General features: G+C 65.1%; 101 protein-coding genes and 3 pseudogenes (2 of these 104 only partly in view). 43 read left to right on the top strand and 61 right to left on the bottom strand.

What is annotated here, in order from left to right; genetic code table 11:
* The 3 genes in view from H290_RS0107715 to H290_RS0107725 are tightly spaced (at most 18 nt apart) and all read left to right on the top strand, a layout consistent with a single transcriptional unit that may run on beyond the window.
* Positions 1 to 1,098: the 3' portion of an MFS transporter gene (locus tag H290_RS0107715; protein WP_020106212.1), read on the top strand. It extends 153 nt beyond the left edge of the window; 1,098 of the gene's 1,251 nt are visible here — the last part of the coding sequence; its start codon lies off the left edge, out of view; the stop codon is at positions 1,096 to 1,098.
* Complete coding sequence (locus tag H290_RS0107720) at positions 1,091 to 1,900, top strand: acyl-CoA thioesterase domain-containing protein (RefSeq protein ID WP_020106213.1); 810 nt, start codon at positions 1,091 to 1,093, stop codon at positions 1,898 to 1,900. Before H290_RS0107715 ends, H290_RS0107720 begins: the two co-directional genes overlap by 8 nt.
* A gap of 18 nt (positions 1,901 to 1,918) precedes the next feature.
* Positions 1,919 to 2,752: an alpha/beta fold hydrolase gene (locus H290_RS0107725; RefSeq protein ID WP_020106214.1), complete on the top strand. Its 834-nt coding sequence runs from the start codon at positions 1,919 to 1,921 to the stop codon at positions 2,750 to 2,752.
* Here H290_RS0107725 and H290_RS0107730 read toward each other — a convergent pair whose 3' ends face one another.
* Positions 2,753 to 3,919 carry a carboxylate--amine ligase gene (locus tag H290_RS0107730; RefSeq protein WP_028462924.1) on the bottom strand — a complete coding sequence of 389 codons (1,167 nt, stop codon included), beginning with the start codon at positions 3,917 to 3,919 and terminating at the stop codon, positions 2,753 to 2,755.
* A 133-nt stretch (positions 3,920 to 4,052) separates the two neighbouring features.
* On the opposite strand from H290_RS0107730, the gene H290_RS28055 reads away from it, so the two are divergent.
* Positions 4,053 to 5,063: a hypothetical protein gene (locus H290_RS28055; protein ID WP_020106216.1), complete on the top strand. Its 1,011-nt coding sequence runs from the start codon at positions 4,053 to 4,055 to the stop codon at positions 5,061 to 5,063.
* Here the strand turns inward: H290_RS28055 and H290_RS0107740 are convergent.
* The gene (locus tag H290_RS0107740; RefSeq protein WP_020106217.1) at positions 5,054 to 6,127 is read right to left on the bottom strand and encodes a phosphatase PAP2 family protein; all 1,074 of its coding nucleotides are present in this window, start codon (positions 6,125 to 6,127) and stop codon (positions 5,054 to 5,056) included. The genes H290_RS28055 and H290_RS0107740 overlap by 10 nt on opposite strands.
* Before the next feature lie 157 nt (positions 6,128 to 6,284).
* On the opposite strand from H290_RS0107740, the gene H290_RS0107745 reads away from it, so the two are divergent.
* Both H290_RS0107745 and H290_RS0107750 read left to right on the top strand, forming a co-directional pair.
* The gene (locus tag H290_RS0107745; RefSeq protein ID WP_028462925.1) at positions 6,285 to 6,500 is read left to right on the top strand and encodes a hypothetical protein; all 216 of its coding nucleotides are present in this window, start codon (positions 6,285 to 6,287) and stop codon (positions 6,498 to 6,500) included.
* A 35-nt stretch (positions 6,501 to 6,535) separates the two neighbouring features.
* A complete protein-coding gene (locus tag H290_RS0107750) occupies positions 6,536 to 7,651 on the top strand; it encodes a DNA adenine methylase (protein ID WP_020106219.1) in 1,116 nt (371 codons plus the stop codon).
* A gap of 19 nt (positions 7,652 to 7,670) precedes the next feature.
* Here the strand turns inward: H290_RS0107750 and H290_RS0107755 are convergent, their stop codons facing one another.
* Positions 7,671 to 7,955, bottom strand: coding sequence for a hypothetical protein (locus tag H290_RS0107755; RefSeq protein WP_028462926.1), 285 nt, complete (start codon positions 7,953 to 7,955; stop codon positions 7,671 to 7,673).
* A gap of 97 nt (positions 7,956 to 8,052) precedes the next feature.
* Here H290_RS0107755 and H290_RS0107760 point away from each other — a divergent pair, with 97 nt between their 5' ends.
* Positions 8,053 to 8,955, top strand: a complete 903-nt coding sequence (locus H290_RS0107760; protein ID WP_020106221.1) for an alpha/beta fold hydrolase — start codon at positions 8,053 to 8,055, stop codon at positions 8,953 to 8,955.
* Here the strand turns inward: H290_RS0107760 and H290_RS0107765 are convergent.
* Positions 8,952 to 10,349: a wax ester/triacylglycerol synthase family O-acyltransferase gene (locus H290_RS0107765; RefSeq protein ID WP_020106222.1), complete on the bottom strand. Its 1,398-nt coding sequence runs from the start codon at positions 10,347 to 10,349 to the stop codon at positions 8,952 to 8,954. The two genes, H290_RS0107760 and H290_RS0107765, sit on opposite strands and share 4 nt — an antisense overlap.
* Positions 10,350 to 10,500: 151 nt before the next feature.
* Between H290_RS0107765 and H290_RS0107770 the strand changes: the two genes are divergently transcribed.
* From H290_RS0107770 to H290_RS0107780, 3 genes are all read left to right on the top strand, one after another.
* On the top strand, positions 10,501 to 11,274 hold the full coding sequence (locus H290_RS0107770; protein WP_020106223.1) for a deoxyribonuclease IV: 774 nt from the start codon (positions 10,501 to 10,503) through the stop codon (positions 11,272 to 11,274).
* Between the two features lie 276 nt (positions 11,275 to 11,550).
* On the top strand, positions 11,551 to 13,383 hold the full coding sequence (locus H290_RS0107775; RefSeq protein ID WP_020106224.1) for an acyl-CoA dehydrogenase: 1,833 nt from the start codon (positions 11,551 to 11,553) through the stop codon (positions 13,381 to 13,383).
* Positions 13,384 to 13,510: 127 nt separating this feature from the next.
* A complete protein-coding gene (locus H290_RS0107780) occupies positions 13,511 to 14,356 on the top strand; it encodes a CoA ester lyase (RefSeq protein ID WP_020106225.1) in 846 nt (281 codons plus the stop codon).
* Between the two features lie 55 nt (positions 14,357 to 14,411).
* Here H290_RS0107780 and H290_RS0107785 read toward each other — a convergent pair whose 3' ends face one another.
* The 5 genes from H290_RS0107785 to H290_RS0107805 all read right to left on the bottom strand — a co-directional run bounded on the left by H290_RS0107785 (position 14,412) and on the right by H290_RS0107805 (position 18,936).
* Positions 14,412 to 15,188 carry an SDR family NAD(P)-dependent oxidoreductase gene (locus tag H290_RS0107785; RefSeq protein ID WP_020106226.1) on the bottom strand — a complete coding sequence of 259 codons (777 nt, stop codon included), beginning with the start codon at positions 15,186 to 15,188 and terminating at the stop codon, positions 14,412 to 14,414.
* A 65-nt stretch (positions 15,189 to 15,253) separates the two neighbouring features.
* Positions 15,254 to 15,778 carry a hypothetical protein gene (locus H290_RS28060; protein ID WP_020106227.1) on the bottom strand — a complete coding sequence of 175 codons (525 nt, stop codon included), beginning with the start codon at positions 15,776 to 15,778 and terminating at the stop codon, positions 15,254 to 15,256.
* A gap of 151 nt (positions 15,779 to 15,929) precedes the next feature.
* Positions 15,930 to 16,766: an ABC transporter ATP-binding protein gene (locus H290_RS0107795; protein WP_051121929.1), complete on the bottom strand. Its 837-nt coding sequence runs from the start codon at positions 16,764 to 16,766 to the stop codon at positions 15,930 to 15,932.
* 26 nt (positions 16,767 to 16,792) lie between these two features.
* Positions 16,793 to 17,824 carry an iron chelate uptake ABC transporter family permease subunit gene (locus H290_RS0107800; protein WP_036518407.1) on the bottom strand — a complete coding sequence of 344 codons (1,032 nt, stop codon included), beginning with the start codon at positions 17,822 to 17,824 and terminating at the stop codon, positions 16,793 to 16,795.
* A 56-nt stretch (positions 17,825 to 17,880) separates the two neighbouring features.
* The gene (locus H290_RS0107805; protein WP_020106230.1) at positions 17,881 to 18,936 is read right to left on the bottom strand and encodes an iron chelate uptake ABC transporter family permease subunit; all 1,056 of its coding nucleotides are present in this window, start codon (positions 18,934 to 18,936) and stop codon (positions 17,881 to 17,883) included.
* A gap of 322 nt (positions 18,937 to 19,258) precedes the next feature.
* Between H290_RS0107805 and H290_RS0107810 the strand changes: the two genes are divergently transcribed.
* The gene (locus H290_RS0107810; protein ID WP_028462929.1) at positions 19,259 to 20,434 is read left to right on the top strand and encodes an isochorismate synthase MenF; all 1,176 of its coding nucleotides are present in this window, start codon (positions 19,259 to 19,261) and stop codon (positions 20,432 to 20,434) included.
* 26 nt (positions 20,435 to 20,460) lie between these two features.
* On the top strand, positions 20,461 to 22,389 hold the full coding sequence (locus H290_RS0107815; protein WP_155976741.1) for a sigma factor-like helix-turn-helix DNA-binding protein: 1,929 nt from the start codon (positions 20,461 to 20,463) through the stop codon (positions 22,387 to 22,389).
* A gap of 10 nt (positions 22,390 to 22,399) precedes the next feature.
* Here H290_RS0107815 and H290_RS0107820 read toward each other — a convergent pair whose 3' ends face one another.
* The 7 genes from H290_RS0107820 to H290_RS0107850 all read right to left on the bottom strand — a co-directional run bounded on the left by H290_RS0107820 (position 22,400) and on the right by H290_RS0107850 (position 29,971).
* Entirely contained in the window at positions 22,400 to 23,344 is a 945-nt protein-coding gene (locus H290_RS0107820; protein ID WP_020106233.1) for a methionyl-tRNA formyltransferase, read from the bottom strand.
* A 38-nt stretch (positions 23,345 to 23,382) separates the two neighbouring features.
* A complete protein-coding gene (panD, locus tag H290_RS0107825; RefSeq protein WP_020106234.1) occupies positions 23,383 to 23,790 on the bottom strand; it encodes an aspartate 1-decarboxylase in 408 nt (135 codons plus the stop codon).
* Positions 23,790 to 24,041 carry an MbtH family protein gene (locus tag H290_RS0107830; protein WP_020106235.1) on the bottom strand — a complete coding sequence of 84 codons (252 nt, stop codon included), beginning with the start codon at positions 24,039 to 24,041 and terminating at the stop codon, positions 23,790 to 23,792. Before H290_RS0107830 ends, panD begins: the two co-directional genes overlap by 1 nt.
* Positions 24,022 to 25,350, bottom strand: a complete 1,329-nt coding sequence (locus H290_RS0107835; RefSeq protein WP_020106236.1) for a lysine N(6)-hydroxylase/L-ornithine N(5)-oxygenase family protein — start codon at positions 25,348 to 25,350, stop codon at positions 24,022 to 24,024. The genes H290_RS0107830 and H290_RS0107835 overlap by 20 nt, the downstream gene beginning before the upstream one ends.
* Before the next feature lie 109 nt (positions 25,351 to 25,459).
* Positions 25,460 to 27,244 carry an ABC transporter ATP-binding protein gene (locus tag H290_RS0107840; RefSeq protein ID WP_020106237.1) on the bottom strand — a complete coding sequence of 595 codons (1,785 nt, stop codon included), beginning with the start codon at positions 27,242 to 27,244 and terminating at the stop codon, positions 25,460 to 25,462.
* Positions 27,241 to 29,019, bottom strand: coding sequence for an ABC transporter ATP-binding protein (locus tag H290_RS0107845; protein WP_020106238.1), 1,779 nt, complete (start codon positions 29,017 to 29,019; stop codon positions 27,241 to 27,243). Before H290_RS0107845 ends, H290_RS0107840 begins: the two co-directional genes overlap by 4 nt.
* 73 nt (positions 29,020 to 29,092) lie before the next feature.
* Complete coding sequence (locus tag H290_RS0107850; RefSeq protein ID WP_020106239.1) at positions 29,093 to 29,971, bottom strand: siderophore-interacting protein; 879 nt, start codon at positions 29,969 to 29,971, stop codon at positions 29,093 to 29,095.
* 65 nt (positions 29,972 to 30,036) lie between these two features.
* On the opposite strand from H290_RS0107850, the gene H290_RS0107855 reads away from it, so the two are divergent.
* On the top strand, positions 30,037 to 30,840 hold the full coding sequence (locus tag H290_RS0107855; RefSeq protein WP_020106240.1) for an S-methyl-5'-thioadenosine phosphorylase: 804 nt from the start codon (positions 30,037 to 30,039) through the stop codon (positions 30,838 to 30,840).
* Between the two features lie 175 nt (positions 30,841 to 31,015).
* On the opposite strand, the gene H290_RS0107860 is transcribed toward H290_RS0107855, so the two are convergent.
* Positions 31,016 to 32,350, bottom strand: coding sequence for an acetyl-CoA C-acetyltransferase (locus H290_RS0107860; protein ID WP_028462930.1), 1,335 nt, complete (start codon positions 32,348 to 32,350; stop codon positions 31,016 to 31,018).
* A gap of 139 nt (positions 32,351 to 32,489) precedes the next feature.
* Between H290_RS0107860 and H290_RS0107865 the strand changes: the two genes are divergently transcribed.
* From H290_RS0107865 to H290_RS0107885, 6 genes and pseudogenes are all read left to right on the top strand, one after another.
* Positions 32,490 to 33,860 carry a 3-oxoacyl-ACP reductase gene (locus H290_RS0107865; RefSeq protein WP_028462931.1) on the top strand — a complete coding sequence of 457 codons (1,371 nt, stop codon included), beginning with the start codon at positions 32,490 to 32,492 and terminating at the stop codon, positions 33,858 to 33,860.
* 1 nt (position 33,861) lies between these two features.
* Positions 33,862 to 34,737, top strand: coding sequence for a MaoC/PaaZ C-terminal domain-containing protein (locus H290_RS0107870; RefSeq protein ID WP_020106243.1), 876 nt, complete (start codon positions 33,862 to 33,864; stop codon positions 34,735 to 34,737).
* A 233-nt stretch (positions 34,738 to 34,970) separates the two neighbouring features.
* Positions 34,971 to 35,744, top strand: a pseudogene (locus H290_RS30585) (transposase).
* A gap of 25 nt (positions 35,745 to 35,769) precedes the next feature.
* Positions 35,770 to 36,072 (top strand): hypothetical protein, encoded by a 303-nt coding sequence (locus tag H290_RS31080; protein WP_155976742.1) that lies wholly within the window; start codon positions 35,770 to 35,772, stop codon positions 36,070 to 36,072.
* 67 nt (positions 36,073 to 36,139) lie between these two features.
* Positions 36,140 to 36,280, top strand: a pseudogene (locus tag H290_RS31590) (heat-shock protein HtpX); the annotation flags it as partial.
* Positions 36,281 to 36,474: 194 nt separating this feature from the next.
* Positions 36,475 to 36,978 carry a hypothetical protein gene (locus tag H290_RS0107885; RefSeq protein ID WP_020106245.1) on the top strand — a complete coding sequence of 168 codons (504 nt, stop codon included), beginning with the start codon at positions 36,475 to 36,477 and terminating at the stop codon, positions 36,976 to 36,978.
* Positions 36,979 to 37,225: 247 nt separating this feature from the next.
* Here H290_RS0107885 and H290_RS28070 read toward each other — a convergent pair whose 3' ends face one another.
* The 3 genes from H290_RS28070 to H290_RS0107905 form a co-directional block, all read right to left on the bottom strand.
* On the bottom strand, positions 37,226 to 37,660 hold the full coding sequence (locus H290_RS28070) for a hypothetical protein (RefSeq protein ID WP_020106246.1): 435 nt from the start codon (positions 37,658 to 37,660) through the stop codon (positions 37,226 to 37,228).
* Positions 37,661 to 37,927: 267 nt separating this feature from the next.
* A complete protein-coding gene (gene istB, locus H290_RS0107900; RefSeq protein WP_020106248.1) occupies positions 37,928 to 38,698 on the bottom strand; it encodes an IS21-like element helper ATPase IstB in 771 nt (256 codons plus the stop codon).
* Positions 38,695 to 40,212, bottom strand: a complete 1,518-nt coding sequence (locus H290_RS0107905) for an IS21 family transposase (protein ID WP_020106249.1) — start codon at positions 40,210 to 40,212, stop codon at positions 38,695 to 38,697. The genes istB and H290_RS0107905 overlap by 4 nt, the downstream gene beginning before the upstream one ends.
* 111 nt (positions 40,213 to 40,323) lie before the next feature.
* On the opposite strand from H290_RS0107905, the gene H290_RS0107910 reads away from it, so the two are divergent.
* The 3 genes from H290_RS0107910 to H290_RS0107920 are packed head-to-tail and all read left to right on the top strand — an operon-like array spanning position 40,324 to position 42,205.
* Positions 40,324 to 40,758 (top strand): hypothetical protein, encoded by a 435-nt coding sequence (locus H290_RS0107910; protein WP_196809517.1) that lies wholly within the window; start codon positions 40,324 to 40,326, stop codon positions 40,756 to 40,758.
* Between the two features lie 23 nt (positions 40,759 to 40,781).
* Complete coding sequence (locus tag H290_RS0107915; protein WP_020106251.1) at positions 40,782 to 41,240, top strand: hypothetical protein; 459 nt, start codon at positions 40,782 to 40,784, stop codon at positions 41,238 to 41,240.
* Positions 41,240 to 42,205 carry a hypothetical protein gene (locus tag H290_RS0107920; RefSeq protein WP_155976744.1) on the top strand — a complete coding sequence of 322 codons (966 nt, stop codon included), beginning with the start codon at positions 41,240 to 41,242 and terminating at the stop codon, positions 42,203 to 42,205. Before H290_RS0107915 ends, H290_RS0107920 begins: the two co-directional genes overlap by 1 nt.
* A gap of 68 nt (positions 42,206 to 42,273) precedes the next feature.
* On the opposite strand, the gene H290_RS0107925 is transcribed toward H290_RS0107920, so the two are convergent.
* The 5 genes from H290_RS0107925 to H290_RS0107950 all read right to left on the bottom strand — a co-directional run bounded on the left by H290_RS0107925 (position 42,274) and on the right by H290_RS0107950 (position 46,874).
* Entirely contained in the window at positions 42,274 to 42,828 is a 555-nt protein-coding gene (locus H290_RS0107925; protein ID WP_020106253.1) for a TetR/AcrR family transcriptional regulator, read from the bottom strand.
* 9 nt (positions 42,829 to 42,837) lie between these two features.
* Positions 42,838 to 43,524, bottom strand: a complete 687-nt coding sequence (locus tag H290_RS0107930) for an ABC transporter ATP-binding protein (protein WP_020106254.1) — start codon at positions 43,522 to 43,524, stop codon at positions 42,838 to 42,840.
* On the bottom strand, positions 43,521 to 44,651 hold the full coding sequence (locus H290_RS0107935) for an ABC transporter permease (protein ID WP_020106255.1): 1,131 nt from the start codon (positions 44,649 to 44,651) through the stop codon (positions 43,521 to 43,523). Before H290_RS0107935 ends, H290_RS0107930 begins: the two co-directional genes overlap by 4 nt.
* 339 nt (positions 44,652 to 44,990) lie before the next feature.
* A complete protein-coding gene (locus tag H290_RS0107945) occupies positions 44,991 to 45,587 on the bottom strand; it encodes a TetR/AcrR family transcriptional regulator (protein WP_020106257.1) in 597 nt (198 codons plus the stop codon).
* A gap of 84 nt (positions 45,588 to 45,671) precedes the next feature.
* A complete protein-coding gene (locus H290_RS0107950; protein ID WP_081631517.1) occupies positions 45,672 to 46,874 on the bottom strand; it encodes a glycoside hydrolase family 3 N-terminal domain-containing protein in 1,203 nt (400 codons plus the stop codon).
* Positions 46,875 to 46,961: 87 nt separating this feature from the next.
* Here H290_RS0107950 and H290_RS28075 point away from each other — a divergent pair, with 87 nt between their 5' ends.
* Genes H290_RS28075 through H290_RS28080 form a run of 3 tightly spaced genes read left to right on the top strand, consistent with a single transcriptional unit; the run spans position 46,962 to position 51,948 of the window.
* Positions 46,962 to 47,537, top strand: coding sequence for a universal stress protein (locus H290_RS28075; protein ID WP_020106260.1), 576 nt, complete (start codon positions 46,962 to 46,964; stop codon positions 47,535 to 47,537).
* A complete protein-coding gene (locus tag H290_RS0107965; protein ID WP_020106261.1) occupies positions 47,534 to 47,734 on the top strand; it encodes a DUF2613 domain-containing protein in 201 nt (66 codons plus the stop codon). The genes H290_RS28075 and H290_RS0107965 overlap by 4 nt, the downstream gene beginning before the upstream one ends.
* A 29-nt stretch (positions 47,735 to 47,763) precedes the next feature.
* Positions 47,764 to 51,948 (top strand): alpha-(1->3)-arabinofuranosyltransferase, encoded by a 4,185-nt coding sequence (locus H290_RS28080; protein WP_020106262.1) that lies wholly within the window; start codon positions 47,764 to 47,766, stop codon positions 51,946 to 51,948.
* On the opposite strand, the gene H290_RS30595 is transcribed toward H290_RS28080, so the two are convergent.
* Entirely contained in the window at positions 51,841 to 53,088 is a 1,248-nt protein-coding gene (locus H290_RS30595) for an acyltransferase (protein WP_155976746.1), read from the bottom strand. The genes H290_RS28080 and H290_RS30595 overlap by 108 nt on opposite strands.
* A 126-nt stretch (positions 53,089 to 53,214) precedes the next feature.
* On the opposite strand from H290_RS30595, the gene H290_RS0107980 reads away from it, so the two are divergent.
* On the top strand, positions 53,215 to 54,564 hold the full coding sequence (locus H290_RS0107980; RefSeq protein WP_081631518.1) for a DUF3068 domain-containing protein: 1,350 nt from the start codon (positions 53,215 to 53,217) through the stop codon (positions 54,562 to 54,564).
* A 77-nt stretch (positions 54,565 to 54,641) separates the two neighbouring features.
* Here the strand turns inward: H290_RS0107980 and H290_RS0107985 are convergent, their stop codons facing one another.
* From H290_RS0107985 to H290_RS28085, 3 genes are read right to left on the bottom strand one after another with little or no spacing between them, the layout of a single operon-like run.
* Complete coding sequence (locus H290_RS0107985) at positions 54,642 to 55,622, bottom strand: LLM class F420-dependent oxidoreductase (RefSeq protein ID WP_020106265.1); 981 nt, start codon at positions 55,620 to 55,622, stop codon at positions 54,642 to 54,644.
* Positions 55,619 to 56,821, bottom strand: coding sequence for a lipopolysaccharide biosynthesis protein (locus H290_RS0107990; RefSeq protein WP_036518417.1), 1,203 nt, complete (start codon positions 56,819 to 56,821; stop codon positions 55,619 to 55,621). Before H290_RS0107990 ends, H290_RS0107985 begins: the two co-directional genes overlap by 4 nt.
* A gap of 5 nt (positions 56,822 to 56,826) precedes the next feature.
* Complete coding sequence (locus H290_RS28085) at positions 56,827 to 57,834, bottom strand: DMT family transporter (RefSeq protein ID WP_081631519.1); 1,008 nt, start codon at positions 57,832 to 57,834, stop codon at positions 56,827 to 56,829.
* Between H290_RS28085 and H290_RS0108000 the strand changes: the two genes are divergently transcribed.
* The 3 genes from H290_RS0108000 to H290_RS0108010 are packed head-to-tail and all read left to right on the top strand — an operon-like array spanning position 57,833 to position 61,422.
* The gene (locus H290_RS0108000) at positions 57,833 to 59,227 is read left to right on the top strand and encodes a PLP-dependent aminotransferase family protein (protein WP_020106268.1); all 1,395 of its coding nucleotides are present in this window, start codon (positions 57,833 to 57,835) and stop codon (positions 59,225 to 59,227) included. The two genes, H290_RS28085 and H290_RS0108000, sit on opposite strands and share 2 nt — an antisense overlap.
* A gap of 18 nt (positions 59,228 to 59,245) precedes the next feature.
* Entirely contained in the window at positions 59,246 to 60,973 is a 1,728-nt protein-coding gene (locus tag H290_RS28090) for a hypothetical protein (protein ID WP_020106269.1), read from the top strand.
* Positions 60,973 to 61,422 (top strand): nuclear transport factor 2 family protein, encoded by a 450-nt coding sequence (locus H290_RS0108010; protein WP_020106270.1) that lies wholly within the window; start codon positions 60,973 to 60,975, stop codon positions 61,420 to 61,422. Before H290_RS28090 ends, H290_RS0108010 begins: the two co-directional genes overlap by 1 nt.
* Here H290_RS0108010 and H290_RS0108015 read toward each other — a convergent pair.
* Entirely contained in the window at positions 61,412 to 62,566 is a 1,155-nt protein-coding gene (locus H290_RS0108015; RefSeq protein ID WP_028462933.1) for a glycosyltransferase family 4 protein, read from the bottom strand. The two genes, H290_RS0108010 and H290_RS0108015, sit on opposite strands and share 11 nt — an antisense overlap.
* A gap of 112 nt (positions 62,567 to 62,678) precedes the next feature.
* Between H290_RS0108015 and H290_RS0108020 the strand changes: the two genes are divergently transcribed.
* Positions 62,679 to 63,449 (top strand): class I SAM-dependent methyltransferase, encoded by a 771-nt coding sequence (locus H290_RS0108020; protein ID WP_020106272.1) that lies wholly within the window; start codon positions 62,679 to 62,681, stop codon positions 63,447 to 63,449.
* A gap of 95 nt (positions 63,450 to 63,544) precedes the next feature.
* On the opposite strand, the gene H290_RS0108025 is transcribed toward H290_RS0108020, so the two are convergent.
* The 6 genes from H290_RS0108025 to H290_RS28105 form a co-directional block, all read right to left on the bottom strand.
* Entirely contained in the window at positions 63,545 to 66,082 is a 2,538-nt protein-coding gene (locus H290_RS0108025) for an ABC transporter permease (RefSeq protein ID WP_020106273.1), read from the bottom strand.
* Complete coding sequence (locus H290_RS28095) at positions 66,082 to 66,864, bottom strand: ABC transporter ATP-binding protein (protein WP_051121921.1); 783 nt, start codon at positions 66,862 to 66,864, stop codon at positions 66,082 to 66,084. The genes H290_RS0108025 and H290_RS28095 overlap by 1 nt, the downstream gene beginning before the upstream one ends.
* Positions 66,865 to 67,179: 315 nt before the next feature.
* Entirely contained in the window at positions 67,180 to 69,009 is a 1,830-nt protein-coding gene (locus H290_RS0108035; protein ID WP_028462935.1) for a phosphoenolpyruvate carboxykinase (GTP), read from the bottom strand.
* Positions 69,010 to 69,304: 295 nt separating this feature from the next.
* The gene (locus H290_RS0108040) at positions 69,305 to 69,667 is read right to left on the bottom strand and encodes a DUF6802 family protein (RefSeq protein ID WP_020106276.1); all 363 of its coding nucleotides are present in this window, start codon (positions 69,665 to 69,667) and stop codon (positions 69,305 to 69,307) included.
* Between the two features lie 82 nt (positions 69,668 to 69,749).
* Positions 69,750 to 71,159 (bottom strand): hypothetical protein, encoded by a 1,410-nt coding sequence (locus H290_RS28100; protein WP_020106277.1) that lies wholly within the window; start codon positions 71,157 to 71,159, stop codon positions 69,750 to 69,752.
* Positions 71,150 to 72,010 carry a hypothetical protein gene (locus tag H290_RS28105; protein ID WP_155976747.1) on the bottom strand — a complete coding sequence of 287 codons (861 nt, stop codon included), beginning with the start codon at positions 72,008 to 72,010 and terminating at the stop codon, positions 71,150 to 71,152. The genes H290_RS28100 and H290_RS28105 overlap by 10 nt, the downstream gene beginning before the upstream one ends.
* Before the next feature lie 126 nt (positions 72,011 to 72,136).
* Here H290_RS28105 and trmB point away from each other — a divergent pair, with 126 nt between their 5' ends.
* From trmB to H290_RS28110, 3 genes are all read left to right on the top strand, one after another.
* Complete coding sequence (gene trmB, locus H290_RS0108055; protein ID WP_020106279.1) at positions 72,137 to 72,949, top strand: tRNA (guanosine(46)-N7)-methyltransferase TrmB; 813 nt, start codon at positions 72,137 to 72,139, stop codon at positions 72,947 to 72,949.
* A complete protein-coding gene (locus tag H290_RS0108060; RefSeq protein WP_020106280.1) occupies positions 72,946 to 73,689 on the top strand; it encodes an NYN domain-containing protein in 744 nt (247 codons plus the stop codon). The genes trmB and H290_RS0108060 overlap by 4 nt, the downstream gene beginning before the upstream one ends.
* Before the next feature lie 109 nt (positions 73,690 to 73,798).
* Positions 73,799 to 77,026, top strand: coding sequence for an MMPL family transporter (locus tag H290_RS28110; protein WP_051121922.1), 3,228 nt, complete (start codon positions 73,799 to 73,801; stop codon positions 77,024 to 77,026).
* A gap of 352 nt (positions 77,027 to 77,378) precedes the next feature.
* On the opposite strand, the gene H290_RS0108070 is transcribed toward H290_RS28110, so the two are convergent.
* From H290_RS0108070 to H290_RS0108105, 8 genes are all read right to left on the bottom strand, one after another.
* On the bottom strand, positions 77,379 to 78,353 hold the full coding sequence (locus H290_RS0108070; RefSeq protein WP_028462936.1) for a 2-hydroxyacid dehydrogenase: 975 nt from the start codon (positions 78,351 to 78,353) through the stop codon (positions 77,379 to 77,381).
* Positions 78,354 to 78,370: 17 nt separating this feature from the next.
* Positions 78,371 to 79,717: a glucarate dehydratase gene (gene gudD / locus H290_RS0108075; protein ID WP_028462937.1), complete on the bottom strand. Its 1,347-nt coding sequence runs from the start codon at positions 79,715 to 79,717 to the stop codon at positions 78,371 to 78,373.
* A 104-nt stretch (positions 79,718 to 79,821) separates the two neighbouring features.
* A complete protein-coding gene (locus H290_RS0108080; protein WP_020106284.1) occupies positions 79,822 to 80,538 on the bottom strand; it encodes a sulfite exporter TauE/SafE family protein in 717 nt (238 codons plus the stop codon).
* 32 nt (positions 80,539 to 80,570) lie between these two features.
* A complete protein-coding gene (locus tag H290_RS0108085; RefSeq protein WP_020106285.1) occupies positions 80,571 to 81,650 on the bottom strand; it encodes an ABC transporter ATP-binding protein in 1,080 nt (359 codons plus the stop codon).
* The gene (locus H290_RS0108090) at positions 81,643 to 82,665 is read right to left on the bottom strand and encodes an ABC transporter ATP-binding protein (RefSeq protein ID WP_020106286.1); all 1,023 of its coding nucleotides are present in this window, start codon (positions 82,663 to 82,665) and stop codon (positions 81,643 to 81,645) included. Before H290_RS0108090 ends, H290_RS0108085 begins: the two co-directional genes overlap by 8 nt.
* The gene (locus H290_RS0108095) at positions 82,662 to 83,681 is read right to left on the bottom strand and encodes an ABC transporter permease (RefSeq protein ID WP_020106287.1); all 1,020 of its coding nucleotides are present in this window, start codon (positions 83,679 to 83,681) and stop codon (positions 82,662 to 82,664) included. The genes H290_RS0108090 and H290_RS0108095 overlap by 4 nt, the downstream gene beginning before the upstream one ends.
* A 9-nt stretch (positions 83,682 to 83,690) precedes the next feature.
* On the bottom strand, positions 83,691 to 84,617 hold the full coding sequence (locus H290_RS0108100; protein ID WP_028462939.1) for an ABC transporter permease: 927 nt from the start codon (positions 84,615 to 84,617) through the stop codon (positions 83,691 to 83,693).
* A gap of 91 nt (positions 84,618 to 84,708) precedes the next feature.
* The gene (locus H290_RS0108105; RefSeq protein ID WP_028462940.1) at positions 84,709 to 86,289 is read right to left on the bottom strand and encodes an ABC transporter substrate-binding protein; all 1,581 of its coding nucleotides are present in this window, start codon (positions 86,287 to 86,289) and stop codon (positions 84,709 to 84,711) included.
* A 365-nt stretch (positions 86,290 to 86,654) separates the two neighbouring features.
* Between H290_RS0108105 and H290_RS0108110 the strand changes: the two genes are divergently transcribed.
* Together H290_RS0108110 and H290_RS0108115 are read left to right on the top strand one after the other, a co-directional pair.
* The gene (locus H290_RS0108110) at positions 86,655 to 87,686 is read left to right on the top strand and encodes a 2-hydroxyacid dehydrogenase (protein WP_020106290.1); all 1,032 of its coding nucleotides are present in this window, start codon (positions 86,655 to 86,657) and stop codon (positions 87,684 to 87,686) included.
* Positions 87,683 to 88,078 (top strand): universal stress protein, encoded by a 396-nt coding sequence (locus tag H290_RS0108115; protein WP_020106291.1) that lies wholly within the window; start codon positions 87,683 to 87,685, stop codon positions 88,076 to 88,078. The genes H290_RS0108110 and H290_RS0108115 overlap by 4 nt, the downstream gene beginning before the upstream one ends.
* Positions 88,079 to 88,096: 18 nt before the next feature.
* On the opposite strand, the gene H290_RS0108120 is transcribed toward H290_RS0108115, so the two are convergent.
* The 10 genes and pseudogenes from H290_RS0108120 to H290_RS28120 all read right to left on the bottom strand — a co-directional run bounded on the left by H290_RS0108120 (position 88,097) and on the right by H290_RS28120 (position 100,227).
* Positions 88,097 to 88,990, bottom strand: coding sequence for a LysR substrate-binding domain-containing protein (locus tag H290_RS0108120; RefSeq protein WP_020106292.1), 894 nt, complete (start codon positions 88,988 to 88,990; stop codon positions 88,097 to 88,099).
* 85 nt (positions 88,991 to 89,075) lie between these two features.
* Complete coding sequence (locus tag H290_RS0108125; RefSeq protein ID WP_020106293.1) at positions 89,076 to 90,347, bottom strand: glucarate dehydratase family protein; 1,272 nt, start codon at positions 90,345 to 90,347, stop codon at positions 89,076 to 89,078.
* Positions 90,347 to 91,315, bottom strand: a complete 969-nt coding sequence (locus H290_RS0108130) for a 5-dehydro-4-deoxyglucarate dehydratase (protein WP_255327731.1) — start codon at positions 91,313 to 91,315, stop codon at positions 90,347 to 90,349. The genes H290_RS0108125 and H290_RS0108130 overlap by 1 nt, the downstream gene beginning before the upstream one ends.
* Positions 91,312 to 92,910 carry an aldehyde dehydrogenase (NADP(+)) gene (locus H290_RS0108135; RefSeq protein WP_020106295.1) on the bottom strand — a complete coding sequence of 533 codons (1,599 nt, stop codon included), beginning with the start codon at positions 92,908 to 92,910 and terminating at the stop codon, positions 91,312 to 91,314. Before H290_RS0108135 ends, H290_RS0108130 begins: the two co-directional genes overlap by 4 nt.
* A gap of 269 nt (positions 92,911 to 93,179) precedes the next feature.
* A pseudogene (locus H290_RS31595) lies at positions 93,180 to 93,296 on the bottom strand (alpha/beta hydrolase); the annotation flags it as partial.
* Entirely contained in the window at positions 93,297 to 94,865 is a 1,569-nt protein-coding gene (locus H290_RS28115; protein ID WP_020106296.1) for an HNH endonuclease signature motif containing protein, read from the bottom strand.
* A gap of 122 nt (positions 94,866 to 94,987) precedes the next feature.
* On the bottom strand, positions 94,988 to 96,670 hold the full coding sequence (locus H290_RS0108145; protein ID WP_231373534.1) for a DUF2339 domain-containing protein: 1,683 nt from the start codon (positions 96,668 to 96,670) through the stop codon (positions 94,988 to 94,990).
* Between the two features lie 418 nt (positions 96,671 to 97,088).
* Complete coding sequence (locus tag H290_RS0108150; protein WP_020106298.1) at positions 97,089 to 97,763, bottom strand: response regulator transcription factor; 675 nt, start codon at positions 97,761 to 97,763, stop codon at positions 97,089 to 97,091.
* On the bottom strand, positions 97,763 to 98,956 hold the full coding sequence (gene macS / locus H290_RS0108155; RefSeq protein WP_231373535.1) for a MacS family sensor histidine kinase: 1,194 nt from the start codon (positions 98,954 to 98,956) through the stop codon (positions 97,763 to 97,765). Before macS ends, H290_RS0108150 begins: the two co-directional genes overlap by 1 nt.
* An 8-nt stretch (positions 98,957 to 98,964) precedes the next feature.
* Positions 98,965 to 100,227, bottom strand: coding sequence for an AI-2E family transporter (locus H290_RS28120; RefSeq protein WP_081631521.1), 1,263 nt, complete (start codon positions 100,225 to 100,227; stop codon positions 98,965 to 98,967).
* Positions 100,228 to 100,353: 126 nt separating this feature from the next.
* On the opposite strand from H290_RS28120, the gene H290_RS0108165 reads away from it, so the two are divergent.
* From H290_RS0108165 to H290_RS0108175, 3 genes are read left to right on the top strand one after another with little or no spacing between them, the layout of a single operon-like run.
* Positions 100,354 to 101,487, top strand: coding sequence for a YbhN family protein (locus H290_RS0108165; RefSeq protein WP_020106301.1), 1,134 nt, complete (start codon positions 100,354 to 100,356; stop codon positions 101,485 to 101,487).
* 30 nt (positions 101,488 to 101,517) lie between these two features.
* Positions 101,518 to 101,919: a DUF3054 domain-containing protein gene (locus H290_RS0108170; RefSeq protein WP_020106302.1), complete on the top strand. Its 402-nt coding sequence runs from the start codon at positions 101,518 to 101,520 to the stop codon at positions 101,917 to 101,919.
* Between the two features lie 40 nt (positions 101,920 to 101,959).
* Positions 101,960 to 102,709 carry an SDR family oxidoreductase gene (locus H290_RS0108175; protein ID WP_020106303.1) on the top strand — a complete coding sequence of 250 codons (750 nt, stop codon included), beginning with the start codon at positions 101,960 to 101,962 and terminating at the stop codon, positions 102,707 to 102,709.
* Here H290_RS0108175 and H290_RS0108180 read toward each other — a convergent pair.
* Positions 102,694 to 103,329, bottom strand: a complete 636-nt coding sequence (locus H290_RS0108180) for a TetR/AcrR family transcriptional regulator (RefSeq protein WP_020106304.1) — start codon at positions 103,327 to 103,329, stop codon at positions 102,694 to 102,696. The genes H290_RS0108175 and H290_RS0108180 overlap by 16 nt on opposite strands.
* A gap of 225 nt (positions 103,330 to 103,554) precedes the next feature.
* Here H290_RS0108180 and H290_RS0108185 point away from each other — a divergent pair, with 225 nt between their 5' ends.
* Both H290_RS0108185 and H290_RS0108190 read left to right on the top strand, forming a co-directional pair.
* Positions 103,555 to 104,826, top strand: a complete 1,272-nt coding sequence (locus H290_RS0108185; RefSeq protein WP_020106305.1) for an acyl-CoA dehydrogenase family protein — start codon at positions 103,555 to 103,557, stop codon at positions 104,824 to 104,826.
* Positions 104,826 to 106,184 carry a phosphotransferase family protein gene (locus H290_RS0108190; RefSeq protein WP_020106306.1) on the top strand — a complete coding sequence of 453 codons (1,359 nt, stop codon included), beginning with the start codon at positions 104,826 to 104,828 and terminating at the stop codon, positions 106,182 to 106,184. The genes H290_RS0108185 and H290_RS0108190 overlap by 1 nt, the downstream gene beginning before the upstream one ends.
* A gap of 17 nt (positions 106,185 to 106,201) precedes the next feature.
* Here the strand turns inward: H290_RS0108190 and H290_RS28125 are convergent, their stop codons facing one another.
* Complete coding sequence (locus tag H290_RS28125) at positions 106,202 to 107,845, bottom strand: NTF2-like N-terminal transpeptidase domain-containing protein (protein ID WP_036518324.1); 1,644 nt, start codon at positions 107,843 to 107,845, stop codon at positions 106,202 to 106,204.
* A gap of 153 nt (positions 107,846 to 107,998) precedes the next feature.
* Between H290_RS28125 and H290_RS0108200 the strand changes: the two genes are divergently transcribed.
* The 3 genes from H290_RS0108200 to H290_RS0108210 all read left to right on the top strand — a co-directional run bounded on the left by H290_RS0108200 (position 107,999) and on the right by H290_RS0108210 (position 111,659).
* Entirely contained in the window at positions 107,999 to 108,778 is a 780-nt protein-coding gene (locus H290_RS0108200) for a pirin-like bicupin family protein (protein WP_155976749.1), read from the top strand.
* A 165-nt stretch (positions 108,779 to 108,943) separates the two neighbouring features.
* Positions 108,944 to 109,621: a PAS and ANTAR domain-containing protein gene (locus H290_RS0108205; protein WP_051121931.1), complete on the top strand. Its 678-nt coding sequence runs from the start codon at positions 108,944 to 108,946 to the stop codon at positions 109,619 to 109,621.
* A gap of 31 nt (positions 109,622 to 109,652) precedes the next feature.
* Complete coding sequence (locus tag H290_RS0108210; RefSeq protein WP_020106310.1) at positions 109,653 to 111,659, top strand: M13 family metallopeptidase; 2,007 nt, start codon at positions 109,653 to 109,655, stop codon at positions 111,657 to 111,659.
* Positions 111,660 to 111,739: 80 nt separating this feature from the next.
* Here H290_RS0108210 and H290_RS0108215 read toward each other — a convergent pair whose 3' ends face one another.
* The 5 genes from H290_RS0108215 to H290_RS28130 all read right to left on the bottom strand — a co-directional run.
* The gene (locus H290_RS0108215; protein ID WP_020106311.1) at positions 111,740 to 112,579 is read right to left on the bottom strand and encodes a L,D-transpeptidase; all 840 of its coding nucleotides are present in this window, start codon (positions 112,577 to 112,579) and stop codon (positions 111,740 to 111,742) included.
* A gap of 209 nt (positions 112,580 to 112,788) precedes the next feature.
* Positions 112,789 to 113,640 carry an alpha/beta fold hydrolase gene (locus tag H290_RS0108220; RefSeq protein ID WP_020106312.1) on the bottom strand — a complete coding sequence of 284 codons (852 nt, stop codon included), beginning with the start codon at positions 113,638 to 113,640 and terminating at the stop codon, positions 112,789 to 112,791.
* A 27-nt stretch (positions 113,641 to 113,667) separates the two neighbouring features.
* Positions 113,668 to 114,363 carry a TetR/AcrR family transcriptional regulator gene (locus H290_RS0108225; protein WP_020106313.1) on the bottom strand — a complete coding sequence of 232 codons (696 nt, stop codon included), beginning with the start codon at positions 114,361 to 114,363 and terminating at the stop codon, positions 113,668 to 113,670.
* A gap of 35 nt (positions 114,364 to 114,398) precedes the next feature.
* On the bottom strand, positions 114,399 to 115,154 hold the full coding sequence (locus H290_RS0108230) for an ABC transporter ATP-binding protein (RefSeq protein ID WP_020106314.1): 756 nt from the start codon (positions 115,152 to 115,154) through the stop codon (positions 114,399 to 114,401).
* Positions 115,151 to 115,343, bottom strand: partial view of an ABC transporter ATP-binding protein gene (locus H290_RS28130; protein WP_020106315.1) — the end only. It continues 632 nt past the right edge of the window; 193 of the gene's 825 nt are visible here — the last part of the coding sequence; its start codon lies beyond the right edge, outside the window — the gene reads right to left on this strand; the stop codon is at positions 115,151 to 115,153. The genes H290_RS0108230 and H290_RS28130 overlap by 4 nt, the downstream gene beginning before the upstream one ends.

The following is a 115,343-nucleotide window of genomic DNA, read 5'->3' on the forward strand; positions in this document are numbered from 1 at the left end:
CCCGCGCTGCTGATCGGCGGCCCGCTCTCCGACCGGTTCGGCCGCCGACCACTGATGCGGCCGGCAGCGTTCATCGCCGCGGCCGGTTCGATGGTGCTGGCCTGCGCCTCCGACTCGGTCCCCCTGCTCTCGGTGGGCCGCATCCTCAGTGGCATCGCCATCGGGTTGGCGATGGCGGTCGGCACCAGCTGGATCAAGGAACTCTCCAGTCCGCCACTGCGTCCGGCCGAGTCGGGCAACGGCGCCCGCCGGGCCGCGATGAGTCTGACCGCCGGCTTCGGCATCGGCGCGGCTGTCGCCGGGACATTGTCACAGTGGGGCCCGTGGCCGCATGTGTCGTCGTACGTGGTGAACACTGCAATCTGCCTGATCGCCGCGGCGTGGATGTGGTCGGTGCCGGAAACGCGAGCGCCCTCGGCCACGAAGACCCGGCTGCGCCACGATCTGCAGATCCCGTCGCTGCGCGATCGTCGTTTCCTGCTGGTGGTGGTACCGCTGGCGCCGTGGGTGTTCGGTGCCGCCATCGGCTGCCAGGCAATCCTCCCCACCCTGATCGCCCCCGAAGTCGACGCTGCACCGATGGCGTTTGCCGCGCTCATCTCAGCGGTCACGTTGACCTGTGGCTTCACCATCCAATCGGCGGGCCGTCGGATCGACCGACCGGATTCGGCCCGGGCCAGCCAGGTGGCGCTGCTGCTGATGATCGCCGGGATGGGCGCGGCCGCCCTCGCCGCGGCACTGCTGACCATCTGGGCCGTCCTGCTCGCGGCGGTGATCCTGGGTGCCGGCTACGGCATCGCGCTGGTGGCCGGACTCTCCGAGGTGCAACGGATCGCCGGCGCACGCGACCTCGCCGGACTCACCGCGGTCTACTACGCACTCACCTACCTGGGCTTCGCGATCCCCGCGACCCTTGCCTACCTGCATGAATACATCCCGGCGGCGACGTATCCATGGATGTTCGGTTTCGGTTCCGTCGCCGCTGCGATGACCCTGGCGTTGATCACGCGCCAGTCGCGCAAGCACCTGCCGGCCACTCGCCCGGCCACCCACGACGTCGGCGTCTCCGCAGGTCTGCCACTATCGAACGGTGTCTGACCTCAGTTACTTCACCCTCGACGCTGACGGCACCACGCTGATCCCCACTTCATGGGCTCGCAGCGCGTGGGGCCCGAACGCACTGAACGGTCCCGCTGTTTGCGCCGCCGCGGCCCACGCACTCGAGCGCGAGTATTCCGATCCCGAGTTCGTCCCGTCGCGTCTGACGATCGATTTGTTCAAGATGGCCAAAAACGAGCCGACGGTGGTCAACACCCGGAAGGTCAGGTCCGGCCACCGGATCGTCGTCGCCGACGCCGAGGTGATGCAGGGTGACACGATGGTCGCCCGCGCATCCATCGTGTTCCTGCGCCGATCGGCACCGCCTCCCGGAAACGAGTGGCGCCCCGAGACGACCTTCACACCGCCGGACAACGCCTTCGACAACAAGCCCCGCTACCCGTACATGAAGACCGACGGCAACGAGTGGACCCAGAGCATCGGTGGCCACCAGAACGTCGCACGCAAGCGCGCCTGGAGCACCGGCATGGGTGTGCTTCCCGGAGAACCATGTTCGCCGTTCGTCCATGCCGTCCAGTCCGCGGAGTCGACCAGCCTCGTCACCAATCTCGGCACCGAAGGCATCGGGTACATCAACTGCGACCTCACCATGGCGTTGTCCCGGATACCCGAAGGGCACGAGCTCGGGATCGAGGCCGACACCCACATCACGGCGGACGGGATCTCCGTCGGAACCGCCACGCTGTATGACCGAAAAGGTCCGTACGGAACCGGTATGGTCACGGCTGTCAGCAATCCTGCGGCCCAGATCGACTTCTCGTCGCGCAAGGGTCTGCTGTAGGACCGAAAGGCGCGCTCGATGGATACGGTGACTCTCGAAACCGGTGTTGTCCTGGGTGCGCAACGCGTCGGTGAGGGTCCCACCGTGTTACTCAACGGCGGCCTGGGGATGCCGTCGATGGTGTGGGACATCTGCGGTCTCGTCGACTCGCTGGTGGGTGCCGGATTCAGTGTGATCACCTATCACGCACGGGGTCTGGCACCTTCGGCCGCGCCGCCGGCGCCGTATTCCATCGCCGACCTCGCCGACGACGCCGCCGGTCTCCTCGACCACTTCGACGTCCAGACGGCGACCGTTGTCGGATTTTCGATGGGCTGCTACACAACTCAGATGATGCTGCGCACCCGCCCCGAATTGGTCCGTGCAGCAGTGCTTTTCGCCGGTCTACAGCCGAGCCCGATCGGCGCACTGGTCGGCGAGATGGAGCTGGCGCTCATCGAGCAGATCGGTGAGATACCGCGTGCAGTACTGGTTTTCGAGCAACTCATGACCACCTTGCACACCACACTCCTGCAGGACCCGGACACGGTTGCCGGATGGCGAGACGCCCTCACCGGCTCCGACGGCGGGTGGGCGAGCCCGGAGGGTTTCACCGGACAACTCACGGCCTCATACGAATGGATCAAAGCCGGGGAGCCCACGGCGGAACAGCTGGCCAGAATCGACATCCCCACCCTGGTACTGGCTTTCGAGCACGATCTGTTCTTCCCGCCGACACAGAACAAGGCGACGTCGCAGCTCATCCCCGGATCACAATTTGCCCAGATCGACGGGGCCGGCCACGGCGGGCTGTTCACCGGCCCCGGCGACAGTGTCCGGCGCATCACCGAGTTCTGCGCCCGGCAGCATTGATCAGATCGACTGGCCATCCCACTCGTGGTCGTGCATGAAACCCTCCGCCAGACCCACCCGGTACCGCATCGAGTTCTGCACGATGTTTCCCAGGGCAAACGGAATCCCGAGAAGGGGCCCGATGTCGTCTCGCCTGGTGATGATCTCGTCGGTCTGCCGAAAATCCCGCACAAAACCACGCAGCGTGTTTCCTTCGAGCGAAGATTTGCGCCAGCCGTAGAGCAGCATGCCCGGTCCGATCATCTTCCGGGCGCCGGCGTCCGGAGTGATGACGTCGTCGTTCTCACCGAAAAACGCTAGGTCGACGCGATTGTGCGGCTCGAACATGAGGATCCCGCTCGTGGCCCGCGGGTTGCACTCGATGGTGAACAGACCACGCTCGGAATCTTCTATGAAGTCGAATCCGATTTGTCCGGTGAAGTTTGTTTCCTTGACCCTTTTGGTGACCCAATCGGTGATCCCGGAATGCTCGACCGGTTCAAATGTGAGACATGATTGCCCATTGATCGCATAGCGAACCGGATAAATTGCATGGGCATGTATTCGGCCTTCGTGGCACACCGAATATGTGCAGTATTTGTCACCTTTGAGCCATTCCTGAGCCAGCCACGGATTATCCGGATCGAATTGCAGCCCCTCCGGCATCTGCCCCGGATCCACCTTGTACACCTGTTGAGAACCGCGCGAATAGACCTGTTTCAGGGCAAAAGGCCTGTCGAAATCGAGGGCCGCGAACTCAGCCGCGGACCGCACCTGCGCGTATTTCAAGGTCGGAAGGCTGAGAGTGTCCAGCAGTACCTGATACTCAAACTTGTTGTGCAGGCGGTGCTCGGTCTCGAATTCGGAGAGGAGCAGGCGACACTCCGGCGGGAACAGATCGCGCGCCATCGCCAGGATGTCGGTCTCCTCGTGCACGGGTATGACGATGTCGATGGATTCGGTGCGGACCAGTCGTGCTATTTCCGTGGCATAAGCTTGTGGCTCGAACTTCGGCCGCGGGACGCGGAATACTTTCTGCACAGAATTGGAGAATCGGGTGATCGGGAACGGGACCGAATCGGCGATGTAAACATTGTGTCCGCCGGCGTTCATCAGCCTCGCCAGATCGAGCGTGAGAAACGATCGGCCAAATGTAATGAGGACATTCTTGCCGCTACGCCCGGACATCGCACCTCGCAGGAAAACCAGAAAATGGCTGCACCCGCAGCATGGTAGCTTAAAAGTCACTGTGTAACAGTGCTGGGTGTGCGCCGCCATCCTCTGGGTGTGAGCCACCATCCATTTGAGGGGAGGTGTCCGAGTGTTTCTGATCGGTGTCCTGTTCGCAAGTGCTGCCGCCATCGCGTACGGCGTATCGACCATTCTGCGGGCACTCGGTGCCCGCCGGGCCGCGGTCGAAGCCCGCGACGCGGACAAGCCGGATCAACTCACCAGCGAGGGCGGTCCGTCGGTCACCTCCACCGTCGACACCTTCAAGACACCCGAGTTCATCTTCGGAACGTCACTGGTGGTGATCGGTTTCGGCGCCGGCGCCGTGGCCGCCCGCTTCCTCCCGCTGTTCCTGTCCCAGACCATCGTGTCGGCCAACCTGATCGTCACCGCCCTGCTCGGCACCGCGGCGCTCGGCATCAAACTCCACGGCCGCGACTGGGTTGCCATGTGCGCGGTCGTCTTCTCGCTCTGCGCCCTGGGGCTGGCGTCGGCACATCAGAGCGGCGGCGGTGAAGAGTCCAGCTTCCATTGGGGGCTGTTCGGTGCCACCTGCATTCTCGCGACGCTGGCACTGCTGGCGGTTTACCGCCTCGGCAAGCGCGGGGCGATCGTCGGAGGGGCCGCAGCCGGACTCCTGTTCGGGGTGGTGGCGATCTCGGTCCGCATCCTTCGCGGCGTCGATCCGTTCGACCTCGGCACCCTACTCACCGACCCCGCGGCCTGGACCATCGCGATCGGCGGCGCGGCCGGCTTCTACGTCCACACCGTTGCCCTGCAACTCGGTCAGGTCAACGGGATCACCGCGGTCCTGGTGGTCGGCGAGACCGCCGGCCCCGGAATCATCGGCGTGACGTTCCTGAACGACAGTGCCAAACCCGGATTGGAGTGGCTCGCGCTCATCGGATTCATCGGCGCGGTGATCGGCGCCGTGCTGGTCGCGCTGTACAGCACCGTCGACGCAGATCACTTCGGCGAAGCGGAACCGGCGAAGGGCGGCTGGAGCCTACGACGGCCGAAGAGGATCGCCCTCGACGGCACCGACGTTCCGGACTCCGCACCTACCAGCGCGGAAACCACCAGAGGTCAGGATCATTCGTAGCCGGCGGTTCTGCGGGTCCGAAGATACTTGTCGCACCGGTTGACCACGACGATCGCAAACGCCGCCAACATCCAGCCGAGCAGGATGTCGAGAACAAAATGTTCCGCCGTGTAGACGAGGGTGAATGCCATCGCACCCGCGTACCCCAGGAACAGGGTCCGCCCCAGCGCACCCACCCGCGGCCACATGAACAGTGCGAGGAACATCGTCAACCCCGCGTGTAGCGACGGTATGGCCGCCACCAGGTTGGCCTTGGCCTGACCGAGCCGAACCAGTCCCGACGCCGCATGGATGTCGAGGACATCCCAGCCCCGGGCCGAGATCCGCTCCACGTGCGGTTGTGCGCCTTCGTGTTCGGGGACGACGTCGCCCAACATGCCGCCGCCCTCGTAAGGGGCCCGGTTCATACAGTCCGGATGCCTCGGGTGATCGGTCACCTCGACGGCCGAGCATTGGGACGCGGCCCACGGCGGCGCGGCGGGCACCAGGGTGTAGCCGACCAGCGCCAGGAATGTCGTCAGCAGAAAACCCGCCGCATACCGCCTCCAGGCGTTGCGGTCACGAAGCCACAGCACCGCGGCGGCCGCGTACGGGACGATGAAATACGACATGTAGACAACACTCGTGATCACCTCCCACCACGGCGGCTGTGCCTGTTTGAGGTGGCTCTGCAGAAAGACCGTCGGGTTGACCCCGAACATCCAGTGGTCGAAATCGACTGCCAGGGCCCATTGGGTGGGCATGTCGAGCCACTGGGCGATATTGCGGGTGAAGTCGTAGAGCAACAGGATCAGCGCGAACGGCAGCCAATCGATCACCACGGTGATCACCCGGCGACGCCCGATGCTGGCCGCGGCCAGCCCCGTACACAGCAGCAGCAACAGGCGGGTGCGGTCGAACGCCAGTCCGAGGTAGGCGAGGTGCCAGACAACCACCGCCAGCCAGACCGCGATCGCCACCGCACGCCACAGCTTCATGTTGCTCAGGCGCGTACGCCACGGTCGATCGACGACTGGTCCCCCGGCGATCGCCGCATCGGACCGGTCGGTCTCCTGCGTGCTCATGAAGCCACGTAATCACTGGACACCTGCCGTTGGCCCAGAATTCGCCAAAACGTTCCCGCCTGGAAACAGACGGAGCGGCTCAGATCAATCCGGCCATCACGTGAAGTGGCATCAGTCACACTTGACCACACGCAACCGACTCGACTCCGGAGGCAACGTGCCCAACAAGTATCTGCGATATGGCGACCGGCGGTACATCATCAACAACGAAGCCGAAGCGCGCCTCAACCGAACCCTGGAAGCCGTCTACGCCGATGGCAGCCGGGGGCACCAGTGGTTGAGCCTCTACCGCGATTCCGAGGCACCCTGCCGGCTGCTCATCGCGACCGGCGTTCCCATCACCATCGAAACCGAACTCTGCCTGGACGACTGATCGAGAGGGAACCGAGCTCGATACGCTCTGCAGTTGTGGAGACGGCCGGGGTGCGCGATGACGACGCCGACTACCGCACATCGCAGCTGATCACCTACATCGGCAACAAACGCCAACTACTGGGTCTCATCGACGACGCGCTGGCCCAGGTACAACAACGGGTCGGGCGGCGGCTCGTCACACTCGACGCGTTCTCCGGAAGCGGTGTCGTCTCACGGCTCGCGAAGTCGCGGTCGGAGCTGGTGATCGCCAACGACCTCGAGAGCTACGCGCGGGTGATCAGCGACTGCTACCTGACCAACGCCGACGAGATCGACCGGGCGCTGCTCGAAAAGACGGTCGACGAAGTCAATCAGATCGTCGAATCCGGTTACCGGACAGACGGTTTCATCGCCGAACATTACGCACCGGCCGACGACAACCAGATCGCCCCGGGCGAACGGGTCTTCTACACCAGCGAGAATGCGCGACGCCTCGACTCCTACATCCACCTCATCCATGGACTCGACGATCCGATGCGTACGTTGCTGCTCGGTCCGCTGCTGTCGGCGGCGTCCGTCCACGCCAACACCTCGGGAGTGTTCAAGGGCTTCTACAAGGATCGCGAAACCGGTATCGGCCGATTCGGCGGCAGTGGCGCCGATGCCCTGAGCCGCATCACCGGGACCATCACCGCGCGTCCACCGGTCCTGAGTGGTCACCACTGCGATCGCCGGGTGCTGCAGACCGACGCCGGAGCGCTGCCGGCACTCGTCGGTTCCGTTGATGTCGCCTACCTCGACCCGCCCTACAACCAGCATCCCTACGGCTCGAACTACTTCATGCTCAACCTGATCGCGGACAATCGCGTACCCACGGCAATGAGTGCGGTGTCGGGGATCCCCAACGACTGGAACCGGTCCGGCTACAACGTTCGGTCCAGTGCCGCACCGCTGTTGCAGTCGCTCATCGAAGAACTCGACGCGAAGTTTCTGTTGATCTCATTCAACGACGAGGGTTTCATCACCCCGGAACAGATGCGCGACATGCTCGAACCCACCGGCACTGTCACCGAATTCACGCAGCGCTACAACACGTTTCGCGGCAGCCGTAATCTGAAGGGCAGGAGTGTGCACGTCACCGAGCACCTCTACCTCGTGGAGCGGTCCTGATCTGCTCGACCGATCTGGTCTACAGCGGATACCGCGCCCGATAGACCGCATGATCTCGACGGTGCTGCACTGTCTTCATGTGCTCGTCAGAGATGCGGGGTATTGCCCGCAGCGACACGATCGACAGCGCAATGAGGACCACCGCACAGGTCAGAGCGACAACACCTTCCACATAGTGCTCGCTCGCCATCGCGATGAGTGTCAGCGCCGCCGACATGGCCCCGGCCAGACCTGCGAAGTAGGCAAGCCATCCGGCCGGCCACACCGCGAGCCTGCGGAGATGAATCGACGTTCCTGAATGCATGATGACTCCCAATCAAGTGTGATTTACATCACTGTTCTTTGATCTTACGCCGCGGTCACGAGGGTCGGCAGCGCGAATTCCCCGTAACGTCGAGCAGATGGAAGGCGTTCTCATCAGGACTCGAGATGCGGTTCTGCGTCGAGTCGATCGGGTCATCGAGCCCTATCCCGTCCGCGACCTCCCCGACGGCCACATGGTGTATCTGCCGGGACGGGGTTCGACGTATGTCACCGATTCCGGTCCGAAAGACAAACCGGCGATCTTCCTGCTGCATTCGGTCCTGACCAACGGACTGCTGTGCTGGTATCCGCTGATCCCAGCCCTCAACAAGGAGTTCCGGGTCATCACGTTGGACCAGCGATGGCACGGACGCGGCCTCCGCAACCGCCCGTTCGACCTCGACGACTGCGCCGATGACGTCGTCGCACTCGCCGACGCCCTGGGCATCGACACCTTCACCGCGGCCGGGTTCTCGATGGGTGGCGGTGTGGCCCAGCTGACGTGGCGCCGGCATCGCAGTCGCGTCAGCGGACTGATCCTGTGCTCCACCGGCCCGTACTTCGGCAGCAACGACCCCAAACGTCAGACCAGCATGTCCAACATCGGCAAGGTCATGAAGCTGATCCATCCGCCCGACGTCCAGCCGAATGCCGCCAAACTCGACGATCGAACCGTCCCGGACTCGCTGTGGGCGGTCCGGCAATTCCTGGCGACCCCGGTCTCCCGCCTCGGGACACTCGGCGACGGCATGGCCCGATTCGATTCCAGGCCATGGCTGTCCGAGATCGATGTACCCAGCGCCGTCCTGATCTCGACCAGAGACCGGGTGATCCCACCCGCGCGCCAGCATCTGCTCGCAGACAACATCCCCGGTATCAAGACCTTCGAGGTCGCCGGTGGCCACGCCTGCTGCGTCCTCGAGGCCGAACAGTTCATCCCGGTTTTCCTCGAGGCCGCCAATGACGTCGCCGCGCGGACCCCGGTCTCGACCGAGCTTTAGTCGCAGGCTTCGAGCAGTGTCTTCACCTCGTCTTCGAAGGCCTGCATCAACGGCCACGGATCGGGGACATGTTCCTTGCAGGCGATGACACCGATGTTCAGCTGACCGTCCTGGGAGAACACGGTGATGTTCATGCCGGCCCCATGGAACACCGGACCCAGCGGGTACATCGCCTCGATCTTGGCGCCGAGGTAGTACAGCGGGAAGTCGGGGCCGGCGACGTTCGAGATCACCAAGTTGTAGAGCACCGGATGCTTTTCGGCCAGTTCCTGTGACGCGTACAGCCGCATCGCCACCCCCATGGTCGCCGATGGCACGAATTGCGCCCAGCCCCGGAACAGGTTCGAGTCCATCGACCCGTGGTGCTCCTTGGATTTGCGCACCTGCTCACCCACGGTGGTGATTCGCTGCACCGGGTCTTCGATGTCGGTGGCCAGTTTGGTGAACATTCCGGTCACCTTGTTGGTGCCCTGCGTCACGAGGTCGTCGTCGTTGTCTCCGTGTACCGACACCGGAACCATCGCGACCAGTGGCTTATCGGGAAGTTCGCCCAGGTCATCGAGGTAACCCCGCAATGCCCCGGCGCAGACGCTGAGTACGACGTCGTTGATCTTGACGCCGAACTGATTCTTGATGCGTTTGATGTCCGCAAGCGACACCTGCGTGTACGCCATGCTCCGATGGCCGGTGATCGATCCATTGAATGGTGTCCGCGGCGCGCGGAACGGTAGCGGCATCGCCTCGTTACGAAGCGCCCGGGCGATCCAGTCGAACGGGACCTGCGCCGTCTTGGGAAGCAGCCGCGCGAAGCTCAGCGGCCGCCGTGCAACCTGGAGCGCGCCATCGACCGCAAGCCCGGCCAGCGAGGCATCCCCGGCTGAATGCGACAGCGATTCCTCATCGAGTTCGGGCGTCTCCGGACTGAAGGTGCACAGCTTGGCCAACAGATCCGAGGCCGTCACACCATCGACGCCGGCGTGATGCATGCGCAGCAACACCGCGATCTTCCCGTCGGCCAGCCCCTCGATCACCCACATCTCCCACAGCGGTTTGCTGCGATCCAGCGGCACCCCCGCGATATGAGCACAGAAATCGGCGAGTTCGGTCCGGCCGCCCGGGGAGGGCACCGCCACCCGGTGAACGTGACTTTCGATATCGAAATTCCGGTCCTCCACCCACACCGGATGATCGATGTTCAGGATCGAATCCCGGAGCTTTCGACGGAACGTCGGAAGCCCGGCGATTCTCCGCTCGAGTTCGTCGCGCATCTTCTCGAACGAATATCCGCCCTCCACGGTATTCGGGTCGAGTTCGATCAGACCGATGATGTGCATCAACTGTGATCGGGATTCGAGATACAGAAATGAGGCGTCCAGGCCGCTCAAACGTTCCACTTTTACCCCCCAAGCAATTCGTCCGACTTTGTGAAATCGGCCGTCTCCGACAGGACCGTCAGCTATCCACTTTGCTCCACATCCCTGCCGAATACCTGGAGATCACCGATCAGAAACCTTCCCTGCGGCCGGAGCCTTCTAAGCTGTGGTTATGCGCACAGGTGCCCACGTACGACAAGACAGCGATCCCATCGGCCGCGCCGAGGAGCTCGGCGCCGAATTGCTCCAGATGTTTGTGACAGATCCACAGGGTTGGGAAAAGCCGAAACCCCATCCCCTTGCCGAGCAGATCCGCAACTCCCCGATCGATGTGGTGGTGCACAGCTCGTACCGGATCAATGTGGCCAGCCTCAACAACCGGCTGCGGATGCCGTCACGACAGGCCGTGGTCAATCAGGCGGCTGCGGCAGCCGACCTCGGCGCCTTCGGGCTCGTGGTGCACGGCGGCCACCTCCGCGACGACGAGGATGCGCAGGACGGTTATGAGAACTGGCGCAAGCTCTTCGAGCGGGCGAACGACAAGGGCGGCTTCCCCGTTCCGATCCTGATCGAGAACACCGCAGGTGGCGACCACGCGATGGCCCGCAGCCTGGAGAACATCGAACGACTGTGGGACGCGGTCGGCGAGTTCGACAACGCCGGGTTCTGCCTCGACACCTGCCACGCGTGGGCGGGCGGCGAAGATCTCGTCGACATCGTCGAACGGGTGAAGGCGATCACCGGACGCATCGACCTGATCCACCTGAACAACTCACGCGACGAGTTCGACTCCGGTCGCGACCGCCACGCCAACCTCACCGACGGCCACATCGACCCCGCCGTCCTGGTCGCGGTGGTGAAGGCGGCGGGTGCGCCGGTCATCCTCGAGACCCCTGAAGAAGGCCTCGCCGACGATCTGACCTACCTGCGTGAGGCGCTCGCCTGAGCCGCACCCACGACGCGGGACGAACCCGCTGCCGTGGATCTCTCACCGGACCGCCCGCATCCTCACATCGAGGGTGCGGGCGGTCTCGTGTGAGCCACCTAGGCGGACGCCATGTGCTGTGTCACACATCACATTCGTTGATATACGGAGCATTTGTGCGGCGTGGTAAGCGGATGTATATTCGTGTTGTTACTGGCGAGTAACTTGCTGTGTAGCCCACCAATGGGGTGCTCGCCACAAGTCAGCGCAGTTCGAACGATTGCAAAGGATTCTGCAATGGGGCATTACAAGAGCAATCTCCGCGACCTCCAGTTCAACCTCTTCGAGATGTTCAAGCTCGAAGAAGTTCTCGGCAGCGGAGACTTCGGCGACCTCGACAAAGAGACCGCCATCGACATGCTGCGCGAGGTCAACATCCTCGCCCAGGGCCCGCTGGCGGAGTCCTTCGCGGACGCCGATCGCAACCCGCCGGTCTTCGATCCGGAGACCCACAGCGTCACGGTCCCCGAGTCGTTCAAGAAGTCGTACAAGGCCCTGACCGACGCCGGCTGGGACAAGCTCGGCATCGAGGAAGAACTCGGCGGACTGCCGGTTCCCCGCTCGCTGTACTGGGCGATCGGCGAACTGCTCCTCGGCGCCAACCCGGCCGCGTTCATGTACGCCGCCGGCGCCGGATTCTCCAACATCTTCTACACCAACGGCACGGACGAGCAGAAGAAGTGGGCCGTCATCAGTGCTGACCGCGGCTGGGGCGCCACCATGGTCCTGACCGAGCCCGACGCCGGTTCCGACGTCGGTGCCGCCCGCACCAAGGCCGTCAAGCAGGAAGACGGCACCTGGCACATCGACGGCGTCAAGCGCTTCATCACCTCGGCCGATCAGGACATGACCGAGAACATCATCCACCTGGTCCTGGCCCGCCCCGAGGGCGCGGGTCCCGGCACCAAGGGCCTGTCGCTGTTCTTCGTCCCGAAGTTCCACTTCGACCACGAGACCGGCGAACTCGGCGAGCGCAACGGTGTCTTCGTCACCAACGTCGAACACAAGATGGGCCTCAAGGTTTCGACCACCTGTGAGCTGACCTTCGGCCAGCACGGCGTCCCGGCCCAGGGCTGGCTCGTCGGCGAGGTCCACGACGGCATCGCGCAGATGTTCGACGTCATCGAGCATGCTCGAATGATGGTGGGCACCAAGGCCATTGCCACCCTGTCGACCGGATACCTCAACGCACTCGAATACGCCAAGCAGCGCGTGCAGGGTGCCGACATGACAGAGATGACCGACAAGGCCGCCCCGCGAGTCCCGATCACCCGCCACCCGGATGTACGTCGTTCGCTGATGACCCAGAAGGCGTACGCCGAAGGTCTGCGCGCGGTCTATCTGTTCACCGCCTCGCACCAGGACGGGGCGGCCGCCCAGGCCGTCTCCGGCGCCGACAAGGACATGGCGTTCCGCGTCAACGACCTGCTGCTGCCGATCGTGAAGGGTGTCGGCTCCGAGCGCGCCTACGCCAACCTCACCGAGTCGCTGCAGACCCTCGGTGGCTCCGGCTTCCTCCAGGACTACCCGCTCGAGCAGTACATCCGCGATGCCAAGATCGACTCGCTGTACGAGGGAACCACCGCCATCCAGGCGCAGGACTTCTTCTTCCGCAAGATCATCCGCGACAAGGGCCAGGCCCTGGCCCACGTTGCCGGCCAGATCAGCAGCTTCATCTCCTCGGAGTCGGGCGACGGTCGCCTCAAGGCCGAGAAGGCGCTCCTCGCGACCGCCCTCGAGGACGTCCAGGTCATGGCCGCCACCCTCACCGGCTTCCTGATGAGCGCCCAGGAGCAGCCGACCGACCTGTACAAGATCGGCCTCGGTAGCGTCCGCTTCCTGTTGAGCGTCGGCGACCTGCTCATCGGCTGGCTGCTGCTGCGCCAGGCGGATGTTGCGCTCAGCGCACTCGACGCCGGCACCAGCGACGCCGACACCGCGTTCTACAACGGCAAGGTGGCCGTGGCGACGTTCTTCGCGAAGAACATGCTGCCCGAGCTCACCGCCGTCCGCGGCATCGTCGAGAAGGTCGACAACGACATCATGGAGCTGGACGAAGCATCGTTCTAGCGAACTGACGCGAAGTGGGTCGGCCCGGTTCGGGACGGCCCACTTTTTCGTATCCGGGATCAGGCGCACGACTGAACGTATTGCACTCAACGGTGACTTGTCCCACCGCCGGCGAGACACTGGCGGCATGCCAAACGATCTGCAGACCTCGACCGGATCCCGCATCGACGCCGCCATCGCGCGCTCATGGCTGCTGGTCAATGCCTCGGTCCCGTCGGCCTACGCCGCTGCCGCCCGGTCGGATGCCGACCAGATCATCCTCGACATCGAAGATGCCGTCGATCCACGCAACAAGGACGCCGCGCGGGAGAGCGTTGCCAACTGGCTCCGCGGAGTGGGCGCATGGGTGCGGATCAATGACCGGACCACCCCGTTCTGGTCCGACGACGTCGACCGGTTGTGCGGTACACCAGGTCTCGCCGGAGTCGTCCTAGCCAAAACCGAGTATCCCGACCAGGTGGACGAAACGTTCGAGCGACTCGGTGGCAACACCCCCGTCATCCCACTCATCGAGTCGGCGATGGGAATCGAGAACGCGGTCGACATCGCACGCCGGCGCGGTGTTCTCCGCCTGGCCTTCGGTAGTGGTGACTATCGCCGCGACACCGCCACCACAGCCGACGATCTGGTTATGGCGTATCCACGGTCGCGCCTGGTGGTCGCGAGCCGGGTCGCCGGGCTCACCGGCCCGATCGACGGACCCGCGGTCACCGACGACGAGTCGGTACTTCGCGAAAAGACCGCCACCACTGTCGCATTCGGTCTCACCGGCAAACTGTGCCTGCACCCCGGCCACACCGGTGTCATCAACACCGTGATCAGTCCGAGCCCGGCCGACACGGCCTGGGCGACCGGGTTCCTCACCGATTTCGAGGCCCGGGGACGCGTGGTCCGAGACGGCAGTGATCTCCCCCGGCTCAAGCGGGCCGAACAAATCACCAAGTTGGCCAACCAGTTCGGGGTGTTGGGCTGACACAAACCCCCCACCCGCGGACCGAGAACGGGTGGGGGGTTTGTGCGAGAAGGGACTACTTCGGTGGGAGCCGGACGCCGCCGTCGACGCGGACAACCTCACCGTTCATGTACGAGTTGGTGATCAGTTCGATGACCATCGACGCGAGTTCGTCGGGGGTACCGAGCCGGCGCGGGTACAACACGCTCTCGCCGAGTTTGGATTTGAACGCCTCGGACTCAGGGCCCGTTCCGTAGATCGGGGTCTCGATCAATCCGGGGGCGACGGTGTTGTTGCGGATACCCGCGGCCGCGAGGTCGCGGGCGACGGTCAGGGTGAGGCTGACGATGCCGCCCTTGGATGCCGAGTAGGCGGCCTGGCCGATCTGCCCGTCGAACGCGGCAACGCTGGCGAGCGACACGATCGCGCCCTTCTCGCCGGTTTCGGTGGGCTCTGCGCGGCTCATCGCGGTGGCGGCGAGGCGGGTGGCGTCGAAGCTGCCGATCAGATTGATGTTGATGACCCTGCGGAAGACGTCGAGGTCGTGTGCGGACGAGAACTCGCCGTCGCGGCCGATCGTGCGCTGCGCCGAACCGATTCCGGCCGAGTTGACCAGTGCCCGCAGCGGTCCGAGCTCGAGTGCCTTGTTGACCGCGGCTTCGATCTGCTCGGTCTTGGTGACGTCGACGCTGACAAAGGTTCCACCGATCTCTTTGGCCAGGGCTTCACCCTTGTCGGCCTGCAGATCGGCCACCACAACCTTGGCCCCCAGTGCGGCGAGTTGCCGCGCCACTGCGGCACCGATACCTGATGCCCCACCCGTCACAATTGCGCTTGCTCCGTTGATTTCCATCCTCGCACCCTATGACCGAGCGCTTGTTCGGTACAAGTGGCATGTCGCAAGTCGCGGTAGAGCAGTTATGTCGGCGGGCCGGGCTGGCGAAGGATGAGAACGATCGAGGCGATCAGCAGTACGCCCCCGACGCCAAGAAGCGCGTATCGCACGTTGAGTATCGAGAACGTGCTGCCGATGCCGACGAGGAAGAGCACTCCGGCAAGGGCGACGGTGATCCGTACGTATTGATCGCTCACGCTGCCCGCGTCCTCGCCTGCGGCTGTGTGCTCGTCGGCGACCTTGTCCAACTCAGCCGCCTGATCTGCCTCCGCGATGTGGTACTGGGGCATCGAGGCCGGTCCCGGGGGCGCGCTGGGGTTGGTGTCGGGCTCGGTTGCTTGCCAGGCGTCGAAAGCCACTTTGAACTCGGGGCGGAAACGCTTCTCCGCGATGGCCATCTTCTCCGGATTGTCCAGCGTGAATGCGGTGAACCAGGCATTGAACGTGGATGCGTCGAAGTTGCGCAGGTTCTGCTCGACCGGGACGGCACGGTGTCCGTGTTCCTGCAGTTCCTTGTGGGCCTCGAGCGGGCTCAACCCTTCGGGCATAGGCGTAAACGTTTCTGCTTGTGGTGACGGGGTTTCCGACGGTTGCCGGTACCAGGTCACGCTACGCCCAACGTGGGACGGTGATTCGAGATTCGCGTTGGTCTGGCCATCATCGTAGAAGTCGAAAGTTACTGCGGCACGGCTGGTTCGGCTACCGTCGCCGAACCAGCGGGATCACCAGTGGGGTGAGGGATTCGGGATCGTCGATGATCCGGCACGGCATTCCGAACACGTCCTCGACGAGGTCTGCGGTGATGATGTCGGCGGGCGGGCCCTGCGCGACGATCTGGCCGTCTTTCATGGCGATGATGTGGTCGGCATAGCGGCAGGCGTGGTTGAGGTCGTGCAGGACCGCGACCAGAGTGCGGCCCTTGGTCCTGTTCAGATCGGCGCACAATTCGAGCAGGTCGATCTGATATGCGATGTCGAGAAATGTCGTCGGCTCGTCCAGCAGCATCAGCGGGGTCTCCTGCGCGAGGACCATCGCCACCCAGACACGTTGCCGCTGACCGCCGGAGAGCTCGTCCACCAATCGTCCCGACAACTCGGTGACGCCGGTGGACTCCATCGCCGCGACCACCGCGGTTTCGTCTGCTTTGGACCACTGCCGGATGAGCCTCTGATGCGGATAGCGGCCACGGGCCACCAGATCGGCCACCCTGATGCCGTCCGGCGCGATCGACGACTGCGGGAGCAGCCCGAGCCTGCGGGCCACCTCTTTGGCGGGGTACGAGGTGATCGCCTTGCCGTCGAGCAGCACCGATCCGGAGGTCGGAGTGAGCAGCCGCGACAGCGCCCGCAGCAGCGTCGACTTACCGCAGGCGTTGGGCCCGACGATGACCGTGAAGGCCCCGTCGGGGATTTCGACACTCAGCGACTCGCTGATGATGCGTTTGTCGTAACCGATGGTGATATCGCGTGCCTGTAGCCGAGTAGAGGTGGCCGGTATCTGCCGGTCGGCCTTCACGGCGACATCGACGTTGTTCATATCCACTCCCAGAGTGTTCTCGGAACTCATTGACGGCGCGCTTCCCGGGCGAGCAACCAGATCAGGTACACCCCACCAATGGATACGGTGACCACACCGACCGGCAATTGCGTCGGTGCGAATGCGCGCTGCGCGATCAGATCACTGGCGATCAGCAGCAGCGCTCCCATCGCCGCCGAGGGCAGCAGGGCCACGCCTGCGGTGCGGGTGAGTCTGCGGGCCAGCTGGGGCGCTGCCAGGGACACGAACGCGATCGGGCCCGCGGCGGCGGTGGCCACCGCGGTGAGCGCCACGCCCACGATGATCAGACCGAGTCGCGACCGTTCGACTCTGATGCCGAGCGCTCGGGCCGCATCGTCCCCCAGATCGAGCATCGGCATCTGTCGTGCGGCGACGACCAGTAACGGCACCAGGACCGCCACGACGATGAGCACCGGCGTGGCCTGCGCCCACCCCAGTCCGTTGAGCGATCCGGCGCCCCAGACCGCTGCCGACATCGCCTCTTCGAGATCCGATTCGAGGATCAACCAGGTGTTCACGGAGGCGAGGACGGCACTGATCGCGATACCGACGATGATCAGCCGGAACCCCTGCACGCCACGTTTGAACGCCAGCAGGTACACCAGCAGTGCGGTCACGATGCCACCGACGAGTGCACCGGTGGCGGTGCCGTAGTAGCCGGTGTCGCCACCGATGACCAGCAGGACGACCAATGCGCCGGTGTACGCGCCGGTGTTGAAGCCGATGATGTCGGGGCTGCCGAGCGGATTGCGGGTGATGGACTGGAAGATCGCGCCGCTGACACCCAGCGCCGCCCCGAGGACCAGCGCCAACAGCACCCGCGGCATCCGCCACTGCATCACCACCAGTTCCTCGAGTCGGGTGCCGTCACCGAAGACGGCGTTCACCACCCGGCTCGGGGCGACGGAGTAGTCGCCGGTCCCGAGTGCGATCACCGAGACTGCCAGGGCCAAGGCCACCAGCACGGTGATCACCACAACTGCGCGGACGTCGATCCGGCCCGATGGCGTGCCGCCGCGGACACGCAGAATCGTCATCCGCCGTCCGAAGTCGACTCGTGACACCGGGTTCGCCGTCTTCTCCAGCTCGAGGGTCACAGTGCACTCACCTTGCTGCGCCGCACCAGGAAGATGAGGACCGGTGCACCGACGAAGGCCGTCACGACACCGACCGGCATTTCTCCGGGCCGGACGACCACGCGGCCGATCACATCGGACACCAGCAGCAGGATGGGTGCCCCCACCAGGGTGTACGCCATGATCCAGCGCTGGTCGGGCCCCACGATCCAGCGGGCCACGTGCGGCACCATCAGGCCGACGAAGGCGATCGGTCCGGCCGCGGCGGTCGCCGCACCACACAGCAGCGTGACGGCGACGACACCGATCACCCGCGTCCGGGTGACATTGGCACCCAGTGACCGCGCCAGGTCGTCGCCCATCGCCACCGCGTTGAGCGGACGCGCGATAGCGAAAGCGAGCAGCAGGCCGACGATTACAAACGGTGCGATGGCACCTGACACGTCCAGGCCCCGGCCGGCGATCGTGCCCGCGCTCCAGTTGCGCATCTGATCGAACGCGATGGGATCGAGCAGGATCAGTCCGGAGGTGACACCGGTGAGCATCGCCCCGACCGCCACACCGGACAACGTCAGCCGGATAGGTGTGGCACCGCCGCGGCCCACCGACCCCAGCGCGTACACGACCACCGACACCACGATCGCTCCGGCGAACGCGAACCAGATGTACGCCCAGATGGTGCTGAAGCCGAGGACTCCGACGGCCAGCGCCACCGCGAAGGCGGCGCCCGCATTGACACCGAGAATGCCGGGATCGGCCAACGGGTTCCGGGTCATCGCCTGGATGAGGGCACCGCAGATGCCGAGCGCCATCCCCACGATCAGTCCGAGGACGGTGCGGGGGATCCGCAGATCGCGGATGACGATGTGATCGTTCGAGTTGTTGTAGGACCACAGGGCGTCCCATACGGTTCCGAAAGGAATGTCCTTGGCGCCGATCGCGAGACTGAGCAGGCAGGCCAGGCCAAGGATCGCGACACCGGCGAGCCATCCGAGCAGACGCCATGCGTTGGTCTGTGCCAGCCCCTGAGACGGGGCACGTCCTGCAGGTTCAGTCTTCTTGGCGAGGCTCAACCGTGGACGGGCGCGAGCACCGACGCTCACCCCGTTTTCCCGCATGTGTTGACCCGCATGTTCACCTTGCTGTTGCTCTCACCGTCGGCGACGCCAACGTTGACGGTCGTATGTCCCCTGATTCCGTCCCGGGGATCCTTGTTGGCAATCCTTACCTTAGTCGTTGCCGCTCGACAACCATCAGCCCCACCGATTGCTAGCCTGGAATCGACCCCCCGCGGCGAGTTCAACCGGACCCGGCGTACGACCACCGGTCGAGAACGCCCGTCCCGCCAATGTTAGGTTAGGCTACATTCGCTGGCCAATCCGGAAGGCGGTGGACATGTCCACATCATCGACCGAGACTCGACACGACGCCGAGCCCTCCGGCCTCGATGACCGCGGCAGCGCACCCACCTTTGTGCTGTCCCGACCGACTCACCACCTGCTGGCATTCGGGACATCCGCCCGGTTCGACAACGTCGACGAGGCCCGAGGGGCCCTGGTCGACGGCACACACACCCACATCGTCGGCGCGCTCCCCTTCGACCTTCGACGGCCCGCCGCGTTGACCGCACCTACACAGTTCCTCCGGAAGCGTCATCGCCTGGAACCGACGTCACCCGCACTGCCCAGGGTGGAGATCACCCGCACCGAGCCGGAGCCCGACGAACACGTCCGCAGGATCGCCGACGCGATCAGCGTGCTGTCCGACCCGCACACCGAACTCGCCAAGGTCGTCCTGGCCCGCACCGTGCATCTGCGGGCGAGCGACCCGATCGACCCCGCTGATCTACTCGCACGGCTGGTCTGCGCCGACCGCAACAGCAATGGAATGCTGGCCGATCTCTCCCCCGCCGGCCCGTCGTACCGCGGGCACCACCTGATCGGGTCGAGCCCGGAAGTGCTTGTGCACAAGCAGGGTTCGACGGTCAGGTGCCACCCCATGGCGGGATCGGCTCCACGATTGCACGACGATGCAGCAGACCAGCGCAGTGGCCGGATGCTCATCGAGTCGGCCAAGGATCAGCACGAACACAAATTCGTGGTCGACGCGATCGCCGCGGCCCTGGGCCCGCTGTGCAGCCGGCTCGATGTGCCATCGGCACCCACCCTCACCCAGACCCCGGATCTGTGGCATCTGGGCACCCTCATCGAGGGGACGGTCCGCGACCCGTCCACCACCGCACTCGATCTGGCCGTCGCACTTCACCCCACGCCCGCCGTCTGCGGCACCCCCACCACCGACTCCAGGGAGTACATCCTCGCCAACGAGGCCGATCGGGGCTTCTACGCCGGAACTGTGGGCTGGTGCGACGGCGCCGGGGACGGTGAGTGGATGGTCAGCATCCGTTGCGCGGAGCTCGCCGCAGACCACCGCACTGTGCGGACCTGGGGCGGCGGCGGCATAGTGGCCGGATCGGATCCCGAGCTCGAACTCGCCGAGACGACAACAAAACTCCGCACGATCCTCACCGCACTGGGAGTGGAGTCCACGAACTCCGATCCCCGGTCCTGACCGGCGGATAGGCTAGAGTTCTGGCGGTGACACCCCCGGTGAAACGCCTGTCGAAGACCGCGTGGACCATGCTTCTGCCGTGGCTCGACGAATACCGGGCCGGGCCGTCGATCCTGGCCCCGGACGAGCTCATCCCGAACGCCTGGCTCGACGCGAATCCGTCCGCGAATCTGAACCCGGCGAACTTCGACCCGGTCTGCGAGCGCGTCGCAGCGCGTTACCTCGAGGATCGCGCCGACCGGACTCTCGACGACGATTTCCCGACGCTGCCCGCGGCCACCCCGCTGACCGCATTCGACATCGACCGGCACAGCGAAAAAGTGTTGCAGGACAACAACCTGGCCACATCCGACGAGATTCTCGCGCAGTCCGTGAACCGCCTGCTTTCGCTGCCACAGGTCGATCGTCCGCTGGTGCTCGATCTCATCGCGGCCTTTGTCGCCGAAGCCACCAGAACACAGCAGGACGATGGGAGCCGAAGCGGCGAACGGATCCTGTCCGGCCCCGGCCTCATCGAATTCGTCGAGTCCATCGACGAGCGCGACCGAGTCATCCTCCACGACCGGATCTTCGCGTCCCGGCCGCAGACCCAGGCCGAACTCGCCAAGCAGCTGGGTCTGTCCCGCGAACGGGTGAACCAGCTCGACCGGAACCTGCGGCGACAACTGGCCGAAATCGTCAGCAGCTCAGTCGATCTGCGTCGGTTGCTCGCCGAGACCGTCGCGCTGGCCGACCCGGTCGCCGACGCCGGGCGGGTGGCGCACACCCTCCCGCTGTTCGCGACAGAGATTCCCGCGCTGGGGGTTTCGGTCGGGCAGCTGCTGGTCGCCGGGTCCGACGAGCTGAGCAACGTCGACGAGTGGATCATCAGCCGCAGTCCCGCCCAGATCGAAGACCTTGTCGGCGACGTCCTCGACGCCAACACCGGCGACGAGGCACTGGTCCCCCTGCGAGCGGTCGCATCGGGGTTGCATCTGCCCGAGCCGGAGGCGGCCCGCTGGTTGAGGCAGGGCGGATTCACGGTGTGGGGCGACCAGGTGATCAACGGACCGGCCTCTACCGGTGACCTGATCTGCGCGATCCTCTCCATCGCCGGAGCGCCAAGAACTTTCGACGAGATCGTCGCCGATCTGGCCGGCGAGCCACGGTCGCAATCGAGTGTGCGCAACACCCTGGTGACCGACGATCGCATCGTCAAAACCGATCGCACCACTTACGGCCTACGCCGCTGGGGAACGGAACAATATCTCCCGGTGCACCGCCAGGTCGGTCACCTCCTCGACGCCGCCGGTGGCCGGATGGCCATCGCGGACCTGGTGGCACAGATCAGCGAGAAGTACGACGTCACCGAATCGAGCATCCGGGCGTATGCCGGCGCCGGCGAGTTCGTGATGCACGACGACGTGGTCACCCGCCGCAGCGAGAGGTACGTACCTCGCAAATCCCCTGCGAAGACTCGCTTTCTGTACCGTGACGGTGACACGATCCGCTGGGCGACCACAGTCGGTTCGGCACATCTGAAGGGGTCTGCGTTCAACATTCCCTCGGCCCTTGCCGGATTGATCGGGGTCGGTCCGGGCAATCCCGTCCAACTACCGTCGCGTCTGGGCCCGCAATCGTTCATGTGGGTGTCCGTGCAGGCCAGGGTCGGGACGATCAAACGGTTTGTGGCAGACCTCGGCCTGGCACAACATGATCCGATCTTTCTCGAGTTCTCCCCGGAAGGCTTCGACATCAAACGTCAAGAGCCCGGCCAGACCTCAGATCCCGTCGATCAGATCTTTGCGCTGCTCGGCCGGGACTCCAAGCGGCGCCGAAACACCCAATCGCTCCGCGCGGAGCTGGCCGCGTCACTCTTCTTACCCGGTGGGGCAGATGCCGACACCGTGGTGGCGACACTGCGCCACCGGAAGGAACTCGAACTCGCCGAACTCGTGTCGACCGCGTTGGGCTGAGGAAGAGCGGCTACGCCTCGTCCGTCAGATAACCGCCACCGTGCGGAAAGAAGTCCAAGGCGTTGTGTTCGACATCGTCGTCGGTCCGGACACGTTCGAGGACCAGTCCGTGGTTCTGTCCCCGATGCGCGTTCGGGCCGGCCACGATCACCATGCCGTCGCCTTCCTTGATAAATATCCGGCCGGGCGTTCCACCGTAGATGCCCCGCGAGACCCGCGCCTTGGTGATTCGGAGGCGCTGCCCGCGGACAAATGTGTATGCGTTCGGGTACGGGTCGGACAGCGCCCGGACGAAGCGGTCGAGATCCTTTGCAGGCCAGGTCCAGTCGATGAGGCTGTCACGCTCGGAACGCTTGTGGAAGAAGGTTCGCTCCTCCAGATTCTGCGGAGTCCAGGTGGCCGTGCCGGATTCGATCTGCGCCAGCGCATCCAGCAGAACGTCGGGGATCAGATCGATCGTGGCACCGACGAGTTCGGTGGCGGTGTCGGTCGGCCCGATCGGTACAGCCTTCTGCACCAACACGTCTCCGGTGTCGAGGTCGTCGTCCATCCGGTGTGCCGTGAGCCCGGTTTCGGTGGCACCGCTGATCATCGACCAGATCACCGGAGAGAATCCGGTGAATCGCGGCAGCAGCGAATCATGAAGGTTCAGAGTGCCGTGGGGTGGGAGGTCGAACAGCTCCCGCGGCAACCAGGTTCGCCAGTTGTTGGCCACGATGATGTCGGGTTCGGCAAGCTTGACCCGCTCGATCAGCTCCGGCGTCGGACGCTGCGCGAGTTCGACATCGATCCCGTTCGACCGGGCCAGATCTTCGACCGAGTCGGCCCAGATCGACTCGTACCGCTGCTCGCTCGCCGGATGGGTCACCACCAGCGCCACCTCGTGGTCAGATCCGATCAGCGCCTCGAGGGTCTTGTGCCCCCACGTCTGATATCCGAACATCACGACACGCATGATTCACCTTCCATCGGTATTCGTCCCACAGCTACACGTCAGCGCGACGACAGCTGATCAATTGCTCCCGGAACCGGCTGCGCAACATCACTTCCGAGCGCAACGATCGAGTTCTGCTCATCGACGTGAACGACCTTGGTCTCGTGCACCAGGACTTCGGCCTCGTCGAGCTGTACGTAGGACATGATGATCACCAGATCGCCCGGGTCGACCAGGTGCGCCGCTGCCCCGTTGATGCAGATGACCCCGCTGTCGGCAGGTCCGGCGATGACGTAGGTTTCCAACCGCGATCCGTTGGTGATGTCGACGATGTGGACCTTCTCACCCTCGACAAGATCCGCCGCCTTCAACAGAGTCTGGTCGATCGTGACGGATCCGACGTAGTGCAGATCGGCCTGGGTGACGGTGGCGCGGTGGATCTTTCCGTTCACCAGTGTGCGCAACATCAGATCTCCTGTCCCGATGCCGGTGCGGGTGACGTGGCCATCGCTTCCCGAAGACTCTTCGGGCGCATGTCTGTCCAGTGCTGTTCGACGTGATCGAGACATGACTGCCGCGACGCCGAACCATCACTGCCGTGAACGATCGCCCAACCATGCGGCACCGCAGCAAAAGTCGGCCACAACGAGTGTTGTTCCTCGTCGTTCACCAGCACATAGAACGTGCTGTCGTCGTCATCAAACGGATTCCCCGACAAGAGTGGGTGCTCCTTCCATGTCCATGTCACCAACACGTGGCCCGGCGGAGAGTGAACGAGTCAATTCCCCTGATCGCACGGCCAGATTCGACAAGAGAGTCGACGTCAGACCGTGCGTGTGCTCGGTGTCTCCCTGAAGATAGATCCCACCCGCCACCCGGCCACTGGTCACAATCCGGTAGTCACGATCGATCTGCGGTCGGCCCTGCGCGTCGACCTCGCACTCTCCGGCGAGCGGGCCGAGCAGTTCAGTCAGTCCGACAGACCGGAATCCGGTCGCGTAAATGATTGCATCACAATCGATCTCGGTGTGCTTCTGCGTCGTCCGATGCCCGATCCGAACGGTGACGCCATCCCCGTAATCGACCATGTCGGCGATCTCCGACGCCCCGTGCACGAACAGCCGCCGATGACCGGACACCCGTTCGGCGTACTCGCGCCGATACAGCTCCTCGATCAACGGGAGGTCGACGGCGGAGTAGTTGGTGGCGCGGTGATAGTTCATCAACTGCTCCCGGAGTTCGACCGATGCACCGTGGAATTCGGCGACGGCTTCCGGATCGAAGATGCGGTTGGCGTAGGGACTGTCGTCGGCGGGGGTGTAGCCATACTTCCCGAAGACCGCGTGGATTTCGGATTCGGGATACGAATCATGCAGGTATGCGGCGACTTCGGCAGCGCTCTGGCCCGCCCCGACCACGACGAACCGGTGGTGGGCCGGTGTCGGCAAGACCCTGAGTTGGTCGAGGAGTAGATGATTGTGAAACACCCGCGCGCTGGGGGTGACACCCTCCGGGAGCTTTGCGCGCAGACCACCGGCGAGCACCACATTCCGGGCGAGGACCGGTGCGCGACCGCTCACGGATACCTCGAACACATCACCGATCTGACGCACACCGCTCACCTGCGCCCCGTACAGAACCGGGGCGTCGACGTGTGCGGCCGCCCATTCGAGGTAGTCGTGGAATTCGATCCGGGTGGGGAAGAAGGTCTGCTGGTTGATGAAGTGATGCAGCCGGCCGCGCTCGGAGAGGTAATTGAGGAACGAGTACCGGCTCGACGCGTCACGCTGCGTGACGAGATCTTTGAGGAACGAGATCTGCATCGTGGTGCCGGGCAACAGCATTCCGCGATGCCAGCCGAATCGGCTCTGCTTTTCGATGAAGCAGGACGTGATCCGCTCGGGCGCAGCCGAATCCCGATTGTGATCCTCGATCGCGATCGCCAGCGCGAGGTTCGAGGGGCCGAACCCCACACCCACGACATCGAACGTCGCACTGTCGTCGATACCCACGAGCACCTCTCCCACCTCAGCCGGTTGCGATCGATCCGAGGCGCGAGCGCATCAGCCAATCCGACCATAAGGTTAGCCGAACCTAAGGCTGGTACTCAAAGGCGGGTGTCAGGACGGGGGGTTCTTACTCGCCACGCCCCCGCGACCAGGCGTTCCAGAGCGCGCAGTACCGGCCACCGCGGGCCACCAGGTCTTCGTGCGTGCCGACCTCGGCAATCCGGCCACGTTCCATGAACACGATCCGGTCGGCACGGGCCGCCTGGCTCAGACGATGCGCCACGATAAGTGCGGTACGGCCTTCGAGCGCGGCCCGGGCCGAATCTTCGAGGACACCGGCGCCGACACTGCCGGCGTCGGCGGTGGCCTCGTCGAGCACCGCGACCTTGGGGTCGAGCAGTACCAGACGAGCCAGCGCGAGCTGCTGCGACTGCATCGGCGTCAGCTGATGCCCTTCCGAACCCACCTCGGTCTGCAGGCCGTCGGGCAGATTGCGCGCCCACCCGCCGGCGCCGACGAGTTCGAGGACCGCTGACAAGGCGTCGTCGGAGGCATCGGGTGCAGCCATCCGCAGGTCGGCCGCGAGTGTGCCCGCGAACACGTGGACTTCCTGGGTGACAAGTGCGATCGACCGCGACAGTTCCGACGGCTGCACCGAAGCGATGTCCACACCCTCGAGCAGGACGCGCCCGCCGGTCGGCCGGTGGACGCCCGCGACAATCGTCGCCAACGTGGTTTTCCCCGCACCCGAGGACCCCACCACCGCGACGTGTTCGCCCTCGGCCAGCGTCAGCGAGATGTCATGCAGCACCTCGTGTTCGGCAGAGTACGAGTGACGGATACCGTCGAACTCGAGCAACGGCGCCGAGCTGTCGCGGGGATTCGATGCGATGGGTTCGTCGACCGACTTCGATTCTTCGATCACACCGACGATCCGGCCGAGCGCTGCCGCACCCGACTGCAGGTCGTCGACGACGAACAGCAGCATGCCGATCGGATCGAAGAGCAACAGGAAGAACAACATCGCCGCGGTGACCGCACCGATCGTCAGGGAGTCTGAGTCGACCAGGACGAAACCGACGATCAAAATGGTTGTCATCCCGACGAATTCACCCGCGTTCATGCGGACGCACAAGCGGCTGAACAGCACACTGGCATGAATCGACCAGCGGACCACATCCCAGGAGTGCCGATCGATCCGCTGATTCAGCTGGCCCGACAACCGGAATGCATGGACCGATTCGATCCCGTGGATCGCACCGAGCACGTGATGGGCCCGGTCCGCGGTCGCCTCGCGCTGCGCCGCATAGAGTTCGGGTGCGTGCCTCAGATAGATGCGAATCCCGTTGACGTACACCGGGATGACCAGCACGATGACGATCAGGAACCGCCAGTCGAGGGCGGCCAGTCCGATGAATGTCACGCTGATGGTGAACACCGCGGTCAGCACCCGGGGTACGGCTTGGCTGATCGCCTCGCTCACCGTGCTGACATCCGCGGTGGCCCTCGACACCAGGTCGCCGCTGCCCGCGGCTTCGACCCGCGATTGCGTCAGGGTCAGAGACGCCGCGAGCATGTCCTCGCGAAGATCGGCGAGGATCGACTCGAAGATTTTGGCGGAGAGCACGATTCCGAGGGCGGCGAAGATCGCCGCAATGATCGCCGAGCCCGCCATGATCCCGGCGAGCCGCCAGATCTCGGCCGCGTCGCCGGTACCGCTGTCGCCGTTGACGATGTCGATGATCACGCCCAGCGATCGCGGGGTGACCAGACCGAATACGGCCGCCACCGTCATGATCACCGCAAGCAGTACCAATTGACCGGTGTGGCGGCGGAACTGTGCCCGCAGATACCGCATCGTCACCGAGAAGCCGGTGATCGCGAGTTTGTTGCTCGACACGGGGGTGCTCACAGCTGACCTCCGACCGCGCCGGCAAGCATCGGTTCCGCACCCGCCAGCGGACCCTGGTATCGGAGCCGCCCGGATTCGATGATCACAACCTGATCGGACACCTCCAGCAATGCAGGTGAATTGGTGAACACGACTGTCGTCCGTCCGGTCCGCGCCCGCGCGACCCGATCGGCCACGGTGGCCTCGGTGACCGAATCCACCGCCGTGGTCGGATCGTTGAGTATCAGGATCGCCGAATCCGCGGCCAGCGCCCGGGCCAGACTGACCCGTTGACGTTGACCACCGGACAACATCCGCCCGGCCTCGCCGACGGGGGTGTCCAAACCGAGCGGCAATACGTCCGCGACATCATCACAGGCCGCCGCGAACGTCGCCCTGGTGATGCGCGAATCACGGTCGGGCCCGCCGCCGGCACCGGCCGCGATGTTCTCCAGCACTGTGCCCTCGAACAGATCCGGGGCATGGGGCACGGTTCGGACCAACTCGTTGCTCACGTCTTCATGCAGATCGAAGAGGTCGATGTCCCCCACCATGACCTGCCCGGATTCGGGAAGCCTCTTTCGCGACAAGATCGCGGCGACGGTCTCGGTGACCTCGGGGGGACAGATCACGGCGACCAGTCCGTCGGTGGGCAGCGTCAGATCGAGTCCGTCCAACTGGCCTGCGCTGACCTGATGGAAGGACAGTGCTCCGGCGGCATCACGCACAGTGCCGGTACTCGTCGCCGATTCGGCCTGTAGCACCGACAGCACCCGCTTGGCGCACGGCACCGCACTGTTCCACACCGCACCGAAGTTGGTGCCCAGGTTGTTCAGCGGCCCCATCATGAATTGGGTGAGACCGACAACCGTGATGAGTTCACCCAGGCTCATCGCCCCTTCGAGGGCGATCAAACCGGCCGCGACCCCCACACCGACCACGAACAGGGCCGAAACCATCTGCATGACACCCGTGTACGCACCCTGCGATCGACCGGCCCGGATGGCCGCGTCCCGCGCGCGCGAGCTCGCCGCCCGGTACCGGCGGTCCGCCTCGGCCTCTGCGCCAAGGCCTTTCACGATGCGCAGGCCCGCCACCAGATCGGTCGCGGTGCCGGCGGCCTGACCGGCGACCTCCTGCTCGTGTTCGGTCCGCGACCGCAGTGGCCCACCGGTGAGGTCGAGAATCCAGAGCAGCAGCGGTGCGCCCACGAGAATCGCCAGACCCAGCGGCCATGAGATGAACAACAGGACTCCACCGGCCACGAACACCGCGGCCATCTCGCCGGGCGGGAACACCGAGAGGAAAACGGCCATCGACAGCCGGTTCACGTCGGATGTGGCGATGTTGAGAGACACCCCGGGCAACCGGGCCGGACCGGCCATACCCTTCGGATTCAGGATGCGATCGGTGACCCGCATCCGGAAGTGATGCTCGACCATCGTCTGCCCGTAGACGGCAAGCCGCTCACCGAAACGGAAGGTATAGGAGAGCAACAAGAAATCCGCGGCGAGCGCGATCACCCAGATCACCAGCGATCCGACATCACCGGTGGCCACCGCACGATCGATCGCGATACCCATGATCACCGGGACCAGCGCCTCGCCGACGAAGTGGCCGATCATCAGGATCGCGGCCGGCACCGTGTACTTGCCGGCCCCGAAGATCGTGCGCCAGGCCAATTGCCGCGGAGTCGTCCCGGGATCGACCCGGATATCCTTCCCACGGACCGGTTCAACAGGTGGAATGAAGAACACCGGCAGCCGGGTGCCGGAGTCATACGTGTCGGAATCCACCAAAAACCTCGGTCATCTCGTGATCTGGAGTCACATCACATCCTGGGTGACTCAGGATCACACCCTAGTCGGGCTACAAACCCACCCGTTCGAGCGCGTCGTCGTATTCCTCGCCCGCCACCTTCGGGGTCTTGCCCTCGGCGAGCGCCTGCGTATAGACCTCCAGCGCCTCGGCACCCTCGGCCTCGAACTTGCGCGCCCACTTCTCACCGTCGAACCGCCAATATCCGAGGATGTCGCACTGGTCGGCCTTCCAGCCGTACCGACGGCGCAGGTGTTTGCGGACCGCCCGCGATGCCTTGGCCTCCGCGGCAAACCAGCAGTAACCACGGCCCTCGGGATGGTCGAACTCCTCGACGGCGACGTCGAGGCGGCTGTCGCCGTAACCGTTGCCACTGCCGACCAGGGATATCAGCTCGACGCCGTCGCGAGCGGGCAGATAGTCGAGGTCGCTCTCGTCGACGACCTCCACGATGGCCGTGGCCCGAACCCCGTCCGGCAGCTCGTCGATGATGCGCGCCAGCGCCGGCAGCCCGGCCAGGTCGGCCACCAGCAGTTGCCAGTCGGTGCCGGGCCCGGGGCGGTACCAGCCGCGTCCGTGCGCCATCGCCACTTCGTCACCGACCCGGGTCCGCTGTGCCCAGGTCGTTGCGACTCCGTGGTCGTGGACCACAAAATCGACGGTCATCACCGTGGTCCCGGGCTCGATCGCGCGGACCGTGTAGTTGCGTCCCTCGGGCACCGGATCGACGTCGTAATAGCCCCAGACCCCGTCGCGGCACTCCATGTCAGGGGGCGAATCCCGGCCATCGACCGGAAAGTAGATCGCGACGACCTCGTCGGGCTGGTTCGGCAAAGCGATGTCGGCCAGGTCCGGAACATCCAGCCGAATCCTGATCAATCGAGGATTCAGGACCGCGGTCTCGACCACCTTCGCGCGCGAAAACCCCATACGGCAAAGGCTAGTTAAGCGAGCGCGGATGCGACAGGTTCGGGCCACTGAGGCAGGCTGGATTCATGAGCGCAGACACGCAGCCACGCATCGGGATCATCGGCGGATCCGGCTTCTATTCATTCTTCGACTCCGGCAGCCGGCAGGTGAAAGTCCGCACCCCGTACGGCGATCCGAGTGCCGCGATCACGATCGGTGATGTCGACGGGGTCACCGTGGCGTTCCTGCCCCGCCACGGCACCTCCCACGAATACGCCCCGCATACCGTTCCCTACCGCGCCAACGCCTGGGCATTGCGGTCACTCGGGGTCCGTCAGGTCTTCGCACCCTGTGCGGTTGGCGGCCTGACCACCGACCTGGAACCCGGAACGATGGTCATCCCCGACCAGCTGGTGGATCGGACGGCCGGTCGGGCACAGACCTACTTCGACGGTCCGGCCGTCCACGTCGCCTTTTCCGACCCCTATTGCCCGACCCTGCGCCGCGCCGCCGCGATTGCGGCGCCGGACGCCGTGGTCGACGGCACGATGGTGGTGGTCGAAGGTCCCCGCTTCTCGACCCGGGCCGAGAGCCAGATGTACGCGAGCCAGGGATTCACCCTGATCAACATGACCGGACAGCCCGAAGCGGTCCTCGCGCGGGAACTGCAGATGTGTTACGCCGCGGTCGCGCTGGTCACCGACACCGACGCCGGTCTGGTGGCCGGTGAAGGGGTGACCGCATCGGAGGTGTTCGCCGTGTTCGAGCAGGGGCTGAGCCGGATGCGGGAAGTCCTCACCACGGCGATCGGCGAGGCGGCGAGGCAACCGCAATGCCTCTGCGCGCAGGGCGAACACGACATCACAGACTTGATGAGTCCGGTGTCCTGATCTGGCCCGAAGCCGAGAACGGGGCCTCAGAACGGACAACTCCGGTTGAGCTACAGGGTCGGGGGTCGTGTAGCTCAACCGGAGTCATCTGGTTAATCGCGGTGCCCATGTGCTGCGTTACACCGTCGCCGAATATTTTTGACAGGCCGTCTTTACGCCGGTCCGGCGTTGATCATCAGGCCTCGATGATGGCCGTGACACCCTGTCCACCCGCGGCGCAGATCGAGATGAGGGCGCGACCGCCACCGTTCTCGCTGATCTGCTTGGCGGCCTGGGCCACGATCCGTCCGCCGGTGGCGGCAAAGGGGTGGCCGGCGGCCAGCGACGAGCCGTTGACGTTCAGCTTCGAGCGGTCGATGCTGCCGAGTGCGCCGGTGAGTCCGAGCCGTTCCTTGCAGTACTCGTCGGATTCGAAGGCGGCCAGCGTCGCGAGGACCACCGACGCAAATGCCTCGTGGAATTCGTAGAAGTCGAAGTCCTGCAACGTGAGTCCGTTGCGCTCGAGCAGGCGCGGGATCGCGTAGGTCGGGGCCATCAGCAGACCGTCGGGGCCGTTGATGTAGTCGACCGCAGCCGTCTCGACGTCCACGAGATGCGCCAGGACCGGCAACTTGTGCTGCGCAGCCCATTCGTCGGTGCTCAGCAGCACGGCCGACGCGCCATCGGTCAGCGGTGTGGAGTTGCCGGCGGTCATGGTGGCGTCGCCCAGCGAGACCCCGAACACCGGCTTGAGTGTCGCCAGCTTCTCGACGGTGCTGCCCGGACGAAGATTCTGATCGCGGGTCAGGCCCTGGAACGGCGTGATCAGGTCGTCGAAGAACCCACGGTCGTAGGCAGCGGCCATCTTCTGGTGACTCGCGGCCGCGAGCTCGTCCTGGTCTTCGCGCTTGATGCCGAATTCCTTGGCCGTGATGGCCGCGTGGTCGCCCATCGACATGCCGGTCCGGGGTTCTCCGTTACGCGGGATCTCGATACCCAGCGAGGTGGGGAGTTTGGCGATCGCTTTGAGGCGATCAGCCGTGCTGCGGGCCCGGTTCACGGCCAGCATCGCCTGGCGCATGCCCTCGGAGACACCGATCGGTGCGTCCGACGTGGTGTCGACGCCGCCACCGATTCCCGCGTCGAACTTGCCGGTGGCGATACCGTCGGCCACCGCGGAGATCGCCTGCAATCCGGTGCCGCAGGCCTGCTGCAGGTCGAATGCCGGCGTATACGGCGACAGCGGCGATCCCAGAACCGACTCACGGATCAGGTTGAAGTCGCGGGAGTGCTTGAGCACGGCACCACCGGCGACCATTCCCAGGCGTTGCCCCTGGAGATTGAAACGGCTGACGAGGCCGTTGAGGGTCGCCGTGAACATGTCCTGGTTGCTCGCCTTGGCGTAGGCGCCGTCCTGACGGGCAAACGGGATCCGATTGCCGCCGATGATTGCCACCGGTCGCACGCTGCGGGTCTTCCGCTCCCCGGTGTTCGTTTCCGCGCTGTTTGATGCCCCGCTGTTTGTTACCACTTCAGATCTCCCAAATTGTGGATGACTCTTATGGCGTATTCTTACTCCCGAGTAAGTTAGTTGTCGACTCCGCCCCTGGGGGAATGCCCGATCGGGTGGCGCACGCAACACGTCTGCCGTCTACAACCAAGGAGTGCACGTGCCTTCCAATGGAACCACCGACCTGTATTCGACGTTTGTGAACTCCGGCCCGGGATCCTTCCTCGCCGGCAAGGTCGGTCTGCCACAGCCGCCTCACCTGCGTCGATACCGCGCCGGCGAACCCGCCCTCACCGGCCCGGTGCTGCTCGGCGGCAACGGCCGGCTGATCGAACCGCTGCGTGAGATCCTCGGCGACCCGGACAGCGGTTACGAACTCATCCTCAACAACACCTCGGGTCGTGGTGCCGACAAGCTCGGGGCCGTGGTCCTCGACGCCACCGGGATCACCCAGTCGTCCGAGCTGTCGCTGCTCTTCGAGTTCTTCGGTCCGACCATCCGCGCGACCGCCCCTTGTGCCCGGTTCGTGGTCATCGGCACCACACCCGAACTGGCCAAGACACCCGGCGAGCAGATCGCCCAGCGGGCACTGGAAGGTTTCACCCGCTCGCTCGGCAAGGAACTGCGCAAAGGTGCCACCGCACAGCTCGTCTATGTCTCCCCCGACGCCAAGACCGGACTGTCCGGCCTCGAGTCGACACTGCGGTTCCTGCTCTCGGCCAAGTCCGCATTCGTCGACGCCCAGGTCATCCGGGTCGATGAGAAGGACGCCGTCGCCCCGGCCAGTTGGGACAAGCCCCTGCAGGGCAAGGTCGCACTGGTGACCGGCGCTGCCCGCGGTATCGGCGCCACCATCGCCGAGGTCCTCGCCCGCGACGGAGCCCACGTCATCGCCGCCGACATCCCGGCCGCCGGTGATGCACTCTCGGCGACCGCCAACAAGGTCGGCGGTACCTCGCTGCCCCTCGATGTCACCGCCGACGATGCCGGCAAGAAGATCGCCGAGCACGTGCTGGCCCGCCATGGCGGCCTCGACATCATCGTCAACAACGCCGGTATCACCCGCGACAAGTTGCTGGCCAATATGGACGACGCCCGCTGGAGTTCTGTCATCGGCGTGAATCTCATTGCGCCGCAGAAGCTTGTCGATGATCTGCTCGAGGCCGGCGCCTTGCGTGAGGGCGGCTCGGTCATCGACGTCTCGTCAATCGCCGGTATCGCGGGCAACCGCGGTCAGACCAACTACGGCACCTCCAAGGCCGGTGTCATCGGCCTGGTGAACGCGTACGCACCGATCCTGGCCGAGAAGAAGGTCACCATCAACGCCGTCGCCCCCGGTTTCATCGAGACCGCCATGACCGCCGCGATCCCGCTGGCCACCCGCGAGGTGGGACGCCGGATCAGCTCGCTGCAGCAGGGCGGTCAGACCGTCGACGTCGCCGAAACGGTTGCCTACTTCGCGAGCCCGGCGTCGAGCGCTGTCACCGGCAACGTCGTGCGGGTGTGCGGTCAGAGCATGCTGGGGGCCTGATATGCCGAACACAGTGACCCTCAACGACTTTCCGGGCACCGCCGACATCTATCGGCGGGCGGTGACCGCGATGTTGCCGGTCGTCGGCAAGTCGGGCCGGGTACCGGCCGATGCGGTTCTGCCCGACACGACGTTGCGCCTGCCGGACGTCAAGGTCGACCTCGACCAGCTACGCGACTACTGCGCCAGCACCGGACAACAGTACGGCGACACCCTGCCACTGACCTTCCCGTTCGTGTTGCAGTTCCCGCTGGTGATGAAACTGCTTGTGGCCAAGGATTTTCCGTTGTCCGCGATCGGTTCGGTGCACATGGAGAACAACATCGAGCGGTTCCGCCCGATCAGCGTCCGCGAGCCACTGACCATCGAGACCCACGCCGAGAATCTGCGTGAGCATCGCAAAGGCATGCTCGTCGACGTCATCTCGGAGTTCTCGGTGGGCAACGAACTGGTCACCCGCCAGACCGCGACGTTCCTGAGCCAGCAGCGCACCAGCCTGTCGGATGAGCCTCGTCCACCGGCCCCGCTCGACCACCGGCCGCCGCCACCGGACGCCACCCTGGTGGCCAACCTGGGGTTGATCCGCAAATACGCCGCGGCAAGCGGAGACCGGAATCCGATCCACACCGGCAACCTGAGCGCCAAGGCCTTCGGATTCCCGCGGGCCATCGCACACGGCATGTGGACGGCCGCGCGGGTGGTGGCGAACGCCGAGAGCCAAGTCGGGGACAAGGTGACCTACAACGTGAAATTCGGAAAGCCGCTGATCCTGCCGGCGAAGGTGAACGTCTACACCAAGCGCGTCGCCGACGGCTTCGACATCTCCGTCCTGCACCCCAAAAAGGGCTACCCGCACCTGACCGCCACCCTCCTTTGACTGCCCGTCATCTTCTTCATAGTCCTCAGAATCGGGGGCTGCGGTTGCCAGACCTGGTATGACTTCTTGCCCCTGTCTCTTGCATGATCCAGGGGTGGTGTCGCCAGGTGTGGTGGCGTCGATGGACCGCTGATAGGGACAGGTCCGATGACGTGAGCAGGTCTCTTGTAACGTGAGTGTTGGGTGTTGACGTCAGATCGGCGACCGGTTGGGACCGGACGAAGGACTGCTTGATGGACACGAGTCACGCCGCGTTTTGCGACATTGAGGTGGGTGAGTCCGAACACCATGCCGTGGGCCTCGATCGCCAAGCCACGCGTCTGTACGACATAGCATCGCCCAATGATGAGGCCCGTTGCGGGGCGGTGTTCGACCAGCTCGGGGTGCACGGGCCGGTACTGATCGTGGTTGATCAGCCCAACACGATCGGGGCTTTGCCGGTGACCGTCGGCCGCGCGTGCGGCCATCGGGTAGCTTACCTGCCGGGGTTGTCGATGCGCGGATTGCTGATTTGTATCCTGGGAACGCGAAAACCGAAGCTCGCGGATTCATTGAAAGAGATTCTCCAGCAACGCAAATCCATCGGCGACCATGTGGAGAGGATGCTCGATACCCACCCACTTTCGGCGAGTCCTAACCTCCATGCCGGCGTGGGCGTCAGGCCCGGCGCAAGGATCCTGCTCGAAGTAGGCGACGGATCAGCATTCGCCTCCGCCGGCCACCTCGCCGCCTACGCCGGAATCGCACCGGTGACCCACCGGTCCGGACCTCGATCCGCGGAGAACACCCCGCCCGATCCGCAGCCGCAAACTTGAACGCGCACTGTTCCTGTCGGCCTTCGCCGCGCTGCATGACCCGGCCAGCAGCACCTACTACGACCGCAAACGCGCCGAAGGTAAAAGCACAACTCCGCCCTCATCTGCCTCGCCAAACGCCGCTGCGACGTCACCTACGCCATGCTCAAAACAACGAAACCTACCGCCAACCCCGCGGCAACCACTGCTTGACGAAACCCATGGGGAACCCCCATCCGTGACGATGTGGCCCTTTGGCGAACAAACCGAGGCTTGGGAGAAACTGGTGCTGATCGCCTCGGAAAGCATAACTACTGCAACAATATTCGAGATCACGAAAAGCAAAACCGCGCACACCAACGAAACCCATTTCACATTGATCAAATACCGCAAGACGCTGATAAACAACAACATTCACCGCCCCCACACTCGCAAGGCATGTGAACCGGATCAAGATGCTCAAACGCCAGGTGTACGGATGCGCCGGTTTCGACCTCTGCCGCAGACGAATACTCCTCAGCGGCTCACGTATTCAAAATAGATCACGGACGTGTGGGCCAGAACGAGGTTTCAACCGTCGTTCACAGAACCACTCCGGGCTCGAAAAGTCCAACCACGACCGGGGTCTCGATGACCCCGCCGGGCGGGGCATTGACGCGGTTCGCCCGATCCGAGACGAGATCAAGGCGAAGGTTGAAACCCTCGTCGCCGAGCTCGCACCCGCCGACGCGACTACGGAGCAGCGGTGACGACCACGCCAGCCACCCAGGCAGCGTGACGCACCGTGTCATCATTCCGTGCAGCAGTCCAGCTTTCCCATTCCCGGGTTGGGCTTCTGTACGGCGGGTGTCCACATGTCGAAAGTGCGAACCTGCGGCTGCCGAGCAGAAGACCCAGGTAGCATGCATCATTGGCGACGCACTCTAACTGATCGGAATTCAGCATGAGCAAGATCGTGAACTCGTTGTCCGAGAACGAATACGTTCTGATTCGTGAGACGAAGAAGTCCGAGATGGAAGACCTCAGCGAAGACGAACTGATCGAATTGCACACCCGCATTCGCCGCGCCCGCAACAAGTACGTGAAACTCTACCGCCGAACCGGTGCCGTGAAGGTCGGCAGCAAGAAGTCCAGGGGGCGGGGGAAGTCGGCGAACAAGCGCAACGCCGCTAAAGCCGAAGCGTTCGAGGACGCCCTGGCCAGGGTCAGTCGTCGACTCGCGGCCGAGGCCCGCAAGTCTGCGGAAGCGCTGAAGCAGGAACGGCTCGCTATGGCCCGTAAAGGCAGTTCATTCGTGTCGGATGATCCCCGGAGTGGTGATGGAAAAGTGCGTACGAAGGGAAAAACTCGAGTGGACTCCACCCGGGATTCCGCGGGGCGCATGAAATTCGAAGCATCGAGCATCGCTGCCGGTGCCCGACGTCAAGCCAAGAAAGACAACAGGTAGAGGATCCTCGACCAATAGCGACACTCGCAACGTCAGGCAGTCGCACGCGCTTCTGACCTGGTTTCTGGCGTTCTGCCAAGTAGCCGCAAACTTCCGGTAGGCGGCGGCGGGGAAGGCGCTCTGATCGGGCATCAGCTCCCGCGGCGGTTCCGGTCAATGCCCGTTTGGTACCGCCGTTCTGGCGATTATGACCGGTGGCAGGCGCGCGCGGATCACACAAGCAACCAACTCGCCAGCTACCCGGGTATCAGGCGAGTTGGGGGTCGGTGGTCAGTTCGACAGTGATCCAGAGATCGTGCGGAAGTCCTGCCAACTGGTCTCGGACTGCGCGCCGCACACGATCCTCACCCGAGACATCCCATTGTCCTGGCGCTACGACGAAAACCGCCTCGACGTAGAGATTGCGTCCGACCTTGCTCATCGCCAGCGTCGGCGTATCTAGCCCGAACTGCTTACGGACTCGGTCGAACGCGGCGATGACCGGCGCCTGTACCCGGGCGTCGGGTGCGCTCTCGAGCAACTCTGTGCCCGCCTTCCTCAGCAGAGCCAGCGGCTGCGGCGCCAACACGAGGCATCCGACGAGCACCAGCACCGAATCAACGTACCTGTCGGACCCCACCCACGCGGACCGCTGCAAGAACACAGCCGCAACAGACCCGATCCCGATGAGCAGACTGAACATTGCGCCGGCCGCCCACTGCCGCGCCTCGGCCGCCAGCAGATCGGAGCTGCGGTCGGCCCTGAGGGTGAAGCGCCATGCCGGTGATCCTGGACTACGGCATCAGCATCGAGTGGAGCTTCGTCTACTGGATCAGTATGGCGTTGTTCCTCCTCGCCCAGGTTTGCTTCGCGGCGACACAGAACTGGTGTCAATGGACATCTGAAACTGCCCGTGTGCGGACATGAATCTGCCCATGCGGCGGTGTCCGCCACCGGTAGGTCCGGGTGGTCAGTTCAAGGGTTTGACCCCCTGACCGTGCAGGGCTTGGGCCAGGCGGACCGAATCTCCGCTGGTTTGGCACAGGTGCGCGTGGTGCAGCAACCGGTCCACGGTGGCAGTGGCCAACGTTTTGGGCATCAACTCGTCGAAGCCGCTGGGATGTAGGTTCGAGGAGATCGCGACTGATCGGCGCTCATACGCGGCTTCGACGATGCGGTAGAGCCCTTCAGCGGCATCAGCACCCACCGGAAGGAGCCCTACGTCATCAATTATGACGAGCTCAGCCCGAACGATTTTGGTGACGGCTTTGCCCAACGAATCGTCAGCGCGATGCGCACGCACGAGCACGCCGAGTTGCTCGAGGGTGAACCACGCCACCGGCATCCCGGCTTCAATGACGTTGTGCCCCAGCGCTTCGAGGAAGAACGTCTTCCCGGTCCCCGCCGGTCCACAGACCACCAGATTCTCCCGCCGACCTACCCATTCAAGGGTGCGCAACGCGTGCTGGGTGGGCAGTGGGATCGACGACGCATTCTCGTCCCACACATCGAAGGTTTTCCCGGTCGGAAACCGGGCAGCTTTGCGGCGGGTGGTGAGCATCGAGCGCGCTCGCCCGGCGGCTTCCTCGGTCAGCAACGCTTTGACGACCTCGGCTGGATCCCAGCGTTGCGAGCGGGCGGTCGCCAACACCTCGCCGGCGATCGCCCGTGCATGCGGGAGCCGCAACTGCCGCATCAACTGCTCCACCTCGGCGGGCAACGTCGGGGTCGGGGTAGTCATGCAAGGTCCTCCTCGTTCACGTCAGTGTTGTTGAGGCCGAACAGATTCCACCCGGTGGTGCCCTGGGCCAACGAGGTGTCCTCGGAGGCGCCGTGGCGGGTCAGGTCCATGCCTTTGCTGGCCAGGATGGAATCGAGGTCCCCGGTCGCGAACCGGCCATGCACCGCCGCGTGACCCAACGCCCAATCCACATCGGCGCGACTACCGAGCGTCGATAGCTCCACGGCGTGGGTCATCTTCTGAATGATCCGTTCGCTACCGACCGCGGCGGCTTCTTTGAGCCACACCGCAGCACCTTCCCCGATCGCCAGGAAGGCATGCTCCGCGGCGCTGCGGGCCCGGATCCGGTAGTCCCCGGGAATCTTCTCGGGGTGATCGGGAAAGTGCGCATCATCGATGGCCGGGGTGCCTCGGGTGGTGCGGCGGTGCCGGGCGACTTCGATCGGGCCGCCCTCATCAAGGGCGCAGATGATGACCTCATCAGTGCCGGGGTGATGGCGCACCCACACACTCTGGCCCAATAGTGTTGAAGGTATTGAGTATTGGCAATGATCAAAGGTGATCATCGGCGTGTTATCCGGCACCCGGCGCGTCACCCCCAACGCTGCAGTGTGCGGCACGTCGGGCACCGCATGCAGTTGCGTGCGTTCAATCTCGAGCATCTCGACCGGCACCCGCCCGGTGGCCTTGCGAACTCGGTTGTTGACCAGTGTCATGAACTCGGTACACGCGGTCTCGACGTCGGCGAAGGTGGCGTATTGCGGCAGCAGATTCGTCTCGGTCGGCACGATATCGGACTTGGCGAGTTTGACGGCGTTCTCCACCCCACCTTTGGACGCCGGGTCGGCCGGCCCGCACGTCAGCACCGAGATGCCGTAGTAGCGGCCGAACGTCACCGCGTGCCGGTTGCGGACCGGAACACCGGCCACATGCCCAGTGGTGACCGTCTTTTCGTTGTCGGTCAGCAGGTACGTCGGGGCGCCGCCAACGATCCGGAAGGCCCGGTCCAGGCCGGCGAACACACTCGGTCCGGTCCGATCATGCAGGGCGATCACAATCCTGAAGCGGCACCACGCCAACCAGGCCACCAGCAACACAATCTTGCGGCCGTTGACGATCGGTCCGTCCCCGAAGTCGTATTGCAACCACAATCCGGGTTCGGTGACCCACGGTCGATGCACCCGTGTATTCCCCAGGCGCCATTGGTTTTTGACCTCTGCCAATGCCCGGCGTGTGGTGCGTTCGGTGCCGGTGTAGCCGAGTTTTACGAGTCGTTCGTGGGCTTTGTCTCCGCGGATCTTTCCTCTCGAGTCCTCGACCCATTTCTCGAGGTTGGGTTTCCATTCGTCGATCAACCGGGCCCGCCGCACCGCTGGCGGTAGTCCGGCCTCGCGGTCTTCGCCCGCCTTCTTGACCGTGTGGTGCGAGCATCCGCACAACTGAGCGGCCGCCCGGTACGACCCGGTCAGGTCATAGGCATTGAGTATTTCCATGAGTTCTCCGTCAGACTTCAAGTGGTCTCTCCCGCTGGGGTTCGATTCGACTAGGCATCGACATCGAAACCGCGGGAGAGGCCCCCACGGCGCAGACGCGCCGCACAGGGATCAACAGGTCTGGGCAGATTCATGGCCGCCAACGGGCACTTTCGTGTCCACCAGTGGGCAGTTCTTATTGGCCGTCAGTGGGCACTTTCATGGCCGCCAACGGGCAGTTTTTCATGTCCGCCGACAAACTGGGAACGGTTCTGGCACAACTGGTACATGGTCGGCATCTTCGTCGCCATCCAGATTGTTGTCGGCCTGATCCAATTAACCACTGCGTCCTACTACAACGACGGCGGCAAGACGCTCAAGTACATCGTGTTCGCGCCCTGGTACATGCTGGTCTACTGGATGGTGAACACCTGGACCGTCGTCTTAGAGTTCATCCCCACAGTCGTCAAGGTCTGGAGGCGTCGAGACGGCGGCATGTGGAAGTCTCCGGAGCGCTCCACCAGCCTGCAAGGCATCCGCTACGCCAGAAATGGTGAAACGCCGGGACTTCGAAGCCGTCATACGTAATACATCACGTCGACGAAGAACATGTGACCGTCGAATGGTTCTTCGGGAAAGGGCGGGCCGGTAAGAAGGCCGCCCAACTGGTACTGGTTCTGTTCGGTTGGTTCTTCACCGTGCTCCCGGTAGTCATCACCGCCTCTGCCCTGCTGAACCGGCACAACGAGAGCGGATGGTGGGCATACCACGAAGGATTCGTGATGTGGGATCTCACGATGGCATTTCTGGGTATCTTGGTCTGCGCCTTCGCCGCGGGATTCCTCGTCCTGCACATCATCGACCGTGCCGGTGCGGGTCGACGTGCGAAGGAGAAAACCTACAACCAAGAACGCCTGGAACAGCGACTGGAGATTGCTGCCGACTGGTACGCCGACAAGTTCGGACCTGAAGCGGTACGTGGGCAGCAGACGAGGATCCAGATCGAGGCTTGGGGCGATATCGAGACATATGAGCTGCGTGGTCTGTACCGACAGAACGGGGTCGCATGATGCCGTTGTCATCAGCAGACCAGGAGCTCGTTGCCACCATGAAGCAGCGTGAGTTCCACCTCAAGCGGAGGCAACGTGCCGCCGACACCATCCATTACGAGCTGCGGCGCCATCGAGTACTGATGGTTGGAACGGTGGCAGTGCTGGTCGCGGGAGCATTGCTCTGCATGCTCGCCGCGATGAGGAACACGCTGCCTGACACCTGGGGCTGGTGGCGCCCGGCGCTCGTGACTGCCACGCTCGGAGCGGTCCTCGGTTCGTATATCGGGCAGTCCTTGCTGCACACGGCATACGGGCGAAAACTCCTTGTCGGCAAGGAGAACCGGGTCCGTGAGAAGTACAGCGCGGATCTGCACGCGGGCCGGCGTTGGCTGCAGTACTACTACGAGGGCGAAAACATCTCGGGATATGTGCCGCAGATTCTGTATTCCATTGAAGGAGAACGGCGTTTCGACTCGGTGGCCGCCGCGCTCGCCTGGGCTAAGGCCAGCCGCCGTGTGCAGACCGAAGTCGCAGATCGCGCGATGGACAGGTTCACCGGTGTCACGGCGCAAATCAATCTTGCGGTCATCGCGAGTACGGATCAGTTCGGTCGGCCGTCGAGCCGTCTCATGCGCTTCGTCATCTCGGGCCGACCCGGGGTGTGGTACGTGACCACAGCACCGGAATCACCGAAGGTACAAGAGTTCGATCACGGCCGGATAGCACTGCTGACACTGCCGACGGAGTCAGGGGAAACGATCGGCAGTAACCGAGTCCAGATCAGATGCCTGGGGACATCCTTTTCCACGATTGCCGAGTTGTATCGCACGCAGGTACCGGGATATCTGGACGGGTTGACAGAGGAGGAGCAACAACGCGAGTTGGTGTACGAACTGACGCTCGAGTCGGCAACGGCAGACAACTGGTCAGAGCACGATGTGGTCGAGTTCCGCGATCGTGAGCTTCCCGAACCGGATCTGTAGTGAGACAACGGTCTTCTGATTCTGGTTCATGCATGTTCCCCGTTATCGATTTCGGTGTAAATCGATTGCTAACGCCCGAGAACCTCACGGATCGCGGAACGTACTTGGTCGATGCCCTGACCGACTTCGATCAACTCAGCGCCGGAATACACTAGCGAGTTGATCAGTGTTGCCGTCAGCTTCGGGTCAGGCACCCCCTGAGCACGGAGCGCATCGATCAGAGGAAGCACCAAACTGTCGTGCATTTCCAAGATCCGTGAGTCGCGAAATGTCTGCGGAGTCAACGTCGCCAACGCTCCTACTATCGCGTGCTCACCGTCCGCGACGAGCTGCAGATTGGCGTCGACATACGCCCATACCGGGTCGTCGGCGACTTCCATGGCTTCCACGATCTTGCCGTTCCAGCGCGGAAACATGTCTTCGACTACCGCGCTGAGCAGATCATCGCGGGAGCGGAAGTAGTGGTAGGCACTGGATCTGGCGAGCCCTGCCTTGGCTGCCACCTCACCGAGCCCCGGCGGCCGATCCGGGGTCTCGGAGAGAAGGGTGTGCGCGGCATCGAGGAGCGCTCGGCGCTGAGCAGCGCGATGTTCGCCGACAGTGGCGGCAGCGATTCTCGGCACCGACTCTCCTTACTCGTGCTGATGCAGTTGCCCGTCAACCATTTCGAGGACGCGGTCACAGTGTATGAGCACATCGTGGTCGTGGGTCACCATAATCGTAGCGACGCCCGCCTCGTGGGTTTCGCGTGCCAACAGTTCGACGACCTCATGGCTTCGCTTACGGTCGAGTGCTGCGGTCGGCTCGTCGACAAGAAGCAGCGAAGGACTACTCGTCAGTGCCCGGGCGATACCGACGCGCTGGCGTTCACCACCGGAAAGTTGTCCGGGCCGCCGGTTGCTTCGGTGACTCATTCCGACCGAGTCGAGGAGTTCGTCGACGTCGCGACCTGGCCGTCCAGTGATTTTGGAAACGAGTCGCAGTTGGTCACGTGCTGTCAATGCCGGAATGAGATTGCCGGACTGAAAGACGAAGCCGACCTTGTCGCGTCGCAACTTCGCCAGTGCGCGGTTAGGCATATCCGTGACGTCGAGGCCGTCGATGGACACCGAACCGCTCGACGGACGGGACAGGCCACCGGCGACGGCGAGCAGGCTCGACTTACCGGCGCCGGACGGACCGACGATCGCGACGATCTCGCCGCGCGGCACCTCCAAATTGACGTCGTCCAGCGCGAGGATGGTGGAGTCACCGTCGCCGAATCGGAGGCTGACCGAGGTGAGCGCGAGCCCTGTCGTGGCCGTTGCAATGGTGCTCATCGGTTTTCTCCCAGCGCGGTGAGTGGATTGACACGAGTGATGCGGACGATGGCAAAGGCCGCGCCGATCAGGCCCAGTACGACGAGCAGGATTGCGCCGTTGATGATGGGTCCGGATTCGAGCGCAAACGGCATACCGCTGCCTTCGAGTCCCGAGCCGAGACCGAGTCCGATCAAGACGCCGACGACGGTGGATCCGAGGAGCACTACGAGCGCCTGAACCAATCCGTCGCGCAACAGGAATCCGGTGGATGCTCCCATCGCGCGCATGACAGCGAGTTCACGGCTGCGCTGCACGGTCCAGATGCTGAAGAACGCGCCGACGACAAGCGCCGAAATCGCATACAGGAATGCCTTGATCATCGACATCGTCATCGTCTCGGCGGAGTATCCGGGCGACGAGCCGAAGGAATCCTCGAGAGTCTTTGCCGATGTCCCGGCCGCGGTATCGCCTGAAGAGAGATTCGGAACCACGTCGTTCATACCACGAATAGCGACCACGCTGGCTTCGGAATACGCACTGGCGGTCGGGGTTTCGCCGACCTTGGCGCCGGCGTGCACCTCCTGCCAGGTGCGCAACGGAAGGTAGGCGACATTGACGTGTCCGAAAGTGCGCTTGTCGCTGGTGAATCCGACGACTGTCAGCTCAGTACCGAGTTGGTCGAGGATGACGGTATCGCCGAGGCTGACCCCCTCGTCGCGAAAGGTGGAGCTGACGATGATGTCGTTCCCACCGCGAAGTGCGGTTCCCACGGCGGGGACCGGTTCGAGGAACGATCCCGGTTCGATACCGAAGAGCGTGAGGTCGACGGCCGTGCCGTTGCCCGTTTTCGCATTGACGATCATGTTGCCGAAGAGTTCGGCCGCTTCGACGTCGGGTTGCGTGCGCCATGTCTGCGCCTGCTCCTCGGTGACAACCGAGCGGGAGAAGGCGGAGTCGGACTTGGTGTCCGGAGCGAAGGCGAACGCGTGGACCGGCGTCTTCTGGAGCGCAGAGACACCGTCGCTGACCAGGCCGGACGAGAGTCCTGACAGGATCACCATCAGGATCGAAATCAAGGCGACCACTGCGCCCATCAAGAGGAATCGGTTGCGCGCAAACCACAGCTCACGCAGAGCAAGGAACATATCGCAAGCCCCCTAGGGAGTCGAGAAGAGTCACGCCCACCTTTTGTGGACGTCATGTCGACATCATATCGACAAGGTGTTGACATAAAATGTGATGTCGAATACAAGGTTCTGCAGAGGCTACGCATCGGGACTGATCGACTTCATGCCCGCCGCGCGCGACGAAAAAACACTTCGCCCAGCCGTATTCGAGCACGAGTTGATCGCGACTACCGAGCGCCCCGAGGTCGGTATGTGCTAGGCGCAGGTCCGTCGCAACGACCGCACCAAAGCGCTCGCGTTTTGTCGCTGCTACAGCCCGAAGCCCAGGTGGGCACCGCCAAAAGGACACATTCTGGGTTAGGGGCGGTCTCCGGCGAGGCCGCGCCAGCCCATTGAGACCATGAGGTCGGCGGCGGAGTCGAGGTCGATGTCGCCTTCGGCAATCCGGTCGGCCACGGCTTCACCCGCACCGACGAGTGCAACTGCCATCAGTTCGAAATCGGTGTCGCTGGGATGCGGGACGGTCGTGCCGCGACGCAGCAGGTCGGCGACCATCTCGATCAGCCGGGCCCGGCTGGCGTCGACCAGGCCGACGAACTTGGCCTGTCCGGTGGCGAGGCGATAGAGCACCCGCCACGACTCCCGGTTGTTGTGGACGTAATAGAGGAAGTCGTAGATGACCGTGCGAGCCTGATCGCGTTGCTTGAGGTTGGGGTCGAATCCGGCGCTCATGGCCTCGATGAACCGGCCACCCTCACGGTTGATGCAGGCGCCGAAGAGTTCGTCCTTCGATCCGTAATAGAGGTAGAGCATCGGTTTGCTGATACTCGCCTCGGCGGCGATCGCGTCCATCGAGGTCTCGCGAAAACCGTTCGCGGCGAACACATGTACCGCGGCATCGAGCATCTGCTGCTCGCGGACGGCGCGCGGCAGACGCTTCGTTCCTCCGGCCACGACACCAACTTCCCTCGGTAAACTTCAGATCGCGGTCATATTACCAGCCGGTAAGTTCTGGCGGACCCACCGTCCGAACCCGCTTCAGCAGTCGAGGACATTCTTGGCGCGCAGCACCCGAACCACCGAGGCATCGACCTGGTCGGCCGGGAGCTCACCATTTTCTACCGCAGCGGTCAGCGTATCCAGGACCGCGGGAACGTCGTTCGTCGAGAGCCACAGCGCGATATCGGCACCGGCGGACAACGCCATCGTGGCCGCCTTCTCGATGCCGTACCGCGCCGAGATAGCCGCCATCCCCGACAGGTCATCGGTGAAGATCGGACCGTCGAACGGCGGGGCGGCGTAGCCCGTGCCGCCGCGCAGCAACGACATCGCTGCCGGGCTGATGCTGGCCGGGGTGTCCGGCTCGGTCAGCCCCGGGACGATGAGGTGACCGACCATGACACCGACGCCGGGCCCGACCAATGTGCGGTAGGGCACCAGGTCGTTGGTCTGCAGCTCCGACAGCGGCGGCGTCGCGACGTTGCCGGTGTGGGAATCCCCCGAGCCGTGGCCGTGGCCGGGGAAGTGCTTGAACACCGGCATGATGCCCGCATCGGTCAATCCCTGGGCGTACGCCTCGGCGTAGATGGCCACCGTCTGCGGATCGTCGCTGAACGAGCGGTCGCCGATGACGTCGTCGGCCGGCTCGTCGCTGACATCGGCCACCGGTGCGAAGTCGACCGTGACACCGAGTTCCTTCATCTGCAGTCCCTGCGACTTCGCCAGCGCGCGCACCTCCTCGGGGGTCTGCCCCGACTGCACCAGCTCCCGGGCCGAGGGGCTGTCGATACCGAGCGGCGATAACCGCGACACCCGGCCACCCTCCTGGTCCACGGTGACCATCACGGGAGTCTTCGCCGCGGACTGCACCGACTTGACACCACCGTCGGAGAGGATCGACAGGTCGGTCCAGCTGCCGACGAAGATCCCGCCGATCTGCTCGGTCTCGACCACATCGAGCGCATCGGCCGTACCGGTCACCCCGACCACCAAGAGCTGGGCAAGCTTGCGCCGCAACGACATCGACTCGAGCTCGGTGGCGCCACAGGACGTCGGGGTCACCATCGGTGTCCCCGACGGCTCCGCGGACGTCGCCGTCGAAGCGGGCGAGCGCACCCCGGAATCCGGTGCGCTCAAGAGCACCTCGGGCTCGTCGCCGGCCCCGCTGCAGGCGGCCACCACCGACGCGATGGTGATCGTCAAGGCGGCCAGGGCACGGCGAGACCGGTGTTCGGCAAACATGAAACGAGTCTTGCACGGCGTCTGGATGTGATGTCCATTACATTCGACGGGTATCCTCGACAGCGAGGACCTGCACAGGAGGCAACCATGTCCGGTCAGCACACGATCGGTAAGCCGGGGGACACCCGACAAGACACCATCATGATCGCCTACGACGGCAGCGAGAACGCCGATCGGGCGATCGACTACGCCGGGAGATTCCTGAAGTCCCACAAAGCGTTTGTGGTGACAGCCTGGGAGACCGGTGTCCACCAGAGCGCGCGACTCTCAGCCCTGTCGGGCGGAATGCAGCCCGTTCTGCACTCAGTGGTCGATCAAGGCATCGACGACGCCCTTCACGACGAGGCCCGCGACCGCAACACCCAGGGGGTCCAGCGCGCCATCGCCGCCGGACTGGACGCCGAGGGCCGCCTCGCCGAGGTCGACTCGACGGTATGGGCAGCGCTCGTCGATGCTGCCGACACCTTGGAAGTCGACATCCTGGTCACCGCCACCAGCGGCTCGTCCGGACTGCGGGCACTTCTGCACAGCAGTGTGTCCGAGCATGTCCTCAAGCACTGCCACCGTCCGGTGCTCGTGGTGCCGGCCGGATGCGCACGTAAGAATGAAGATGCACGCGCCATGCGTAAGTCGAAGGCCCGGATGGTAACTTCGCACCCATGACCAACAACCGCCTGATTGCGGGCGCAGTCGCCGGAGTCCTGGGCGTTGTATTTGCCATTGCTGCTGTCTTCCTCGGTGGCGTGCTCGCGTCCGAAGACTCGCCGGCCACGAATGTGAACAGCTTCAATGCAGACGACGGTTTCGTCCAGGGGACTGTCGATTACGGCACCCGCGACAACGCCGGAGTCACAAACTGACCAAAAGAGGTCTGCTGTATGCAGCTCTCGTGGCGCTGTTCGCGTCGTTCCTCCAGTCTCCCGGCCTGATATCGGCTGACACCAAGCTCGACCTCACCGGGGATCCGATCGGATTCCTCGGCCGGGCGGCACATCTGTGGTCGTCCGTCGCACCGCTCGGGCAGGTGCAGAACCAGGCCTACGGATACTTCTTTCCCCACGGCGCATTCTTCGCGCTCGGCGATCTGTTGTCGCTGCCGGCGTGGATCACCCAGCGACTCTGGTGGGCAATGCTGCTGTGGGTCGGGTTCGTGGGGTTCGTGCGGCTCGCCGATGCCCTCGGGGTCGGCTCGCGGTGGTCCCGGATCTTCGCGGCGCTGGTCTTCGTCGCCAGCCCCCGGGTCCTGACAACCATCGGCTCGATCTCGTCCGAGACACTGCCGGTGATGTTGGCACCGTGGGTCCTGGCCCCGGTGGTGATGGCCCTGGGTCACGTGGCTGCAACCAAAACCCCACGCCGCCTGGCGTTTGAATCCGCCTGCGCGCTCGCCCTGATGGGTGCGGTCAACGCGGTGGCAACCGTGGCCGCGGCATCGGTGGCCATCATCTGGTGGCTGATGCACACACCGCTGCGGGGGCATGCCGCCCGCTGGTGGCGGTTCGGGGTGTGGTGGCTGCTCGGTGCTGTGATGGCATGCCTCTGGTGGATCGTCCCGCTGCTCATCCTGTCTCAGGTCAGTCCCCCGTTCCTCGACTTCATCGAATCCTCGCGCGTGACAACGGAATGGGTGTCACTGACCGAGGTCCTGCGCGGCACGAGCTCGTGGACGCCTTTCGTCTCCCCGGAACGAGTCGCCGGCGCCGGGCTCGTCACCCAGCCCGCCGCGGTCGTGGCCACGGGCATCCTGGCCGCCGCCGGCCTGACCGGACTCGCGATGCGGGCGATGCCCGCGCGCGGGCGCCTGACCGTCATCCTGATCATCGGTCTGCTCCTCATCTGCCTCGGCTACCCCGGACAGCTGGGATCCCCCATCGGCGAATCGGTTCGGGTCTTCCTCGACGGCGCCGGTGCCCCACTGCGCAACGTCCACAAATGGGAACCGCTGATCCGGATCCCGCTCACGCTGGGCATCGCGCACCTGTTGGCCCGCGTCCCGACCCCGGACATCGCCGGATGGCGTGGCACGCGAGAGGCATTCGCGCACCCCGAGCGATCGAAGCCGGTCGCCGCTGCGGTGGTGGTGCTGGTGGCACTACTCGCTGCCGGCTCGATGGTCTGGACCAGGTCAATGGCAGCACCGGGCAGCTATAGCGCCATCCCTTCGTATTGGAGCGACACCGCGAAGTGGCTCGAAGACAACGGTGCGGACGAAAACCGTCGCGCACTGGTGGTTCCGGGGTCACCCTTTGCCAACCAGACTTGGGGGCTGACCCGCGATGAGCCACTGCAGGTACTCGCCGAGGAGCCCTGGGCCGTCCGCGACGCCATTCCCCTGACCCCGCCGGGAGCGATCCGGGCGATGGATTCGGTCCAACGGTCGATCTCCGAGGGCAGACCGATGGCCGGTCTGGCCGCCACCCTGGCCCAGCAGGGGATCTCCTACGTGGTGGTCCGGGCCGACCTCGATCCCTCCACCTCCAGATCGACTCGTCCGGTGTTGGCGCGCAACGCAATTGCCGGATCTCCGGGTATGACGCTGGTTGCCGGCTTCGGGCCGGAGGTGGGGGCGCCCAGCATCGACGACGACATCGTGTCCGACAGTGGGCTGCGGCCGAAACTGCCCGCGATCTCGATCTACGAGGTCGACTCCACGGTCGGCTTCGACGGGACCCGGCCGGCAACCGTTCCGCTCGAAGAGATGCCACGCGTCTTCGGTGGACCCGAATCCCTTGCCCAGCTGCAGAACAACGCGGCCATCGCCGGTGAGCCGCCGCTGGGTCCGGTCGTCCTGCAGTCCGATGCGCAGGACGCCGGCCTGCCCGAGGCCCCGATGGTGGTGACGGACAGCCCCACCAACCGTGAGGTCGATTTCGGGCGCGTCGACGACCACAGCTCCGGCATCCGCACCCCCGACGATCCGCGCCTGACACAGAACGCCGTGGCCGACTATCCGGTCGACGGCCAGCCCCTGGTGCAGGGCCAATGGCTGCTCGATGAACAGCCCGACCAGGTATCGGTCAGCACCTCCGGATCAGCTTCCGATGCAACACAATTGGGGCAGACCTCCCCCGGCAGCGCACCCGCGGCCGCCTTCGACGGAAGCCCGAACACCAGCTGGGTCAGCCGCGGCCTCGACTCCGCGGTCGGACAATGGCTGCAACTCGACTTCACAGCGCCCCGATCGCGACTCGCCCTCGACATCACACTGGGCACCGCCCTCGGCCCCGGCGTCTCGACGTTGCTGATCACCACCGAGGCCGGCAGCACCGTCGCGTCCGGGGTCTCACCCGGGACCGCAACCAGGGTTGTCCCACCGAGCGGGCCGACCCGGTGGATACAGATCCGCGCCATCGAAACCGAAAACCACACCGCCGGAAATCAATTCGTGATCTCCGAAGTCGAGCTGCGTGATGCCGCAGCCGACCGGGTCATTCCGGTCCGCCATCGGGTGGTGCTACCGGAACTTGTTGCCGGTCAACAGGTCTCGCAGTGGAGCCTGGGCCCCGAACTACCCGGCCGCGCGGCCTGTGTACCCGACGGCGACGTGACGCTCTGCTCCGATGCCCTGAGCCTGCCCACCGAAGAACCCGGGACATTCGGCCGGGTGTTGTCGGTGCCGTCCGCGGTGTCGGTCAACCCGGCGGTGACGGTGACGGCCCGACCGTCAGAAGCGTTGACCCGCTTGCTCTCCGACCCCACCGAGATCACCGCGACGGGCGACTCGGCCATCGCCGATCCGCGCGGTGCGCCGATGGCCGCTGTTGACGGAGATCCAGGGACCAGCTGGATCGCCCGCATCTCGGAGCCCGGCGAAGCCCGCCCCACCCTTTCCCTGCACCTGCCGACACCGCAGACCGTCAGCGGGCTGAAGATCACCGTGCCACCGCGACAGTTCCCCGCCGATCCGCTGCTGGTCGGCGTCGACCTCGGCAACGGACGGCAGGTGCGCGAGGTCGGCGACGACGGCGTCATCCGGCTCGATCCACTTCAGACCTCGTCGATCGCGATCACGGTTCTGGAGAAGGCCGAGATCCTCGACGCCAACAGCCTCGGGTTCGCCGACCTCGCCCCGACCGGCATCGCAGAGGTCGAGGTCCTCGGCTCCGACATCCCTCCGGCCGACCCGGACCGGCCGATCGAGGTCGATTGCTCGAGTGGGCCCGGACTCACCATTTCCGGTGGCACGGAGCGCTTCTCGCTGAAGACCACCGCGGGTGCACTCCGGTCCGGTGCGCCCATCGCGGCGACACCCTGCGGCTCGGCACCGCTCGCACTCCCGGCCGGAGAACAGGAACTGGCCGTCAACCCCGGGGATGCCTTCTCGGTGGCGGCGGTGACCCTGACCGCAACCAATGCGCAGATCCCGCGGGCCGTCCCGCAGCCCACCGACGTCACCCGGTGGGATGCGACCGACCGTCGCGTCGAGGTGACCGCCGCGGCCGCAGACCGGGTGCTGATCGTGCCCGAGAGCGTCAACACCGGCTGGGAGGCACGCGCGGGCGACACCGAGCTGTCACCGCTGACCGTGAACGGCTGGCAGCAGGGCTGGATCATCCCGGCCGGGTACTCGGGTGCGATACACCTGACATATCCACTCGATCAGCCGTACCGATGGTCCATCGGGATCGGCCTGGCGCTGGTCGTGCTCCTATTCATCGCCACGTTGGTACCGACTCGTCGCACGCCCGCGACGACCTGGGCCGTGGCGCAACCGATCCGGGCCGGCGTCGTGGCACCGGTGTTGCTCGCCGGCGCCGTCTACCTGCTCACCGGACCGGTCGGACTGATCATCTCGGCCGTGGTGGCCGGCGCGGTGACCGCCGTTTCACTGCTGGCACGCCGCACCCGGCATCACCAGTTCGGTGCCGCGCTGGTCGCGATCATGATGTTGCTGGCGACCTTCGGGCTCGCGTCCGGCCCGTGGCGGTCGTCGCTGGGCTACACCGGCTGGGACTGGTGGGTACAGCTACCGGCTCTGCTGGCGGTCGTACTCGCCGCGTGGCTCGCGATCGACGTGCCGCGGTGGCTGGTTCGACTGGTCTCCCGGCGCCCTGTCTCTAGGCGCCACGGATAGGGCCGCGCGAGCCTCGCTGTTGCGCAGCCAGTGTCGGGTCGGTTCCTCGATCCAGGCGTAGCTGGCCGCCGACACCCCAATGGTCAACAGCAGGGTCAGCAAGAACACCACCAACATCGACCCCGAGAACGGAACGATTCCGGCCAGGGGAAAGACCCAGGCGAGCACCACCAGATGCCAGAGGAAGATGGAGTACGACCACCGGCCGAGTGCCTGCATCGGTGCCGAATCCAGGAATCGATGGCTTCGGCCGGGATTCAGGGTCAACGGGGCGATCAGCGCAAAACCGATGATCACGCCCAGCACCATCTTGATGGCGAACTGCCAGGGCTCGAGCGGCGCCAGACCGGTCGGTCCGGCGAGTTCGGTGCAGGAGAGCGCAAACGCGACCACTGCGATGGCTGCCAGCAACAGGCGGCGACGTCCGAGGCGCGCGATACGCCCTCGCATACCGGCCGCACCCGCCTCGGCAGTCCCCAATTCCGCGAGGACGAGCCCGCACAGGAACCAGGGCAGATGTCCGGGCAGCCAGTTCTTGGCCTCGACGCCCGCCTCCAGTGGCAACGCATCGGCGACCCAGGCCCAGCCCAGGCTGATGACGCCCGTGGTCACCAGCACCGGGATCCGCCACCGCGCCGCCGGTCCGCGCAGGCGCAGCATCAGCCAGGCGATCAGCGGCAGCGCCAGATAGAAGCTGACCTCCACCGACAGGCTCCACATCTGGGTGAGGCCGGCGGTCAGGGTCAACGGCACGTAGATCTGGGTGAGCGTGAGGTTGGCGATCCAGACGGTGAAACTGGCGGGCCGCGCATCGGGCAGCAGGCTCAGGACCACCACCACGACCACCACATAGGCCGGCCAGATCCGGACCACGCGATGTCGCAGGTACCGCCAGGTTCCGGGCACCTTGCGGTGCGGGTCCCGGGCCGCCTCGGAGTGCGGGCGCCAGAGCAGATAGCCCGACAGCGCAAAAAACAGGGCCACCGCCATGTCGAAGCGGCCCCACACCGCGCCCAACCAGCTGCCGTCCACCGATCCGGTCTGGAACGCGACGTGCGTGACCATGACACCGACGGCGGCACAGGCACGCATGCCTTCGAGTGCCCGATTGAAACCGGCGACCGGTGGCGTAGAGCTCATGATGAGCCCAAACGTACCCGGCGCACCTGGCGAAAGCGGCGTCGAGACGCGAAAGGCAATGGGTAGGACTGTTAGTCTCGCCTTTGCCCTAAGCGTTGCCGCTCAGACCTCAAGGAGAACTGCCGGATGGCTCCTGCGCCACGGATGTCAGCAAAGGACCTCGCCGGTCCGGTCGCGATCTTCTTCGGGACATTGTTGCTCGTCTCAGCCATTGCCCTGCCGCTCTACTTCACGGACACGCTGAAGAAGACCCCGATGGACCTCGACCTCACCAGTGTCGCGGTGAGCCAGCCCCAACAGGGGGTGTCCGGAAGTGACGACCAGCCGGCGAAGATCTTCAACAGTTGTTCGGTCAACCAGCCTCGGGCCGAGGTCTCCGATGCCCGCCTGACGCAGCAGCAGCGCGTGATCGTGGTCGACCCCGCCGACGCCGACATCGCTACGTTCCAGGCCGGCAACTCGATCCGGATCGACTCGTACACCAGCGGCGACAAGACGGTCACCCCGTCGGCCGTGGGTGGCAAGGGCGCCTGCATGACCTCGCTGCTCACCGCGACGCGCGATCTGGTCACCACCAATCGGGAGACCGCGCAGCCGCAGATCTCCGGTGGCGGTCAATCCGAGGTCAAGGTCGACGCCAGCGACAACAGCGTCAGCCTTCCCGATCGCACCGGCCTGCAGTACCGCTTCCCGTTCGATGTCGAGAAGAGTGACAAGTACCAGTACTTCGACCTGACGACACGAACCACCAATCCGCTGACCTACGTCGATGACTCGACCGAGATCCACGGGGTGAAGACCCTCCACTTCACCCAGGAGGTTCCCGAGGTCGATCTCAGCACCCTGGTCGACGCCAACGACCAGCAAATGCCGAACACGTCCCTCGATCAGACCTCGGGGTGGTACGGCGGATTCCCCGGCTATCGCAACAATGACAAGTTGCCGGCCTCACTGATGCAGTCCAGCACCCGCGACCTTTACGTCGACCCGGCCAGCGGCACCATTCTCAATGAGCAGCAACACATTCGGCAGTCATACAAGCTGAACGTCAGCGACGATTCGCCGAAGGAGATGCTCGACTACCGCCTCACCGCCCTCGATGTGGTGTTCTCGTACGACCAGCAAACCCAGGAAGCACTGGCTTCGGACGCGAAGAGCCTGAGCGATCCGATCACGCTGTGGGGCCGCTGGATCCCGATTGTCATCGGCATCATCGGTGTCTTCCTTCTCGCGGTTGGTATCTGGCTCCTGCTCGGTTCCGGCGGCAGGTCGAAGCCGGCCGTCGCGGCGGACGGACCCTCCGATCCTGATGAGCAGCCTTACCCGCCGCGGCATGAAGAACCCCAGTACGCGGAATCGCACTACTCGGAACCGCAATACGAGCAGCCTTATGATCCGGATCAGACCAGGCAGATCCCGGTCATCAAGGACGACGGCGACGGTTTCACCGACTGGTCACCGCCCAGACGCTCCTGACACACAAACCACACGTTCCGGTCAGAACCACCTTGAACCAGGTGGATTCGACCGGAACGTGTGGTTTGCGGGATGTATCAGTTCACCAACGGCGACAACGCATTTGCCGCGAGGGTGATCAGTCCCGGCACGTGGCCGTTGGAGATCATGTTGATGGTGATGCCGTCGATGCCGACGTCGAGCACCCGGGTCTTGATCTGTACCGCGACCTCATCGGGCGAACCGACGAAGAACCGGTCGGTCGCCTCCGCCCACTTCTCGGCACCGACCTCCTCGGCGTCGAGGCCGCGGGCCTTCATCATGTCGACCAGGTTTGCCCGGGCCTTGTCGCCGTCCTCGTCGAGGACGACGGTCGCCAGGAAGCTCGTCTTGAGTGTGCTGCGATCCCGCTCGACCTCTTCGCAGCGCTTCGCAAGGGCCTCGAGTTTGCGCGGTAGTTCGGTGGCCGGCGCGATGATGTTGAGGTGCTGGGCGTAGCGGGCCGCCATCCCGAATGTCTTCTTCTCGCCACCACCACCGAGCATGATCGGGATGTCGGTACGGAGCTGCGGCTGATTCCGGGTGCCATGCGCCTGGTACCACTTGCCGTCGAGTTCGGGCTTGCTGCCGCGCAACATCGGCTCGATGATCTGGAGCGCTTCTTCGAGGCGCTCGAATCGGTCGGTGAAGGTGCCGAACTCGTAACCCATCTCCTGGTGTTCGAGTTCGAACCAGCCGGCGCCGAGTCCGAGGATCGCGCGGCCACCGCTGATGACGTCCAGGGTGGTGATGGTCTTGGCCAGCATCGCCGGATTCCGGTAGGTGTTGCCGGTGACCAGGGTCGAGAGGTTGATGTCCGACGTTGCCGTCGCCAGCGCACCCAGGGTCGTGTACGCCTCCAGCATCGGTTCGTCAGGAGCACCGATACCGGGCAATTGGTAAAAATGGTCCATCACCAAAACCGTGTCGAATCCGGCACTTTCGGCTTCCTGGGCCTGTGCGATGACCGTCGGGAACAGTTCGGCGACGCCACCGGGGTAGGAGAAATTGGGGATTTGATAACCGAGTCGAATGCTCATGCATCAACAGTACGACTGACGCCGATCCTTCGATGCGTTCCGAGCGCGACAAACGTGAGCGCGGTCCCGGCCACTGCGCAACCCGCCGCGGTCACCGCCAGCGTCGTGATGCTGTGGGCCCACAGCACCATCACCACGATCTCGACCACCAGCACCACCCAACTCAGGGCGGCGACCAGGGTGCGATCTGCCGCGATCGCGGCGAGAAGGCCGACCTGCAGAATCGACAGGGCACTGCCGGTGAGCGCGAACACCCAGAGAATCGGCACCACCGGGCTGTATTCGTCGCCGACGAGAACCGGGATCAGCGGCGCGCAGATGGCCGCGCCGGACACCACCACCGCACCGATCCCGGCGAGCCACACGACCGCGGTCTTCAACGCGTCGCGGGACTGGGTGGCATCGGCGAACTGCGGGAACAGCACCACCCCGATCGCCTGTGGCAACCAGAACGCGGCCTTGGTCGCGATGGTCCCGAAGGCATAGACCCCGGCGTCGTCATCACCGAGCAACGGCCGGGCCAGCAGCAGATCGACCGACGAGAGCGCGATGAGGACCAGTTGCACCTGCGATGCCCGCAACACCGTGCTCAGTGCCATCGCCTGCGCCGACTCCCCGTGCGCTGCCGGTGCCGCACCGGTCCGCGTCACCGCTGCCCAGACCCCCACCGCGGCGAGCGCAGCCCCACAGGCGGTCGCGGTCAGCGCGCCCGCGGCACCACCACCGGCCGCCAGGATCACGATGCCGGGCACTGTCCGTAAGATGCCCACCCCGGCCAGCACCCACGACAGGATCGAAAAGTGTTGCCGCCCTTGCAGAATCCCCTGCCCGGCGGCAATCAGAACCAACAGGGGCGCGGTCGCGAACGCCGCGATGGTGGCGGCCGGACCGGTATCGGCCAAAGCCATCATCACCGGTACCCCGATCGCAGCGGCGACCAGCACCGCGGCGGTCGTCCGCAGAGTGATCGAGATCAGATCGGCGGTTGCCCGACCCCGCACCACCTCCCGGGCGATCACCACCTGTAGCGCAAGCGCGGGCACCCCGAGGATCAGCATGGACTGGAGCAGGACGGCGAACTCGCCGTACTCGCTCTCGGTCAGCCAGCGGGCGGCGGGCACATGGATGAGGTAGCCGCAGATGTTGGCGACCATCGTCCCGACCGCAACACCTCCCACACCCGCCATCCGATTCCCCATGGCGTTCAGTGTCTCAGGGCGACCTCGACTCGAGGCGAAGGGCTGGTGTCACCGGTATTCGGGGAAACGTCCGTGGTCCGCAGCCGGGCCCGCTGCGCGATCCAGACGAGCAGACCCAGCACAATCCCGACCAGATAGATCCAGGCGTCGGGCCGCTCACCGAGGATCAGCGCCGACCACACGATGGTCAGGAGGGGCTGGATCTGCTGGAGCTGCCCGATCCGGGCGATGCCACCGCGGGCCAGACCGCCGTACCAGGCGAAGAAGCCGAGGAACTGCGAGATCACCGTGATGTACACCATCCCGGCGACCACCGACGCGGTCAGCGTGACCGTCCCCCCGATCAGCGCCACGACCGCGACCGGTATCGACAACGGCATCAGCAGGACCAACGACCACGAGATGCTCTGCGCTCCCCCGATCCGCTTGGCCACCGTTCCGCCGACCGCATAGCCGAACCCGGCGCTGACGGTGGCCAGGAACATCCAGAGGTGACCCCAGCCCAGCGCGAAGCCGGACAGGCCCGACGGGCTGGCCGACAGAAGATAGGCGATCAGCACCACGGCACCGGCACCGGTGGCCGCCCAGAACAGCCAGGGCAACCGTTCTCCGCCCAGGAGTGCGGCGAAAGTTGCCGTGAGCGCGGGCAGCAAACCGAGGATCACCGCTGCGGTGGCCGAATCGATGCGCTCCAGGGCGAGCGAGGAGAAGAGCGGGAACCCGACGACCACGCCCAGCCCCGAACACACCAGTGCTGCCAGGTCACCACGACCGGGCACCGACGCGCGGACGACGAGCAGGTAGGCCAATGCCAGCAGCCCGGCCAGGGCGGCGCGCAAGGCGGTCACGGTGAAGGCATCGATGCCCGCGACCGCCAGTTTGTTGGCCGGCAGGGAAAAACTGAAGGCCAGGACACCCAGCCCACCGAGTAGGAATCCCGCCGGGAGAACACGAGACCGGTCGGCGTTATCCGCTATCCGCATCTCAGGCGAACTGTTATCCTTGGCTCTCATGTTCAACGATAGCGGAGTATCAGTGCTTCGCGAAAGTCTGCGTGCACTGATCGTCGACAGCAAGCCGGGAACTCAGCTCCCGTCGGTGCGGTCGCTGCAGCAGGAACATCGGGTCTCACCCAACTCTGTGCAGCGCGTCCTGCGAGAACTGGCCGTCGAAGGTCTCGTCGACGTCCGCCCCGGTGCGGGGTCGTTTGTGGCCACCGCACCGCCGCCGCGGGCACCCGCCGACACCTCGTGGCAGGAATCGGTACTCGGCAGCCGGATCCCACCGGAACTGAACCGAACACTCGACCTGTGGCGTATCCCCGGATCCGATGTCATCCGTCTCAAGGGCGGCTACCTCGACAACGAACTCCTCCCGCGGGCCGCGCTCGACGCCGCGATGACCCGGGCGATCAAACGAGTACCGAGTTGGGGCCGTTATCCGATCGAGGGCAGCGAAGACCTGCGCCGCTGGTTTGCCTCCGAGATCGACGGCGTGCACGCGTCCGAGGTGATCGTGACCGCCGGTGGGCAGAGCGCGTTGTCCGTGGCGATCCGGGCACTGGTCCGCCCCGGCGAGCCGGTGATCGTCGAAAGTCCCACGTACACCGGCACAATCGCGATAGCCCGCAGCCACGGCGCCGACGTGATCCCGGTACCCAGCGACGCGGACGGTATCCGTACCGATCTGCTCGCCGATGCCATCGAACGCACCGGCAGCCGTCTCGTGGTGCTGCAACCCGCATTTGCCAATCCGAGTGGTGTCACCCTGTCCCGTGCCCGCCGCGACGAGGTCCTCGCTCTGGCACAGCAGCATTCACTGTTCATCCTCGAGGACGACTACGCCCGCTACCTCGGTATCGACCACGAGCCACCGCCGCCGCTGATCAGCCAGGACCCTAGCGGCCATGTGGTGCATGTCCGTTCGCTGTCCAAACCGGTCGGACCGGGATTGCGCGTCGCCGCCCTGTGCGCCCGCGGTCCGGCGCTGGCCCGGCTCCGGGCGGCGAAGACCCTCGACGACTTCTACGTGTCGGGCCCGATCCAGGAAGCCGCCGTCGAGTTCTTGACCTCCCCTGCCTGGCCCCGCCACAACCAGCTGGTTCGCCGGGCACTCGGCGAGCGACGCGATGCCCTGCTCGCCGCCATGACCCGATTGCTCCCGCACGTGGGCATTCCCGCTGTGCCCCACGGCGGCCTGCACCTGTGGGTCCGGTTGCCCGCCGGCGTCGACGACCGCGACGTCGCCGCAGCGGCCTATGCCGAGGGCGTCCTGGTGGGCGAAGGATCCCCCTGGTTCCCAGCCGGATTCGACCACTCCCACCTGCGCCTCACCTTCGGTGAAACGCCCGCGCCGATGATCACCGAGGCGGTGACCCGACTGGCCCGGGTCCTGCCTCCTTTGTGATCGGGTTAGGGTCCGTTCATGACCCGCCGGCACTGGATCACGCTGTGGCTGACCAGTGCCACCCTCTCGCTGGTGATCACCGCGCCCTTCTTCCGGTCCGGCTATCTGTTGATCGCCGACATGGTGAGTACCCCGCGTTCTCACCTCACCGATTCGGCCATCGGGCTCGGTGTCGGCGCGCCCCGGGCGGTACCGCAGGACTGGTTCATCGCGCTGACCTCACCGGTGGTCGACGGCGGGATCATCGTGAAGGTGCTGACGACGCTGGCGTTGATCCTCACCGGAGTCGGGTACGGCCGGCTGGTACGCGTCGCACTCCCCGGCTCGGGATCGGCCGGAATGCTGGTCGGTACCACGGTCGCGATCTGGAATCCGTATGTCGCAGAGCGCCTTCTGCAGGGACATTGGAGTCTGCTGTTCGGATACGCCGCGATCGCCTGGATCTTCTTGTGCGCCAATCGGATCCGGCGCCACCCCGGATACATCTCCTATTCGGTGCTCGCCGCCTGGCTCGCCATCGCCGGACTGACACCCACCGGGTCGATGCTCGCCCTGTTCACCCTGGTGGCCGCACTGCTCGTCCCGGTGGCTGTCAGCTGCCCGCACCGGATCGCGGCGAAGACCGGCGGTGTCGCACTGGCGATCTGGGTGACGTCGGCCCTGCCCTGGATCATGGCGTCGCTGCTGGGCTCCGGCTCCGCCACATCCGATCCGGATTCCGTGGCGATCTTCGCCGCCCGCGCCGAACCCGGTCTGGGTACATTCGGTTCGCTGCTGGGGCTCGGCGGTATCTGGAATGCGGACGCCGTCCCCGCCAGCCGCACCGCTGTCTGGGCCGCGGTGGCCACCGCGGCGCTGCTGGTGGTCGTCGCTGCGGGCGTGCCCACGCTCTACCGACGTCGGCGCAATCCGCCGGTGGCCGGGGCCGCGGGGCTTGCCACGGCGTCGATTGTGTTGATCACCCTGGCCTCCACCGATCCTGGCATCGCGGTCCTCGAGTGGGCGGTGGACACCGTGCCCGGCGCGGGACTGCTCCGCGACACCCAGAAGTGGGTTGCCCTGGCCGTGCCGCTCTACGCACTCGCGGCAGCGGCGGCGGTGCAGGCATCCCGGCGATGGGTCCCACGGGGTTTCGCGGCCGTGGTGGTCGCGGTACTCATCGTCGCACCGCTACCCGACCTCGCGTGGGGTGTCGGCAACAAGGTCACCGTGAGCACTTATCCAACCGACTGGCAACAGGTCGCCGGGCACATCCCGGCCGACGAGGGCGACGTACTACTGCTCCCGACCGGCATGAACCGGCTCTACGATTTCACCGGCCACGTCTCGCTTGATCCCGCTCCCCGGCTGCTGCGCGCCGACGTCTTACAGACCGGCGAACTCGTGGTCGGCGGCCGGGCGGTCGACCGCACCGAGTCACGTGCCACCGCAGCCGAATCCGCGCTGCTGTCGGGCGCCTCGCCGGCTGAACTGGCGGAGCTCGGTGTCGGATGGGTACTAGTCGAAGGCCGTCTCGCCGCCGACTCCCCGGCCCGGCCGACACTGGACGCGGCCACCGAGGTCTTCGACGGCGAAGACCTTCGCGTGTACTGGATCGAGGGCGCGCGGACAGTCTCCGCCTCCACCATCGACCGGGTGGCGGTCTGGAGCGCCCACCTGTTGTGGATTGTGCTGATCGCCAATGGGTTTGTGGCGATTGTGCTGAAATGGGCGCACCGATCGACGCACCGGAAGAAGGTCAGATAGTGGACGACATCGAAGCCATCAAGGCGGTCAAGTATCGCTACCTGCGGGCGCTGGACACCAAGGCCTGGGAGGACTTCGAAGACACGCTCACCACCGACGTCACCGGTGAATACGGCGAAAGCCTCTCTTTTGCCGACCGCACCACATTGGTCGACTTCATGCGATCGACGGTGGGACCGGCCGTGATCACCGAACATCGCGCCGATCATCCGGTGATCACGGTGAACGGCGATGAGGCAACCGGCGAGTGGTACCTGCAAGATCGGGTGATCGTCACCGAGTTCAAGTTCATGTTGTTCGGTGCCGCGTTCTACAGCGACCGGTACCGCCGGACCGCTGACGGCTGGAAGATCTGCGCCACCGGATACAAGCGGACCTACGAGGCGACCCTGTCACTCGATGACATCCCGAGCTTTCAGTGCAAACCCGGAGCCGCACTCAATCTTTGACGAGCCCGGAGATCGGCTGCCCGGCCACCGCCGCGGCGAGCACCTGATTCACGCCGGCCGCCGCTGCCGCCCAGGAGTATCCACCGGCACGCTCCCGCGCCTTGTCGCCGAGCTCGTGGCGCCAGGACTGTTCGTCGAGCAATTGCGCTGTCACCGCGGCGAGTTCGTCGATGTTGTCGACCAGCACCCCGGTCACACCGTCGACCACCGAGTCGGTCAGCCCGCGCGATGACCGGTAGCCGACGGTCGGGACGCCGTAGCCCGCGGCCTCGATGACCGCCAGTCCCCAGCCCTCGGTGCGCGACGGCATCAGGTGGACCGAGGCACCGGCCAGGAGCTGGTGCTTGCGTTCCTCGCTGACATGGCCGTGGAAGACCACCCGATCATCGATCCCGAGCTCAGACGCCTTGGCCCGCAGTTCTTCCGACCACCAGCCGTCACCGATCACATCCAGCATCACATCTGGATGACTCGCGGAGATCCGCCCCATCACCTCGAGGGCATGTTCGATCTGCTTGTGCGGCACCAGCCGCGACAGCACACACAGCCGGCGTGCATCGGGGTCGACCTGTTCATCCGGCAGTGCGAACGGCGACGGATCGGTACCGGCGCGCACCACGGCCACCCGCTGCGCGTCCACCCCCAGCGACACCAGGTCTTCCGCCGACGGCAACGACACCGTCAGATACTGCGCATCACGATGCACCCGCGGCGACAGCCACGATTCGATGAACCAGCCGACCTTGCCCATCAGCACACCGGCAACCGGCCACTGCCGCTTGTGGCAGTGATGCACCAGCACCACGACCGGGGCCCGGCTCACCCACCGCGCGAAGAACGGGATCCCGTTCTGGGTGTCGATCACGACGTCGGGGTCGATCCCGGCCAGCGGCCCACGGCCGAAACGGGCGGCGAGGATCGCCGCCATCGCGCGTGGGTACACACTCAGGCGCCCACCGCCCCGCGACACCCGCATCCCGGCTCGGGACTCGACGGCTGGGGCACCCGGATAACCCGCGGTCCGGAACGTCACCTTCACACCGCTGCGGGCCAGTTCGGCGCCAACGCGTTCCAGGTAGCGCTCGCTGCCGCCACCCTGCGGATGGTCACTGTCGCGCCAGCACAGCAACAGCACCTCACGCAGAGGTGCTGTTTGCCCCGATTCGCCGCTGGGGGCCACTGTGTCGTCGATGGGTTTCACTGCAAGACAGGGTAGCGGGCAGGGCCCGGATGTCACCACCCGTATCCTTTGGCCGGTGAACGCTGCCATTTCCCGAGCGCAACGGCGGGCAACGTTGCCGCGGTCAGCACGTCTGCTGAATCATTTTCGCTACGAACAGCCCGACCCGGACCGGTTTTACGGCGCCCTGGCCGACGACTCCGTCGAGCTCATCGAGGCCCTCCATCAGGACGTCTACAACGCCGGACTCGAGGGACTGACCGTCCTCGATGTCGGTGGCGGTCCCGGCTACTTCGCCGAGGTCTTCCGATCCCGCGGCGCCGACTACGTATCCGTGGAACCGGACGCCACCGAAATGCATGCGGCCGGACTCCCGCAACGGGCCAGTGTCCGGGGCTCGGGCATGGCGTTGCCGATCTTCTCGGGCAGCGTCGACATCTGCTATTCGTCGAACGTGGCCGAACACGTGCGGGATCCGTGGGCGATGGCCCAGGAGATGCTGCGGATCACCAAACCCGGCGGACTGGTGCTACTGAGCTACACCCTCTGGTACGGCCCCTTCGGCGGCCACGAAATGGGACTGACCCACTACTTCGGTGGCGCCCGGGCAGCCCGCTGGTACACCCGCAAACACAGACATCCTCCCAAGAACCTCTACGGCACATCGCTGTTCAAGGTGACCGCGGCCGACGGGCTGCGCTGGGCCAAGTCCGTCCCGGCCGATCAGGCCACCCTGCTGGCGGCATTCCCCCGATATCTGCCCGGCCGGATGTGGTGGGTGATGCGGGTACCGCTTCTGCGAGAGCTGTTGGGCAGCAACCTCGTTCTGATGCTGCGCAAGAACTGACCGGATTCACTCCACAACGCACCGAGCCCCTGCACCGGAATACGGCACAGGGGCTCGGGCACAGCGAATCAGTTGGTGATCCGCTGTCGGGTTGGCTATTCGGCGATTGCCTCCAACGGTTTCGTCTTCGCCGCTCGCGATGCCGGCCACAGTGCAGCCGCCACGCCGACCAGCGCCGCCCCGATCAAGGTGATGATGATCAGACCTGTCGGCAGTACCGGATCGCCGAGGCCCCAGTACCGCAGGGTCCGGACCAGCGCCCAGCCGAACGCGACGCCGAGGACGACACCGAGTACCGCACCGAAGATCGCGATGAGCAGCGATTCGATGTAGATCGTGCGGCGAACCTGAGCGCGGGCCATACCGATCGCGCGCAACATACCGATCTCACGCTTGCGTTCGATCACCGACAGCGCGAGGGTGTTCACGATGCCGAGGACGGCGATCACCAGCGCGAGTCCGAGCATGGCGTACAGCACGCTCAGCATCTGGTCGATCTGAGATGACTGCTGGCCCTTGAACTCCGATGGGGTCTGTACCTTCACGGTGAGGTAGTCGCTGGTGACATCCTCGATCCGATCACTGACAGCTTGCACATCTGCGCCGGGCACGGTCTTGACGGCGGCAAACACATCCTGGCGCAGCGCCTCGGGAATCAATTTCTGATACGCAGAGCTGCCCATGGCCCACGGGTCGATCAGCGGATTGTTCTTGAAGACACCGGTGACGGTTACCGGGACAACAGTGCCGTCGTAGCTGGTGAACTCCACGACTTCACCCATCTTCCAACCCTTTTCCGCAGAAGTCCGCTCGCTGACGATTATTCCGTCCGGATCGATCGTGCGGGAACCCTCGACCATCTCGTACGGCGTGACCGAGTACATGTCACCGGAGGGCGAATAGCCCTGCACTCCTGAACCGTCGACCTCTGCCAGGACACCACCGAACGACACCACCGATTCAACACCGTCGACATCATCAACCGATTGACCCACCAAGGGCGAGAAGCCACTTCCCTGTTGCCCGGAGATGATCAGGTTGGCGGTCAGACCGGTGTCGATCGCATCGTCGATGGTGCCCTTGAATGTCGATCCGAGCGTGCCGATGACGGCAACCAGCATCAGCCCCAGCGTCAGCGCGAAAGCTGTTGCCGCAGTGCGCCTCGGGTTCCGGACCGCGTTGGTCCGGGCCAGCTGCCCGATCTTTCCGAATGGTCGCGCGAGCGCCGCACCCAGCACCCCGACCACCGGCCTCGACAAGGCCGGAGAGGCGAAAACAACCGCGAAGATCATCACCAGGGCGCCGAGCCCGACAATCCCGGCCGCACGGCCACCCTCGCCTGAGGTACCGATCGCCAACAGCACAATTGCGATGGCACCCAGCACGATTCCGATGATGGTGCGCACCTTCAGTGAGGCCTGGCCGTCGGTGGCGCTTTCCCTCATCGCCTCGACCGGCGACACCTTGGAAGCGCGCCGGGCCGGCGCATAGGCGCTCACCATTGTCACGCCGATACCGACCACCAGGCAGGCGATGATCGATGACGCCCCGACCTGCAGCGACGTACTCGGGAGACCGCTGGACGCGGTCAGGGCCCGCAGTAACGCCGCGATTCCGATGCCGGCGGCCAATCCGACCAGCGCACCGAACAGGCCGACAACAAACGCCTCGAGCAGCACCGAACGGGTGACCTGTTTACGACTGGCACCAATTGCCCTCAGCAGAGCCAACTCCCGGACGCGCTGCGCCACGATCATCGAGAAGGTGTTGTAGATGATGAACGTTCCGACGATCAGGCCGATGGCCGCGAACGCCAGCAGGATGTAGTTGAAGACGTCGAGGAACTGGTTGACATTGTCCTTTTCGTCCTGACGGACCTCATCGCCGGTACGCAGCTTGTAGTCGTCGCCGATGAGACCGGCAACCCGCGACTTGAGCTCTTCCGGGCTCACACCGGGGACCGCCTGCAGATCGATCGACTGCGAATGCGAACCATCGGTGAACAGTTTCTGCGCAGTCGATTCGAGGAACTGCACGTTTGTGAATCCACTGGTGGCGCCCGGCACATCGAGGATACCGACGACCGTGACCTCCATCGGGGCGCCGCTACCGCGGGTGGTCGCCACCTTGGTGATCGACCCGACTTCGAGGCCGGCCTCGTCCGCGGACGACTCGTTCAGCGCGACCTCATTGGCGGTCTCGGGGGCCCGGCCCTCGATGAGGTTGCTCTCGGTGTCCGACAACCGCTCGTCCGGCGGCTGGAAGGCGCTTCCGATACTGGGTGCACCCCCGGTCTGCAACGCTTTGCCGTTTTCCTTGGCGATGGTTGTCGGGCCCGAGTACGTCGGGAGGATCTTGGCGATGCCGAGTTCGGTCTTGTTGTTCTCCAACTGCGTCAGGACCGAATCCGGGACACCCGACGAGTTGGAGTCCTCCGGCGAGACCTGTGTGTCGACGCCGAGCGCAACCTTGTCGAAGATGCCGTCGAATGCGCTGGAGATCGTGGCCGTGAAGATCATCGAACCAGCCACGAAGGCCGTGCCGAGTACCACCGACAGAACTGTCAGTACAAGCCGGAGCTTGTGTGCCGCAAGATTTCTCAACGACACCTTACGCATGGTGTTCGAGGCCATCACAGCTCCTTGGGAGCTCGCGAGAAGCCTCCGGTCGCCGGGGTCTCGTCGAGGTTCTTCATGTACTCGAAGATCTCGTCGGCATCCGGGTTGCGCAGTTCCTGGACGATCTGTCCGTCAGCCAGGAAGACCACGCGATCGGCATAGCTGGCAGCCCGCGGATCGTGGGTCACGATGACCACGGTCTGCCCGAACTCGCTCACCGCAGCCCGCAGAATGCTGAGAACCTCGCCCGACGAACGGGAGTCGAGGTTACCGGTCGGCTCGTCACCGAAGATGATCTCCGGCTGGCCGACCAGCGCGCGAGCGCAGGCCACACGCTGCTGCTGACCACCGGACAGCTCGCTGGGACGGTGGTCGAGGCGATCGCCGATACCCAGGCGGCCGATCACGGTGTCGAACCACTCCTGGTCGGGCTTGCGACCGGCGATGTCGAGCGGGAGGGTGATGTTCTCCCGGGCGGTGAGCGTTGGCACCAGGTTGAACGACTGGAACACGAACCCGATCCGATCGCGCCGCAGCAACGTCATCTGCTTGTCCGAGAGGCCTGACAGTGCGGTGTCACCAATGCTCACGGAACCGCTGCTGGCGGTGTCCAGGCCGGCCAGGCAATGCATGAGTGTCGACTTACCCGAACCCGACGGGCCCATGATCGCGGTGAACTCGCCACGCACAAAATCCGCGGAGACGCCCGCGAGTGCAACCACCTGGGTGTCGCCGCTGCCGTACACCTTCCTCAAATCGGTCGCACGGGCTGCTACTGCAGTGGGTGGGGCAGTCATGTTCTGGCCTTTCTGGATGTCTGGTCAGTGATGCACAAACTCTGGCGTCGCCGGTACTTTCGAACAATCCGGCCCTGCACTGCAGGTTCGGTCTGTTCGAGCCGTACAAATAGTGACTGCCAGGGCGCCTCCGAATCATCGGGGACCACCCTGATCTTTCCCCCCACATCCTCCACGAAGATGCGTCCCTTCAAGTAAGGACGAACCGGCCATAAGACGCAACTGGATTCGCGACCCACTTAAAAGCCACAAGCACCCACAGGCAGTGCCTGTGGGTGCTTGTGGGAAAGCAACAGTGTCTGAGGAATCCCCCGACTACTGGGCGCCCAATCGCTGTTTGAGTGCGTCGAACTCGTCCTGCAGACCGGTGGGCAGCTTCTCACCGACGAACTTGAACCACTCCTCGATCGACGGGATCTCGCCGAGCCATTCGTCCTGGTTGACCGCCAGGGCCTCCGCGACGTCGGCTGCGGAGACATCGAGTCCTTCGAGATCGAGCGACTCGGGTGTCGCCACGATGCCGATCGGTGTCTCGACACCGCCGGCCTTGCCCTCGATGCGTTCGACGATCCACTTCAGCACGCGGCTGTTCTCACCGAATCCTGGCCACAGGAAGCGCTTGTCGTCGCCACGACGGAACCAGTTGACGTAGAAGACCTTCGGCAGCTTGGACTCGTCGGCGTTCTTGCCGAGGTTGATCCAGTGATTCAGGTAGTCGCCGACGTTGTATCCGAGGAACGGCAGCATGGCCATCGGATCGCGGCGGATGGTGCCGACGGTGCCTTCGGCGGCGGCGGTCTGCTCGGAGCCGACCGTGGCACCCATGAACACACCGTGCTGCCAGTTGCGGGCCTCGGTGACCAGCGGAACCGTGGTCTTGCGACGTCCACCGAACAGGATCGCCGAGATCGGCACACCCTGCGGGTCGTCCCACTCGGGAGCCATGATCGGGCACTGCGCCATCGGCGTGCAGTACCGCGAGTTCGGGTGGGCCGCCGGGGTGTCGGAATCCGGCGTCCAGTCGTTGCCCCGCCAGTCGATGAGGTGCTTGTGGTCGCCTTCGAGGCCTTCCCACCAGATGTCGCCGTCGTCGGTCAGCGCCACGTTCGTGTAGAGCGTGTTGCCGGCCTCGATCGTCTTCATGGCGTTCGGGTTGGAGCTGTAGTTGGTGCCGGGTGCGACACCGAAGAAACCGAACTCGGGGTTCACGGCGTAGAGCTGACCGTCCTTGCCGAAACGCATCCAGGCGATGTCATCGCCCAGGGTCTCCGCACGCCAGCCCGGGATCGTCGGCTGGATCATCGCGAGGTTGGTCTTGCCACAGGCGCTCGGGAACGCGGCCGCGATGTAGTAGGCCTTGTCTTCCGGGCTGATCAGCTTAAGGATCAGCATGTGCTCGGCGAGCCAGCCCTCATCGTGTGCCATCGCCGAGGCGATACGCAGCGAGTAGCACTTCTTGCCCAGCAGGGCGTTGCCGCCGTAACCCGATCCGTACGACCAGATCTCGCGATCCTCGGGGTAATGGGTGATGTACTTCTCGGTGTTGCACGGCCACGGCACATCTTTCTGGCCGTCCTCGAGCGGTGCGCCCAGCGAATGCAGAGCCTTGACGAAGAACCGGTCCTCACCGAGGGCGGCAATCACGTCGGGGCCGACCCGAGTCATGACCCGCATCGAGAGCACCACGTAGGCGGAGTCGGTGATCTCGACACCGAGCTTCGGGTCGTCCGAACCGAGCGGGCCCATGCAGAACGGGATGACGTACATGGTGCGGCCGCGCATGCTGCCGCGGTACAGCTCGGTCATCTTGGCGCGCATCTCGGTCGGATCGACCCAGTTGTTCGTCGGGCCGGCGTCGACCTCGTTCTTCGAACAGATGTAAGTCCGTGACTCGACCCGCGCGACGTCGGCGGGGTCCGAGTTGGCCAGGAACGAGTTGGGCTTGCGCTCTTCGTTCAACTTGGTCAGGGTGCCCGCGGCGACGAGCTCTGCCGTGAGGCGATCCCACTCGGCATCGGAACCGTCAGACCAGACGACCTGATCCGGCCGGGTCAGTTCGGCGATCTCCCGTACCCAGGCCAAAAGCTCTGAATGCGACGTGGGCGCGCTGTCGGGATCCAAACCAGGAATTGTCGCTGAAGTCATTGTTATCTCTCCTGCTGGTGACCGACCGGTGCCGGTGACGCCAATGTGTGCGTCTGCGCCGGTCAGCCCCTCCGTGGGGTGCTCTGTCAGGTTACTTCGACCGCATCCGATCTGGTGCATCGGGTACGTGCGTTACGGCACATCTCATCATGCGAGGTGAGCAAACACTTACTCAAAGTCCAAACTAGTGCTGTGACAATTATCGCGAAATCGGCTATTCGAGCCTACCGCTGCCGGTGACATTTGACCGTCGACTGGACGGATCACCTCCCGATGTTCGCCGGTCGCGGGCTCCCTATTCGAGCCGGCCGCTGTCGGTGGCAGTCCACTGGCCACTGCCCGGATCGAGCCGGGATGTCCGGTATCCACCGTCGCGGTTCACCTCGGTGATCAGATCGACCTGACCGTCCTGGTCGGTATCGGTGTACACCGTCATACCGGCCGGCCCGGTGCGGGTCAGGGAGTCGGCAACACCGTCGGCATCGGTATCCAGATCGGCCGGTCCGAGGTCCCAGACCCGGTCGTTCTCGACGATCCACAGGTTGTCGTACGCCTCGCTGCCCATCCCCTGATCAGGCGTGATCGCGGCAGCCGGGTGAAACTGCAGCCCCTGATCAGCCGCATCGTCACCGAACTCGGTTCCAAAGTCGCCGTCCATCGCATCCGCCCCCGTCGTCGTGGTCGCAGGTCCGAGGTCTTGGACGCACCGATCCGGCCGCTGGTTCCGCGCCCGGGGGAATTCAGTGACCGATGGCGATCAGAACCTCGTCGAGTCGATCCCTCGCCTCCACGGCTGCAGCGAGTCGTCGCAGGTCGCGCTCACGCCACTCGGGGGCCACGCGCCGACGGGCCCGGATCTGCGCATCGAGTTCGGCCACCCGGTCGGAGACCGTCTGCGCGCGATGCTCATAGAACCGGGCCAGGCGTCCGCCGAGGACGGATTCGGTGGCCTGCACCTGCCGCGCGATGTCCTGTTCGATCCGGCCGCGCATGGTGACGACCGCTTCACTTGCCCAGGCGGCCATGGATGTCCGGAGCGCCGACAGTCGTCGTAGACGTACCAATCCGACCGCGATGGCCGCACCGAGCAGCAGCGTCAGCGGCATCGCGACCCATTGCAGGGTGTCCACGGCCGACAGCGGCATGACCAACAGCCGTCCCAGCCCGAGCCCGGCCGACGCACCGAAGGCCACCACCAAAGCTTCTTCCACGCCCCGGCGCCGCGGTGGCACCGGCGGCATCTGGATGGGCAACGGCGGGTGGGCGGGCGGCGGACCCACCTCTTCGAGTCCGAGCAATGCCCGACTCTCGAGTGCGCTGCGGGCGTCGTCGAAACGCTGCTGCGCCCGATCCCGCAGTGCAGTGAGCCGCCCGGCGAGCCACTGTTCGAACTCTTTGGTGCCCCGCCGGCTCAGCGCAGATGCCCGGACAGCGGATTCCCTCGACAGGTCCCGGGCTGCCCCGTCCAGTTCGGTGACCGCGGTGGCCCGGATCTGGTTTGCCCCGCCGCGCACCGCCGCGAGTCGGTCGGATCGGCCACGATCACGGGACGCGACCGCATCCGCGCGCGCGGTCAGCAGATCCGCGGCCGGATCCCCGCGCTCGGTCGCGAGCTCCGAGATCAGGGCGTCGAGGTGACGTTCGGCTTCGAGCGATTCCAGTCGTTCCGGCCGGGCCGGACCGTCCACCTGTTCGTCCAGCCATTCGATCAGCTCGCCGAAGCCGGATTCCGGCTGATGTCCCGCCAGCGCCGCGGCCGCCGACACGGCAAAGATCGGCATGCGCCCGTCGGGATCGACGATGCCCCTGTTGACCTTCAGCAGCGTCGGCCAGTCCCAGTACGCATCGATCTTGTTGCAGACCACGGCCACCAGCGGCGCGCAGTCGCGCAGCCGGCGCACCACGTCGACCTCGACGTCCGACACCCCGGACGAAGGATCGAGGATCAACAACGCCACCGCAGCCCGTCGTCCCGACTCCGACCATTCCCGCGCCCGGATGCCGTGGTCGCCGAGCACTCGGGTCACCGACGTGACCCCGACCTTTCCCGTCCCCCCGACCACCACGTCGGTCGCGTCGATGCCCGCCAGGCCGGTTCCGGTCAGTCCGGCGACCTCGGCGATGACCGATCGCATCTGCATCACATCCATACAAATGGCTCCTCAGCCGCGCCGGACAGCATCGACCCCGACAACAGGTCTTCGATCTCGTCCCGCAGAACACCTTGTGCAGCAATGATTTCCAGCTCAGCTACCACCAGGCGCAACCGTGTCACCGGCGCGGCGGCGGCAAAAACGCGCAGCGGGCCGGCCAGCGCATCGAGCCCGCTGCGCTGCATGAGCAGCTCGGCGAGTTCGTCGGCCGAGCAGGGAACGTTGCCGAGCACCGCGATCGCAGCGGCGATTCCGTAGGCGTCGAGACGCCGCAGCAGCGCGATCCGTTGCAGGCGCTGGCCCGGACCACCGGCATCGATGAACGTGGCCTGCATCGGCGGGACGGCTTCACCGGCCGCGGCCATCGCCGCGAGCATGTCCATCTCTTCGTCACCGAGATCGGCGATCGCCAGCATCGCCATCACCGGGATGACCTGCCTACCGAGTTCCAGAACGCATTCGTCCGCCCGGGCGCGCGCCGCCGGCCACGATCCGAGACTGTCCGACTTGCCCAGCAACACCAGGCTGCGCCGGGGATCGAGGCCCGCCAGCACCGCCACATCGTCCGCCCGGGGCCAGCCCGCCAGGACATGGAGCCAGGCATCGGCATCCTCGGCATCGTCGCCCGGGCCGATCGGGGACACATCGAAGCGGCGACGCAACGCCGCCGCCACGGTGTCGCGGCCGGTGCCGAACCGTCCGGTCACCGCCACCCGCAGCGGACCGTGCAGGTCGCCCACTGCGCGGTTCAGATCACGCGCCCCCGGCAGCCGCGCGCACAGCGACTCCAGCCGAACCGTCAGATCGGCATAAGCCGGATCCCCCACTCGCAGATCAATTTGATCCAATTCACCCTCCCCGACCAAAACCCACCGCCAACAGGTCAGACGCAGCCCGCGTCGCCTTGGTTCCGGTCACTTGCGGATAACAATCGGCAGGTGATTGGTCAACCCCTGCTGTCACATCCGTGCCGAATGCGGGACTATGGCCGGGTGACCAGCCCACGCTCGAACCCGAATCCGGACACCGATAAGGGCGTCGACACCGAATCCGACGCCCCCGCCATGTCCGAATCGGCCTCAGATGATGACGCCCAGAGACGCGAACGCGCCCGGCTCTACCCCCGCGTGACCAGCTTCCGGACCCGGCGCGGCAGCCTGACCCCGGCCCAACAGGCCAACTGGGAGCGTCTGTGGCCAACTGTGGGTCGCGACGTCAGTGAAACCGACCGGCTCGATCCAGTCGCCTGGTTCGGCCGTAGCGCCCCGCTGATCCTGGAGATCGGCTGCGGCACCGGCACCTCGACCGCGGCGATGGCGGCCCTCGAACCCGAACACGACGTCATCGCGGTCGATGTCTACCGACCGGGCATCGCCCAGCTCGTCGGCGCGATCGGCCGCGACGACCTGGAGAACATCCGGATCATCCGGGGCGACGCCATCATCGTCCTGAAGAACATGCTCGCGCCGGCGTCTCTGACCGGGGTCCGGGTGTTCTTCCCCGACCCCTGGCCCAAGGCCCGGCATCACAAGCGGCGACTCCTCCAACCGGAAACCATCGCTTTGATCGCCGACGTCCTGCGGGACGGCGGAGCGCTGCACATCGCCACCGACCACGCCGACTACGCCGAGTCCATCGCCGCGGTCCTCGCCGGCCAGACTTTGCTGGTCCCCACCGACGAGCCGGTGCCGTTCTCCACAGAGCGTCCCGTCACCAAATTCGAGGGACGGGCCGCAGTCGACGGCCGATCGATAACTGAGTTCGTTCTCACACGGGTACCCCGATGAGCCCCGCGTCGTACGGCGATGACGCCGCCCGCGGAGCCGACAACACGGTCGCCCACACCATCTCGGGAGCCAGCCAGGAGCAGCGAGTCCTGCTGATCTGGGATGCGCCGAACCTCGACATGGGGCTCGGTTCGATCCTCGGCGGGCGTCCCACCGCAGCTCACCGCCCCCGTTTCGATGCGCTGGGCCGGTGGCTGCTGGGCCGCACCGCTGACATCTCCGCGGCGGTGCCCCGCGTTGCCGCCGACGGCGACAACCGGCCCAAGGCCGGGCTCGCACCGATCCCCGAGGCCACCGTCTTCACCAACATCGCCCCTGGTACCGCCGAAGTGGTGCGACCGTGGGTCGAGGCGTTGCGTAATGTTGGCTTTGCTGTTTTTGCCAAGCCCAAGGTCGATGAAGACAGCGACGTGGATTCGGACATGCTCGACCACATCGAGCTGCGCAGGCACACTGTGGGGCTGGCCGGTCTGATCGTCGCGTCGGCGGACGGACAGGCCTTCCGCGAGGTGCTGCTGGATGTCGCTGCAAGCGGTGTGCCGGTGCAGGTGCTCGGTTTCCGGGAGCACGCCGCGTGGGCACTGACGTCGGAGAGTTTGGAGTTTGTAGACCTAGAAGACATACCCGGGGTGTTCCGCGAGCCCTTGCCGCGGATCAACCTGGATTCACTTCCCGAGGAAGGTGCCTGGCTGGCACCGTTCCGGCCGCTCACAGCATTGCTGTCCGGCCGCCAGAACTGAAAGCAATATCTGTAGTGGTGTGCAAGCCCGGTCCACGATGTGACCATCCATGCGCCGATGCGAATCTGCGCGACAACAATGACTGCCTGAGTACAGAAAGGACGCTGCGGTGTTTGGTGCCATAGGCAACTTCGTGTACCGGATGCGTTTTGCGGTCATCGCTGTGATGGTCGCGTTGATGGCGGGTTTCGGTCTCTACGGCCTCGACCTCAACAAGCATCTGAGCCAGTCCGGCTGGTTTGATCCCGGTTCGGAGTCCGTCGCGGGCTCGCAGCTGCGCGACGAGATCCTCGGCCGCGACCACAAGTCGGACGTGATCCTGCTGGTGACGCCGCCGGCCGGAACCAAGGTCGACGACCCCGCCTTCGGGGCGAAGGTCGAGCAGATCGTCGAAGATCTCACGGCGCAGTACCCGGGCATCGTCGACCGCACCGATCCCGGCATCGTCGATCCGTTCCGGGTGGGTGTCAACGAGTTCGACAAGGGTGCGCTGACCCAGATCCAGGCGCGATTGTTCGACGCGTCCCGCGACCACGCCTTCATCAGTATCGGCATCAGCGGTGACGACGACACCACGATCCTGAAGAACTACAAAACCGTCGAACCGTTCTTCGAAGATCTCGCGGTCCGATACGACTTACCTGGCACAACGTTCGAAATGGCCGGTCTGCAACCGGTCGCCGGCGCGATGGCCGCCGGTATGGACGAGGACATCCACCGGGCCGAGATCATCGCGCTGCCGCTTGTCGCGATCATGCTGTTCTTCATCTTCGGCGGTGTGGTCGCCGCCTGTTTGCCCGTGCTGATCGGCGGTCTGACGATCGCCGGGTCGCTGGGTGTCATGAAAGTTCTGGCGCAGGTCACCGAACTCAACATCTTTGCCCAATCGGTGGTGACGCTGATCGGGCTCGGCATCGCCATCGACTACGGGTTGTTCATCGTCAGCCGCTTCCGGGAAGAACTCGCGGAGGGCTATGACACCCCCAATGCGATCCGCCGGACGGTGATGACCTCCGGCCAGACCGTGGTCTTCTCGGCAACGATCATCGTCGCGGCGCTGGCCTGTCTGCTGTTGTTCCCGCAGGGCTTCCTGAAGTCGGTCGCCTACGGCGCGATCGCATCGGTCACCCTCGCGGCCCTGTTGTCCATCACGGTGCTGCCCGCGATCCTGTCGATCCTCGGGCCTCGCATCGACATGTGGGGTTTCTCGTTCCTGCGCCGGACGAAGACCAAGAAAGAGGTCGAGGACGGTTTCTGGGGCCGGCTCGCGAGCTGGGTCATGCGGCATCCGCTCCAGATCGCCATCCCGGTGGTCCTGCTGCTCCTGGCCCTGATCATCCCGTTCGCCAACATCCAGTTCGGTGGCATCACCGAGAAGTATCTGCCGCCGAATAACGACAACCGCGTCGCGCAGCAGCACTTCGATGAGTACTTCCCCACCGAACGCACCGAAGAGATCAAGCTCGTCATCGTCTACGACCCCGAGAGCAGCGACGACGCGGCCAAACTCCAGCAGATCGCGGATCAGGCCAACCAGATCCCGGGCTTCACCAAGGAGTTCACCCTCGATTCCGCGCTTGCCGAGGGCAACCTCGTCGAGATGTCGGCCGGTCTGATCGACATGGACACCGCCGGTGAGGCCGTCGATGAACTCCGTGCGATCGACACCCAGGGCCTGCAGGTCTACGTCGCCGGCACCCCGGCGCTGACCCAGGATTCGATCAACGCGTTGCTCACGGACCTGCCACTGATGATCTTGTTGCTGATCCTGGTGACGAGCCTGCTGATGTTCCTCGCGTTCGGTTCCGTCGTCTTGCCGATCAAGGCCGCATTGGTCTCGGCGCTCGGCCTCGGCGCCACGCTCGGCATCCTGACGTGGATCTTCATCGACGGGCACGGCTCGACTGTCGCCAACTTCACGCCGGGGCCGCTGATGTCGGCTGTTCTGGTGCTGATCATCGCCATCATCTACGGCCTGTCCACCGACTACGAGGTGTTCCTGCTCTCCCGCATGGTCGAGGAGAGACAGAAGGGCGCGAGTACCACCGAGGCGATCAGACGCGGTACTGCACACACCGGGCGCATCATCACCGCGGCCGCCGCGATCCTGGTGGTGGTCACCGGAGCCTTCGGTCTGTCCGAGATCGTGATGATGAAGTACATCGCGTTCGGCATGATCGCGGCTCTGATCCTGGACGCCACCATCATTCGTATGCTGCTCGTCCCGGCCCTCATGAAGCTGCTGGGCGACGACTGCTGGTGGGCCCCGCAGTGGATGAAGAAGATCCAGGAGAAGATCGGGCTCGGAGAGACCGTCCTCGACGAGGAATTCGGTGCCGGACGTTCGTCTCAGGCCACACGCGGCGACCGCAGCGCGGGAACCGTTGTCGCCGAAGCTCCGACCTCTGCCTTCCGCACTCAGCCGGCAGGCGCCCGTCGACCGGTCGCGGTGGGTGCCGCTGCTGGTGCCGCGGCCCCGGCCCGGCCGTCCGGACCCATCAATCGCCCACCGCAGGGCCCGCGGCCACCGGCCCCCACACCACCGCCGAATGCGGGACGTGGTGGCAGAGCGGCAGATCCGGCTCAGCTGTCGAATCCCCGACTCCAGAAGGCTCCCGGTTCGGCACCCGCGGCGCCGGTCCGCAACGGCTCGACGCAGGCTCCCGCCCCCACGGGCCCGGTACGCCGGCCCGAGCGTCCGCCGGTTCCCCCGGTCAGCGGACCGATCCGGCGTTCACCGAGTCGTCCGGCACCGGAACCCGATCCGGTGGCACCCCGGACACCGAGTCGAGAGAATGCCCGTACGAACCGGCCCGATACCGGTGGGTGGAGTCTGGGCGCAGGCGGAATTCGCCTGGGTGGCACCGACACCCCTGTCGCCAACGGGACCGGCGCATCCGAGCCCACTCGTCAGCCGGGTCGTCCGCCGCGTCCCCAGCCGATCCAGTCCGGTCAGGGCAGCCCTGAACCCCGGAGCACCGGACCACGCGCGGTCCCGGCCGGACGTCAGGATCCTTCGGGTCGTGACCAGAGCAGTCCGCTGCGGCGTCGGCCCGAGCTGGGACCACAGGGTGGACAACCGTTGATCGCGTCCTTGAACCCGGAACAGCGGGCACCGTCGGGGCCGGCCGGGCCGCCGCGGCAGCCGAGTGCACCGACTCCACCGCCGCAGCAGCCCGCACCGCAGACGTCGCCGGAAGATGCTGAGTCTCAGGACACTTCATCAAGTGGCCGTCGACGGGCCCGCGGTCGTGCCGATGGACAGATCAGCGTCCGCGATCTGCTCCGCCGCGGCAATGACACCGGCACCGCCGACCCCACCGACACCGACAACTGACTGACCCGACCCGACCCCCATCCGTCGAGCGTGCCAAACCGACCGCCGAGCGTGCCTTTATGTTCACTGACCGGGCCGAAAACGCTTTCGGCTCTGCAACTTTGGCACACTCGACGGCATCGAGGGCACGCTCAACGGTAACTAGGGCCCGCTGGGCGGCAACGCGAACCGCCGAGCGTGCCTTTATGTTCACCGACCGGGCCGAAAACGCTTTCGGCTCTGCAACTTTGGCACACTCGACGGCAACGAGGGCCCGCTCGGCGGTCGGTTCGGCACGGTCGACGGCAACGAGGGCACGGTCGACGGATCGGGACGGATGCGGGACGGAGCGCGGGGTTGGTTTGTTTGCCGATCAGCGGACGGTGCGGGCCAGGGTCTGGCCGCGCTCGAGCCGGCGGATGTTGTCGGCGATGTCGCGGACGCGGCCGACGAAGGTGTCCTGAGTGACCCCGGATGAGTGTGGTGTCATCAGGAGATTGGGCAGGTCGGCGAACGGGAGGTCGGCGGGGTTGCCACGGCCATCGGGATCCGGGTATGCATACCAGACGTCGATGGCGGCGGCGCGAATATGGTTGTGGCTCAAGGCGTCATAGAGTGCCTGCTGCTGGACGAGCGGTCCACGCCCGACATTGATCAGGACACCATCGGGACCGAGAGCGGCGAGTTCGGCCGGACCGATCATGCCGCGGGTGTGGCCGGTCAGTGGCGCCGACAACACGACGACGTCGGACTCGGTCATCAGTCGGCTCAGGTCGTCGCTGTCACCGGCCCAGGACAGACCTGCCGCAGCGGCGTCGACGGTGCCGCGACCGGTCACCGCGGATCCGGTGCACCCCAACGTCCGCAGCAGGTTCCAGCTCTTCGACCCGATGTGCCCGAAGCCGACGAAGCCGATATGCGCAGCGCTCATCGAGAGCGGTTGGGGAAGTGAATCGTCGTATACCGACGACGCCCACACACCGTGGCGCAGTGCCCGATCCTGGGTGAGGAATCCACGCCGCATCATGATCGCGGTGGACAGGACATACTCCGCGATCGAGTCCGCGTGGTGAAAGGTGTTGGCCACCTTGGTTCGCGGATCGAGTGATGCGAACGCCACCTTGTCGGTGCCGGCGCCCGCCACGTGCACCAACTGAAGTCGATCCGCCGCCGATGCCATCGCCGCGGTGAACTTGCCACCGACATAGACGTCGGCAGCAGGAAGGTCGTCGATGATCGCGGCTTCGTCGAACCGCTCATGCCAGCGCACCTCGGCCTCCGGCGGAAGCAAGCTTTCGAACAGATCGCGGTGCGGCAACAGGTTTCGGTCACCGACGACGATGCGCATCTTGGGTATCTCGTCGCTCACGCCCGCACCAGGGCGGGGCGTTTGCTGTCAAAGGTCCAGTTGGGCACCAGATATTGCATGCCCACCGAGTCGTCACGAGATCCGAGCCCCTCGCGGAGGTACAGCTCGTGGGCGGCCTCCACTTCGTCCATGTCGAGTTCGACACCCAGGCCGGGGGCGGACGGAAGCGTGAGATAGCCGTCGACGATGTCGTAGGGCTCCTTCGTGATCCGCTGCCCGTCCTGCCAGATCCAGTGGGTGTCGATCGCGGTGATGTCGCCGGGTGCGGCGGCGGCCACGTGGGTGAACATCGCCAGCGAGACGTCGAAGTGGTTGTTGGAGTGCGAGCCCCACGTCAACCCCCAGGCATCGCAGAGCTGGGCGACCCGGACCGACCCGGCCATCGTCCAGAAGTGTGGATCGGCGAGTGGGATGTCGACCGCACCGGATCGGATGGTGTGGCCCAGTTCGCGCCAGTCGGTGGCGATCATGTTGGTGGCGGTCGGCAGTCCGGTCGCCCGCTTGAACTCGCTCATCACCTCGCGACCGGAGAAACCGCCCTCCGGGCCGACCGGATCTTCCGCGTAGGCCAGGACGTCGCGCAATCCGCGGCAGGTCTCGATCGCCTCGGACAGCAACCATCCACCGTTGGGGTCGAGGGTGATCCGGGCATCGGGGAACTGCTCGGCGAGGGCGGTGACGGCGGCCGCCTCGTCCCGGGGTGCCAGTACGCCACCTTTGAGTTTGAAGTCGGCGAACCCGTAGCGGGACTGTGCGGCCGCCGCGAGCGCAACGATCGAGTCCGGGGTCAGCGCCTCCTGGTGCCGCAACCGCAGCCAGTTGTCGGTTTCGCCGGAGCCGTCGGCGTAGTCCAGCGCCGTCTTGTTGCGATCGCCGATGAAGAACAGATAGCCGAGCGCCTGCACCCGGTCGCGCTGCTGGCCGTCGCCGAGCAGAGCCGCCACCGGCACATCGAGGTGCTGGCCGAGCAGGTCCAGGAATGCGGATTCGACGGCTGTCACCGCATGGATGGTGACGCGCAGATCGAAGGTCTGGTTTCCGCGACCGCCGGCATCCCGGTCGGCGAAAGCACTGCGGATCGAGGCCAGAACGGCGTTGTGGTCGCCGATACCGCGTCCGACCACAAGATCCCGGGCGTCGGACAGCGTCTGCCGGATGGGTTCTCCTCCGGGCACTTCGCCGACTCCGGTGTTGCCGTCGGAATCCTTGAGCACCAACAGATTTCGGGTGAAGAATGGTGCATGGGCCCCCGACAGGTTCAGCAGCATGCTGTCCCGGCCGGCGATCGGGATCACCCGCATATCGGTGACCACCGGGGCGCCGCGGCTGTTATCTGACGTCATTGATCGAGCCTTTCGCTTGCGTGACCACGCTCACAGTCGAGGATAGGCGTGGTAATTGATGCGCGTCCAACACTCTTAATGGATAGAACGATGCGTATTAGGTATCAGAGGATCTGCTGGCCGATCAGCAGGACCGCACCGACCGACGAGATCCCGATCGAGAGCAACCGCAACCGCGCCGGATCGAGGAGGCGATTGACGAAGCGGGAGGCCACGTAGCCGAGCACCGTCACGGGGATCAGGACCACGAACATCTCGGTGTTCTCCCGCTCGATGGCGCCGGCCGCCGCGAGAACCGCGATCGACATCAGCGAACCCACCAGGAAGAACGCACTCATGTTCCCGCGCAGCCGGGCACCGGTCGAGCCCTGCAGAACCAGCGCCATCGGTGGTCCACCGATCGAGGTCGCCGTGCCGAGCAGACCGGACGCCGCGCCCGCGGTCGCCAGGTTGCGGCGCAACGGTGGTGGTGACCATCCCATCGTGGCCATGACGACACCGGCCAGCACCACCGCGGCCAGGAGCAGCGAGAGACCCCGTTCGGGGAGCAGCAACAGAAGTGCCGCGCCCGCAAGGGTTCCGGGCACCCGTCCGGCGAGTGCCCATCCGGTACCGCCCAGGTCCAGACTCTGCCGTTCGCGCACCACGACGAGCAGTGTGACCACCACCGCCGACATGATGAGCGTTCCCGGGATCAGGGTCGGGTCGACCAGCGCGACGACCGGGGCCGCGAGCATGCCCATGCCGAATCCGATCGATGCCTGCATGCAGGCCGCAGCGAAGACCGCGACGGCGACCAGGACAAATGCGCCGGCGCTCACCCGGCAGCGACTTTCAGACGTCGGGACATTCGTCAGACGTGTGCGGGCATACCGAGGGAGACCGCTGTCCGCGGATGGAAGCATTCCGCGATGTGGGTCGATTCGCCGAGCGCTGCGCGGATCGACTTGTCCGGTGCGACGCCGGTCGCGACCGGAGGCAGCGACTGGGCGCACTCGTCGGTCGCGTGCACGCAACGGGTCCGGAACCGGCAACCCGATGGTGGGTTCAGCGGCGACGGCACTTCGCCCTCGAGGATGATGCGGGTCCGGCGCGAGCTCGGATCGAGTGTCGGGGCCGCGGACATCAGCGCCTCGGTGTACGGATGCAGCGGCGAATCGAAAACCGTTTCCGTCGGGCCTGTTTCGACCATCCGGCCCAGATACATCACGGCGACCCGGTCGGCGACATGCCGTACGACCGACAGATCATGTGAGATGAAGATGTACGAGATGCCCAGCTCCTGTTGCAACTCGTTGAGCAGGTTGAGCACCTGCGCCTGGACCGAGAGATCCAGCGCCGACACCGGCTCGTCGCAGATCAGCACCGACGGCCGCAGGGCCAGTGCCCGGGCGATGCCGAGCCGCTGGCGCTGACCGCCGGAGAACTCCTGCGGGGACCGGTGCTCGTCGCTCGGACGCAGCCCCACCAGCTGCAACAGTTCGCGGACGCGGGCGATGCGATCGCGCTTGGACTGGTACAGCCCCTTGTGGGTACGCCACGGCTCGGAGATGATCTCGCCGGCCGTCATCCGCGCGTTGAGTGAGGCGTAGGGATCCTGGAACACCATCTGCACCCGGCGGCGCAGTGCGAGCATGTCTTTGCCCTTGAGGGTGTACGGATCGATGCCGTCCCAGGTGATCGTGCCCTCGTCGGGGCGCTCGAGCATCATCAGCGTTCGGGCGAGAGTGGACTTGCCGCAACCGGATTCACCGACCAGTCCCAGCGTCTCGCCGCGCGCGAGGTCGAGATTGATCCCATCGAGGGCACGCAGTTGCGTATTCCCGTCCTTGCCGGCGGGTACCTTGAACGACTTCGTGAGGTTCCGGACCTCCAGGACGCCGGGGTTCGCGGTTTCAGACCCGATGGATTCAGGCTTGGTGAAATCAGGCATTGCCGACCTCCTCGGTGAAGTGGCACGCGGCCGCGCGGTCGGTGGCGACCGAGAGCAGTGCGGGCCGGGTGCTGACGCAGATGGCCTGGGCCAGTGGGCATCGTGCTTGGTAGACGCAGCCGGACGGAACCGAATGCAGATCGGGCGGGGTGCCGCCGATGGACTTGAGGTCTTCGCCGCGCTTGACGTTCACCGGCACCGAATCGAGCAAGCCCTTGGTGTAGGGGTGCTTGGGATTTCCGAATACTTCCGCGACCCGTCCGGTCTCGACGACGTTGCCCGCGTACATGATTGCGACCCGGTCGGCCTCCTCGGCCACCAGCGCCAGATCGTGGGTGATGAGGATGACGGCCATGTCGAACTCGGTCCGCAGATCATTCAGCAACGACATGATCTGGGCCTGGACGGTGACGTCGAGGGCGGTGGTCGGTTCGTCGGCGAGCAGTACCTTCGGGCTCAGCGCAACCGCCATCGCGATCAGCAGACGCTGGCGCATACCACCCGAGAACTGGTGCGGGTACGAATCGATACGCGACTCGGGTTCAGGGATCCCGACACGCTCCATCAGCCGAATCGCCTCGTGTCTGGCATCTTTCGCCGACATCTTGCGGTGGAGACGGAACGGTTCGGCCAGCTGGGTTCCCACGGTGTACACGGGATTGAGTGCGGTGAGCGCATCCTGGAACACGATGGCGAGCTCGGTGCCGGCGACCTGACGGCGCTTGCGCTTGCTGGCGGTGATCAGGTCCGTGTCACCGAGGACGACCGAACCGTCGGTGATGTCGGCGATCGGATCGAGCAGACCGACGATCGCCTGTGCGGTCATCGACTTGCCGCATCCGGATTCGCCGAGCAGCGCCAGGGTTTCGCCGCGGCGTGCCACAAACGAGACGTGATCCACGGCGCGCACGACACCGGTGGGGGTGCGCAGGTCGACGGTGAGGTCGGTGACATCGAGGGCGACACGATCACCCGTGGTGTCGGAATCGGAATCGGCGAGGGCTGGAGCACTCATGCGACTGCCTTTCGTGAGGAGAACATCCGACGGCGTTTGCGCGGCACGGTCAGGCGCCAGCGCTGTCCGGGATCGGTGGCGATCCGGGCCCAGGCCGCCAGGACGGTGGCCGCGACGGTGGTCACCACGATGGCCAGGCCGGGGAAGAACGACAACCACCAGGCGGTCTGCAGGTAGGTGCGGCCTTGCGAGACCATCAGGCCCCAGCTGATCTCGGGCGGCTGGATGCCGATACCCAGGAAGCTCAGTGACGATTCGGCGAGCATCACGAAGCAGAAGTCGAGGGTGGCGACGGTGAGCAACGTCGGTAGCAGGATCGGCAGAACGTGCCGGCGGATGATCGATCCGCTGCTGGCGCCGAATGTCCTTGCCGCATCGACGAAGATCCGGCTCTGCAGCTCGGCCGATTCGGCCCGGGCGGTACGCAGGTAGATCGGGATGCGGGTGAAGGCGAGGACGAGCACGATGTTGGCGGCACTCGGCGAGAAGACATACAGCACCACCACGGCGAGCAGCAGTGACGGGAAGCTCATCATCACATCGGCGATCCGCATGGCGGTGGTCTCCCGCCAGCCGCGGTGATACCCGGCCCACATCCCGATGACCGAACCGATCACGCACGAGATCAGGACGGCCGGCAAGGCCACCATCATGGTGGTGCGGCAGGCGACGATCAGCCTGGCCAGCATGCTGCGGCCCAGCGGGTCGGTCCCGAGGATGTTCATGAATCCGGTGTCGAGGTTGAACGGGGACAGGTTCGACTCGTCCAGGTTCTGGTCGTAGGCGGCGTCTCCGACCAGCCAGGGCCCGAATGCGGCGACGAGTAGGACGAAGACCAGAATCGCGGCGGCGACGGTGGCCATCGGATCTCGCAGGAGCAGTCGCCAGAGCGGCATCTTGCCCGAAGGCGCCTTGCCCTTGGCGACGGAATCGCCCGTGAGGTCCGTGGGCGCGACCTGCGAACCGGTCGGGTCTGTGACTTCGGTGGAGCTGTATGGTCCGGTGGCAATCGACATGGTGTTCTCCTAGACCTTGACCTTTTCGCGGACCCGCGCATCGAGCAGCGCGTATCCGACGTCGATGACGACGTTGAGGATGAAGATGCTGACGGCGGTGAGCAGGACCGCGGCCTGCAGGACCGCGAAGTCGCGTTGCAGGATCGAATCGATCATCAGCTTGCCGATACCCGGCCAACCGAAGATCACCTCGACAACCACCGCACCGTTGACCAGCGCGACGGCCAGGTCGCCGGCGACGGTCAGTGCGGGGGCGGCGGCGTTGCGCAGGGCGTGATGCGTGACGACCCGGAAATCACCGGCGCCCTTGCTGCGTGCGAGTCGTACATACGGTGCCGAGAGGGCCTGCACCATCGCGCCGCGGACCACCTGGGTCAAGACCCCCAGTGGGCGGATCAGCAGCGTGGCGATCGGCAGGATCCAGGCCAGGCTGCTGCCGGTACCCGATGTGGGCAACCACCCGAACACCACGGCGAAGATCCAGATGCCGGTGATGGCGAACCAGAAGTCGGGGACGCTGGCGGCGGTCATCGACACGAGCGACGAGAAGCGATCGGCGAGGGAGTTGGGCCGGAATGCTGCCCAGCAACCGAGGATCACCGAACCGACGATGGCCAGCAGCATGGTGAAGAACGCCAGCTGCAAGGTCGCCGGGAAGGCCCGGAGCGCCATCGAGGCGGCGGACTCACCGGTGCGCAGTGATTCACCGAAATCGAGGTGGGCCACCCCGGAGAGGTAGTCGCCCATCTGGCCCCAGACCGGCTTGTCCAGTCCGTTCTCGGCGGCGAACTCGGCGCGCTGGTCGGGTGTGGCCGAGACGGGCAGGTAGAGGTTGGTCGGGTCACCGGTGAGACGGGCGAGCAGGAATACTCCGAAGAGCACCACCAGCAATGGGATGAGGCTGGTGTACATGCGGCGCCTCAGGAATGCGAACATCTCTCACCGCTTTCTCGGGTGGGGCGGATGGATCATGGCGGGTACTCCAAAAAGGGCTGAAAGAGCGCGGGTGGGCTGGAGAAAACGGGTGTCAGTCATTGCCGGACGATTCGGCGTGTTTCATCTCGGCCAGGCGCATTTCATCGCCGGTTCCCGAGTTCGGTTGGTAGGCAACCGACGTGGCCTTCGCCAGCACCGCGTTCATGTGTGCGATGTAGGCGTACTGCCGGATGAGCCGGGGCTCGTCGGCCAGGACACCGGCAAACGCGGCCTGACGGGCGTCACCGATCTGCTCCTGTGCGGCGACGATCTCGGCGTCGTATTCCGGTGTGCCGTACGTACTCTGGTATCCGTCACTGAGCAGGTACTGCTCTGCGGTGAACTGGGCGTCGCCGGCCTGGTTGCCGTGCTGCACCATCAGCATCACCGGTCCGGCATCAGGGAATGGCCGGATTTGATACTGCATCTGGCCGGAGGTGTCCATCATCTCGATCTTGACGTTGAGGCCGACCTGGTCGAGCGAGTTCTGGATGACCTCGATCGTCTCGTTGATCTTCGGGAACTGCCCGGTCCGGCCGATCAGCTTGATCTCCTTGTCGACCGGAACGCCGTCTGCCTTGGCCTCGGCGACAAGCTCTTTGGCGCGTTCGAGATCGTAGGGAGTCGGGGTGAGCTGATCGTTGTAGCCGACGATGCTGTTGCCGACGAGTTGTGCAGCCGGCTCCCCGAGCCCGCGGAACAAGGCCTTGACGATTCCGGCCCGGTTGATCGACAGATCAATGGCTTCGCGGACGCGGTAGTCGTCCAGCGGCGGTTCGGTCGCCTGCAGTCGCAGGGCGGTGGTCTCGTTGTTCGGGTAGGCGACTCCTAGATCGCCGGCACCGTCCTCGGGGCCGAGGTAGGTGGCGATCTCCGCCTCGTCATTGGTCACCATCGCCGCGCGCACGCTGCCTTCGGTGCGCCACTGGTAAACCGCTCGCGTGTAATCGGGTGTGGGGCCTGAATATTCGGGATTGACGGCCAGTGCGAGCTTCTGCCCGGCATCCCAGTAGTCGACCTGGTACGGGCCGGTGCCGATCGGGATGCGGACTTTGTCCGTCGCGTCAGTGGTGTCGGGGACCATCTCAACAAAGGAGATACGCAGCGGGAGAATCGGGTCAGGTGTCACGGTCGTGACAGTGACAGTCGCCGGATCGACGGCCTCGATGCCGAGATCGTCGTCACCGAAGACATAGCCGTCGACGTCGCAGCCGATCGACGAGTTCACCGTGCGGTCGATCGAGAAAGCCGCGTCGTCGGCATCGAACGTGGTGCCGTCGCTGAACTTCACGCCCGGGTGCAACCGGAACGTCCATGTGGTCGGCGACGTCTGCTCCCAGGAATCGGCCAGTTTGGGCCCCAGATCGCCGCTGATGGGATCGCGCTCGACGAGCGGCTCGGTGATGTTGGACCGGACAATCGGGCCGGTGGCTGTCAGCGACGCGTCGCATGGTTCGAGTGTGGGCGGCTCCTGCGGGAGCACGATGCGCAAGGTGTCGGGGCTGGCGGCGTCGGTCTGCGTCGTGTTCGCGACGGAACAGCCGGTGGCCAGGACTGCGGCGGCGGCCAGTGCGACGGCTACACGCAGGGTGTGGCGTCGGGATGCCGGCTGCGGCGGGGCTGCGGCGTGCATGGTTCCTCCGTTGTGAAGATGAATCGCGTCGATCGTCAGACGCTGACCGTTTGTGACGGTAGCCACAACGTAGGAGGGCCTCGAAAGCGCGTCAACAGGCCAAAACGCCTGTAGAGGGCACTTTTCACCTGTAATTGGCATCACTCCGTGGCCGGACCGGTGACGTGAATCACTCCAAATATACCGCCTGACCTGCCAGTTTCCTCGAGCGCTCAAATCCGCCGCGGACGAACCGCCTGACAACCATGCCGTTTCGGTATCAGTCCATGTTATTTACGAGTTGGACAGGTATTCCTGGGCGGGCTTACCGTGTGTTGAGCCCATCAGAGGACCACGCCGGTTCTCACGTGCCGTCAGGAGATGCGATGGTCAACGCACAAGCCACCACAGCAGAGCCCAAATCTGTTGGGGCGCAGCCCACTACCCGCTTCACCGGGAACGGTAAGGTATTGCAGGTCGGCCCCCTCAAGCCGTCGCTCGCGCAGACTCTGTCCGCCGACTACGACGCCCTGCTGCTCCCTGTCGACGAATCCCGTCCCGCGTTCCTCGCCGCGCACGGCGACAGCGTGACCGCGGTGGTCACCTCGGGCCGCACCGGCGTCGACGCCGCGTTGATGGCCGACCTGCCCAATCTCGGCGCCATCGTCCACTTCGGGGTCGGCTACGACACCACCGACGTCGAGGCCGCCACCGAGAAGGGTGTCGGGGTCAGCAACACCCCCGATGTCCTCACCGACTGCGTCGCAGACACCGCACTGGGACTCCTCATCGACACGCTGCGGGGATTCTCCGCGGCAGACCGGTATGTCCGGGCCGGACGCTGGCCACGTGAGGGCAACGTCCCGCTGACCCGCAAGGTCAGCGGATCCCGGGTCGGCATCATCGGACTCGGACGGATCGGCACGGCCATCGCCGATCGTCTGACCGGCTTCGGCTGCGACATCGCGTACCACAATCGCCGTGAGATCCCCGGTTCGCAGTATCGATACGCGGCGTCGGCAACCGAACTCGCATCGTCCGTCGACATCCTGGTGATCGCGGCGTCGGGAGGCAAGGGGACACAGCAGCTCGTCGACCGCAGCGTCCTGGAAGCACTTGGGCCACAAGGATTCCTGATCAATGTGGCACGCGGCAGCGTCGTCGACGAGGTAGCGCTGACCGAGTTGCTCCGCTCAGGCGGTCTCGCCGGTGCCGGGCTCGACGTCTTCGCGGATGAACCGAATGTCCCCACCGAATTGTTCGATCTCGACAACGTCGTCCTGCTCCCGCACGTCGGCAGCGGCACCACCGCAACCCGCGCCGCGATGGAGGCACTCACCTTGCAGAATCTCGACGAATTCCTTGCCACCGGAACACTCACCACAGCTGTGGTGCAACCGAAAGCGGTGAAGTCATGAGCGTTGTGCTCAGCTACGTACCGACCAACGAGGGCCGCGGAGCACTCTCCTTCGGCTTCGCCGAGGCGCGGATGCGCCGCACCGATCTGCTGGTCGTCGCCGAGAACGAGAGCGCCTCGTCGCCGGAGTTCGAACTCGATCTGGCCGCGGCTCGCCACGCGGCCGACGCCGGCGACGTCGTGGTGAAGGTCGACCCCAACGAACCCGGACTTTCCCACTCCGACAACCTCATCGACGCGTCGTACCGCGACGACGTCGAGCTGATCGTGATCGGACTCCGGCGCCGATCGCCTGTCGGAAAGCTGTTGACCGGCAGCGCAATGCAGCGTGTGCTGCTCGACGCCCAGTGCCCCGTCACGGCCGTCAAGCCGCCGGTCCAACCCGCGCTCTGACCCCGAATCGGGCGGGTTCTAGATCCACTCCCGTTGGGGTAGAACATCTTCCATGAGCCTGGCCAGTGCCGGATTCTGGTTGCCCGGCCGCCAGGCGGCATTCATCTGAACCGGCCGGTCGCGCACCGACGTCACCTCTTTGAAGACCACACCCTCCGGGTGCATGGTGGCGGCCGATTCTGGCACCAGAGCCATCCCCAGACCGGATCGCACCAGCACCAGCATCGTGTGCACCTGCGTCACGTATTGGACGTATCTCGGTGTCGCGCCGACGATCGTGAAGGTACTGATCAGCAGTTCGTGGAAGTACCGGGCGTCGACCGGCGAATACATCACGACGGGACGGTCGTCGAAATCCTCGATGGTGAGGTGCTCGGCGTCGACCAGCTCGTGGTCGACGGGCAGGGCCGCGATCAACCGTTCATGATGGATGGGCCGGCTGCTGATGCCCGGGCGGGTCATGATCGGGCGCACGAGTCCTAGGTCGAGCTCTCCACCTGACAGTGACTCGATCTGCGCCGACGAAACCATCTCGCGCAGAACGAGCTTCACGTCGGGAAGGATCTCCCGGGCGGATGCCAGCAGGCGTGGCAGAACCGCGTGCGCCGAGGCGCCGGTGAATCCGATGATGACGGTTCCCAGATCGCCGGCAGGCACCCGGCGCACGGTCAGCACCGCGCTCTCCGACAGCCGGACGATACGGCGGGCGTCAGGCAGAAAAGCGGTGCCGGCAGCGGTCAGCGTCACCGACCGGCTGGTCCGGTCGACGAGCTGGACGCCGAGTTCGCTTTCGAGCTGCTGAATCTGCCGACTCAGCGGTGGCTGCGTCATGTGCAGACGCTCGGCCGCCCGCCCGAAATGCAGCTCTTCGGCGACAGCGATGAAGCACGTGAGGCGCGCCAACGAGAACATTGATCCACTCCCGGTATCGAGAAGCGGGCGCAACTGCACCCTGATGGATCAATGTACTAGGCAGCAGGAGGGGTCCGGGCCGGATTCACCAGCGCGGGGAGGTGTTTTCGAACGTCGGATCGACGGATTTCATGTAGCCGGTGTCGTCCCGGTCGCGGATCCCGCAGTCGAGGTACTGCTGATGCAGAGCGGCCAGCGCATCGTCGTCGATCTCGACCCCGAGTCCGGGTGCGGTCGGTACCGGCACGGCTCCGTCGACGATGGACAGTGCGCCCGTTGCGATCACGTCCTCGCTCTTCCACGGCCAGTGGGTGTCGCACGCGTAGGTGAGGTTCGGTGTCGCGGCAGCCAGGTGGACCATGGCGGCCAGCGAGATCCCCAGATGCGAGTTGGAGTGCATCGACAACCCCAGTCCGAACGTGTCGCAGATCCCGGCCAGCAATCGGGATCGCTGCAATCCGCCCCAGTAGTGATGGTCGGAGAGGACCACCGCGACCGAGTTCTGCCGGACCGCGGGTTTGAGCTGGTCGAACGCGACCACGCACATGTTGGTGGCCAGCGGCATCTTCGCCTCGGCCGCGACCTCGGCCATACCCTCGAGTCCGGGTGTCGGATCCTCTAGGTACTCGACGATGCCCGCGAGTTCCGAGGCCACCGTCACCGAGGTGTCGACGGTCCACGCGGCGTTCGGGTCGAGCCGCAGCGGCAGGTCGGGGAAGGCAGCTCGCAGCGCCTTGATGGCGGCGATCTCCTGCTCGGGCGGGAACACGCCGCCCTTGAGCTTGATCGCCTTGAAACCGTATTCGCCGATCATTCGCCGGGCCTGGCGGACCAGGCCGTCGGGATCGAGTGCCTCACCCCACGCATCGGGTTCGGCGCCGGGATGGCCCGCCCACTTGTAGAAGAGGTAGGCGCTGAACGGAACCTCGGTGCGGACCGCGCCACCGAGGAGGTCGGACACCGGCCGGCCGAGGGCTTTGCCCTGCACATCGAGGCAGGCGACCTCGAACGGTGACAGCACCCGGTCGGTGGTGCTGGCGGTCGTGATCATGCCGGCGACGCCGTCCCCACCGGTGATCGACAGCGTGCCGAGCACGGTATCGATGGCCTCGCGCAGAGTGCCCAGTGCGAACACGTCGATCCCGACGATCGCCTCCGCCGCCGCTTCCAGCCGCGCCAGGTGCGCGGTGTCGGCGTAGGTCTCGCCGAGACCGACCAATCCGGCATCGGTGTCGAGCTGAATGATCGCGCGGAGCGCGTACGGCTGGTGAACCCCGACGGTGTTGAGCAACGGCGGATCGACGAAGGCGACCGGTGTGATCCGCGCGCCGGTGATCAGGATCGGCTTCTCCGACATCAGACCGCGGACGCCCGGGTCAGTGCGTTATCGAGCACTGCGCGACCGGCGGCGGTGATGGCGATCAGTTCCTGCTCGTGCTCGGGGGTCAGGGCGACGAGCGGTGCGCGCACCGGTCCGGCGTTGATCCCCTCCATGGTGACACCGAACTTGACCAGGGAGACCGCGTATCCGGGGACCAGGTTCCGCAGGCGGACGAGTGGGTGGAAGAAGTTGCGCAACAGGGCTTCCGCGAGTTCGTCGTTTCCGGACTCGAGCGCGTTGTAGAACGCCAGCGCGATCTCGGGAGCGAACGCGAACGTCGCCGACGAGTACAGCGTGACACCGATGGCGCGGTAGGCCTGCTGGGTGATCTCGGCGGTCGGTAGCCCGTTGAAGAACAGGAACTCCTTCCCCGACGGCGCGAGTGCGTCCTTGACTGCGATGACTATGCGGGCGACGTTGTCGAGATCGCCTGTCCCGTCCTTGAATCCGATCACTGTGGGCAGTTGCGCCACCGCAACGGCACTGGCCTCGTTGTAGACCGCGGAGCCGCGGTTGTAGACGATGAGCGGGAGATCGGTGGCCGCAGCCACCGCCCGGGTGTATTCGACGAGCCCGGCGGGCGGCATCGTCACGAGGTACGGCGGCAAGAGCAGGATGCCGTCGGCGCCGGCGGTCTTGGCGCTGACCGCGAACTCCTTGGCCTGGACGAGGGAGCCGCCGGCGCCCGCGAATACGGGGACCCGGCCGGCCACCACCTCGACCGCGGTAGCCACGATCCGGCCGAACTCTTCGAGGCCGAGGGCGTGGAATTCTCCTGTGCCACAGGCGATGAACACGCCACCGGGACCGGCCGCGATACCTCTTTCGAGGTGCTCGGCGAGCAGCGTGTAGTCCACCTCACCGGACTCGGTGAACGGGGTGACGGGAAAGAACAGGACTCCGTCGAGCATGGCTTTGTCTCCTTGTGTGGGTACGGGTGTCAGTCTTGGGTGAGTTGGCCGTCGATGCGGCGCCAGAGGTGATCGGGGTTGCCGTCGGCGATGGCCGAGGGCAGTAGTGCGGGCGGCACGTCCTGATAGGCGACGGGACGCAGGAACCGTTCGATGGCCAGCGACCCGACCGATGTGCTCCGGGAGTCGGAGGTCGACGGGTACGGTCCGCCGTGGACCATCGCGTGACCGACCTCGACCCCGGTGGGCCAGCCGTCGAACAGGATTCGGCCGACCTTGAGTTCGAGGACCTTGAGTAGCCGGCCGGCCTCGTCGAGGTCGGAGTCGTCGGCGTGCACGGTGGCGGTCAGTTGGCCCTCGAGTGCGGACGCGACGTGGCGGACCTGCCGCGCATCGACGCACCGCACGATCAGACTCGCGGAGCCGAAGACCTCTTGCTGCAACACTTCCGACGCGAGGAACAACTCGGCATCCGTGCTGAACACCGCGGCGGCGCAGGCGTTGGGTGCGTCGGTGGCCGCGGCCCGGGCCTCTACCTTCGAGGCGTTCGACAACGCCTGGACACCGTCGGCGTACGAGTTCGCGATGTTCGGGGTGAGCATCGGGGTGGGACTGCTGGCGGCGACTGCGGCTCCGGCCGCCTCGACGAAAGCGTCGAGGCCAGGGCCGTCAACGGCGATGACCAGCCCTGGATTGGTGCAGAACTGGCCCGATCCCAGGGTCAGCGATCCGATGAATGCCTTGCCCAGTTCCGCGCCACGGGTGGACAGTGCCCCTTCGAGGAGGAAGACGGGGTTGATGGAACTCATCTCGGCGTAGACCGGGATCGGCTCAGGCCGCGACGCAGCTGCGGCAACGAGAGCCGTTCCGCCCGAACGTGATCCGGTGAACCCGACGGCCTTGATCCGGGGATCGGTGACGAGTCGGGTTCCCAGTCCCTGGCCGGATCCATACAGGAGGGAAAAGGTCCCGGCCGGCATCCCCGAGCGACTGATCGCGTCGGTGATCGCACGTCCGACCAGTTCGGAGGTACCGGGATGGGCATCGTGTGCTTTGACCACCACCGGGCAGCCCGCCGCGAGAGCCGAGGCGGTGTCGCCGCCGGCCACCGAGAACGCGAGCGGAAAGTTGCTGGCGCCGAACACCGCAACGGGTCCGAGGGGAACCTTGCGCTGCCGGATGTCGGCGCGGGGCAGTGGAGCGCGATCGGGCTGCGCCGGATCGATACGTGCACCGTTCCAGCCGCCGTCGCGGAGTACTCCGGCGAACAGGCGCAGCTGGCCCGCGGTGCGACCCACCTCTCCGGTGATCCGGCCCTTGGGCAGACCCGATTCGGCGCTCGCCCGGTTGATCAGGGTTTCACCGAGTCCTTCGAGGTTCTCGGCGATCAATTCGAGAAAGGCGGCCCGAACCTCGGAGGGGGTGGACCGATAGGCGTCGAACGCCGCTGCTGCCGCGGCGCAGGCGGCCTCGACGTCGTCGTCGGAACCGTGGGCATAGCCGGGCTCGAGTGCGGTGTCGGTCGATGGATCCAGACCTCGCACGATGTCGCCGGTGCCCGTCACAAAGCGTCCCGCGATGATCATCTGGCCGGTCAGCGCGTCGATCCGGTCAACCGTTGCTGTCATGTCGATTCCTTGCCTTGTGGTTCATTCGCGCTCGTCGCTGCGAGGGACGTGGACAACCCGGATCACGCCTGGGGCTTCGTCAAAGCGTGACCCGGGTCATATGACGACCGTAGGACGGCCATTCATTCCTGTCCAAGTCAAATATCGGTGCATTCGATAGCCAGGTTGTATCGACGCACGTGGGGCCACCTACCTCCGCTTACCCCACCACGGCATCGATGACAGACTGCGCCGCCGCCTCGAGCTGCGCCAGACCGGGTTCCTCCACCGAGGGTTCTGCCGTAGAGCGGCAGATCCGGCACCAGTACGTCCACGTCCCCGGCGGCAGTAACGCCGGCCAACGGCCAGAGCGCACCCGCGTGACCACCGGCTCCGTGGACGACCAGTCAGGCAGCGATGTATGTTGCGCGTCGCCAACCGAAGTCGATCTTGTAGGCCGACGATTCGGCAGCCTTCTGCTCGAACACTGCCCGGGCGCGCTCCTTGAACCAATCGGCATCAGCATCGCTCTCCGGATTCCACATCTCCGGATTGGTGAAATACTTCTCCGGAAAATGCGTGTTGTTCGGTTCGGGTGGGCTCAGGGAGCCGCGTTGCCGCCACCCGACCCGGCCCTGCCAGCCCGGCGGACCAGTCCCTTCGTTGATGATTTCGGTGATCCACCCCGTATCACCATCGTTGACCTGAGCATGGTCGGGGCCGCAGACCAGGGTCAGGACGGTGATGTCCGTGCGACCACCTTTGGAGTACTCATCCATGTGGTGCACCGCGCACTCGGTGGCCGGCGCGTCACACCCCGGACGTGAACAACCCCGCTCCGCAGCTATCAGCGCCAGACGTTGATCCGCCGTCGCCAGCCGCTTCTCACGACCCCAGAACAGCGGCCGATGCTTGTCATCCAGCAACGCCAGATACTTACGACTCACCCCCGCCAACTGCAATGCATCCTTGATGGTCATCACACCACCGGAAGCGGTGGTCGCCAGGCCCGTTTCGGCCTCGAGCTGTTCGAGGGTCATGGTCACGATTACCTTGGCCGGCAGACCGCGGTGCTGACCGAGCATGCCTTGCCCGACCACCATCTCCATCAACCGTTTGAACGCATCATGATTACGCTGCCCCGGCGTCCTGGTATCACGTTTCGCGGCGGCTTCAAGTGTTTCCTTATCGGCTTTGTCGGCCGGACCAGACGGCGAATCTGGATCATTCGGGTTGTTCATCCCTTGCGCCGCCCACTTCGCGGCCACCACGTCCCACAGCGCTTTGGTTGCCGGATCCAGATGACCGGTAATCCCGGACATATGGTCGGCCCCCTGCTTCGACACCTTCAAATCACGTTTCTGAGCCCGGTCGACATCATCGAACTCACCATCAGGATTGAGGTAGTTGTGAAGATGCAAACCCACCCGTTTCAACTCATCGGGATCCATCGTCCGCGCCGCCTGCGCCATCAGCCGCTCACCCTCAGACCACAGAGCCAGATCGCTACGAATCGTGCCAGGCAACGCCCGCAACACCTCGTGAATGACGTTGTAGTGAGCGATCCCGATTGCCCCGTCCCGCACCGCTTCCCACGTATTCGGGTACACCGGCGGCACCACCTCGCCGGACGGGGTGTGCCACTGCCCCACGCGTTCAGACCTTTTCGACCGGGCACTGGCCTCAGCGGCCGAGATACGCAACTGGTGACGCAGGAACTTGTTGTGCTTTAGCCCCTGTTTCGCAGCGACCGACCGTTCCCGCAACTCGACCGTGATCCGCACCTTCACCGCCTCATCACGACGGGTCTGCGACTCCACAGCTTGGGCGAGGTCGACGGTTTCTTTGTCCGACAACGTCGCCAACGACACATCAACGAGCCTGCGCGACAACACCTCACGGACAGCAACAATCTCCTCCGCATCAAGGGCCATGCCCTTGATGCGGTCGATCAGATCTGCCACCCCCGACGTCATAAAACAGTTCTATCAGCCCCCACCGACAAGCCGATGTGCTCGACATTTGCGGCCCGGTCAACGACGATATCGGCACGGTCGGCGGCGATTTCTGAGTCACGGTCGACGGGTGGGCCGCGCCGTTACTGGCGCAGTTCGGTCATGGTTGCCTCACCCTGGCCGAGTGCCCGGGCGTAACCGGAACCGAGTGCCAGCAGGATCAGGCCGACCACGATGAACACCGTGACCCGGAAGATCCCGTTCAGCGTCGCCAGGTCGAAGAGGAACAGCTTCGCCACGGCGGCGGCGGTCAGCAGCAAACCGGCTGTGACAACGATGTTCCGGCCGATTCCGCCGAACATCCTGCGACCCTTGGCAATCGAGATGGAGATGACCAGCAGGCCGGCGGCAACGATCATCCAGCAGATGGTCGCGGCCACGTGTCCGCCGAGGAATCCGCCGTCCGGGCCGCCGAAGGCCACGCCGGCGGTCACGGTCAGCGCGGTCACGGCGTAGAGGGAGGCCAGCGCGCCGAGGATTCCGAACCCCTGAACATTCTGCGCCGAATGACGTTCAGTGGCCTGGTACCACGACCACACGAGAGTCCAGACCGCAACGACGACCAGAACGCTGGCGACGATCACCGAAACTGCGTGCAACACAGCGAGTTCTGTGGATGCGAGCAGCTGTTCCGGCGGCGAGATCGCCAGGTAGCCGACACCACCCAGGACACCGATGGACGTGGCGACCACGCGGCCGACCAGGTCATGCCGGGCAGCCACCGCGATCACGATCGACATCGCGAGGAGGACCGGGGCGATCACCGGACCTTCGAAGGCCACGGCAACCCCGACAACCGCTGCGACGGCAGAGCTTGTTGCGTAGACGTACCGGACGGCGTTGTGCTGTTCACGGTCGAGAAGGGCCACCACCAGCAGCAGTACGGCCACGCCCCCGATGAGTCCGGCGGACGTCCACCGATCGAAGATCAAGGGCGACAACAGAACCGGCAGTGCTGTGGCGCAACCGAGTAGTGCGGTCAGGGGCGGCAGTCTGGTGCCCCGCGCCAGCACCGCCGAGGTGGTGATCCCGAATGCCGCGGCGACGGACATCGCGACGACCCCCACCACCAGGTGCTCGTCGTCGCCCACGACACTTGCCGCGATCCAGGCGAGCTGGACCGACGTGGCTGCGGTGACCCGCACGGCGTGCAGCCAGATCCAGTCTTTTCCGAGCTGGATCGGGAAGGAACCGATCGCCATGGCGAGCATGGATCCGACGAGCAGCAGCGACGGTCCGGCGGTGAGTACGGGAGCGAGAATGAAGACCGGGACCAGGACCAGCAGCGCCAAATGTTCTGAATCCCAACGACGGGCCAGCAACAGGCCGCTGAAGGTGATCAGTCCGGCCAGGACGAGGCCGCTGTAGTCGGGTAGCCAATCGTAGATGCGGGTGATCGCAACAACATCGAAGTATGCCGCGGCAATACCGGTGGCAGACAGTGCGATCGCCCCCACCCGGCCACCTGGCCGCTCCGCCATCCACACAGCGGTCATGACCAACGCGATCGCCAGCACGCCTCCGGCCACGACCCGGATCTCAGGGCGCAAGATGCCCGCCTGCGCGGCCAGCACCAGCATCATCACGACGCCGATCAGGGTCACCGTCACACCGGCGACCGCCAGGACCTTGCCGATCAGACCGCCACCGGATTCGGCGGTCATCCGCTGCCACAACGACGGCTTGGAGGGTGGCGGTGGTCCGGGCCGGCGAGACGCGGAGGCACTGTAGGCAGACGGGTAGGGACCGGTCGGAACCGTTGACATCTGCGGCGCCGCAGGCCGGTGCACCGGCGGCCCCATCGGCTGCGGGTGCCAGGCCTGAGGTTGCGGAGCCCGCGGTTGCATCGCTTGGGGCTGCGGCCGGGGGGCCGGCTGTGGTTGCGGCTGTGGTTGAGGCTGCGGCCGGGGCGCCGGCTGTGGTTGTGGTTGTGGTTGAGGTTGGGGCTGCGGCTGTGCCCGTAGCTGGGTGAGCACGGTGTGCAGTTCGTTCAGATCGCCCGACACACGAGCAAACTGATTCGACAAAGAGTTGAACTCGGAGGAAAGCCGGCTGATGACGGCTTGGTTCGGTTGGGTCATGTTTCGATGGTCGCGGGAGCAGGCCCCGCACGGATGAGTAGCACTACTCAGCCGGCCTAGGGACTTGCCGCAAAGTACACCTGCCATGCGGCCGTCGGCGTGCTCATTCCGGTTCGGTGTCGAGGCCGTGTTCGATGGCATAGCGGGTCAGCTCGACGCGGTTACCGAGCTGCAGCTTCCGCAGAGTCGCCTGGACGTGGTTCTCCACGGTGCGATGACTCAGGGTGAGCTTCGACGCAATCTGCTTGGCGCTCAATCCTTTTGCAACGTACCGCAACACCTCGGTCTCCCGGTCGGTGAGCGCCGGTGCATCACCGGCCCGGCCCGGGTCGCGGGCAATGCGCCGGTACTCGCCCAGCACCAGACCGGCCAGCCCCGGGGTGAACACCGCTTGCCCCGCTGCCGTCGCCCGGACCGCCGCCAGCAGTTCCTCCTTGGACGCACTCTTGACCAGATATCCGCCGGCGCCCGCCTTGACCGCCTCGAGCACGTCGTCACGCTCATCAGAGGCCGAGAGCACCAGGACCCGCGTGCGGGGCGAGACCTCGAGGATCCCGACCGTCGCCTCGGCCCCGTTGCCGTCAGGCAGCTGCATGTCCATCAGCACCACATCCGGCTGCACCGCGCGCCCACGGGCGGTGGCGGCGGCCACGCTGTCGGCAACGGCCACAACGTCAAAACCCGCGTCGGCCAGGTCGCGGGCCACACCCTCCCGCCACATCGGGTGGTCGTCGACCACCATCACCCGCAACACCGCCGCATCTCCCGCATCGGCCATCAGTCCTGTACCTCCCCGTTCCTGTCGCCCGCGTGCTTCGACACCGTGAGCTCCCATTCGGTTCCCTCGCCGGGCCCGGTGTCGAGCTTTGCCGTACCGCCGAGGGCCTCGATCCGCTCCACGATCGATCTCGACACACCCATGCGGCCCTGAGCTCTCGCCTCTCGGAGCCGACCGTCCTCGATCCCGGATCCGTCGTCACGAACGCTCACCACAACCTGATCACCGAGGTCTTCGACGAGCACATAGGCCCGCGCCCCGGCCCCGGCATGCAGGCGGACATTGTCGAGCGCGTTGACCACTGCGGCTTCCAGTTCCATCGCCCGAAAGTGGTCCAGCAGCACCGGTTCTCCCGGTTCGCTGATCGTCACCAGATCGTCGGCATGGGGCCGCAGCAACATACGCAGATCCACGTCGGCGGCCTTCTGATCGGTCAACGGCGGTTCGATGTCGGCGATCAGACGGCGAAGCGACCGCTCCTGTTCACCAGCAATCCGGGCCAGTTGTGCCGTCTCGCCACCGATCTCGGCTCCGCGCCTGCTGATCAGGGCAAGGACCTGCAGTACCCCGTCGTGCACCTGCCTGCTGAGCCGATCCCGTTCCGATGCCGCCGCGGCAAGCCGCAGCGCGCGGGTGATCCGTTCATGGTTGCGACGAGCGGCCTGGGCGGCCAACCCCACCCCGATGCCCACCGCCAACAATACGACGACGGTGGCGTCCCGGCCGACGTTCAGGTCATAGCCACCCTTGGCCACCGCGCTGGCCGCGCGAACCGCGAGAGCGAACCCGGCGCCCACCACCGGTCCGCTCAGGATCGCCGCGGAGACAACCGAATTGGTCGCCCACAACGTCGTCGGAAACGACTGGTTGTCCGCGGCCCACTGCGGCGAGGCCAACCACCGGGTCACGAGGATCAGGCCGCAGGCGATCACCAGATCCATGCCGACCCAGAACGGGCGGCGCCCGGGGCCTTTCAGGTACAAGATGGTGCTGACACCCGTCCACAGCGTCAGCAGTGCGAAGAAGAACCAGCTCCATCCGACCCGTTCGTAGTCGTCGTGGACCGCGAGCTGAAAACCCAGGGCGTAGACGTAACTCAGCAGACGAAAGACCTGTGCGGCCCGCCACAGCGGACCCACCGGGTCGTCGTCGGTGTCCGCGGATCGCCCAGATGCACTCAAAGATCGGGTCACGGGTGTTCTCAGCCGGAATCGCCGGTGTTGTCCTGCTCGGGCTCCGGCGCCCGGTCGGTCTTGTCGGGGGCGTCGTCTTCGTCCCACTTCGGCTGATCCGGACTGGCCTCGTACATCCGCTCGTGTTCGTGCCGGGCGACCGCGGCGTATTCCGCGAGTTCCGGATCAGATTCGGTCAGGTGAGATTTGGCCACCAATGTCCGCACCGCGGTGTTCAGGAACGCGATGATCGGGACCGCCAGCAGACCACCGACGATGCCGGCGGTGACAATCCCCGCGGCGATAGCGAGCACAACAGCAACGGGATGCAACCGCACCGAACGACCGAGCAAGAACGGCTGGAGGACATGGCTTTCGAGCTGCATCACCGCCACCACCACGGCAAGCGCAATAAGTGCGACAACCCAACCCTGGGTCACCAGCGCAACCACCACGGCCAGGCCACCGGTGGCCAGGGCACCGACGATCGGGATGAATGCACCGATGAAAACCAGGGAGGCCAGTGGTAATGCCAAGGGAACCTGCAGGATCGCCAGACCAACACCGATGCCGATTGCATCCACGGCTGCCACGACGACTGTTGCCCGCACATATCCGACCAGGGTCCCGAATCCGTTGTGTCCTGCCTCCCAGACCTTTTCGCGGGCGTTCACAGGAATCGCCAGGGTCAGGAAGCGCCAGATCTGACCCCCGCCATAAAGGAAGAAGATCATCAAGAACAGCATCAGGAGCCCACCGGTGACGATCTCGCTGACCGTCGTGGCCGTCGACAGCGCACCGGAGGTCACATTGTCCTGGTTGTCTTTCAAGACATTGATCGCGTCATCGCCGAGATGGTCGACCTGATCTTCGGCGACGTTCAACGGCCCATCGACGAGCCAGTCGCGGGTCTCATTGATGGTCTTCTCGATCTGGTCGGTCAGTTCCGGAAGTCCATCGATGAACTGCTGCACGACAAATGCCATGATCCCGACGATCATTCCGATCGCGACCAACAACGTCCCGAACACCGCGAGTGCGCGGGGCATACCGCGACGGTTCAGCCAATCGACCATCGGGACCAGGAACGCGGAACCCAGCACCGCGAGCCCGACCGGCACGACAACCGCTTCGTACTCGGAGACAACCAGCGACACCACGTACAGCCCGGCGACGATCACCAACAGTCGCCAGGACCACTCGGCCGCGGCCCGGACAACCGGATGCACGCTCAGTCGATCGGCCGTCCGACCGTCGATCACACCGCCACTCGGGGGTTTCGGCTCGCTCACCTGCGCAACATTAGACGCGAGCGGCCCACTACGCGCTAGAGTCGATCGGACGGCATCGAGCCACCCAGGCTCTTTGATGCCTCCTGGTCATCAAGTCGGACACTGCGGACCGATAGGCTGCACACCATGACGGCGACGAACGGTACCCGCCGCCAGTTCTGGTGGGTGCGATGGCTGGTACTCGCACTCGTTTTGGTGATCCTGGGCGTCGAGGCCTACCTGGTCTGGCCGAAGCTCAAGCAAACCTGGTTCCACCTCGACGAGATCGAGTGGGATTGGGTTGCGCTGTGCATCCTGGCGGCGTTTCTGTCGATGGACAGCTTCGCCCAGGTGCAGCGCGCATTGCTGCGATCGGCCGGGCTCAAGATCGGGCAGTGGCAGTCGCTGTCGGTGATCCTCGCTGCGAACTCGCTGAGCCAGACGATGCCCGGCGGCCAGGTGCTGGCACCGGCGTTCACCTACCGCGAGACCCGCCGGTGGGGCGCCACCCCGGTGGTCGCGTCCTGGCAGGTGGTGATGTCCGGACTGATGATGGCTGTCGGCCTCGCCGTCCTCGGTCTCGGTGGAGCGCTGCTCGCCGGCGCCCAGACCAGCCCGTTCTCGATAATCTTCTCGATCAGTGGCTTCTTGGCCTTCGCGCTCGTTGCCGGGTATGTCGCCCGCAACCCGCATTCGATCGAGGGTCTCGGCGTCACAGTGCTGCGCTGGTTCAACAACATGCGCGACAAACCATCCGACCACGGCGTCAACCGCTGGCAGGAAATCCTGCGACAACTCCAAGCCGTCCAACTCAAACCCAAGGAAACATCGATCGCCTTCGGCTGGTCGATGTTCAACTGGGTTGCCGACGTCGCCTGCCTGGCGTTTGCCTGTTACGCGGTGGGCGGTCAACCGAGCATCTCCGGGCTGATGGTGGCGTATGCGGCCTCCAAGGCCGTGGGCTCCGCCATCCCGTTGCTCCCGGGCGGTCTCGGTGTTGTGGACGGGGTCCTGGTACCCGCACTCACGTCAGCGGGCATGGGCGCCGGCGCGGCCGTGACCGCCGTCCTGGTGTACCGGATGATCAGCTACCTCGGGGTGGCTCTGGTCGGCTGGGTGGTGATCTTTGTCAAGTTCCGCACCACGTACAAGTCTTTGGAAAGCCCCGACGAGGTCGAGAAAGAAATCGAGGAAGAGATCGACGCCGAACTCGACCTGAACAAGTCGCCGGAAGGCGAGTCGCCGGACAAGGGTGATACTCCGCCCGACACGGTTCGCTGAACGCGGCCACAGCCCGCTAACGTGTCGGGTATGCGCCGACTCTTCACCGCTCTGGCAGATCTTTGCGCGGTGGTCGTCTTCGCGTTCATCGGACGGATGAATCACGACGAGGGCCTGACCTTGCAGGGAGTCTTCAGCACCGCCTGGCCATTCGTACTCGGCGGTGCAATCGGCTGGTCGCTGGCCTACCTGTACGCACACATGCGCGCCGACCACGGCAGCCCCTACCCCTTCCGCCCCGAACGGGTGGTCCCGGACGGTGTGCTGATCTGGGTCGGAGCCGTCGCCGTCGGCATGGTGTTGCGTCACCAGTTCCATCAGGGTGTGGCATTCAGCTTCATCATCGTCGCGACGATTGTCCTGGGTTTGTTCCTGCTCGGATGGCGGGCGGCGCGCGTCACGGCGCTCCGCCGGCGGGCCGTGACTGCCTGACCGGTCACCACCGGCAACGGCGCTGACGAAAGGATCGAGCATGACGACCTATCTGATCACCGGAGCCACCGGCCAGATCGGCACTCCCACCACCGCAGCGCTACGAGCCGACGGCCACGATGTGCGGGCACTGAGTCGGCGTCGCGGACCGGGTCTGGTCACCGGTGATCTGATGAGCGGTACCGGTATCGACGCCGCGATGGCCGACGTCGACACCGTCATCCATCTCGCAACCACAAACGGCGCCAAAGACATTCAAGTCGCGAAGAACCTGTTCGCGGCGGCTGCGAGCGCCCACGTCCGCCATGTCGTACTGCTCTCGATCGTGGGCATCGACAAGATCCCGATGGGCTTCTACAAACAGCGTCTCGCAATCGAATCCCTGGCAACAGCGTCGGGGGTGCCGCTGACCGTGCAACGATCAACGCAATTTCATCCGTTTGTCGACACCTTGTTCAGCGCCCAGCGTTTCCTGCCGGTGGTCATCGCCCCGTCGATCCGGTTTCAGCCGATCGCAACACAGGAGGTCGCGGCCAGGCTGGTGACTCTCGCCGCGGGTGAACCGTCGGGCCGGGTCGACGATATCGGTGGCCCGGAGCAACGGACCACGGCCGATCTGCTCTCCGCCTGGAAGAAGGCCAAGGGATCTCGCCGGCCCGCCCTGCCGCTACGGCTCCCGGGAAAACTGTTCAAGGCATTCGCCGCCGGCAACAACCTCGTACCCGGAACACCGTTCGGGCACGCGACATTCGATCAGTACCTGGCGCAGAAGTATCACAGCGGCCGATGACCGACCGCATCCCGCGCGACGGCCTGATAGCGCGCGATCACGTCCGCTTCGCTGGCCGGACCATCGGGCCGGAACCACATCGCAACGGCGGTACAAGCGGTGACCACGAATCGTGACGCCTCCACCGGGTTCTGCGTGGTGAACGCACCACGCCGGACACCGTCGTCGATGACCCTGTCGAAAATGCGTTGCTGCGCATCACGATTGGCAATCACCCGTTCGAGGGCCACCGCGTCGAGGCTGCGCAGTTCGGAGTTTCCGATATAGCTCTCCATCGGGTTCTGCGCGTGGACGCCGACGTGGGTGCTGACGATCGCATCGAGGCGGGCGGCCGGTTCCGCGGGCGCGTCCAGCAGAGCCCGTTCGGTGGCCTCGACCAGCGCAGAGCCACCACGGACCAGAATCGTCACCAGCAGTTCGTGTTTGGATCCGAAGTGGTTGTAGATCGAACCCGGACTGATACCGGCGAACGTCGCGATGTCCCGGATCGACGTGCCGTGGTAGCCGCGGGCCGCAATCATCTGGACCGCCGCACTGAGGATGGCCCGGGCCGTCGGGTCGTCTCCCTCCCGGATCGCGGCAGTGGTGAACGCCCGGGCACCCTCATCAGCTTTGGCCATCGACTACCTCTCACACGCGGTCACAGTGAACGATCGATCACTGTCGAAGGACCATCGATCCGGCAGGCTCATCAATCGAAGATACCGTGAACAGCCAATCATTACTGCAGCACAGCGGGTAATTCTCGCAGCCTCGGTGAAATCGGCTGCGGACGGTCCCCGATACCCGATACGGTCGCTCTGAACAGCTGATCAGCCGAAACCAGTTATGGGAAGGATCCAGCCGTGGACTACGCCGTACCCGAGGCGATCACCACCACCCTGCGTGAGATCGATGAGTTCATCGACACGCAGATCCGGCCACTGCAGGAGGCCGACGACAACATCCGTTTCTTCGACCACCGCCGCGAATGGGCCCGCACCGATTTCGAGGGCGGTGGCGTGCCGCGCCGGGACTGGGAAGAGCTGCTCGGTCAGATGCGCCGGCTCGCCGACGACGCCGGCTGGTTACGCTACGCGTTGCCCACCGACATCGGTGGACGCGGGGGCACCAATTTCGACATGGCGATCATCCGGGAACACCTGGCGCACAAGGGACTCGGGCTGCACAACGACTTGCAGAACGAGTCGTCGATCGTCGGAAACTTCCCCTTTGCCCACATGTTGCTCGCCTATGGCACCACAGAACAGCAGGACGAATTCCTCGAGCCGATGATCCGCGGCGAGGCCCGGATCGGGTTCGGGCTGACCGAACCCGATCACGGCAGTGACGCCACCTGGATGGAAACCACTGCCCGCAAAGTGGGCGATTCGTGGATTATCAACGGCGGCAAACGATTCAATTCGGGCATGCACAACGCCACACACGATGTGGTGTTCGCGCGCACGTCGGGCAAAGACGGTGACGCCAGAGGTATCACCGCGTTCTTCGTACCCACCGACGTCCCGGGATTCTCCGTCGATTTCCAATGGTGGACCTTCAACATGCCCACCGACCACGCCGAGGTCACCATCACCGACGTCGAGGTTCCGGATTCGGCGATCTTCGGGATGGAGGGCGAAGGTCTTGCCGTCGCGCAGACGTTTGTGCACGAGAACCGCATTCGACAGGCGGCCTCGGGGGTCGGCGCAGCTCAGTTCTGCATCGACCGCAGCGTCGAATATGCCCGGGAAAGAATAACTTTCGGGGCGCCACTGTCGAGCCGCCAGGCAATCCAGTTCCCCCTTGTCGAGCTGCACACCGAGGCGGAGATGGTCCGCGGACTGGTCCGTAAGACCGCCTGGGAGATGGACCGGATCCCGCACCTGGAGATCAGCGATCGGGTCTCGATGTGCAACTACCGCGCCAACAGGCTGGTCTGCGACGCCGCCGACCAGGCCATCCAGGTGCACGGCGGTATGGGCTACACCAGGCACATGCCCTTCGAGCACATCTACCGTCATCACCGCCGGTACCGGATCACCGAGGGGTCCGACGAGGTGCAGATCCGCAAGATCGCCGGCTATCTGTTCGGGTACGCCGGCCCGCGGCGCATCCGGAAGAAGGACCCGAACTGATGCCGGACAGCGATATCGGCGACCTCCTCGCCGCGCGATTGGGTGTGGTCTTCGGCGACGACGTCCGGGTCGAGGATCTTCGCCGGCTCACCGCCGGTGCCAACAGCGAAACCTGGTCATTTCGTTGCCATCGCGGAACCGAGGTGCAGCGGCTGATCCTGCGCCGCCAGCCCGACTCGGTACACGGACCACTCGGTATGACCCGCGAATCCGAGGCGATCTCGGCCGCCGCCGAGGCCGGTGTCCCGGTGCCCCGGGTGATCGACTTCTCCGACGACACCGACGCGCTCGGCGCCCCCTATCTGGTCTGCGACCACATCGACGGCGAATCGATCCCACGAAAACTGTTGCGCGACGACCGCTACGCGCGGGCTCGCATCGGCATGGCTGCCGAACTCGGCCGCAACCTCGCCCGGATCCACTCGATTCCGCTGTCGGCGGTACCCGCGCTGCAGACCGGGTCCCGCAGCGGACTCGACGAACTGCGGCAGTCCTATCTCGACCTCGACACACCCTCGGCGGTCACCGAGATCGCATTGGCCGCGCTGTCGATGTACCAACCCGAGCCGGTGCCCGAGACTGTCGTACACGGCGACTTCCGCAACGGGAACCTGCTGATCTCCGAGACCGGGCTCGGTGCGGTCCTGGACTGGGAACTCACCCACATCGGCGATCCGCGTGAGGATCTCGGCTGGTTACTCGTCAAGTGCTGGCGATTCGGGACCGCCCCGGAAGTCGGCGGATTCGGCACCGTCGACGAACTACTCAACGGCTACGCCGAGGTCGCCGGAACGCGACCGGACATCGAGGCGGTGCGCTGGTGGCAGCTGTATCGCACCGTGTGGTGGAGCATCGTGTGCGCGCAGATGGCGTCGCGGCACCTGTCCGGCGCGCATCGTTCGGTCGAACTCGCTGCCATCGGCCGGCGGGTGTGCGAACAGGAGCACGACATCCTGCTGGCGCTCGGCCGCCCGGCCACCGCGGTCACCCAGCCACCGGCGAAAGCCGCGGAACCAGGCCTCCACGGACGTCCCACAGCTGCCGAATTGGTCAACGCCGTGGCGGAATGGTTGCGCACCACCGTGATGACCGACGCGGCGACCGGTTCGACCAGGTTCGAAGCCCGTGTCGCGGCCAACGTGCTCGACATCGTCGAGCGTGAATTGGCCGCCGGCGACGCACCCCTGGACCGGCAGCGCGCCGCACTGGCAGAGCTGGGCTTCGACTCCGAGACCGATCTGGCACTGGAGCTCCGGGCCGGGAGAGCCAACCCTCAAGATCCACGGATCATCGCAGTGGTCCGGGCGGCCGTCACCGAACGGCTGCTGGTCGCCAATCCCAGGTATCTGGAGCAGTAGTCGGGCCCTGAGCCCGGCTACTGCTGATGCGGCCGCGGACTCAGGAAGCGCTGGGCCACCGCCAGTGCGGCACTGCCCGAGCGCTCGCCCTCGCAGTAGACCACGAACACGCGGTTGCCCTGGATCCCGACGAACCAGCCAGGACCCTGAGGTCCGTTGGTACCCACCAGCGCGCGCAATCCGCCGGCGTTCACCAGATCGCTGGCATCGCCGTCGGCAGCGGTGTCTCGCATCGCCTTGTCGATGGCGGCCAGGACCGCGGGGTCGACCGCACCTAGGTCACCACCCTGGACCTGTCCGGGAACACCGGCGATGACGGACGGAGCCACCGAATTGCCACGGGCGATGGCCACACCGAGGGTTGCCATGTTCAGCGCCGACACCCGCAGATCCTCGGGCCGGAAGGTCACCGGCTTGGCCGTCGACTGCTGACCTCCGCTGCCGGCGGGCCGGACACCGGCCACCTTGAAGTCGACACCCAGACCCAGCTGCGCGAGCAACTGCCCCGCCCTGGCGTCATCTGCCCCGGCCAGCCGGTTGATCACGTCCGCCACCGAACCGAGGGTCGCGCCGGGGGTGTACCCCTTGTCGATCGTGATGTCCGAGGCTTCGGCCGCGTCGTTGCGCATCGCTGCCCGGATCTCGCCGGTGCCCGCGTCCACGACCAGAATCGATGCCGGCTGCGCCACCTCGACCACGGCGTCGAGGGCATCGAGCTGGGTGTTCGGATCGATGCTCGTGGTCACGTCGGGTCCGGGTGGTCCCTGCTCACCGGCGAGCTGCACGGGCGGCTGCCCGGGTACGACGGTCTGGACGGCCCACCCCGAAGTGGCGTCCCGGATCGCCTGCCAATAGTCCTGCACTCCGTCGAACACGGGTGACTTTAGTCGCCGGTCGAGGAGGACGAGTTTGGGTTCCTTCTTGATCGTCACGCCCGGTACCGACGCGGGGTCGCCGGCCAGCGCGATCATGTCGGAATCGCGGACCGATACAACCGTCACCGGCTTGTTGCCGGCGTCGGCCAGCTGACGGCTGATGACGTCCGGCGTGATCAGCTGAGCCAGCGGCTCGATGATCGTCGACAGTGCCGCGACGGACCCGGCGATGTTTCCGGTCGCGGCCGGGTCGAGGACGATGTTGTTGATCGTCTGCAGCGTCAGCATCTTCTTGCCCGCACGGTCGAGCACCGCCGGCGCCGGATTGGCGTCGGTGCGAACCATGCGCAGGCTGCCACCGGTCGGTAGGTCTTCCGCGAGCAGACCCGGCTCCCATTGCACCCGCCAGCCCAACGTGAGCTTGCGGGCCGAACCCTGCGTGATGGTCTGGAACTCATGCTTGTCGCCGAGCGACCACGTGGTTTTCAACTCGAACGTTGCGGTGCCGTCAGAGTATTCTTCGGCGCGCTGCACGTCGACGTCGACCTTGTCCGCCGCCATCCCGTTGAACGTTGCCTCATACGCGATCATGGCCAGTTCGGGCGACGATGTCAGCAACGCGGTTGCACTCGGATCCTGATCTTCGATCGCCTTCTCGAAATCACCCAGCATCGCTTCGGCACCGGTGGCCGTCGACTTGCCGAAGGTGCCGCAGGAGGCGACGGCAAGGGCGCACGCAAGCGCTAAAGCGAAAGCGACCGCAAGTCGGCCAGGAGAACGATGCATAGTCACAATTTTCACTCCTGTAACAGGGTGAGCGTCACCAAAGTGGTTTCCAACTTGCTTACGAGGTCGTCACGATCCCGTAACTACCCTTAATTAGCGTGCATTCCGGACTGCGTCACTCATTTTTGCACCATCGCTGCACGAGGGCGGAGGATTGGAGAGGTGAGCTCCCGCCATCATCTTTTTCGCTCGAACGACCGACCTGTCACCGGTCTCGAGTGGCTCGATTCCCGGCACGGTTTCTCCTTCGGCGACCACTACGACCCGGACAACACGCATCACGGAGTCCTCATGGTGCACAACGACGAAACCGTGTCGCCCCAACAGGGTTTCGACACCCATCCCCATCGCAATATGGAGATCGTCACCTGGGTGATGTCGGGGTCGTTGGTGCATCAGGATTCGATGGACCATTCCGGTGTCATCTACCCGGGTCTGGCGCAGCGGATGAGTGCCGGCTCCGGTGTCACTCATTCTGAACGCAACGACACCTGGCGGGGTGGGCTCGTCCGCAAAAGTCACCCGATCGTGACCGGCGCCGAGCCGGTGCACTACATCCAGATGTGGGTTCTGCCCGACGACCCCGACACGGAACCCGGCTACGAGCAGCTCGACGTCTCCGATGAGCTACGGGCCGGTTCGCTCGTCACGGTGGCGTCGGGCATGCCCGACTACGACTCGGCGATCCGGATCGCCAACAGTTCCGTCGCGTTCCATGTCGCCAGGCTCGATGCCGGCCAATCGGTGACGTTGCCCGACCTGCCCTGGGGTCATGTGTTCGTCGCGTCCGGATCGGCCCGACTCGAATCCGTCGCCGACGACCTCGGTGCCGGAGACGCGGTCAGGATCACCGGAGGCGGCGGCGAACGGCTCACCGCCATCACCGCCACCGAGGTCCTCGTCTGGGAGATGCACCGCACTCTGGGCGGATGACCGAAGTCTCGCATCCGGCTTCGGAATTGGCCCGGGTTCAAACCCTTTACCGGTAAGTTCAGAAGCGTCGGCGACGGCCCGTCGTCGGCTGTCATCGCGCCTTCGTGTTACATGTTCTCGGCTCCAGAAACCGGGGGCACCAATATCGGGCATGAGGAGCAGATCATGGAGAGCGACAGCACCGGCGCCGAGCAGGTCGGACAGGTACTCGGCGGTGTGACACAGGCTGCGGGCAGCTTCCGCTTCCTCATCGAGCAACAGCAATGGTTCTGGTCCGACGAAGTCGCCGCGATCCACGGTTACGGGCCCGGTGAGGTCACGCCGACCACGGAGTTGCTGCTTTCGCACAAGCACCCGGAGGATCGCCAGCGCGTCGAGCATGTGGTCAACGAACTGCTCGAAGGCAAGGCGTTCAGCAGCCGCCATCGCATCATCGATCGCGCCGGAAAGGTTCGCCACGTCCTCGTGATCGGCGACCGGATGACAGACCCATCCGGAAAGCTGATCGGCACCGAGGGTTTCTATGTGGACCTCACGGATGTCCACCAATCAGAGTTGAAAGAAACGATGGACGCCGCGGTCAAGAACTTCGCGGTGTCCAGGGCGGTGATCGAGCAGGCCAAGGGCATGCTGATGCTCACCTATGGAATCTCGGCCGACCGGGCTTTCGAGGTGCTGACCTGGCGCTCGCAGCAGACGAACACCAAGCTCCGCGAGTTGGCCCAGAACATCGTCGAGGCAGCCGAGGGCTCGGTTCCGATCGGCGACGAGACCCGCCGTGCATTCGATCATTTGCTGCTCACCGCACACCAGGCCAAAGGGTCCTCGCTCAGCGGCGCCTGACGAACCGGTCCGGAGATGCCAGGATGGTCTGGTGACTTCATCAACCGAGACCGTTGACGCCACCGAATCACCGGATCCCAGGTCGGGAATCGACCTGCGCTGGGTCGATGATTCCGTGCGTCCTCAAGACGACCTGTTCGAACACGTGAACGGCGTGTGGCTACGGGACCACGTGATTCCCGAAGACCGAGCCGTGGACGGGGCCTTCCATGTACTCCGTGATCGCGCCGAGGAGAACGTCCGCGACCTGATCACCGAATGCGCCGAGTCCTCGCCGGAACCCGGAACAGACGCCCGGAAGATCGGCGATCTGTACGCCAGTTTCATGGACGAAGAGCTGATCAACTCACTGGGCATCGAACCGATTCGCGCGGATCTCGCGGCGCTGGCGAACGCCGGTGACCGCACCGAACTCGCCCGCCTGATCGGCGCGCAGCAGCGCCGCGGCATCGGCGGACTCTTCGGCTATTACGTCGACACCGATGCCAAGCAGTCCGACCGCTACCTCATCCACATCACCCAGTCGGGCCTCGGACTGCCCGACGAATCGTATTACCGCGAAGAGAATCACGCCGAGTCGCTGGCCGCCTACCGCGAGCATGTGGCAAAGATGTTCGGGCTGGCAGGTTTCGACGATGCTCTGAGCGCGGCCGACACCGTGGTCGACCTCGAGACGGCGATCGCCGCCCAGCACTGGGATGTGGTCCGCCGCCGCGACGCCGATCTCACCTACAACCTACGGACATTGGCCGAATTGAAGTCCGAGGCAACCGGCGTCGACCTCGATGCCTGGACCGCGGGACTGAGCACGACGGCCGAGAAAACATTCGGCGAAGTGGTTGTCGGGCAGCCGTCGTTCATCTCCGGAGCCGCCGCACTGTTCGCCGAGCGTGATCTGAGTGACTGGAAGCTCTGGGCACAATGGCGGCTGTTGCATTCGGCCGCGTCATACCTGTCCGACGAGTTCGTGGCCGAGAACTTCGAGTTCTACGGCAAGACCCTCACCGGCTCCGAGGTCATCCGTGACCGCTGGAAGCGTGGTGTCGGCCTGGTCGAACAGAGTCTCGGGTTCGCGGTCGGCAAACTGTATGTCGCCAAACACTTCCCACCGCAGGCGAAGGCCCGGATGGATGAGCTCATCGACAATCTGGTGAAAGCCTATCGCCGCAACATCACCGATCTGGAGTGGATGAGCCCCGAAACCCGCGAGAAGGCGCTCGTCAAACTCGAGAAGTTCACCCCCAAGATCGGCTACCCGGCCACGTGGCGGGACTACTCGTCGCTGACGATCGAACGTGGCGATCTGTTCGGAAACATCGCCCGCGCAAGCGCTTACGAGGAAGATCGGGAGTTCGCCAAGATCGGCGCACCGGTGGACCGCGACGAGTGGTTCATGACTCCGCAGACCGTCAACGCCTACTACAACCCGGGCATGAACGAGATCGTCTTCCCGGCCGCGATCCTGCAGCCACCGTTCTTCGACCCGGAAGCCGACGACGCTGCCAACTACGGCGGCATCGGCGCGGTCATCGGCCACGAGATCGGCCACGGCTTCGACGATCAGGGCGCCAAGTACGACGGCGACGGCAATCTGATCGACTGGTGGACCGACGCCGACCGTGACGAATTCGGCACTCGCACACGCAAGCTCATCGCACAGTACGGTCGGTTCACGCCCAAGGGTCTCGACGAGAAGTACAAGGTCAACGGCGATTTCACCATCGGCGAGAACATCGGCGATCTCGGCGGACTCTCCATTTCACTCGTTGCCTATCAGATTGCGCTCGATGGAAAGCCTGCTCCGGAGATCGACGGACTCACCGGCCTGCAGCGCGTGTTCTACGGCTGGGCGCAGGTGTGGCGCACCAAAACCCGTGACGCGGAGGCGATCCGCAGGCTGTCCATCGATCCGCATTCACCGCCGGAGTTCCGCTGCAACGGCGTGATCAGCAACATCGATGCCTTCTATGAGGCCTTCGGTGTCGAGAACGAGGACGCCCTGTTCCTCACCGAGGCCGAACGCGTCCGGATCTGGTAGCGCGCTCCCCACCCCGATGATGTGTCCTTTTGGCGGCGTCGACCTGCGGGTTTGTTCGCCAAAAGGCCACATCATCGGGTTTAGGGAGCAGTGAAGTCCGTGAGCCCGTCGGTGGGATCGATGGTTCCGCCGACGGTGTTCGAGACGATGACCGGCGCACCCTTGGGTGCATTCTCGAAGAACCACCGGCCGTCGTCGGTGCTCACATTGATGCACCCACGCGAGACATTGGTGTTGCCCTGCTGCCCGACCGACCACGGCGCCGCGTGGAGGAAGATGCCGCTGTTCGACAACCGGGCCGCGTACTCGACGTACGTGCGGTAGCCACCGGGGGAGTCGACGGGCACGCCGTACACCGATGAGTCCATGTACATGTCGGCGAAGCGCTCACCCACCGTGTAGGTGCCGTTCGGTGTGGGATTCTCGTTGGCGCCCATGGATATCGGCATGGTGCGCACACTCGCGCCGTCGACGGTCACCGTGAGCGTGTGGGTGTTGTCGTCGGCGGTTGCCACCCACTCGTCGCCGATGGTGAATGCCGAAGCGGCACTTCCGGCTTGCACGCCGACCTTGGTCCCGGCCGGCCAGAAGCCGTTTGGCTTCCACCGCAATTCTTTGTTGCCCACCCAGCGGTAGTGGCCCTCCACTTCGGGCTCGGTCGATACCCGGATCGCCTTCTCCGCAGTCGCCTTGTCGTCGATGGCCGCGGTGAACGAGATGATGACCGGCGCGGCGATACCCACGGTCTCGCCATCGGCGGGATCTAGAGTGGGAGTAGAGAAATTGGCGCGCCCCAGCGGCGGCTGCGCGGACGGCTCGGCGTGTGCGGACACCGTCGTGGAAGCCGCCACCAGCGCACATCCCGCAGCGACAATCGCCAGTTGCCTTCGTTGGCGGCTGGCGATCAGGCCGAACTGCATGCAATGTCCCCTTGGTGTCACTTGGACGCCCGGATATCCCCAACTTGCGCCGGGAACGATGACCGGCACCAGAATGCCCAAGATACGTCAGAGCACAACCATTCACCACCAAGTCCCCCGATGGCGACGATATCGATCGTCAGTCGTCTATCGACCTACGAAATCCACAGTAAAACTGCAGTGGTCACCGACGATATCGGCCGCTCGCCTCAGCGGGACAAGAAGTCGAGGACCGCGCCCTCGAAGGCCTTTTTGGCCTCGATCATCACCCAGTGTCCACATTTGGGGAACACATGTAGTTCGGCGTCGGGTATCAGTCGCATCGGGACCATGGCCATGTCCGGCGGGCTGACGCGGTCGTCGCGACCCCAGGTCAGCAAAGTCGGACAGTTCACCTTGTGCATCATCGACCAGTACGGCGGGGTGTCGGAGGCCGCCATGAACTGCTGCTGCATCTCGAATGCGGCCGAACCGTACATCATCTGAGCGGTTTCCTGCGCGTCCGGGTTGATCGCCGCCTCCCAGCGCTCTTCGATCAATTCGTCGGTGATCAGGTCGCGGTTGTAGACCATCCCGGTCAGCCAGCGGATCAGCTTTTCACGGTCCGGCGCATCGGTGAACTCCTGGAGCAACCGCAGCCCTTCAGTCGGGCTCGGACTGAAGACGTTGGGCCCGACACCGCCGATGGTGACCAGCTTGCTCACCCGGTCGGGCTTCTTGATCGCCAGGTTGACGCCCACCACGCCGCCCATCGAGTTGCCGATGATCGGCGCAGACTCGATACCGAGGCCATCCATGAAGCGGATCACCGACGAACCGGCGGTCAGAACCGGATGACCCTTGACCGGATCGCTGACCCCGAATCCCGGGAACTCCAGGACGTAGCAATGGTGGCTTTCGGCAAAGACACCGATGTTGCCCCGATAGTTACGCCAACCGGTCACGCCCGGACCCGAGCCGTGGAGCAGGATCAGGGGCGGTCCGGAGCCCGCCTCGTGATAGCGCAGCACCCCGTTGTCGGTCTGCAGTTCTCGCTTGCTGTTCTCATACGTCACGTCCACCGAATCAGACTAGAACGTGTTCCAGTTTCATGTGCCGCTTGGGTGGATTTCCGCAGCAGTCGCTGTCAGCGAACGATCGACTGCTTGCAATTGTCCGACGTCGACGGACCGCAACACCGACATCGCCGACGACACCGCGAGTTCGCTGGCGGTGTCGATACTGGCGCCGGCTACGATCACCGCACGGTGCGCGACATCGAGGGTCATCCCGATCAGCATCGACGCCAGGACGTCGGCGCCCACGCCGACGGTCTGCCCACGAGCGGCGAAGGCGTCGCGGAGGCGTTGCGCGAGTTTGGGTTCCAGAGCCGCCGAGAACTGCCGTGCGGATTCCCGATGCTGGTCCCGGTTGGTCAGCAACACCCGGAATCCATCCGGATTGCGGCGGGCGTACTCGAACAACACCTCAACCGAGTACCGCGTGTGGTCGCCGTAGGTCATCTCGTCGCCCTCGTCGTAGGCCTTGAGCTTCCACCGGGTCAGTGTCTTCATCTCCCGGTCGAGAACCGCGTCGACGAGTGCATCCCGGGAACCGAAGTGGGCGTACAGGGTCACCCGGGAGGTACCGGCGCGGGCGGCGATCATGTCCATGGTCGCCCGCCCCGCGCCGACATCGGCGATCACCGCCAATGCGGCGTCGAGCAGTTCTACGTCTGTCGGCCGGTTCCGGGTACTACGACGGGTTTTGGGTACGGCCGCGGCCGAACGCGGTGTCTTCGACACAATCGGATCCTCCAGCGCGCATTCGCAGTTCGGTGTTACTCGGCAGCGGCCGCCACCTCGTCGTTCGGGCCGTCGACGCGACCGAAATACGCAGCTTCGACTTTCTCGCGCTGGGCACTGAGTTCGGAGGCAGGACCGGACAATGCCACCCGGCCATGGTGCAGCACGATCGCCGAGTCGGCAATCGCTAGAGCAAGGTCGATGTGCTGCTCCACCAATACGATCGCCATCTGCTGCTCATCGGCGATGTTGCGCAGGCGCGGCAACAGGTCCTTTACCGCGATCGGCGACAGCCCCAGACTGAGTTCGTCGATGAGCAGCACCTTGGGACGCGGCAACAGGGCTTTGGCCAGTGCCAGCATCTGCTGTTCACCACCAGAGAGGTTGCCGCACTTGCGGCCCCGCAGGTCCCTGAGCTTCGGGAAATACTCGAAGACGACGTCCACGTCTGCGCCGCCCTTGCGGTGTGCCAGTCGCAGGTTGTCCGAGACCGACAGCTTGTGGAACACACCGCGGTTGTCCGGGACCAGAGTGATGCCGCGCCGGGCATTGCGTTCGACTCGCTTGTCCAGCGGTTCACCGAGGGCCGTGATACTCCCCGACATCACCGGAATAGCACCGACCGCCGCCAACATGGTGGTCGTCTTCCCGGCCCCGTTGGGACCGAGCAGTGCCAGGATCTCCCCGGCGTGGACTTTGGCGTCGAGGTCGCGGACGGCAGGCACCCCGCCGTACCCGACGGTGAGCCCCTCGATGACCAGGACCGGCTCTGTGGCAACAACTGTGCTCATCCGAGGTTCCCTTTCTGCAGTCCTACGCCGGGGGCGATGTCGAGTTCGACGTCGGCTTCCTCGACCTCGGCGCTGCCGAGATATGCCGAGATGACAGCAGGATCGTTACGGATGTCTTCGGGTTTGCCGGACGCGATGACCTTGCCGAAATCGAGGACGTACAGGCGATCGCACACCTCGAGAACCAAT

Origin of the sequence: Nocardia sp. 348MFTsu5.1, from assembly GCF_000383535.1 — a bacterium.
Lineage (GTDB): Bacteria > Actinomycetota > Actinomycetes > Mycobacteriales > Mycobacteriaceae > Williamsia > Williamsia faeni.

Coding starts and splice junctions, on each gene's coding strand:
- H290_RS0108175 (WP_020106303.1), top strand. CDS start 101,960: ATGACGACCTATCTGATCACCGGAGCCACCGGCCAGATCGGCACTCCC.
- H290_RS0108125 (WP_020106293.1), bottom strand. CDS start 90,347: ATGTCGGAGAAGCCGATCCTGATCACCGGCGCGCGGATCACACCGGTC.
- H290_RS0108190 (WP_020106306.1), top strand. CDS start 104,826: ATGCCGGACAGCGATATCGGCGACCTCCTCGCCGCGCGATTGGGTGTG.
- H290_RS0107810 (WP_028462929.1), top strand. CDS start 19,259: ATGTCCACATCATCGACCGAGACTCGACACGACGCCGAGCCCTCCGGC.
- gudD (WP_028462937.1), bottom strand. CDS start 79,717: ATGACGTCAGATAACAGCCGCGGCGCCCCGGTGGTCACCGATATGCGG.
- H290_RS28060 (WP_020106227.1), bottom strand. CDS start 15,778: ATGCCCGAAGGGTTGAGCCCGCTCGAGGCCCACAAGGAACTGCAGGAA.
- H290_RS0107855 (WP_020106240.1), top strand. CDS start 30,037: ATGAGCGCAGACACGCAGCCACGCATCGGGATCATCGGCGGATCCGGC.
- H290_RS0107990 (WP_036518417.1), bottom strand. CDS start 56,821: ATGGGGAATCGGATGGCGGGTGTGGGAGGTGTTGCGGTCGGGACGATG.
- H290_RS0107985 (WP_020106265.1), bottom strand. CDS start 55,622: ATGAGCATTCGACTCGGTTATCAAATCCCCAATTTCTCCTACCCCGGT.
- H290_RS0107950 (WP_081631517.1), bottom strand. CDS start 46,874: ATGTTTGCCGAACACCGGTCTCGCCGTGCCCTGGCCGCCTTGACGATC.
- H290_RS0108060 (WP_020106280.1), top strand. CDS start 72,946: ATGAGCCCCGCGTCGTACGGCGATGACGCCGCCCGCGGAGCCGACAAC.
- H290_RS0107760 (WP_020106221.1), top strand. CDS start 8,053: ATGGAAGGCGTTCTCATCAGGACTCGAGATGCGGTTCTGCGTCGAGTC.
- H290_RS0108135 (WP_020106295.1), bottom strand. CDS start 92,910: ATGACAGCAACGGTTGACCGGATCGACGCGCTGACCGGCCAGATGATC.
- H290_RS0107980 (WP_081631518.1), top strand. CDS start 53,215: ATGGCTCCTGCGCCACGGATGTCAGCAAAGGACCTCGCCGGTCCGGTC.
- H290_RS0107800 (WP_036518407.1), bottom strand. CDS start 17,824: ATGACGATTCTGCGTGTCCGCGGCGGCACGCCATCGGGCCGGATCGAC.
- H290_RS0107910 (WP_196809517.1), top strand. CDS start 40,324: ATGGCCGCCAACGGGCACTTTCGTGTCCACCAGTGGGCAGTTCTTATT.
- H290_RS0107885 (WP_020106245.1), top strand. CDS start 36,475: ATGAGCAAGATCGTGAACTCGTTGTCCGAGAACGAATACGTTCTGATT.
- H290_RS0108025 (WP_020106273.1), bottom strand. CDS start 66,082: ATGGCCTCGAACACCATGCGTAAGGTGTCGTTGAGAAATCTTGCGGCA.
- H290_RS0107850 (WP_020106239.1), bottom strand. CDS start 29,971: ATGGGGTTTTCGCGCGCGAAGGTGGTCGAGACCGCGGTCCTGAATCCT.
- H290_RS0107935 (WP_020106255.1), bottom strand. CDS start 44,651: ATGTTCCTTGCTCTGCGTGAGCTGTGGTTTGCGCGCAACCGATTCCTC.
- H290_RS0108040 (WP_020106276.1), bottom strand. CDS start 69,667: ATGGACGGCGACTTTGGAACCGAGTTCGGTGACGATGCGGCTGATCAG.
- H290_RS0108110 (WP_020106290.1), top strand. CDS start 86,655: ATGGTCAACGCACAAGCCACCACAGCAGAGCCCAAATCTGTTGGGGCG.
- H290_RS0108120 (WP_020106292.1), bottom strand. CDS start 88,990: ATGTTCTCGTTGGCGCGCCTCACGTGCTTCATCGCTGTCGCCGAAGAG.
- H290_RS28085 (WP_081631519.1), bottom strand. CDS start 57,834: ATGAGAGCCAAGGATAACAGTTCGCCTGAGATGCGGATAGCGGATAAC.
- istB (WP_020106248.1), bottom strand. CDS start 38,698: ATGACTACCCCGACCCCGACGTTGCCCGCCGAGGTGGAGCAGTTGATG.
- H290_RS0108115 (WP_020106291.1), top strand. CDS start 87,683: ATGAGCGTTGTGCTCAGCTACGTACCGACCAACGAGGGCCGCGGAGCA.
- H290_RS0108145 (WP_231373534.1), bottom strand. CDS start 96,670: ATGTCAACGGTTCCGACCGGTCCCTACCCGTCTGCCTACAGTGCCTCC.
- H290_RS0108090 (WP_020106286.1), bottom strand. CDS start 82,665: ATGAGTGCTCCAGCCCTCGCCGATTCCGATTCCGACACCACGGGTGAT.
- H290_RS0108035 (WP_028462935.1), bottom strand. CDS start 69,009: ATGACTTCAGCGACAATTCCTGGTTTGGATCCCGACAGCGCGCCCACG.
- H290_RS0108180 (WP_020106304.1), bottom strand. CDS start 103,329: ATGGCCAAAGCTGATGAGGGTGCCCGGGCGTTCACCACTGCCGCGATC.
- H290_RS30595 (WP_155976746.1), bottom strand. CDS start 53,088: ATGAGCTCTACGCCACCGGTCGCCGGTTTCAATCGGGCACTCGAAGGC.
- H290_RS0108230 (WP_020106314.1), bottom strand. CDS start 115,154: ATGAGCACAGTTGTTGCCACAGAGCCGGTCCTGGTCATCGAGGGGCTC.
- H290_RS0107820 (WP_020106233.1), bottom strand. CDS start 23,344: ATGCGTGTCGTGATGTTCGGATATCAGACGTGGGGGCACAAGACCCTC.
- H290_RS0107930 (WP_020106254.1), bottom strand. CDS start 43,524: ATGAGCACCATTGCAACGGCCACGACAGGGCTCGCGCTCACCTCGGTC.
- H290_RS0107740 (WP_020106217.1), bottom strand. CDS start 6,127: ATGAGCACGCAGGAGACCGACCGGTCCGATGCGGCGATCGCCGGGGGA.
- H290_RS0107785 (WP_020106226.1), bottom strand. CDS start 15,188: ATGGAAATCAACGGAGCAAGCGCAATTGTGACGGGTGGGGCATCAGGT.
- trmB (WP_020106279.1), top strand. CDS start 72,137: ATGCGGGACTATGGCCGGGTGACCAGCCCACGCTCGAACCCGAATCCG.
- H290_RS28070 (WP_020106246.1), bottom strand. CDS start 37,660: ATGTTCAGTCTGCTCATCGGGATCGGGTCTGTTGCGGCTGTGTTCTTG.
- H290_RS0107870 (WP_020106243.1), top strand. CDS start 33,862: ATGCCGAACACAGTGACCCTCAACGACTTTCCGGGCACCGCCGACATC.
- H290_RS0107775 (WP_020106224.1), top strand. CDS start 11,551: ATGGGGCATTACAAGAGCAATCTCCGCGACCTCCAGTTCAACCTCTTC.
- H290_RS0107965 (WP_020106261.1), top strand. CDS start 47,534: ATGACCAACAACCGCCTGATTGCGGGCGCAGTCGCCGGAGTCCTGGGC.
- H290_RS28125 (WP_036518324.1), bottom strand. CDS start 107,845: ATGCATCGTTCTCCTGGCCGACTTGCGGTCGCTTTCGCTTTAGCGCTT.
- H290_RS28090 (WP_020106269.1), top strand. CDS start 59,246: ATGACCCGCCGGCACTGGATCACGCTGTGGCTGACCAGTGCCACCCTC.
- H290_RS0107795 (WP_051121929.1), bottom strand. CDS start 16,766: ATGAACAACGTCGATGTCGCCGTGAAGGCCGACCGGCAGATACCGGCC.
- H290_RS0108095 (WP_020106287.1), bottom strand. CDS start 83,681: ATGTCGATTGCCACCGGACCATACAGCTCCACCGAAGTCACAGACCCG.
- H290_RS0108165 (WP_020106301.1), top strand. CDS start 100,354: ATGACGGCGACGAACGGTACCCGCCGCCAGTTCTGGTGGGTGCGATGG.
- H290_RS0107920 (WP_155976744.1), top strand. CDS start 41,240: ATGCCGTTGTCATCAGCAGACCAGGAGCTCGTTGCCACCATGAAGCAG.
- H290_RS0108150 (WP_020106298.1), bottom strand. CDS start 97,763: ATGGCCGATGCGGGAGATGCGGCGGTGTTGCGGGTGATGGTGGTCGAC.
- H290_RS0107780 (WP_020106225.1), top strand. CDS start 13,511: ATGCCAAACGATCTGCAGACCTCGACCGGATCCCGCATCGACGCCGCC.
- H290_RS0108205 (WP_051121931.1), top strand. CDS start 108,944: ATGGAGAGCGACAGCACCGGCGCCGAGCAGGTCGGACAGGTACTCGGC.
- H290_RS28100 (WP_020106277.1), bottom strand. CDS start 71,159: ATGGATGTGATGCAGATGCGATCGGTCATCGCCGAGGTCGCCGGACTG.
- panD (WP_020106234.1), bottom strand. CDS start 23,790: ATGTTGCGCACACTGGTGAACGGAAAGATCCACCGCGCCACCGTCACC.
- H290_RS0108170 (WP_020106302.1), top strand. CDS start 101,518: ATGCGCCGACTCTTCACCGCTCTGGCAGATCTTTGCGCGGTGGTCGTC.
- H290_RS28095 (WP_051121921.1), bottom strand. CDS start 66,864: ATGACTGCCCCACCCACTGCAGTAGCAGCCCGTGCGACCGATTTGAGG.
- H290_RS0107730 (WP_028462924.1), bottom strand. CDS start 3,919: ATGTCCGGGCGTAGCGGCAAGAATGTCCTCATTACATTTGGCCGATCG.
- H290_RS0108215 (WP_020106311.1), bottom strand. CDS start 112,579: ATGCAGTTCGGCCTGATCGCCAGCCGCCAACGAAGGCAACTGGCGATT.
- H290_RS28075 (WP_020106260.1), top strand. CDS start 46,962: ATGTCCGGTCAGCACACGATCGGTAAGCCGGGGGACACCCGACAAGAC.
- H290_RS0108070 (WP_028462936.1), bottom strand. CDS start 78,353: ATGCGCATCGTCGTCGGTGACCGAAACCTGTTGCCGCACCGCGATCTG.
- H290_RS0108100 (WP_028462939.1), bottom strand. CDS start 84,617: ATGTTCGCATTCCTGAGGCGCCGCATGTACACCAGCCTCATCCCATTG.
- H290_RS0107725 (WP_020106214.1), top strand. CDS start 1,919: ATGGATACGGTGACTCTCGAAACCGGTGTTGTCCTGGGTGCGCAACGC.
- H290_RS0107770 (WP_020106223.1), top strand. CDS start 10,501: ATGCGCACAGGTGCCCACGTACGACAAGACAGCGATCCCATCGGCCGC.
- H290_RS0108000 (WP_020106268.1), top strand. CDS start 57,833: ATGTTCAACGATAGCGGAGTATCAGTGCTTCGCGAAAGTCTGCGTGCA.
- H290_RS0108105 (WP_028462940.1), bottom strand. CDS start 86,289: ATGCACGCCGCAGCCCCGCCGCAGCCGGCATCCCGACGCCACACCCTG.
- H290_RS28115 (WP_020106296.1), bottom strand. CDS start 94,865: ATGACGTCGGGGGTGGCAGATCTGATCGACCGCATCAAGGGCATGGCC.
- H290_RS0107755 (WP_028462926.1), bottom strand. CDS start 7,955: ATGCATTCAGGAACGTCGATTCATCTCCGCAGGCTCGCGGTGTGGCCG.
- H290_RS0108085 (WP_020106285.1), bottom strand. CDS start 81,650: ATGCCTGATTTCACCAAGCCTGAATCCATCGGGTCTGAAACCGCGAAC.